Source organism: Bradyrhizobium sp. CSA112 (genome assembly GCF_029051645.1).
Taxonomy (GTDB): domain Bacteria; phylum Pseudomonadota; class Alphaproteobacteria; order Rhizobiales; family Xanthobacteraceae; genus Bradyrhizobium.
The window spans coordinates 56,647-171,989 of sequence record NZ_JAACFS010000003.1; the positions used below are offsets into that span (position 1 = coordinate 56,647).

At 58.8% G+C, this 115,343-nt stretch carries 74 protein-coding genes and 5 pseudogenes (2 of these 79 only partly in view); 45 read left to right on the forward strand and 34 right to left on the reverse strand.

Going from position 1 to position 115,343, the window contains the following annotated elements; all coding sequences use genetic code 11:
- Positions 1–2,485, reverse strand: the 5' portion of a protein-coding gene (locus tag GWE18_RS07930; protein WP_275185222.1) for a hypothetical protein. Its footprint begins 77 nt before the window's first position; the window shows 2,485 of its 2,562 coding nt (coding positions 1–2,485); its start codon is at positions 2,483–2,485; its stop codon lies beyond the left edge, outside the window.
- A gap of 245 nt (positions 2,486–2,730) precedes the next feature.
- Entirely contained in the window at positions 2,731–2,952 is a 222-nt protein-coding gene (locus tag GWE18_RS07935) for a PilZ domain-containing protein (protein ID WP_275185223.1), read from the reverse strand.
- Positions 2,953–3,648: 696 nt separating this feature from the next.
- Here GWE18_RS07935 and GWE18_RS07940 point away from each other — a divergent pair.
- Positions 3,649–4,062, forward strand: a complete 414-nt coding sequence (locus tag GWE18_RS07940) for a hypothetical protein (protein WP_275185224.1) — start codon at positions 3,649–3,651, stop codon at positions 4,060–4,062.
- Positions 4,063–6,202: 2,140 nt separating this feature from the next.
- On the opposite strand, the gene GWE18_RS07945 is transcribed toward GWE18_RS07940, so the two are convergent.
- Positions 6,203–6,574 carry an H-NS histone family protein gene (locus GWE18_RS07945; RefSeq protein ID WP_275185580.1) on the reverse strand — a complete coding sequence of 124 codons (372 nt, stop codon included), beginning with the start codon at positions 6,572–6,574 and terminating at the stop codon, positions 6,203–6,205.
- Between the two features lie 764 nt (positions 6,575–7,338).
- On the opposite strand from GWE18_RS07945, the gene GWE18_RS07950 reads away from it, so the two are divergent.
- Positions 7,339–7,701: an H-NS histone family protein gene (locus tag GWE18_RS07950; protein WP_275185225.1), complete on the forward strand. Its 363-nt coding sequence runs from the start codon at positions 7,339–7,341 to the stop codon at positions 7,699–7,701.
- 414 nt (positions 7,702–8,115) lie between these two features.
- Here the strand turns inward: GWE18_RS07950 and GWE18_RS07955 are convergent, their stop codons facing one another.
- Positions 8,116–9,594 carry an undecaprenyl-phosphate glucose phosphotransferase gene (locus GWE18_RS07955; RefSeq protein WP_275185226.1) on the reverse strand — a complete coding sequence of 493 codons (1,479 nt, stop codon included), beginning with the start codon at positions 9,592–9,594 and terminating at the stop codon, positions 8,116–8,118.
- 595 nt (positions 9,595–10,189) lie between these two features.
- Here GWE18_RS07955 and GWE18_RS07960 point away from each other — a divergent pair.
- Positions 10,190–10,845 (forward strand): annotated as a pseudogene (locus tag GWE18_RS07960) (IS5 family transposase).
- 13 nt (positions 10,846–10,858) lie between these two features.
- Here the strand turns inward: GWE18_RS07960 and GWE18_RS07965 are convergent.
- Both GWE18_RS07965 and GWE18_RS07970 read right to left on the reverse strand, forming a co-directional pair.
- Positions 10,859–12,106 carry a polysaccharide biosynthesis/export family protein gene (locus GWE18_RS07965; RefSeq protein WP_275185227.1) on the reverse strand — a complete coding sequence of 416 codons (1,248 nt, stop codon included), beginning with the start codon at positions 12,104–12,106 and terminating at the stop codon, positions 10,859–10,861.
- Positions 12,107–12,277: 171 nt separating this feature from the next.
- Positions 12,278–14,590 (reverse strand): AAA family ATPase, encoded by a 2,313-nt coding sequence (locus GWE18_RS07970; protein ID WP_275185228.1) that lies wholly within the window; start codon positions 14,588–14,590, stop codon positions 12,278–12,280.
- Between the two features lie 895 nt (positions 14,591–15,485).
- On the opposite strand from GWE18_RS07970, the gene GWE18_RS07975 reads away from it, so the two are divergent.
- The 4 genes from GWE18_RS07975 (at position 15,486) to GWE18_RS07990 (ending at position 20,622) form a co-directional block, all read left to right on the forward strand.
- Complete coding sequence (locus tag GWE18_RS07975; protein ID WP_275185229.1) at positions 15,486–15,797, forward strand: hypothetical protein; 312 nt, start codon at positions 15,486–15,488, stop codon at positions 15,795–15,797.
- The gene (locus GWE18_RS07980; protein WP_275185230.1) at positions 15,775–17,991 is read left to right on the forward strand and encodes a peptidase domain-containing ABC transporter; all 2,217 of its coding nucleotides are present in this window, start codon (positions 15,775–15,777) and stop codon (positions 17,989–17,991) included. The genes GWE18_RS07975 and GWE18_RS07980 overlap by 23 nt, the downstream gene beginning before the upstream one ends.
- The gene (locus GWE18_RS07985; RefSeq protein WP_275185231.1) at positions 17,988–19,415 is read left to right on the forward strand and encodes an HlyD family type I secretion periplasmic adaptor subunit; all 1,428 of its coding nucleotides are present in this window, start codon (positions 17,988–17,990) and stop codon (positions 19,413–19,415) included. Before GWE18_RS07980 ends, GWE18_RS07985 begins: the two co-directional genes overlap by 4 nt.
- Before the next feature lie 61 nt (positions 19,416–19,476).
- A complete protein-coding gene (locus GWE18_RS07990; RefSeq protein WP_275185232.1) occupies positions 19,477–20,622 on the forward strand; it encodes a hypothetical protein in 1,146 nt (381 codons plus the stop codon).
- Between the two features lie 19 nt (positions 20,623–20,641).
- Here GWE18_RS07990 and GWE18_RS07995 read toward each other — a convergent pair whose 3' ends face one another.
- Positions 20,642–21,529 carry a glycosyltransferase gene (locus GWE18_RS07995; RefSeq protein ID WP_275185233.1) on the reverse strand — a complete coding sequence of 296 codons (888 nt, stop codon included), beginning with the start codon at positions 21,527–21,529 and terminating at the stop codon, positions 20,642–20,644.
- A 234-nt stretch (positions 21,530–21,763) separates the two neighbouring features.
- On the opposite strand from GWE18_RS07995, the gene GWE18_RS08000 reads away from it, so the two are divergent.
- The 4 genes from GWE18_RS08000 to GWE18_RS08015 are packed head-to-tail and all read left to right on the forward strand — an operon-like array spanning position 21,764 to position 25,997.
- A complete protein-coding gene (locus tag GWE18_RS08000; protein ID WP_275185234.1) occupies positions 21,764–22,516 on the forward strand; it encodes a WecB/TagA/CpsF family glycosyltransferase in 753 nt (250 codons plus the stop codon).
- Between the two features lie 3 nt (positions 22,517–22,519).
- Positions 22,520–23,638: a UDP-N-acetylglucosamine 2-epimerase (non-hydrolyzing) gene (gene wecB, locus GWE18_RS08005; protein ID WP_275185235.1), complete on the forward strand. Its 1,119-nt coding sequence runs from the start codon at positions 22,520–22,522 to the stop codon at positions 23,636–23,638.
- Positions 23,631–24,893 (forward strand): UDP-N-acetyl-D-mannosamine dehydrogenase, encoded by a 1,263-nt coding sequence (gene wecC, locus GWE18_RS08010; RefSeq protein ID WP_275185236.1) that lies wholly within the window; start codon positions 23,631–23,633, stop codon positions 24,891–24,893. Before wecB ends, wecC begins: the two co-directional genes overlap by 8 nt.
- Before the next feature lie 54 nt (positions 24,894–24,947).
- The gene (locus tag GWE18_RS08015) at positions 24,948–25,997 is read left to right on the forward strand and encodes a Gfo/Idh/MocA family oxidoreductase (RefSeq protein ID WP_275185237.1); all 1,050 of its coding nucleotides are present in this window, start codon (positions 24,948–24,950) and stop codon (positions 25,995–25,997) included.
- Positions 25,998–26,071: 74 nt separating this feature from the next.
- Here GWE18_RS08015 and GWE18_RS08020 read toward each other — a convergent pair whose 3' ends face one another.
- Complete coding sequence (locus GWE18_RS08020) at positions 26,072–27,340, reverse strand: glycosyltransferase family 4 protein (RefSeq protein WP_275185238.1); 1,269 nt, start codon at positions 27,338–27,340, stop codon at positions 26,072–26,074.
- Positions 27,341–27,604: 264 nt separating this feature from the next.
- Here GWE18_RS08020 and GWE18_RS08025 point away from each other — a divergent pair, with 264 nt between their 5' ends.
- The 7 genes from GWE18_RS08025 (at position 27,605) to GWE18_RS08055 (ending at position 35,122) form a co-directional block, all read left to right on the forward strand.
- The gene (locus GWE18_RS08025; RefSeq protein WP_275185239.1) at positions 27,605–29,062 is read left to right on the forward strand and encodes an oligosaccharide flippase family protein; all 1,458 of its coding nucleotides are present in this window, start codon (positions 27,605–27,607) and stop codon (positions 29,060–29,062) included.
- A 14-nt stretch (positions 29,063–29,076) separates the two neighbouring features.
- Complete coding sequence (locus GWE18_RS08030) at positions 29,077–29,571, forward strand: acyltransferase (protein WP_275185240.1); 495 nt, start codon at positions 29,077–29,079, stop codon at positions 29,569–29,571.
- Between the two features lie 134 nt (positions 29,572–29,705).
- The gene (locus tag GWE18_RS08035; protein WP_275185581.1) at positions 29,706–30,815 is read left to right on the forward strand and encodes a DegT/DnrJ/EryC1/StrS family aminotransferase; all 1,110 of its coding nucleotides are present in this window, start codon (positions 29,706–29,708) and stop codon (positions 30,813–30,815) included.
- 65 nt (positions 30,816–30,880) lie between these two features.
- Positions 30,881–31,885: an NAD-dependent epimerase/dehydratase family protein gene (locus GWE18_RS08040; protein WP_275185241.1), complete on the forward strand. Its 1,005-nt coding sequence runs from the start codon at positions 30,881–30,883 to the stop codon at positions 31,883–31,885.
- Positions 31,882–33,024, forward strand: a complete 1,143-nt coding sequence (locus GWE18_RS08045) for a DegT/DnrJ/EryC1/StrS family aminotransferase (protein ID WP_275185242.1) — start codon at positions 31,882–31,884, stop codon at positions 33,022–33,024. Before GWE18_RS08040 ends, GWE18_RS08045 begins: the two co-directional genes overlap by 4 nt.
- Before the next feature lie 94 nt (positions 33,025–33,118).
- A complete protein-coding gene (locus GWE18_RS08050; protein ID WP_275185243.1) occupies positions 33,119–33,805 on the forward strand; it encodes a TylF/MycF/NovP-related O-methyltransferase in 687 nt (228 codons plus the stop codon).
- Between the two features lie 654 nt (positions 33,806–34,459).
- Complete coding sequence (locus tag GWE18_RS08055) at positions 34,460–35,122, forward strand: hypothetical protein (RefSeq protein WP_275185245.1); 663 nt, start codon at positions 34,460–34,462, stop codon at positions 35,120–35,122.
- A 506-nt stretch (positions 35,123–35,628) separates the two neighbouring features.
- Here GWE18_RS08055 and GWE18_RS08060 read toward each other — a convergent pair.
- Positions 35,629–36,879, reverse strand: coding sequence for a right-handed parallel beta-helix repeat-containing protein (locus tag GWE18_RS08060; protein ID WP_275185246.1), 1,251 nt, complete (start codon positions 36,877–36,879; stop codon positions 35,629–35,631).
- 208 nt (positions 36,880–37,087) lie between these two features.
- On the opposite strand from GWE18_RS08060, the gene GWE18_RS08065 reads away from it, so the two are divergent.
- From GWE18_RS08065 to istB, 3 genes and pseudogenes are all read left to right on the forward strand, one after another.
- A complete protein-coding gene (locus GWE18_RS08065; RefSeq protein WP_275185247.1) occupies positions 37,088–37,753 on the forward strand; it encodes a class I SAM-dependent methyltransferase in 666 nt (221 codons plus the stop codon).
- Positions 37,754–38,128: 375 nt separating this feature from the next.
- Positions 38,129–39,750 (forward strand): annotated as a pseudogene (gene istA, locus GWE18_RS08070) (IS21 family transposase).
- Positions 39,653–40,348, forward strand: a pseudogene (gene istB / locus GWE18_RS08075) (IS21-like element helper ATPase IstB); the annotation flags it as partial. The pseudogenes istA and istB, both read left to right, overlap by 98 nt.
- 287 nt (positions 40,349–40,635) lie before the next feature.
- Here istB and GWE18_RS08080 read toward each other — a convergent pair.
- From GWE18_RS08080 to GWE18_RS08100, 5 genes are all read right to left on the reverse strand, one after another.
- Positions 40,636–41,703, reverse strand: a complete 1,068-nt coding sequence (locus GWE18_RS08080; protein ID WP_275185248.1) for a glycosyltransferase family 2 protein — start codon at positions 41,701–41,703, stop codon at positions 40,636–40,638.
- Positions 41,693–42,841, reverse strand: coding sequence for a glycosyltransferase family 4 protein (locus GWE18_RS08085; protein WP_275185249.1), 1,149 nt, complete (start codon positions 42,839–42,841; stop codon positions 41,693–41,695). The genes GWE18_RS08080 and GWE18_RS08085 overlap by 11 nt, the downstream gene beginning before the upstream one ends.
- Before the next feature lie 91 nt (positions 42,842–42,932).
- Positions 42,933–44,222: an O-antigen ligase family protein gene (locus GWE18_RS08090; RefSeq protein ID WP_275185250.1), complete on the reverse strand. Its 1,290-nt coding sequence runs from the start codon at positions 44,220–44,222 to the stop codon at positions 42,933–42,935.
- A gap of 147 nt (positions 44,223–44,369) precedes the next feature.
- Positions 44,370–45,227, reverse strand: a complete 858-nt coding sequence (locus GWE18_RS08095; protein ID WP_275185251.1) for a 2OG-Fe(II) oxygenase — start codon at positions 45,225–45,227, stop codon at positions 44,370–44,372.
- Between the two features lie 259 nt (positions 45,228–45,486).
- Positions 45,487–46,329 carry a GNAT family N-acetyltransferase gene (locus GWE18_RS08100; RefSeq protein ID WP_275185252.1) on the reverse strand — a complete coding sequence of 281 codons (843 nt, stop codon included), beginning with the start codon at positions 46,327–46,329 and terminating at the stop codon, positions 45,487–45,489.
- 1,123 nt (positions 46,330–47,452) lie between these two features.
- Between GWE18_RS08100 and GWE18_RS08105 the strand changes: the two genes are divergently transcribed.
- The 3 genes from GWE18_RS08105 to GWE18_RS08115 all read left to right on the forward strand — a co-directional run bounded on the left by GWE18_RS08105 (position 47,453) and on the right by GWE18_RS08115 (position 50,645).
- Positions 47,453–48,286, forward strand: a complete 834-nt coding sequence (locus GWE18_RS08105) for a hypothetical protein (protein ID WP_275185253.1) — start codon at positions 47,453–47,455, stop codon at positions 48,284–48,286.
- A 20-nt stretch (positions 48,287–48,306) separates the two neighbouring features.
- A complete protein-coding gene (locus GWE18_RS08110) occupies positions 48,307–49,146 on the forward strand; it encodes a hypothetical protein (protein WP_275185254.1) in 840 nt (279 codons plus the stop codon).
- Between the two features lie 263 nt (positions 49,147–49,409).
- Complete coding sequence (locus GWE18_RS08115) at positions 49,410–50,645, forward strand: glycosyltransferase family 4 protein (protein ID WP_275185255.1); 1,236 nt, start codon at positions 49,410–49,412, stop codon at positions 50,643–50,645.
- A gap of 12 nt (positions 50,646–50,657) precedes the next feature.
- Here the strand turns inward: GWE18_RS08115 and GWE18_RS08120 are convergent.
- Positions 50,658–50,852 (reverse strand): annotated as a pseudogene (locus tag GWE18_RS08120) (transposase); the annotation flags it as partial.
- A 100-nt stretch (positions 50,853–50,952) separates the two neighbouring features.
- Between GWE18_RS08120 and GWE18_RS08125 the strand changes: the two are divergent.
- The 6 genes from GWE18_RS08125 to GWE18_RS08150 all read left to right on the forward strand — a co-directional run bounded on the left by GWE18_RS08125 (position 50,953) and on the right by GWE18_RS08150 (position 62,106).
- The gene (locus GWE18_RS08125) at positions 50,953–51,360 is read left to right on the forward strand and encodes a transposase (protein WP_275185256.1); all 408 of its coding nucleotides are present in this window, start codon (positions 50,953–50,955) and stop codon (positions 51,358–51,360) included.
- Positions 51,357–51,704, forward strand: a complete 348-nt coding sequence (gene tnpB, locus GWE18_RS08130; protein WP_275185257.1) for an IS66 family insertion sequence element accessory protein TnpB — start codon at positions 51,357–51,359, stop codon at positions 51,702–51,704. Before GWE18_RS08125 ends, tnpB begins: the two co-directional genes overlap by 4 nt.
- A 73-nt stretch (positions 51,705–51,777) precedes the next feature.
- The gene (locus GWE18_RS08135) at positions 51,778–53,352 is read left to right on the forward strand and encodes an IS66 family transposase (RefSeq protein ID WP_275185258.1); all 1,575 of its coding nucleotides are present in this window, start codon (positions 51,778–51,780) and stop codon (positions 53,350–53,352) included.
- A 948-nt stretch (positions 53,353–54,300) separates the two neighbouring features.
- Positions 54,301–58,779: an Ig-like domain-containing protein gene (locus GWE18_RS08140; RefSeq protein WP_275185259.1), complete on the forward strand. Its 4,479-nt coding sequence runs from the start codon at positions 54,301–54,303 to the stop codon at positions 58,777–58,779.
- Positions 58,780–58,858: 79 nt separating this feature from the next.
- Positions 58,859–60,808: a type I secretion system permease/ATPase gene (locus tag GWE18_RS08145; RefSeq protein WP_275185260.1), complete on the forward strand. Its 1,950-nt coding sequence runs from the start codon at positions 58,859–58,861 to the stop codon at positions 60,806–60,808.
- A complete protein-coding gene (locus tag GWE18_RS08150) occupies positions 60,793–62,106 on the forward strand; it encodes an HlyD family type I secretion periplasmic adaptor subunit (protein WP_275185261.1) in 1,314 nt (437 codons plus the stop codon). Before GWE18_RS08145 ends, GWE18_RS08150 begins: the two co-directional genes overlap by 16 nt.
- Here GWE18_RS08150 and GWE18_RS08155 read toward each other — a convergent pair.
- Positions 62,060–63,244 (reverse strand): metallophosphoesterase family protein, encoded by a 1,185-nt coding sequence (locus GWE18_RS08155; protein ID WP_275185262.1) that lies wholly within the window; start codon positions 63,242–63,244, stop codon positions 62,060–62,062. The two genes, GWE18_RS08150 and GWE18_RS08155, sit on opposite strands and share 47 nt — an antisense overlap.
- Before the next feature lie 556 nt (positions 63,245–63,800).
- Between GWE18_RS08155 and GWE18_RS08160 the strand changes: the two genes are divergently transcribed.
- Positions 63,801–64,388 (forward strand): acyltransferase, encoded by a 588-nt coding sequence (locus GWE18_RS08160; protein ID WP_275185263.1) that lies wholly within the window; start codon positions 63,801–63,803, stop codon positions 64,386–64,388.
- A 134-nt stretch (positions 64,389–64,522) separates the two neighbouring features.
- Here GWE18_RS08160 and GWE18_RS08165 read toward each other — a convergent pair whose 3' ends face one another.
- Positions 64,523–70,057 (reverse strand): DUF4082 domain-containing protein, encoded by a 5,535-nt coding sequence (locus tag GWE18_RS08165; RefSeq protein WP_275185264.1) that lies wholly within the window; start codon positions 70,055–70,057, stop codon positions 64,523–64,525.
- A 944-nt stretch (positions 70,058–71,001) separates the two neighbouring features.
- Positions 71,002–72,252: a GTP-binding protein gene (locus GWE18_RS08170; protein WP_275185265.1), complete on the reverse strand. Its 1,251-nt coding sequence runs from the start codon at positions 72,250–72,252 to the stop codon at positions 71,002–71,004.
- 389 nt (positions 72,253–72,641) lie between these two features.
- Between GWE18_RS08170 and GWE18_RS08175 the strand changes: the two genes are divergently transcribed.
- Positions 72,642–72,848 (forward strand): hypothetical protein, encoded by a 207-nt coding sequence (locus tag GWE18_RS08175; RefSeq protein ID WP_028350139.1) that lies wholly within the window; start codon positions 72,642–72,644, stop codon positions 72,846–72,848.
- Between the two features lie 849 nt (positions 72,849–73,697).
- Here GWE18_RS08175 and GWE18_RS08180 read toward each other — a convergent pair.
- Positions 73,698–74,081 (reverse strand): hypothetical protein, encoded by a 384-nt coding sequence (locus GWE18_RS08180; protein WP_275185266.1) that lies wholly within the window; start codon positions 74,079–74,081, stop codon positions 73,698–73,700.
- A 58-nt stretch (positions 74,082–74,139) separates the two neighbouring features.
- Positions 74,140–74,565 carry a hypothetical protein gene (locus GWE18_RS08185; protein WP_275185267.1) on the reverse strand — a complete coding sequence of 142 codons (426 nt, stop codon included), beginning with the start codon at positions 74,563–74,565 and terminating at the stop codon, positions 74,140–74,142.
- A 238-nt stretch (positions 74,566–74,803) separates the two neighbouring features.
- On the opposite strand from GWE18_RS08185, the gene GWE18_RS08190 reads away from it, so the two are divergent.
- Positions 74,804–86,938, forward strand: coding sequence for a DUF5801 repeats-in-toxin domain-containing protein (locus tag GWE18_RS08190; protein ID WP_275185268.1), 12,135 nt, complete (start codon positions 74,804–74,806; stop codon positions 86,936–86,938).
- 84 nt (positions 86,939–87,022) lie between these two features.
- Here GWE18_RS08190 and GWE18_RS08195 read toward each other — a convergent pair whose 3' ends face one another.
- The 5 genes from GWE18_RS08195 to GWE18_RS08215 all read right to left on the reverse strand — a co-directional run bounded on the left by GWE18_RS08195 (position 87,023) and on the right by GWE18_RS08215 (position 94,350).
- Positions 87,023–88,036 carry a transglutaminase-like cysteine peptidase gene (locus tag GWE18_RS08195; protein WP_275185269.1) on the reverse strand — a complete coding sequence of 338 codons (1,014 nt, stop codon included), beginning with the start codon at positions 88,034–88,036 and terminating at the stop codon, positions 87,023–87,025.
- Positions 88,037–88,258: 222 nt separating this feature from the next.
- Complete coding sequence (locus GWE18_RS08200) at positions 88,259–89,512, reverse strand: HlyD family type I secretion periplasmic adaptor subunit (protein WP_275185270.1); 1,254 nt, start codon at positions 89,510–89,512, stop codon at positions 88,259–88,261.
- Entirely contained in the window at positions 89,499–91,775 is a 2,277-nt protein-coding gene (locus GWE18_RS08205) for a type I secretion system permease/ATPase (protein ID WP_275185271.1), read from the reverse strand. Before GWE18_RS08205 ends, GWE18_RS08200 begins: the two co-directional genes overlap by 14 nt.
- Before the next feature lie 194 nt (positions 91,776–91,969).
- A complete protein-coding gene (locus GWE18_RS08210) occupies positions 91,970–93,664 on the reverse strand; it encodes a TolC family outer membrane protein (RefSeq protein WP_275185272.1) in 1,695 nt (564 codons plus the stop codon).
- A 455-nt stretch (positions 93,665–94,119) separates the two neighbouring features.
- Complete coding sequence (locus tag GWE18_RS08215; protein ID WP_275185273.1) at positions 94,120–94,350, reverse strand: hypothetical protein; 231 nt, start codon at positions 94,348–94,350, stop codon at positions 94,120–94,122.
- Between the two features lie 365 nt (positions 94,351–94,715).
- Between GWE18_RS08215 and GWE18_RS08220 the strand changes: the two are divergent.
- Positions 94,716–94,984, forward strand: a pseudogene (locus GWE18_RS08220) (epoxide hydrolase N-terminal domain-containing protein); the annotation flags it as partial.
- 12 nt (positions 94,985–94,996) lie between these two features.
- A complete protein-coding gene (locus GWE18_RS08225; protein WP_275185582.1) occupies positions 94,997–95,869 on the forward strand; it encodes an alpha/beta hydrolase in 873 nt (290 codons plus the stop codon).
- A gap of 44 nt (positions 95,870–95,913) precedes the next feature.
- Here GWE18_RS08225 and GWE18_RS08230 read toward each other — a convergent pair whose 3' ends face one another.
- A complete protein-coding gene (locus GWE18_RS08230; protein ID WP_275185274.1) occupies positions 95,914–96,855 on the reverse strand; it encodes a GAF domain-containing protein in 942 nt (313 codons plus the stop codon).
- Between the two features lie 128 nt (positions 96,856–96,983).
- Positions 96,984–97,778 (reverse strand): class II aldolase/adducin family protein, encoded by a 795-nt coding sequence (locus tag GWE18_RS08235; protein WP_275185275.1) that lies wholly within the window; start codon positions 97,776–97,778, stop codon positions 96,984–96,986.
- Positions 97,779–97,942: 164 nt separating this feature from the next.
- Between GWE18_RS08235 and GWE18_RS08240 the strand changes: the two genes are divergently transcribed.
- Entirely contained in the window at positions 97,943–98,953 is a 1,011-nt protein-coding gene (locus GWE18_RS08240) for a glutathione S-transferase family protein (RefSeq protein ID WP_275185276.1), read from the forward strand.
- A gap of 23 nt (positions 98,954–98,976) precedes the next feature.
- Here the strand turns inward: GWE18_RS08240 and GWE18_RS08245 are convergent, their stop codons facing one another.
- From GWE18_RS08245 to GWE18_RS08265, 5 genes are all read right to left on the reverse strand, one after another.
- The gene (locus GWE18_RS08245; RefSeq protein WP_275185277.1) at positions 98,977–99,606 is read right to left on the reverse strand and encodes a DsbA family protein; all 630 of its coding nucleotides are present in this window, start codon (positions 99,604–99,606) and stop codon (positions 98,977–98,979) included.
- 527 nt (positions 99,607–100,133) lie between these two features.
- Positions 100,134–102,044 carry an NAD(P)/FAD-dependent oxidoreductase gene (locus tag GWE18_RS08250; RefSeq protein WP_275185278.1) on the reverse strand — a complete coding sequence of 637 codons (1,911 nt, stop codon included), beginning with the start codon at positions 102,042–102,044 and terminating at the stop codon, positions 100,134–100,136.
- Positions 102,045–102,058: 14 nt separating this feature from the next.
- On the reverse strand, positions 102,059–102,832 hold the full coding sequence (locus tag GWE18_RS08255; RefSeq protein WP_275185279.1) for an SDR family oxidoreductase: 774 nt from the start codon (positions 102,830–102,832) through the stop codon (positions 102,059–102,061).
- Positions 102,822–103,478, reverse strand: coding sequence for a TetR/AcrR family transcriptional regulator (locus GWE18_RS08260; RefSeq protein ID WP_275185280.1), 657 nt, complete (start codon positions 103,476–103,478; stop codon positions 102,822–102,824). The genes GWE18_RS08255 and GWE18_RS08260 overlap by 11 nt, the downstream gene beginning before the upstream one ends.
- Complete coding sequence (locus tag GWE18_RS08265; protein ID WP_275185281.1) at positions 103,475–104,971, reverse strand: AMP-binding protein; 1,497 nt, start codon at positions 104,969–104,971, stop codon at positions 103,475–103,477. The genes GWE18_RS08260 and GWE18_RS08265 overlap by 4 nt, the downstream gene beginning before the upstream one ends.
- 171 nt (positions 104,972–105,142) lie before the next feature.
- Here GWE18_RS08265 and GWE18_RS08270 point away from each other — a divergent pair, with 171 nt between their 5' ends.
- The 9 genes from GWE18_RS08270 (at position 105,143) to GWE18_RS08310 (ending at position 113,667) form a co-directional block, all read left to right on the forward strand.
- Positions 105,143–106,402 (forward strand): ABC transporter substrate-binding protein, encoded by a 1,260-nt coding sequence (locus GWE18_RS08270; protein WP_275185282.1) that lies wholly within the window; start codon positions 105,143–105,145, stop codon positions 106,400–106,402.
- Between the two features lie 99 nt (positions 106,403–106,501).
- Positions 106,502–107,404: a branched-chain amino acid ABC transporter permease gene (locus GWE18_RS08275; RefSeq protein ID WP_342804235.1), complete on the forward strand. Its 903-nt coding sequence runs from the start codon at positions 106,502–106,504 to the stop codon at positions 107,402–107,404.
- Positions 107,401–108,417 (forward strand): branched-chain amino acid ABC transporter permease, encoded by a 1,017-nt coding sequence (locus GWE18_RS08280; protein ID WP_275185284.1) that lies wholly within the window; start codon positions 107,401–107,403, stop codon positions 108,415–108,417. Before GWE18_RS08275 ends, GWE18_RS08280 begins: the two co-directional genes overlap by 4 nt.
- 126 nt (positions 108,418–108,543) lie before the next feature.
- Positions 108,544–109,302 (forward strand): ABC transporter ATP-binding protein, encoded by a 759-nt coding sequence (locus tag GWE18_RS08285; RefSeq protein ID WP_275185285.1) that lies wholly within the window; start codon positions 108,544–108,546, stop codon positions 109,300–109,302.
- Positions 109,299–110,015 (forward strand): ABC transporter ATP-binding protein, encoded by a 717-nt coding sequence (locus GWE18_RS08290; RefSeq protein WP_275185286.1) that lies wholly within the window; start codon positions 109,299–109,301, stop codon positions 110,013–110,015. Before GWE18_RS08285 ends, GWE18_RS08290 begins: the two co-directional genes overlap by 4 nt.
- Before the next feature lie 32 nt (positions 110,016–110,047).
- The gene (locus tag GWE18_RS08295) at positions 110,048–110,950 is read left to right on the forward strand and encodes an enoyl-CoA hydratase/isomerase family protein (RefSeq protein ID WP_275185287.1); all 903 of its coding nucleotides are present in this window, start codon (positions 110,048–110,050) and stop codon (positions 110,948–110,950) included.
- The gene (locus GWE18_RS08300) at positions 110,950–111,405 is read left to right on the forward strand and encodes a MaoC family dehydratase (RefSeq protein ID WP_057852944.1); all 456 of its coding nucleotides are present in this window, start codon (positions 110,950–110,952) and stop codon (positions 111,403–111,405) included. The genes GWE18_RS08295 and GWE18_RS08300 overlap by 1 nt, the downstream gene beginning before the upstream one ends.
- A gap of 4 nt (positions 111,406–111,409) precedes the next feature.
- Positions 111,410–112,273: a CoA ester lyase gene (locus tag GWE18_RS08305; RefSeq protein WP_275185288.1), complete on the forward strand. Its 864-nt coding sequence runs from the start codon at positions 111,410–111,412 to the stop codon at positions 112,271–112,273.
- A 161-nt stretch (positions 112,274–112,434) separates the two neighbouring features.
- The gene (locus GWE18_RS08310) at positions 112,435–113,667 is read left to right on the forward strand and encodes an acetyl-CoA C-acetyltransferase (RefSeq protein WP_275185289.1); all 1,233 of its coding nucleotides are present in this window, start codon (positions 112,435–112,437) and stop codon (positions 113,665–113,667) included.
- A gap of 10 nt (positions 113,668–113,677) precedes the next feature.
- Here GWE18_RS08310 and GWE18_RS08315 read toward each other — a convergent pair whose 3' ends face one another.
- Both GWE18_RS08315 and GWE18_RS08320 read right to left on the reverse strand, forming a co-directional pair.
- Positions 113,678–115,267, reverse strand: coding sequence for an ATP-binding protein (locus tag GWE18_RS08315; protein ID WP_275185583.1), 1,590 nt, complete (start codon positions 115,265–115,267; stop codon positions 113,678–113,680).
- Positions 115,267–115,343, reverse strand: the end of a protein-coding gene (locus tag GWE18_RS08320) for a response regulator transcription factor (protein WP_275185290.1). It continues 628 nt past the right edge of the window; 77 of the gene's 705 nt are visible here — the last part of the coding sequence; its start codon lies beyond the right edge, outside the window; the stop codon is at positions 115,267–115,269. Before GWE18_RS08320 ends, GWE18_RS08315 begins: the two co-directional genes overlap by 1 nt.

Sequence of the window (115,343 nt, forward strand, 5' to 3'; positions counted from 1 at the left end):
CTTTCGCCGACTCGCCACGCGTTCCATAGGTGCCCCATGCGGACAAAACGACAGGATCATATGTCTGTGCGAGCATGAAACTTGCATGGGCGTCGCCGCTCTCGACGGCGCGCTCGAGTACGATACGCGCCGCGCCGATATTGCCTTGACTGAGCAGCGCACTGGCGCGAGCGATCAATCGTGCTGCCTCTACCTTGCCATGCGCATCGAAGGCCATCGGCTGTTTCGCTACGGCCGCGTCTGCAGTCGGCGTCGTCCGGACGACCGGGTTGATCGGACTGTCTTGCGCGCGCCCGAGGGGCTCGCGCTGGTCCGCGGGGCGCCGCGCGGGCGTAAGATCGCGTGCCATTGCTCCGATCTTGTTGCGCTCCTGCTGCAGCGATTGCCGCAGTTCCGCGATGGTGCGTTCCGACGCTTGTCTTTGTCGCGCGACGGCATCCTCCGCCGTTTTCGATCGCACAGATTGAGTTTTTATCTCACGACGCGTTCCATCAAGCTCGCTCGCGAGTGTTGCGGCACGCGCCTGCGCCTCGTCGAGCGCGCGGCGTTGCTGCTCCGCGCTCGCCGTCATCGCCTGGCGCGCCGCGCCGACCTCCTGGATGAGGCCGCCGATCTTCTCTTGCTCCTGCTGCAGAGAGTCTTGCAATTTGGCAATGGTAACCTCTGCCGCCTGTTTCTGCTGCAAGGCGTCATCGATCGCTCTTTGTGCTTGCGCGGCCTGCATCTCGATCTCGCGAGGCGCTCCAGCAAGCTCGACCGCGAGGGCCGCAGCGCGCGCCTGTGCCTCGTCGAGCGCGCGGCGTTGTTGCTCGGCGGTTGCTGTCATCGCCAGGCGCGCAGCGTCGACCTCCTGGGTGAGCGCGGCAGTCTTCTCTTGCTCCTGCCGTAGGGATTCTCTCAGTTCTTCGATAGTCGCCTCCGCCGTCCGTCTTTGTTGCGTATCCGGTTCGTCCGTCACTCGCGATGGCGAGACCTGTGTATCGATCTCGCGACGCGTTCCAGCGAGCTCGCTGGTGAGGGCCGCAGCGCGCGCCTGTGCCTCGTCGAGCGCGCGATGTTGTTGCTCGGCGGTTGCCGCCATCGCCAGGCGCGCAGCGTCGACCTCCGGGGTGAGCGCGGCGGTCTTCTTTTGCGCCTGCCGTAGGGACTCTCTCAGTTCTTCGATAGTCGCCTCCGCCGTCCGTCTTTGTTGCGTATCCGGTTCGTCCGTTACTTGCGATTGTGTCTCGATCTCGCGACGCGTTCCAACGAGCTCGCTGGCGAGGGCCGTAGCGCGCGCCTGTGCCGCGTCGAGCGCGCGACGTTGTTGCTCGGCGGTTGCCGCCATCGCTTGGCGCGCGGCGTCGAGCTCCTGCGTAAGAGCGGCAGTCTTGCTTTGCTCCTGCTGCAAGGATTCTCGCAATTCGGCAGCGGCGGCCTCGGCCGCCCGCTTCTGCTGCACGGCTTCATCAATAGCCGTTTTCGACTGCACGGCCTGCGTTTCGATATCGTGCTGCGCTCCAGCAAGCTGGCTCCAGAGTGTTGCTGCACGCACCTGTGCTTCGTCGAACGCGCGGCGTTGTTGTTCGGCTGTTGCCTTCATCGCCTGACGCGCAGCGTCGACCTCCTTGGTGAGAGCGGCCGTTTTCTTTTGCTCCTGCCGCACGGATTCCTGCAGCCCGGCAGTGATGGCTTCCGCGGCCCGCTTCTGCTGTACAGCTTCATCGACCGCCTTTTGCGACTGTGCGGCCTGCGTTTCGATCTCGCGCCGTGTCTTGGCAAGGTTGGTCTCAAGTGCCGCGGCACGCGCCTGCGCCTCGTCGAGTGCGTGGCGTTGCTCGGCGCTTGCCGTCATCGCCTGGCGCGCTATACCGATCTCCTGGGTGAGGGCGGCGGTCTTCTTTTGCTCCTGCCGCAGGGATTCTTGTAATTGGGAAGCGGCGGCCTCTGCCGTCTGCTTCTGCTGCCGAGCTTCATCGACGGCCTTCTGCAATTGCATGGCTTGCGTTTCGATCTCGCGGCGAGCTTCCAAAAGCTCGTCTGCGAGTGCGTTGGCACCTGCCTGTTCCTGTTGAAGGGTCCGCCGCAGTTCCTCCACCATGATGTCCGCTTGGCGGCGTCGCGCAGTTTCGTCGTACGGCTTGCTCGACAACTCCACCTTGCCATCGAGATCGGCAATGTCTGGCAGATCAAGGTATCGCGTCGCAAAAGCGACCAGCTCCGTGCGGAAATGCACGCCGAGCAATGCAGATGCAACCAGAGTTGCAGCGATAAACCATCGGCGCACGCGATCGTTCCAAAGGGGGCCGCTCGACTGATCGTCTTCCTGATACTGAGGCTCGGCTATTGGAGACCAATGTGTCGGTGTGATCCTGATTGGTCTGCCGTTCTTCCAGACCCATTGCTTCGTCTCAGACGACCAATGCGCGACGTCATAAGCCGATTGATCATCCTCGACCCAGATTTCCTTTCCGTCCCTCGGAGCGGTTTCAATGGGTTGGCGCAAATGTGACGCCTTTTAAACAGGGTTATAGGTCACTTCACATTTCACTTCGCAAGCACGTATTAAGCTCAATGCATATTTATATTATTAAACAACAATTAAATCAAATTAATAATAGAAGCCCCCATTTTCTGGCGTTCGGCTGCTCTCTTCGCGTGTGGTGTTTTCGAGGATCACTCACAGGCTGAAGGATGCGGCGGCGCATCGCTCCGGGAGGGGCTGCCCTGCCGATTTCCCTTGCGGCCAAGTCAATAGAACGCGACAGCGATGCGTTTCTCTTTGCGCCAAACGACCGCGCAGCGCCGCGGGTCACCGTCGGGAATGACGGTCAGTGCAAACTCGTTGGGGACTTGTTCATCTGCAGCGACATCAAGCGCGGCGCCGAAAGCAGAAATACTACGAATTGTGCAAATAGTTTTCGAACGGCCGAAGCTGATTGAGCCCAGCCTTGCAGGGTGCTTCTCAACCATCATTTCCTCCACGCAATCAGTTCGACGCGCGCAACTCCTCCTCACTATTCCGATGGCGACAGATGCGCGCGTTCGGCTAAACGGGACCCATGATCGAATTTGACCGGATGCCTCCGGCTTCACCTTCAATGGCGACTATGGAATGAGCCCCTCAAGTCGGCGTACCTCCTCCCAAGGCCATTTTAAATTACCACAAGTTATTTTTTTAACGCAGTTAAATTGTATTAGGCATTTATTGGCGACCGTCAACTTGGGCGGACATGCCCAGAAACCTGCAAGCAGCGGAAAGATAGGTGTCGCGGGTTGCATCGAGTCGATTGTGTTGAGAGGGCCCCAATGCAGATTGCTGGAGGATGACTTACGACGCGAAGCTTTGCGCCCTCAGATTGGTGGCCTTTCAGGGTTCATTCCGGCGAGCACAACTCGTTTCACCGTTTGATCTCGTTCGGGCGGTTTCGGAGTTTGCTGATCAGAGATCGGCATTGGTGCGGCATCAACACAGTTCCAATCGGGCAGCGATGGGCTGCCCCATGCGCGGGCGATTGCTTGGATGATCAACTGGGGAGCCTCGACCCTGCCCACAGACCGGCATCATTCGCACGAAAGCGATCTTGCGCCGAACGGTTGCATTTCGTGATAACTTGGCTGTGACGACTCAGCATCTATCTCGACCAGCCATCCTGGAGAAGCTCGAAGATGTTTCAGCGATTTCTAAAGGCGCACACCGCCGTCAATTTCAAGGCGCGATCGGCCAGCCGAGATACCGAAACTGACCGTGCCCGCGCTACATCCATTTTTCGGTCGATAGAGGATGCGCTGGAGGGCGCGAAAGCTGAGCAGGCTGGCCTGAAAGCGCGTATCGATGACGCGCTAGCGCGATCGGCAGTAACCTTGGGCAATGATTCCGATGAGTATCTGACGAGAGATCCCGAGGATAGCCATTATCAGAATTTGCTCGGCCGCGAGATAGCAGAAGGGCAGAGGCGGTTGAACGAACTGGAAGCGACTATCAGGCATATCCAGTTCCTGAAGACTGCGCTAGTCACAAGGTTTCCCGATTTCGACTTTGGACACAATACCTCCCACGCGAAGGATAGTGGAGCGACCTAGGAATGGTTCGACGAGAATGACGCCGGTTCTAGACCGCGCTAGCGTTGGTGAAAGCTGGCTTATTCTAAGATTTGCGAGGGTGCTCGACCAGCAAGCCAGCCAATTGCAAACAAAATGGCTGCTGGCGGCACCCTTGCTGCGACTATTATGGGTGATAGGCAGCGTCCCACTCCTTCGTCCCGATTTCAATGTATCTTGCCTGTCGATGAGGTAGGCGACTGCTGCTATCACTCCCAGTAACAAGATTGTCCAAAACCGGATAGTCGTGAAAGCCGAACCAGAAACACGTTACAATCAGCAGCCAGTACGACAAATTTGCCATGTGCCCCTGCCGTGTCGCGAGCTACCGGCAAGTCGCCGTCGCGGACCGCGCATTCGCGGTCTTCGGGTAATCAAATTAGGCGCCAATCTTGCGATAACGGAGCCTGGCGCAAAGGTTTGCAAATTCGCGCGACTTGCAACCATATTTGTATCTAGCAAATCGGCCGCAACGAAACTCGCATGTTATGTCTGTCGCTGAGGTTAATCCTGGAATGCGGCTTCACTGACTTTTTCGAGCTTCTCCACGAATTCGAACGAGGACGCCGACCTGCACCAAGATTCTTCTGTAGGGGCGCTCCATGTGCCCGGCGACTTAAGGGAGAGACCGGCAATGGCAGGCGCGAGAGCTTTGGCGATTGGAGCATTGGACGTCGCCATGCGGCGGACAACAGGTAATCTGGATGACGAGTGAGCATCCTGCGGTGGACGAACGCCGAGCGCGCCGAGCTGGCCCCGTGTTGAAGACGATGGCGAGCGCGATTTCGCATTCGTCGAATTTCGGGAATGACATCATTCGGTACATTCGGACGGTCCCGCGTTGTGATTCAGTTCAGCAAGAGCGTCTTCGATGGTATTAAGAGCGTTCTTGCTCATGTAACGCAGGTAGGCCAGACTTCGTCATTTGGCTGATGTGGGCAACTCACTGACAATCAAGCTGAGCGCAGTCGATAGTCACGACCTCCAGCTCTCGTAGTAGTTCAGCCCTCAAACGGATTCGCAATATGAGCGCGTCCGAACGATGAACAGAAGTCGTGGTCGTGCAGAGGATCTCAGGAAAGGCAGCAAACGCTAGGACGCAAACCAGGCATTGATGATCACCGATGCTACCTAGTGACGGCGACGTGTTGTTTCTGGTCAACCCTTGAACGAGGCGCTACGGCCAGCAGATTTCATCCTGTCCAGCCTCTAGCCGTCTAGTACCTGACTGAAATGACCGCATCCGCTCGACAGCGCCGGCAAGGTCCGTAGTGCGCAGGTCCAGGATACCAGCCGGAACCGAAAAATGGCACGGTCAGGGGGGTGGCACCCCGCACGCCTTCTACTAGCTCGCACCGAGCATGGCGAAGTCCGACTGAACGCAACGGTCTTGCATTCCAGCGGTGCGCGCCAACAACCGCTCCTGCAGTCGAAGCCGGCTGGACGGTCCAATCTGCCGCTTCTATGGAGCTTGTGGAAATAGCAAGAATTGCGGTCACGGCGACCGACCAAATGAGAATTCGAGGTGCAGTCGACATTACGGTCCCCCTTGTTTGTGTTCCCGAAGCTAACCTCAAGTGTGAACATGCCCCAGCCCGATCAGCAGGGGAAGGTTCTCTCCGGTGTCCGATTCCCACCAATTCCATGCTGAGGCTCGAGCTACCGTGAAATGCTGCCGCTGGGTCCCCTGGGCAGGGGCGGGAGCCGACCAGCCACTGTAGTATCGAGCAAATCATCGTCCGGCTCCTGCCCGGCGGCCTGTTCATTGCAACGCGTAAAATTCTCTAAACATTGAACCTGCCTCCCGCCACCGTCGTTTAACATTCTGGGAAATCCTTGCTTTCCTGGCAGAGGGGGATCCGATGGGTAACGGTGTTACAAGCAAAGCCTACAATAGAGCTCTTCAGGATTCGTTCAAAACAATAAAGCGCGCCCACAAACAGCTTCGCGTTGTGACCAGGGCAAACGCAACACCGGTGGACCTCACGTCACGTATGGAACTTTGCGGGATATTGCTTGGGGAGGTCGCAGGTATTCGCAGCAATCTAGTGGCCTACCTCGAGTACACGCGTGCAGAGGGCCAAATTCCTATGCAGATGAAATGCGTTGACCGCGACCCGCTTCAGGAGGTCTCGTCGTTGTGATTATCGTCGTCTGCATGATTGACGCTTTTGTCTATTACAAAGTCTTCCAACTTCCGCCCGGCGCTTAAGGCGGCGACCAGCCATCTCGGCTGCTTTCCGCGTCCAGACCACTTTTGCGTCGGCTGGGAGGGGTTCCAGTATTTTGGCTCGACTTTTGGATATCTGCGCCGAGGACGGCTGGCGGGCGCGCCCTCAGTGTCGCGCATCTGCTCTACGCGGCTCAACTGCGCTAGACGCCGCTCCAGTTGAAGTTTTTCCGCCGTGATCTTTTCAGACAGGAGTTTGGTGAGCTGCTCATGCAAGAGCCAAAGCTCGTCAAAATCCATTGCCTCCAAGTCTGTCCTGCGCATTGCGGGTCCGTTAAGGCTAACAGATTGCGGTTTTTCCGGAAGCATCCAATCCTCGAAATATCGCTGGCGATGACGCCAAATACGTGCGAAGTTTGAATCGATAGATTTAGGCTTTTAAACATTATTTGATTGTAAATTTAATAATTTAATTCAATTAAAAGCAAGGGCGTATTTAGGGTTTTGAGCAGAGCCAGTGGGCGTCGGAAAAGGAGGGTGACACGCTGCTATGAATTGATTGGGGTAGGGTCGTTGCTTAGAGTTTTTGCGTAGGTGCCCAAATGGATTTTCAAATGGATTCTATCGGTTCCTCCCTTTCTCGCCTTCAAGATGCGGTTGGCCGCTGCATGGTACCGTCCGCCGCATCGAGTGATGTTAGCCAACTTAGACACCAGATTGAACTTAGGCAGCGTGTCCTGAAGGATATCGAAGTCATCAGATGCCGGCTGTCGCTTTTCTTTCGCCACAGAGGCAAGGGGCAGCGCAGGAAAACGCAGCACCGGCGGGGGCGATCGAGCCTTGACGCGCGCCAGGACCACGGCTGGCGAACTCCTCGTCCTTAACTGCAGCTCTTTGATTGGTGCAGTTCAAAGGGGCAGGCTGGGAATTTTCGCGCGGCTAGGTTTCTGTGTCAAAACAAGCGCAAAGACCGCCGAATTAATCATTTTCCCGTGGAACTCTTGTGATCCCCCTTGATTGTCATTCGGGGGTGTGACATCGCATTATGTTCTAAGCATTATGTTCCGAGGCGAACCAAGAGCGGCGGCATGGCTCCAAAAAAGATCGATTTTGAGTCCTGGTCTCTGGATGAGCTGTGGGCGCTTCACGGAGAGATCAGCGGGATTCTGTCAGCGCGGATCAGGGCCGAAAAAGGCGAACTCGAAAAGCGCCTGGCGGTGCTTAGTCGCGGTACAATCATCGCAGGCGATTCGGGAAGTTTGCAACCGGAGGGTAAGCCCCGCCGCAAATATCCCCGGGTGTTGCCAAAGTATCGGAATCCTCAGACCTCCGAAACCTGGTCCGGCCGCGGCAAGCGGCCGAGGTGGCTGGTTGCAGCAGTCAAGTCGGGACGCAAGATCGAAGAGTTCCGGATTGGCGAGGCTGGCACGAAGGCTCGTCAGCGAGCGTGAGCTGGTCGACGGGGTATTCTATTATTAACCACAAAATTAACGGGTTGGAGGCGCGGCTGGCGAACTGAGATAACTTGCCGTCAGGCATTATCGATGCGCGGCAGAGGCAAGCGGTGACCAATCGGGATTGGACAGAAATCGAGAATGAGCTGAATGGGCTGGTGCCCGGCCTTCCACAAGGCGAAAAGAAGGCGTCGCGCACTCAAAGCGTTCGCCAAACGATCCAAACGGACGAACAGGCGCTACTGGCGCACATAGCTGACGCTCTGGTCCAACAGAAACAATACTGACGCGTAATTCCCGGGCTTGAGTTGGCGCTACGCCGGCTATGTTGATTCGCAAGGTGCCGCCTCACTGAGAGCGCCTTGAATCAGCTCGGATCAATCTGCTCGACTGTCAGGCCAATTTTAGCGCCTAGTACGCGTTGCGACCGCGCAGCACCTCAATCGGTGTCTGGACCAGGATAGCCAGATCCAATCGAACGCTCCAGTTGTCGATGTACCAAAGGTCGTACTCAACCCGCCCTTCAATAGAGGCGGCGGTGGGTGTGGGTCCTCGACACCCGTGTATCTGGGCCCAACCCGTCAACCCCGGCTTCACGCGCCGCCGGAAGGCATAATTGCGGACAACCTTGTCAAACTGGCCGTCTTGAGAGATGGCGTGCGGCCGCGGCCCGACAAGTGACATGCTTCCGTAAAGCACATTGATCAGCTGCGGTAACTCATCGATGCTCGTCCGACGCAGCCATTTTCCAACGCGAGTCACACGGCTATCGACCGGCCGGGCCTGGATGACCGATGGCCCGTCCTCCAGCACGCGCATGGTGCGGAACTTGTAGATTGAGAAACTCCGACCGTTGAAGCCACAGCGTTGCTGCCTGAAAAGGACCGGACCAGACGAGTCCAGCTTGATCGCTAATGCAACTACAGCAAGCAGCGGCGACAGAATAACCAGGGCAAGTCCGGCGCCGACCAAATCCGTAAACCGCTTGATGGCTCGCTCAAGGAATGTAAGTGGCCCTCGCTGGATTTCCACGCATACGGTGCTGCCAAGGTCCCGCGTGGGTCGCCTGAACATCTCCGAAAGCGCGCCGACGGGTACAAAGGAGACAGGAGTCGGTAGAACCCGCAGTTCGGCGACAAATGCACGCAATTCCGACCACTGGTTTGGATCTGCCTCAACGATGATTTCCTCGACATTTGAGCCGCGAGCATTTTCAATTACGCGAGCGCTAAGCCGCTTGCGGTGATCAGAACCGAAACGAGGCGAAGGCAACCTGAAATGCTGGGTCACACAAAATCCGAGCATGCTCAGCGTTGGCAAAAGTCCCACATCACTAGACTGTGGTTGATCAGAAATCAGAATGATATTGCCGCCGGCAAACTTTCTTCCACTGAGACCCCTCATGAGCAAGCTCTTCATGAGAGTTCGTCCGACAAAAAGTAACGCAAGACTGGTAAGCGCAAAGGCTATTCCGGCGCCGCGAGAGAAGTCGTCACCGAAGTTGAGCAAGCCGGCCATAGCCGCCAGAAGGATAAATGCGTATAGCCAAGCGCCGCAAACGGCGCGGATCTGATTGCGCAGGACCAGCAGTTCGCTTGGCCTGTACATACCCCGCATCTTCAGCAACGACACAAACATCGCCGATACGACGATGGCCGAGCCGATCGCATTTGCGAGGCCTGCCGCTGCCCCACTACTGTAGAGCCGGCACAAGAAAACTGAGATGATGCTTGCGAGAACGATGGTGGCGAGATCGGCGCAGATCGCAACCAACTCGATGGATCCATACCGAACTGGCCATTTCCGTTGGGCGGCCAACGGAGAGCTGTATTCTTCGAGGGCAATTCCCTCGTGGAGGCTGGCCGCAATATGTCGGTTAATAAAGTTCATGCCAGAACCAATGTCGTTCGCGGCTTTTTTTGCAAGTGGGATTAATTTATTATTAATGGTTTAAATAAATCAAGCAAAAACGACGACGAATTAAATAAGTTGGATTATTTCTTGAGATGGATTATTTCGGCGCCAGTTGCACACGGGCTGATCCACGTGGCAGCCGCGTAGCGCGGCGCCTGGACAGGCCGGCCCCGGTGCCATCACAAGGCTATGGGCGATTGGGATGATTGTTGATGCGCACCAAGGCGGCAGCAGATCACGGCGATCACTGCCGACCGTTGCCGCGGTCCAGGTTCGCAGCCGTATCGATGCTCTGATTCCGCCGGGAGGAGACAGACTAAAGCGTGATGCTTCGGAATCGTGGTTGAGCGATTCTTTCATAGAATCGCTACCCACGTTTCCGGATCATGCTCTAGGTGGTGTGGACTCTAAGGATTCCCTTTTAGGAGCAAATCAGATTCAAGGCTGCTTTTGGGAGGCAGTCTTGGGTGTGATGGACCGGTTGGTTTTAAGCGACGCGGCGTGGGAGCGGATGGCGCCGCTGATCATCGGCCGACCCGACTAGAAGGGTTCGACGGGCCGCGACAATCGGATGTTTGTCGAAGGTGTGCTGTGGATCGTGCGTACGGGCTCTCCCTGGCGTGATCTTCCGGAAGCGTTCGGGGAATGGAACAGTGTATTCCGTCGCTTCAGTAGATGGAGCGTCAAGGGTGTTTGGTGGCGCATCTTTGAGGAGATATCCGATGATCCGGATTTCGAATATCTGATCGTCGATTCCACCATCGTCCGAGCCCACCAGCACGCTGCCGGGGCCAAAAAAGGGGGTCTGAAGATCAGGCGCTCGGCCGCTCGCGCGGTGGCCTGAGCACCAAGATACATCTGGCCGTTCGAGGCTTGGGATGTCCCGTGCGGTTCATCCTTACTGCAGGTCAGAAGGGCGATGCACCGCAACCCGCCGCATTGATCGAGGGATTGGCCGCCGAAGTCGTCATGGCCGACACGGCCTATGACGCCGATCACTTGCGCCAGGCCATCGCGGCCAAAGGCGCGCTCGCCGTCATCCCCAACAACCCGTCACGCGCGCTCAAATATCCGCTCGACAAGCATCTCTATGCCCAGCGCCATCTCGTGGAATGCTGCTTCTCAAAATTCAAGCAATTCCGCCGCGTCGCAACCCGCTTCGAAAAGACCGCCCGAAACTACCGTGCCGTCGTCACTCTCGCAGCCATCATCTTATGGATGCGGTAAGTGTCCACACCACCTAGGGAGTCGTAGTCGTAATCGGCGGCGGCGTTGTGATAATCGTCGTCGTTCCGGTGCCCGAAGCAGCAGCTTTGAGAGCAAAGAAGTTGGTTGCGTAGATAATCGGATCGTTCACGGTCGCCATGATGGTTCTCAGGAAGACCAGGAACTTGGTGGTTTCCACGCTAACTGAGTTAGATGTGTAAATGACGTCCTTGTTCCGCATGGCGAAGGACTGGGCCAGGAAATAGCCCGAGGGATCCCGAAGGTTTACGTGAAAAATGATCGGAATGATGTCGCCCTGAAAAGGCCTGACGTCGACGCCGATCTCTTTGGCCACCGCCCGCGTTTCGCCGCGGTAGAGATACACCGCCGCAGGATCGGCTTGAGCGTCGTTCAGCCCACCTTGTCTTCCGATTGCCTCTGCCAGCGACAGGCGCCACGCGTCGAACTTGAATTGGCCTTGGGTTCCACCGGCGCCAAACGCGACGAAGGTCTGCGGCATGTTGAATAGGTAGATGACATCGTTGGGGAGCACATAAATGTCATTGGCAGGCTCATACATCAGCGCGCCAAATGGCACGCTCGCACGATGCCCCATCCGTTTAAGTGAGACCCACGTGTCGTAGCCTTGCGCGGATGGGCCTCCTGCACGTGCGATCGCATCAAGGACGCGTTCGCCAGAGGGACTGGCTGGAAAGCGGCCGGCGTTTCGGACGTCCCCTAGGACGGTGATCAAGGAAGTGTTCTGCGTTGCGAGGTTGACCACGACTTGCGGTTCAAGGGCGCGAGCCTTGAGTTTGTCCGTGATCTCCTGGCTAATCTCGAAGGGCGTGCGGCCCTTGGCCCGAATAGAACCCGCGTATGGAACCGAGATATTGCCTTGTTCGTCGACCGCTTGGTTGGGAATGGTGACAAAGTTGCCAGCGCGAACGCCCGCTTCGGACGTGAAAAGACCGCCGGCTGCGGCCTCAAAAATAGTGACACTGACGATGTCGCCGATCCCGAAGCGAAATGCCTTCGGCGGGGTTTGAGCGGCAAACGCCGTGGATAGCCTGGGTATGTGTTGGCCAAGAATGTTGACGACTTCCGGGGTCAACTTGACCAGCGCGTAGGGGAGGGCGGCCGGCTCGCTGCCTTCCTTGGCCCTCTGGACGTCTGCGCCCAAGGGGCCGCTACCGGGCGTGATGATACATCCGGCACAGAATAGGGTCATAATGCCGACCGCGATTCTTGCCCCGATTTGCAGTGTCCGGATCAGAACCATTCCCCCAACTATCAACTGAGACCAATGGCGGGCACGTTGGCACTGCCGGGCGACTCGGACCAGCCTGTTCGTCTATCTAACTGAAAAGCAGTCCCCGTGTGTTGCGGGCCTGCAACAGTGCGGGCCGGCGCAACAACCAATCATCACCGATATAGAATAACAAATCCCTGCTTAGCCGGATTTGGATAGGCCGTAGCGGGCGCAGTGGTCGTCGTTGTAGTAGTCGCGCAGATAGGTGTCGTAGCGAGCCATTGCCTTGATATCGGTCTTGTTGAGGACAGTGCCGATCAGGCTGTCGTGGATGGTAGGTGCGGTGTGGAGGGCGTGCTTGACGACGTCGATCTTCGTCTGTCCCCATTCGACAACAAGGATAAAGTGGTCGACGAGCTGTGTTGTCGCGCGAACATCGACCAGTGGAGTCAGGGGCGGAAGATCGACGATGACGTAGTCATAGCTAGCCCGCAACCGGTCGAAGAGCTTGTGCATCGAGTCAGTTGCCAGGAGTTCGCTGCTGTGCAGCAGGTCGCTCCGCCGAACGGCCGGCAAGAATGCCAAGTTCGTTGTTGAGTCGCGCCAAACTGTCTCTTCTATCGATTGACTGTCATTGGTGACCTCGATTATGCCGGCGGTCGCAGTTGGTGCGAGACTCGAGGACAGCGAGGGGTTCCTCAGGTCGCAGTCGACGATGACGACGCTCTTTCCACCATGCCCAATGAGCTGCGCCAGGGAAGCTGCAATCGTTGTCTTGCCCTCATTGGGCAGAGCCGAGGTGATGCCGATAACCTGATTTGAGGTTTTGGTCGCATTGAGGTCGATTGCCAGCTTGATCGAACGTATCGCCTCGGCGAACCTCGACAGCGGCCTGTCGATGACGGCATGGTGGATGGTCGAATCCCTCGCAATCGTTCGCTGGCCCAAATTCCCTTCAGTCGAACGCGATTTGGCTCTGCGCATCGGCGAATGCGGCATGACGAGCTCCGGCACCAACGCGAGGCATGGCAGTCCCAATTCGGCTTCGATCTGCGTGGAGGTGCGAAAGACGCGGTCCATCAACTCCCGGAACAAGCCCAACATGACCCCGAAGCCGATGCCGCCAATCAGGCCCAGCGCCATGACCATCTTGCTTTTCGGCTTGCTTTTGCTCTGCGGCGGCGACGCAGGCTGGATCACCCTTGTCTCGGAGATGGGAAAACTCTCCTGTTGCTTCGAGCCCATGTAACGCTGCTGGAAAAGGTCAGACAAGTTGCGCAATCCCTTTGCGCGACTGTCCAGCTCTTTTATGGTCAGTTCGGCCGCATTCGTTGTGCGTGATTGAAGCACAGCAAGAGACAGTTGTTTTTCGATATCGCGTTCTCGCTGCTTGGCGACCTCCAGGTCGCTTCGACTGGTTTCGGCAACTCTTTTTACCTCCTCAAAAATGGACGAGCGCAGGTTCTGCATGCGATCACGTATAGTGAGGACAGCCTGATGGTTTCGTCCAAATCTGGCCGAATACTCGTTTTCGCGTCTCATCAGTTCGAGATACTGCTGCCGGAGGCTGCTTATGATCGGATTATTCAGGACATCGGAGCCCGCTGCGTCCAGAGTGCCAATCGACGACAAATTCGCTGGGTTGCTGCGCAAGATAGCTTCGTACTGGTTTAGCTTGGCTGATGCTTCTGTTACTTGCGCACGAGCGGCGCTCAATCGACTGTTTAAATCGCTGACCTGCTGGTCGTCGATCAACTTGCCATCCGACGAAACGATATTGTGCTGAGACTTGTATCGATCAACTTCGCGCTCGGCATTGAGTGCCTGGTCGCCAAGGTCGCGCAGCCTGTCCTGCAGCCAGCGTGTTGCACTTCGATTGGCTTCGAATTTCGCATTCAGTTGTTCGGCGATGTAGGCCTTCGCAACTGCGTTTGCGACTTCCGCGGCCCGTTCGGGGTTCCTTGAATGGTAGCTGATCTCGAGGATGCTGCTCATGCCGACCCTTATTGCCGAGAGCCGGTCCTGGAATGCAGCCACAGTGGCATCAGGTAGCGTCGCCTGCGGTTGCTCCGGTGGCGGCCCCATACGCCAAAACAACGAGGACAGCGAGGGGCCGTAACCGGTGAGATCCGGGTCATTGGCGAGATTGAGCTGAGTGATGACCGAGATCGCGATCGCGCTTGACCTGACCAGCTGGATCTGGGTCTCCACTTGCTCGCGGTCGAAGGCTGGTTCTGCAAGTAGAGACTGCTGCTGTACGAACTGAGCCCTGGGGTTTGCCAGCAGAACCTGCACACGTGCAGTATAAGTCGGTGGGGTGATCCGCAGATAGATCATGCAGGATGCTACGGCGAATACAGCGGTAAGGATGATCACTAGGTACTGGCGCCGCAGTAATCCCAATGCGAAATTGACAATCTCGCTCACCCCACCAGATCCAGCATCGTCGCCATAACCCGGGCTGGTTTGCGGGCCACGGGTCTTTTCAGCTTGTAACATGTTAGTTTGAAGCATTTTGCTGCTCGCTGCGCCGCCTGTGATTCGCCGCGCCGACGGCCGCACCAATTGTGGGCCAGACGCCGGTTGAAGCCTCCGGCCGGGATTTGAGGCATTTAAATATAACAGGAAAAAAATGGTTGTCCAAAATTAAATGATGGTAGTTAATTCAATTGGGTGGGTTGAAACCATTGCGGCGATACCCGCAAGATGCTTGGTAAACGGCTGTCCAGAGGAGAATTCTAGTCGCGCGAGCGCCTCGATCTTTTCGAGGAGTTCGTTTTCTTTCGAGAGCTTGATTGTTCTGATCGGGCAAGCAACTTCTTGAGCTCCTCGCGGAGGCGAAGAACTTCCTCGTAGCGAACCGTCAGATCATCCTTCATCATTGGCTCATGGCGCTTTGGCATACTTCAACCTAGCGAGAGCTCAATGGTCTGCAAACAAAACTCCGGATTAAGCTTGATAGACGCTCAAAAGGTTATTTCTGGAACCCTAGTTTGTTTGCCCGCATCCTGCGGCAGATCGGAAGTAGAGCGACCATTGTTAATTTGGGGAATTCCGCCAGCGGGTTAAATGATGATCAAGGCTCGATGCAACGTAGGAAGGCGCCCGGCGATCCGGTTCGATTCGGATTCTCCCAGCGACACGGAGTCATAGACGCTTCATTTAATTTTAGAATCGAATTGACGCAGCTTTTAAACGGATATTAAATGCGAATTATTTTCACCGATCGCTTCGGATTTTGTTGTCGTGCCGATTCAAATGCTTGCCCATGTATTCTCCAGACTCTCCGATTCGGCCGGAGACACGGGCGCCTGGCCTGCGGCGGTTCGAGTATGTCTCTGACGACTTCAATTGGACGAGCTATGGCATTGATCTTCAGGCCAGAATTGGCAGCATAGGAGTCACCACAATGGACACGGAACTTTTTACGGACGGGATTGGCGAGATCACCGTGGGCGGCTCGATCGTGCGTGTGGACCTGTTCAGCCTTTCACCGACGGAACGGGACGCCAACAACGCGCCGAAACGGGTGTTCCGTCAAAGGCTGATCTTCTCCGTGGAGTCGTTTGCGAACTCGGTCGAGGTGATGCAGAAGGCACTTCAGGGCCTGGTCGATGCTGGCGCAGTTCGGCGCACCGATCCGTCACAAGCGGCTTCGCCTACCGGCCAACCCGCCCCGAATAGCCCGCGGTCTCCGAATGTCTCAAGCAATTTCCGCTGAAACCGATAGCGCTGGCTCGGTGGAAGAGCCCACTGTGGCGTCGAAAGACGCGTGTCCACAAACCGCGCTAGACTGCCTCGCCAGGGTGGCCACTCACCACGGCATCGATCTGCCGGCCGAGCGCCTGCGGCATGCCTATGCGGTCGACGGCACTCCGACGCCAGCGGACCTCCTGCTGCGGATGGCGAAGGAGGCAGGCCTGCGCGCGCAGGCCGCGCAGCTCGATTGGGGCGTTCTCTTCCGGATGGGGCAGGCATATCCGGTTATGCTCCGTCTCTCGAACGGTAATTGGGTCGTCGTTCTTCGCGCTGCGGAGATGTCCGATGGCACCGCGGCGGTTGTTGTTTTTGACCCGCTTGCCGAGCGTCAGAATGAGCCGCTCGTCGTTGGCCAAGAGCAATTTTGCGCGCGATGGCGGGGGGACGCCATTCTGATAAAGCGCGAAAACATGTTGTCGGATGGCCGGAGGAAATTCGGGCTTCGCTGGTTCGTCCCCGACCTGATGCGTCAGTGGCGGCTGTTCACCGATGTCGCCATTTGTGCCGTGTTGCTTTACGCGCTCGGTCTCGCGCTCCCCATCTTCTTTCAGCTGGTCATCGACAAAGTCCTGGTGCATGAGAGCTTCACCACGCTTTATGTGCTGGCGGCCGGCGCCGCCGCTGCGCTGGCTTTCGATGCGATATTCGGTTTCCTGCGGCGCTACCTGCTGCTCTATGCGACGAACAAGGTCGACATCCGCATAGCGACCAAGACATTCAGCCATCTGCTGGGCCTGCCTGTAACCTTCTTCGAGCACATTTCGGCCGGCGTTCTCGTGAAGCATATGCAGCAGGCTGGGCGAATTCGTGAATTCCTGACCGGGCGGCTCTTCCTGACAACGCTCGACGCCTTGTCGCTATTGGTGTTCATCCCGGTACTGGCGCTCTACAGCTTGAAGCTGACCTCTGTCGTTCTGGCCTTCACCGCTCTCAGCGGTCTCGTTGTTGCCTTGTTGATGGGGCCATTCCGCCGGCGACTCTATGACTTGTACCAAGCGGAGGGTGCGCGGCAGGCGCTGCTGGTCGAGACCGTACACGGCATGCGCACCGTGAAGTCACTGGCCATGGAGCCATTGCAGGGCAAGACTTGGGACGACCGCTGTGCACAAGCGGTGTCCATGCGTTTCGGAGTCGAGAAGATTTCAGCGACCGCCCAGGCAGTCACCGGATTTCTCGAGAAGATGATGACGCTTGGGATCATCGGCCTGGGTGCGCTCGATGTCTTTAGCGGCGAACTGACCATCGGCGCACTGGTAGCCTTCAATATGTTAGCGGGGCGGGTTTCCGGGCCGCTGGTTCAAATGGTCACCATGGTTCACGAATATCAGGAAGTCGCCTTGGCCGTTAAAATGCTAGGCGAGGTGATGAACCAAAAGCCAGAAAGGGACGGTAACCGCGACGGATTACGGCCGGATCTGAACGGGAAAATTGAGTTCGAAAACGTCTCCTTTCGGTACGGTGCCGAAGGTGCGCCGGCGCTGAACGACGTGTCGTTCTCGATTGCGCCTGGCTCGGTATTTGGGATAGTCGGCCGAAGTGGTTCAGGCAAGACAACGCTCACACGCCTGATTGCTGGAATGTATCCGGTGCAGCAGGGCTTGCTGCGGATCGACGGCTACGATTCCCGGGAGCTCGAGCTCGAGCATCTGCGCCGGAACCTCGGCGTAGTTCTGCAGGATAGTTTTCTGTTTCGAGGTACGGTTCGAGACAACATCGCCTGCGTGAAGCGCGATGCAACGTTTGCCGAGGTAGTAAGGGCCGCGCAGCTCGCCGGCGCCGACGAATTCATCGAGCGCTTGCCGCGTGGCTTCGATACGATGATTGAAGAGAACGGTTCAAACCTGTCGGGCGGGCAGAAGCAACGTCTTGCGATCGCCCGGGCACTCATCACCGACCCCCGTATTCTCATTCTCGATGAGGCAACCAGTGCGCTCGATTCCGAGAGCGAGATGATCATCCGCCGCAATTTGCGGCGGATCGCCGAGGGACGAACCGTTATTATCGTTTCCCATCGGCTGTCGATGCTCGCGGACGCCAACGAAATCCTGGTGATCGACCGCGGTCAGATCGTTGACGTGGATCGTCACGATCATTTGCTTTCGAAGTGCACCATCTACCGACATCTCTGGAACCAGCAGACGAAGCAAATCGCATGAAGACGGAGAAGCCGCGAGCCGTTGCGAAAGCGGATAAGTTGACGCAGCCCCGAAAGGTTGAGCGGCGCCGGGGAAGGCTGTTCAGGGCCGCCTCCCGACAACCGCGCGTGATTTCCGAATTCCAGTCCGATGCGATCGAGGTAGAGCAACGATCGCCACCGCGATTCGCTCGCCTCACGCTCTATTGTATCCTTGCGCTTATTATAGCGGCGGTTACCTGGGCCACGGTGTCACAGGTCGACATGATTGTAACGGCCCAGGGCAAGCTGGTCACCATGCGTCCCAACCTCGTGGTGCAGCCGCTGGAGACCTCTGTTATCCGGGATATCCATGTCAAGGCTGGTGATCGGGTAAACCGCGGCGACCTGCTGGCGACGCTCGATCCGACATTCTCGCAGGCGGATCACGATCAGTTGCGAAACAGGGTTGCTGTTTTAGATGCATCGATTGCTCGTTTGAAAGCTGAGTTGGCTGGCGCCGATTATGTCGTGGCCGACTTCGGCGATGCCGATTCTGTCCTGCAGCACAAGATGTTCCTCCAAAGGAAGTCGGCGCGCGAAGCGCAGATGCAGAATTTCGATGCGCAGATCGCTTCCGCTCGGGCCAATTTGAAGACAGCGCAGAACGAAGAAGCGGTCCTGGTGCAGCGGCTTGATAACATGCGGTCGATCGAGTCAATGCGCAGCACGTTGATGGACAAGGAAGTCGGATCGAAGCTGAATTTCCTGCTTTCCCGCGATGCCCGCCTCGACGTCGAAAGCAATCTGGCTCGCGTTCGCGGCAATATCGCCGATTACACCCATCGGGTCGACAAAGCACGAGCCGATCAGAAAGTGTTCGCCGAGGATTTTCGCCGCACGGCGTACCAGGACCTGGTCGAGGCGCTGACCAAGCGAGATAGCGCATCGGAAGAGTTAAAGAAGGTCGAACTGCGCAGACAGCTAATCGTATTAAGGGCCCCGGCAGACGCCATCGTGCTCGAGATCGCCAGCCGTACGATCGGTTCCGTCGTGCGCGAGGCGGAAACGCTTTTTGTGCTCGTCCCGCGGGATGTATCGCTTCAGGCGGAGGTCAACGTTGAGGGCAGGGATGTCGGGCAGATATCAATCGGCCAGCCGGTGCGGATCAAGTTCGAGCCTTTCCCGTTCCAGAAATTCGGGACGGGAACAGGAACGGTCCGCGTCATCAGTCAGGATTCATTTGCGCCCGACCCTAAAGCCGAAGCTGCGCGCCGCATGACAGTTCCTTATTACCGCGTACTGATCGATTTGTCCGACGTGCGACTTCGAGTGCCCTCCGCCCGTACCCACCTGATGCCGGGCATGGCCGTTACCGCGGAAATGAAGGTCGGGCAACGTAGCGTGATCTCTTACTTCCTCTATCCATTGCTACGTGGATTGGACGAAAGTATCCGCGAATACTGAACGCAATCATAAGCATGGCAGTCATTTCATGAAGATAAGTTCAAATGCTGGTCTTCGACTGGTGGATACGGCGGCGAGTGAGCCGTCGCGAAACTCGAACTTGGTAAACTACGCGCTGAGAGGCCTCAGCCAATGTTGGCTGCCGGAGCACGGTCGCTGGTCGCACATCTACCATCTCGATGGGCGCCAATCGCCTAACGAATCTCTACCCCGTAGTGATGTCTTCTACACGCTCAATGTCCTGCTCGGGATGTCTCGCGTACGGGAGATCCCCGATGGTATCGCCGTGTCCGATATATTTCGACGCAACGCCATTCAGCTCACGACCCTCCCGGTCGCAAAATATGCCTACGGCATGGCGCTGTGGGCGGCCGCCGAGCTCAACCTTGACGTACCCCCGCCGGTTGCGAGCGCGCTCAGGGCGCTGCTCTCGGACGAGGCGCGATGGGACACTTTCCGCGCTCAGGATCTCGGCATGCTGCTGACGGGAATTGTGGTTCAGGCCAAGAAGGGCAGAGTGGAATGGCTTCCGTTTCTCGGGCCGCTCTATCGCCTTCTCATGAAGCGCTTCACCAGCGAATCGGGGTTGTTCTTCGATGCCGCATCGGGTACCCGGCGGCGGTTCGCCTCGTTTGCGACCCAGACCTACCTTTCGATTGCATGCTACTATTATGGCGAGTACGCGGACGATCCAGACGCGGTCACGTTGGCAACCACTTGCGTGCAAAAGCTGATCGCGCTTCAGGGGCCGCAAGGCGAGTGGCCATGGTTTTTCGATGCGGTGAGCGGGCGGGTGCTCGATTTTTACGAGGTCTATTCGGTGCACCAGTACGGTATGGCGCCGGCACTGCTGGAATGTGCTGAGCGACATAACGTGCACGGCGCACAAGACGCAATGGTCAAGGGATTTAAGTGGGTGCTGGGCGAAAACCAATTGGGACTCTCAATGCTGGTCCCCGAAATCGGCCTGAGCATTCGCTCACAGATCCGGAAGAACGAACTGAACACCAAGGCGCCGAGGCTACTGCGCGCGGTCAAGAATGCGTACCTCGGACGAAACTCGGGCCTGATCGACAGGTCCGGTGTCGGCCTTCGGCTGGAATGCCGCAGCTACGAACTCGGATGGATCCTGTGGTCGTTCGGTCGGCGCTCCGATCTGCCTGAGCTAAGCGACAATCCGGCGTTCCGCCTGCAAACTACAGGTTGAGCTCAGCCACTGCGGTTGGCTAGCGGTTCCAGATTACGCTTCTGCTTCTGCGAAGCAGCGCCAGCATTGTCATCGAGCGATGCATCCGCACGGCGCAGAGTACGCCAATTGCCTTGCAGCGGGTGACCATGCCGTGGATCCGGTCGCTGGTGAGGACGGTTACGGCGCCCATGACCGGCGACGCCAGCACCAGGAGCGCTTGCGCCAGCCAACGAACGCGCCATCCAGGTGTGCCTTCTGCCATGTTGCGGTAATGCGTGATTTGCCGGTCCCATTTGGTGTACAGTTCGTTGAGCGAACTGCGCGCCGGATGAAACACGATCATCTCGGGAACGTAGCGAAAGCGAAAGCCGGCTGCTCGCGCCCGTTGTCCCCATTCCATGTCTTCGGCCACGTCGATGCCGGCGAAGGGGCCAATCGCTTCAAAATCTCGACGAAACATCGCGAGGTTGCCCGTACCGGAGTAGCCGTGCTGCTCGATGTAGAGCTTGAATCGATAAGCGAATACGCTCTCATAGGCCGCGATGGCATCGAGAGTGCCGCCTTCTGAACGCCAAATACGGACGTCGCCCCCAAGAATTGTCTTCGGCGGGGAGGAGCGAAGTGCTTGCAATAGGCTCTGCAGCCAGTCCGGATGAGCTCTGCAATCGGCGTCGATGAATGCAAGGATTTCGCCTGTGGAAGCAGCCACCCCGGTGTTGCGCGCCAGACCGGGACCCGGCTTGATCTCGTGCTGCAAGCGGATGCCCGGATGACGGGCCACAATCTCCGCCGGCGATGTCTCAGAACCGTTGTCCACCACAATGACCTCGAACAGGTCGTGGGAGAGGATCTGAGCGTCGAGACTGGACAGGCATGCCTCAAGTCCATCCGGCTGATTGAGGTACGGAATGATCACCGAAATCATTGCGCTATTTGATCCCTAGGTTGATTGCGCGCTTAGATCCCATGAATTGATCATGCCTCTTCGACCAAGCTTAATTATAGATCACCCAGCGAACACCGTGAGGATTAATTTAAAACTAAATAACTTGCAATTAAATTCACGGCGAGTATTATATTATTATTAATTAAATGCGCCTTGATTTTGGGTGGTGCGATGCGCGCGTCATTTTTGGGATGCCCTATTGATATCTTAAGTATGACCGAGACCGTCGAGGTCGCCTGCGCGGCGATGCGCAGGCGCCAGCGAGTACAGCACGTGGCGCTCAACGTCGCCAAGTTCGTCAATATGCGGTTTGACCCCGTGCTTGCGGCTGACGTTGCCAGCAGCGACATCGTTGGCATTGATGGCATGGGCGTGGTTTGGGCGGCGCGGGCGCTTGGCCTGCCGGTAAAGGCGAGGGTCGCCGGCGTCGACCTCTTGACCGAACTTCTCGCGGCCTGCGGAAGGGAGGGGTTCAGGCCCTATTTCCTTGGTGCCACTCCAGCAGTCTTGCAACGCGCGGTGCAATGCTCTCGCGAAAGGTCCCCGTCGCTTGTCTTCGCCGGGTTCCGGGACGGCTATTTCACCAAGGAGCAGGAAGCAGATGTTGTGCGCGAAATTCGCGCAAGTGCCGCCGATTGCCTCTTTATCGGGATGCCCACGCCTCGGAAGGAGCGCTTCCTCGCTGCCCATCGTGATGAACTGGGCGTGCCCTTCATAATGGGAGTTGGCGGCTCGTTCGACATTCTCGGCGGTACCGTGAGGCGCGCGCCACCTCGCGTACAGCAGTTCGGTCTCGAATGGCTGTACCGCATTTATCAGGAGCCCAGGCGAATGTGGTGGCGATACGCCAAAACGAACGCACTGTTCGCGGGAATTCTGATGAAGGCCCTGGTACGGCAACGGCTCGGTGTTGCGTCTGGATCAAATGGCCTGCTTCCCCCCAGAACGGGCTCGGTCGGAGGCTAAGACGTGCGGAAGCATTTTCTCATTCTGCTGGGCACGCGGCCTGAAGCGATCAAGTTGTTTCCGGTCATCAACCGGCTCAAGTCTGAGAAGGATATTGACGTCACGGTATGTGCGACGGCCCAGCATCGGCAACTGCTCGATCAGGTTCTCAAGCTGGCCAAGGTGGTGCCGGACTTCGACCTAAACGTCATGACGGCGAACCAAACGCTCGATCAACTCACGGCGCGGCTGCTCGCCTCTGTCGGAGAGGTACTGGATCGGGTTCGGCCGACACGGGTCATTGTTCAAGGTGACACCGCAACCGCGATGGCCGGCGCACTGACCGCGTATTATCACCGTGTTCCGGTTTCCCACGTTGAGGCCGGACTGCGCAGCGGTGATATCTACGCGCCATGGCCAGAGGAGGTAAACCGCAAGATCGTGGGTTCGATCGCCGATCAGCACTTCGCTCCGACCGAACGCGCAGCGCGAGCACTGCGGCTGGAGAACGTCTCGAACGACCGCATTCATGTCACCGGCAACACAGTTGTCGACGCTCTGATCCTCGCCAAGGCTATGGTGGAAGCGGACCCATGCCTTTCATCTCGCTGGGACGGCATCAAGCAGCACCACGGTAATCGTCGAATTATCCTGGTGACCTGCCATCGTCGCGAGAATTTCGGTGGTGGCGTCCTCAACATCGTCAATGCCCTGCAAACCATCCTCAGCAGAGAAGATGTGGCGGTCGTTCTGCCGGTTCATCCGAACCCGCATGTTCACGATGTATTTGCGGCGCATTTCTCGAATCATCCCCGTGTCGTGCTGATTTCTCCTCAGGAATACACCGATTTCGTCAGCCTGCTGTCGCTGAGCTATCTCGTCTTGACCGACTCCGGTGGGGTCCAGGAGGAGGCGCCAACATTTGGCAAACCGGTGCTGGTGATGCGCGAGACCACCGAACGTCCTGAGGGCGTGGAGGCAGGAACGGCGCGGCTTGTCGGTGCCAACTACGACAGGATTGTCGACGAAACTTTTCGGCTGCTCGACGACGACGAAACCTATGCGGCCATGGCGCGCTCACACAATCCCTTCGGCGATGGCCACGCTAGTGAGCGGATAGTGAAAGTTCTTCTCGATGCCTGAATTAAAGAACGTTACCGTTATTGGACTGGGCTATATCGGGTTGCCTACTGCAGCCCTGATCGCTAGCCGCGGAATGCAGGTGGTCGGCGTCGACACCAAGGAGCACGTCGTCAGGACAGTTGGCTCCGGAGCCATTCACATTTCCGAACCTGATCTCGATGGACTCGTTTCCAAGGTCGTGTCGAGCGGCGCGCTGACGACCTCGGCCAAGCCTGAGCCCGCCGACGTTTTCATTATTGCGGTGCCGACGCCTATCGATCACGAGAATAGACCCGATTTGTCTCATGTGGACGCAGCGGTCGAGTCCATTCTCGACATTCTGGCTCCGGATAATCTCGTCATTCTCGAGTCCACTTCCCCGATCGGAACGACAGAAAGTATCGCAAGGAAGATCGGCGAGCGTAGGCCTGACCTGCACGTCGGGACGAACGGGAAGGAAGGCGGAGCGGTTCACGTCGCTTACTGCCCGGAGCGGGTCCTGCCGGGCCGGATCCTGACGGAGCTTATTAATAACGATCGATGCATCGGAGGCATCACCCCTGCGTGCACCCGGTTGGCGCAGCGCTTCTACAAGATGTTTGTTCGTGGTGCCTGTGTCGCCACCACGGCACGTGCTGCCGAACTGGTAAAGCTGACGGAGAACGCATTCCGCGACACCAACATTGCGTTCGCCAACGAACTTTCTCTGATCTGCGACAGGTTTGACATCAACGTCTGGGAGGTGATTGACATCGCCAATCGGCACCCCCGCGTGAACGTGCTGCGCCCGGGGCCGGGCGTGGGTGGGCACTGCATAGCGGTTGATCCCTGGTTCATCATCGACTCTGCGCCCGATCTCGCGCGCGTGATGCGAACGAGCCGCGAAGTCAATAACAGCAAGACAAAGAAGATCATCGAGTGCGCCGAGGCGCTGATCGACGACCATCCCTATGCAAATGTTGCGTGCTGCGGATTGACGTTCAAGGCGAATGTAGACGACTTGCGCGAGAGTCCAGCGATGGACATCGCCCTGCATCTCGCGGCCAAGTATGGGCCGCGCATCAAGGTCGTCGAACCAAACCTGCGCCAGCTGCCGTCCCAACTCGCCGAATATCGCGTTGACTTTATGGACATCGATGAGGCGTTGCGTAGCTGCGAGATCGCGATTCTTCTCGTGGACCATGACGAGTTCAAGATGGTTCCATTGGCCGACCGGCGTCATCTCGACGTCATCGATACGCGCGGCATATGGCAGGACATGCCGGCGCGAACATGATGCGAAGTTTCGACCTCCAGTTGGCCGGAAAACAAAGGAAATCGAGGATAGGGCATGCAAAGTCGCGTAGGTATAGGCGTCGTTGGATACGGTTATTGGGGGCCGAATCTTGTACGCAATTTCGTCAGCAACCAATCCGCTCGCGTCGTCAGCATGAGCGATCTCGATCCGGAGAAGCGCGCCGCGTGCGAGCGCCTCTATCCGGGAGTGGCCACCACTGGCTGCTACGAGGACCTTCTCAAGGATCCGAGCATCGATGCGATCGCCATCGCTACGCCAGTGCGAACGCATTACGAACTGGCCCTTTCGGCTCTCAGAGCCGGCAAGCACGTTCTGGTGGAGAAGCCGCTGGCGCCAAGCGCGGAAATGGTGCGTCGACTGATTGATGAGGCTGATCGGCGCGGGCTGACGCTGATGGTCGACCACACATTTCTATACACTCCGGCGGTTCAGAAGATACGCGAGCTCGTGCAAAAGGACGAACTGGGCGACATCTATTACTACGACAGCACGCGCTCAAGTCTTGGGCTGTTCCAAAGTGATGTGAATGTTATTTGGGACCTCGCGGTCCATGACCTATCGATCATTCAATACATTCTGAACGAGGATCCTGTGGCTGTTTCGGCAACGGGATCGTGCCATGTGACCGGCACACCGGAGAACATGGCCCACATCACGCTGTTCTTTGATAGCAAATGCGTGGCTCATGTGAGCGTTAACTGGCTCTCCCCCATCAAGGTCCGTCAAACCTTTGTAGGCGGCAGCAAGAAGATGATTGTCTATGACGATCTTGAGCCGAGCGAGAAGATCAAAGTCTATGACAAGGGCATCACGCTCAGCGGGTTGTCCGAAAATGCCCATCAACTCAGGATCGGATATCGAGCCGGCGACATGTGGGCGCCTCACATCTCTGCGAGGGAGGCGCTGCAGACCGAGATCGAGCATTTTCTCGATTGCGTGCGCACCGGGAAGAGTTCTCTTTCGAACGGCATATCGGGCTTGCGCGTTGTCGAGGTGCTGGAAGCCGCTTCGCGTTCCATTGCCGAGCGGGGAAGGCCGGTCAACTTGAAACAAGAGCCTAGACTGCGAAAGGCCGCGATCTGACCTTCAATCCTGAATGCGGAACTTACTGTGCGGCCATGCGCTCAATTGAGCGCATGCTGCGAAAAGCCCGCAGATCAGAAATCTTGCCGGAGAGCCGTTCCGGCTGGCCCGAGGAACCGCGACCGGTAGGTCTTCAGGAGGGGAGACAGCCAGGCGCCGGTGAGCGTTGGGTACCTTCTTCTCATTATTCGCGCTGACAATCCCGCCGCTGTACAAACAAAATCCTTGCTGCGGGTAATCGCGGGAATATTTGCCCGTGCTGCTGCAATATACTCGGTTTCCTGCACCTTCGCCGCGTGATCTAGGCTGAAGCGCTCAATCACCAACTGACGTGAGGATTTGCCGAGTTCTTGCCGCAGTTCCGGAAACGCGATCAAGCGTTGCAGTGCGTCTCGTAGTGCGGGCGTACCGGATCCCATGGATCCTGGACCCCTCCCATACCACCCCTGCCGGAGGAACGTCGATACATTGCTTGGGGTGAGCATTTCGCTGAAGCCCTCTTCTCCAACAACGACCAGTGGTTTGCCGAAGGCAAGTCCCCGAAGTGCTGATCCGCCCATGCCGACGACGACGTCAGCGGCCGCGTATGCCGGTCGAGGATCAATCATTTCGCCTGCAAGCGCAACGACGCGACGTCCAACCGCTGCATTGGCCCGTTTCGCGTGTGCAGCTAGCTGATCGTACATGGGGCCGCCTCCGACAATCACCAATCTTACTCGGTGCGTGGATGCCAATTGACCTACCGCTTCGCAGGCCATCCTCAGTCCCTCGAACTTGAGAACCGACACCAGTCGGGAAACTATCACTACCAAGGTCTCATCATCCTCGATTCCGTGCTCGGCCCGGAACTCCATGCCGTTTACCAGCCCAGGGTCGTCAGTCTCAGTGTCTACAGGCGGCTCCAACAACGTAACCCTGCGGTGTCCGGCCGCGATGGCGTCGTCACGAATTTCTTCAGTTCCAACTATGAGCGGGATGGTGCGCGGAAAGAACCAGACGACCGACATTGACATTATCGTCCCTATCACCGGAACGCTGTAGTGCAACTTCGGCCCGAAATAGGCTTCGATCACCGGAGCCCACTCATAGCCATGCACAATATCGACACGCCGATCGCGCACTACCCGATTGAGTTCGGCTCGTACCCAGGCGGACGGCTCGCCACGGCGAAACGGAATCTCCAGGTGCTCGAGCCCCAGCTCGCGCACGCGATCGACCATCGGCCCAGGTTCTGAGAGCACTATCACTTCGTGCCCGCGATCTCGTACTGCACCAGCAATCTGTACGGCATTGATCTGCGAGCCACCGATTTCCATCGCATGGGGATAGACCAGAACTCTCAACCGCAGGAACCTTTCTGTGACGGCGGCACTGCCATGAAGAATTGCCCGGTGATATGCTGCAATCTGGTAGATGGTCGGTTTAATTGAGAAAAATCGCGCTATTGCCGATCCGCGTAGTATAATTTAATATCATTATTTAATGCAGGCGAACAAGACAAATGTTTTTGTGGCGTTAATGCCCCAACTATGTACCACGCCGTCTGCTCCTGGAAGCTGAACGGCTAAGCCCGTGCCTTGGCGATGGGCGAAGGGCCACGGGATAATATGATTGATCTCTACAAGCCCGTACTCTTCTCCGCATTGGAGCGGTACGGAAGTTTTTTGTTTTATTTGATTTCTGCCGCAATTCTTGCGCGCCTCCTGTCTCCCTTGGAGTTCGGCATTTGCTCCATCGCTTTGGCGCTTACCAATGTCCTGACAGGTTATTTTCAAGAGTTCGGAGGAGGGAACTACCTGATCCAGAAGTCCGTTTTGACCGAACGGAATATCAGGACTGCTTTCACCGTTACCTTGGTTTCCTTTCTCTGCGTGGCTCTCCTGCTCTACGTGCTCAGCGGCGTAGCCGCCCGCTTCTTTGCGCAGGATGGACTGCAAATCGGAATAGCAGTGTGCGCCATAAACCTCGCATTGGCGCCTATTTCAGTCACGATCTCGGCGTTGCTACGCCGTGAGATGGCTTTTGCCGTTCTTGCCCGCTGCAACCTGGTTGCGAATTTCGTCTCATCGTTCAGCGCAGTTGGCTTCGCCATGGGCGGATGGAGCTTCCTGGCACCTATTCTCGGCATGTTGGCCGGAACGATCGTCTACACTGCGCTCCTCTTGGTCTGCCGTCCGCAACACCGGATCCTGAGGCCGTCACTCGAAGGATATCGTGAAGTCTTCAGATTTGGAGCGTATTCGAGCTCCGTGGTCATTCTTAATGTGTTCTATCAGTGGTTTCCTCAATTGATGATCGGCCGCATTCTGGATTTCGCTGCGGTCGGCCTTTACAGCCGAGCCGTGAACATCACTCAGCTATTCGATAGGGCCATCCTCCAGATACTTAATCCCGTGATCATGCCCGCCATATCCGCGCGCGCTAGAGCGGGAGGGGATTTGAAGAGTGCTTATCTCGTCGCAATGGAACTGTTGAGCGTTCTCCAATGGCCTTCGCTCTTGTTTATTGCATTGATGTCCGACACATTGATCCTGATATGGCTGGGCCCGACCTGGATCGATGTCGTTCCGCTCGTGCGGGCGTTATGCATTGCGTCGCTTTCTATGTTCGCGGCGCCTCTCACATACCCGGTTTTGGTTGCTATTGGCCGTGTCCAGGACACCCTAACTTCGTCGTTGATCTCACTGCCACCATCGTTGCTCATAACGATCGCTGCATCTTTTTGGGGAGTTCAGGCGGTCGCGAACGTGGCGCTTATAGTCTTTCCATTTCAGGCGGCGGTGGCAATTTGGTTCGTAGCAAGACGTTTGGCAATTAGTCCGGCGGAGCTTATGCGGGCCGTTTCGAAAAGCATTGTGGTCACGATCTTCTGTATGGCCAGCGCCCTTATCGGCCTCTTCATCATCACCTACAGCGGAGCCGGTCCGGTGGTGGCGCTGCTAAGCGCGGGTTTCTTCGCTTCTGCAGGATGGCTGCTGGCGTTGATCATCACAAACCACGGCCTTGTTGTTCGAATGCGAACTTTAACTCATGTTGCGCTCGCTGGCCGGCTCAGCTTTCATTAGACTGGAGAGAGTGAATGCCTATCAAAGACGACGTGCAGCTCGGTCGCGACGTCCGAATTTTCCATCCGGATCTCGTTAATCTTTACGGCTGCTCGGTTGGAGACGAGACGAGGATCGGAACTTTTGTCGAAGTCCAGGTCGGCGCGAACATCGGCGCACGCTGCAAGATATCCTCGCACAGCTTCATCTGTGAAGGCGTAACTATCGAGGACGAGGTCTTCATCGGGCATGGCGTGATGTTCACAAATGACAAATACCCGAGAGCAACCACTGCGGACGGTCGACTGCAGGGTCCCGCCGACTGGGAGGTGGAGCGAACCTACGTTGGCCGCGGGGCGTCCATCGGCTCCAATGCCACGATTCTTTGCGGTGTCACGATTGGCGCTGGGGCTATCGTCGGCGCAGGCGCGGTCGTCACAAGAGACGTTCCGCCGCAGGCGATTGTCGCTGGTGTACCCGCGCAGGTTATGGAACCGCGCAATGCTGCCGTCGAGGTTGGCGACCATTAATTAAGTCTCGGATTCGGTCTAAATTTCTTTTCGGTAACTATTTTCATTGCGATGCTTGTATGATTTAATTGAGAGTTGAAAATAATCATTTAATTATATTAAATGGGTCCGTGCACCCCGGAGAGGACTGCCACTTGATACCTTTTCTGGATCTGAAAGCTCAATATCGCCAGATCAAGCCACAGGTCGACGCTGCGGTTGCGCGGGTCATCGACAGCGCTCAATTTGTTCTGGGGCCGGATGTCGCCGCCTTTGAGGATCGCTTTGCAGCCTATTGCAACGTTGATCACTGCCGCGCGGTCAATAGCGGAACCTCGGCGTTGCATCTTGCGCTGCTCGCGGCGGACGTCGGGCCTGGCGACGAGGTGATTACGGTGTCGATGACGTTCGTCGCTACGACTGCAGCGATCCTGTACTGCGGTGCCAAGCCGGTATTTGTCGACGTTGATCCGGTCTCCTGGACAATGAACCCAGCCTTGATTGAGGCCGCGATCACGCCGCGAACGAAGGCGATCCTACCTGTGCACTTGCACGGGCTGATGGCGGACATGGATCCGATCATGGAGATCGCTCGCCGCCACGGGCTCGTCGTCATCGAGGACGCGGCGCAGGCTCATGGTGCGGAGTATAAGGGTCGGCGCGCCGGATCCATCGGCGATCTTGGCTGCTTCAGCTTCTATCCCGGCAAAAATCTGGGAGCATACGGGGAGGGCGGGGCGGTGGTTACTAACAGCGCGGACTTCGCTCGACGAATTTCGCTGCTCCGTGATTGGGGCCAGGAATCCAAATACAACCACGTTGTCGCGGGCTACAACTTCCGTATGGATGGCATTCAGGGCGCCGTGCTGAACGTCAAGATGGACCACCTCGAATCCTGGACCGAGGGGCGCCGGAGAGTGGCCATGCAATATGGCTCTCTGCTGGAGAAGCTTCCGTTCGAACGTCCCCGAGCGCCGACCCACAGCCGGCATGTCTACCACGTATATGCGGTGACGCTTCCCCGGCGTGACGAGGCGCTGAAGGTGCTGCAGGAAGGCGGGATTGGCGTGGGCATTCACTATCCCGTTCCGGTTCATCTGCAGAAGGCCTACGCGAATCTTGGCTGTCGCGCGGGCGACTATCCCGTCACTGAACGGCTGGCGAACGAATTCCTGTCGCTACCGATCTATCCGGAACTGCGGCCGGACCAGGTGGCAGAAGTCGTAGCTCAGCTGCAGAAGGCGGTGCTTGTCGAGGCGGCCTAAGGCATCCCGGCTAAAGCACGTGTCATGCACGACTGCTTGCCGAGACACAACAACAGGAGAGCATCTTGGCTGATCTTAAGGGTAGGCGCATTCTGGTCACGGGTGGTGCGGGCTTTATCGGCTCGCATATCATCGACTTGCTGTGCGACGAAGGCTGTGTCGAAATCGTTGCATTCGACAACATGGTGAGGGGGCGGCCGGAAAATCTTCGGCGCGCCATGTCACGGGGTCCCGTGCGCCTTGTCCATGGCGATATTCGGGACCGCGAGCTCATGGCGGCGCTGGTGCAGGCCGCCGACATTGTCTTTCACCAGGCTGCGCTTCGGATCACCCACTGTGCCGCCGAGCCGCGTCTGGCTATGGAGGTCATGGTTGACGCGACGTTCGATTTGCTCGAACTGTGCGCCAAGCACAATGTGGAGAAGGTCATCGCTGCGTCCTCTGCATCGGTGTACGGTATGGCGGATGAGTTTCCCACGACGGAGCGGCAGAATCCCTACGATAACCGTACCCTTTATGGGGCGGCCAAGGCGTTCAACGAAGGGCTGCTGCGCACCTTCAACGACATGCACGGGCTCGACTACGTCGCGTTCCGCTATTTCAATGTCTATGGTGACCGCATGGACATCCATGGTCGCTACACCGAGGTGCTGATACGCTGGATGGAGCGGTTGGAAGAAGGCCTGCCTCCGATTATCTTCGGCGATGGTCAGCAGACCATGGATTTTGTCCATGTTCGCGACGTTGCTCGCGCCAATGTTATGGGAGCGAAGGCAAAGCTGACCGACCAGGTATTCAATGTCGCGAGCGGGACCGAGACAAGCCTGCTGCAGCTTGCTACGACCCTCGCCTCGGTGATGGGTCATCGTGGCTTGACGCCGGAATTCGCGCCGGAGCGATCGGTCAATCCGGTGCCACGCCGCTTGGCTTCGACGGGGAAAGCGGAACGTCTGCTCGGCTTCCGTTCGAGTGTGCCGCTTGAACAGGGACTTGGCGACCTGGTGAAATGGTGGCGAGCTGAACGAGGATCACTCGCGGCGGCCCGACAGAGAGAGACGGTGGCTTCGTGATACCGATCGCACTGCCGCTGCTCGGAGATGAAGAGGCCGATGCGGCCCGAGCCGCCGTGTTGTCGGGCTGGGTTTCTCAAGGTCCGCAGGTGGCAGCCTTCGAGCGCGATTTCGCCGCGCTGGTCGGCGCGCCCCACGCCTGCGCCGTTTCCAACTGCACCACGGCCCTGCACCTTGCCTTGACCGCGCTGGATATCGGGCCGGGCGACGAAGTGATCACCGTTAGCCATTCCTTTATCGCGACGGCCAATTGCATCCGATACTGCGGGGCGACCCCAGTCTTTGTCGATATCGAACCAGATACTTACAATATGGATCCGGATCGCGTCGCCGAAGCGATCACGCCGGCTACGCGTGCGATTATCGCCGTGCACCAGATGGGCATGCCCTGTGATCTCAGGGCGATCGCCGCTGTGGCAGATCGGCATGGCGTGATCCTGATCGAGGACGCAGCTTGCGCCGCCGGCAGCGAGATACGCGTGAATGGCCACTGGGAGCGGGTCGGAAAGCCGCACGGCCTGATCGCGTGCTTTTCCTTCCATCCCCGCAAGGTGATCACAACCGGCGAGGGTGGGATGCTCACCACTGCCGATCCGGAGCTCGATCGAAAGTTCAGGCTGCTTCGTCAGCACAGCATGAGCGTGCCGGATACCGTGCGCCATGGCTCCCCGCGAGTGATCTTCGAGGACTACCTCACAATCGGGTTTAATTACCGCATGACCGACATCCAGGCTGCGGTAGGCCGCAAGCAACTGGAGCGGCTTCCTGAGCTTGTCGCACGCCGTCGCGCACTTGCGTCCCGCTATACCGAGTTGCTCGGCAATATTGAAAGCCTGCGGCTGCCTACTGAGCCGGACTGGGCTAGCTCCAACTGGCAGAGCTATTGTGTGCGCCTGCCGAACCGTCTCGATCAACGAACAGTCATGCAAAATCTGCTGGATCGAGGGATTGCAACGCGTCGCGGTATCATGTGTTCGCATCGCGAGCCGACTTATTCTGATGCAGATCAGCGCCACGACCTGCGACAATCGGAATCTGCGCAGGATCATTCCATTCTGCTTCCGATCTACGCGCAGATGAGCAATGACGACCAACTTTACGTCGCCGATTGCCTGAAGGGGCAGTTAAGACAAGTCTAACGACGTCGCAGGAAATCTTTGGAAGTGAACGGTTGGCATGTGAGAGCCTGCTCACAGCCAGGACTAGATAGACTCATCGGACGCCGGCTGTGCCATGAACAATTACGAAATAATGCTCTATGTCTCTGCCTTCGGGCGGTATCAGCATGTCTTTCAGAAGTATCGCGCCTATACCATGGTGGGCAGGCTGAGATATCTGGAGAACCTTGCCCTTGCCAAGGTAGCCGTTAGCAATCCGGCGCTCCAACAAGGAGCGATCGTAGAATGCGGCACCTGGAAAGGCGGAATGTCGGCAGGATTGATTGAGGTAGGGGGGCCGGAACGAAAATACTTCTTCTTTGACTCTTTCGAAGGATTGCCTCCGGCCGAAGCAATCGATGGAGTAGCGGCTAAACGCTATCAAGAAAATACGTCCGCGCCTGAATATGCCGACAATTGTAGTGCTACTCTGGATGAATTCAAATCTACGATTGCCTTGACGAAATGTCCCTGGAAGAACATCGAGATCGTACCTGGCTTCTTCGAGCAATCGCTCAAGACGTTCACTGCTCCGCCGGTGGCGGTGCTTCGGCTCGACGGCGACTGGTATTCCTCCACGATATTGTGCCTGACGAAGTTTTGGGAAGTCATTCTACCTGGTGGCCTGATCCTTATTGATGACTATTATCACTGGGACGGTTGCACCATAGCTGTCCACGAATTCCTTAGTTCGAAGAAGGCGACCGAACGCGTGCGTCAGGGACGGATCGGCGGCGTCGCCTTCATCAGAAAAGAGCTCTGAGCACCGGAGTGGCGCTGCACGAGAGTCGGGAGCCTGGATCGCAAGATTGACCGGAGCGCGCTATGCCAACGGTTGAAGAGAATCTGCGAGGTTGGGACGCTACCTACGATTGGAGGGGCCAAGGAGAAGAATGGTCTTCAGCATGGGGCAGTTCCGAGGCGCAATGGTTCGGAGCGATTATCCCTCGAATTCATCGGTTCCTCGGCCGAAACCATACTGGAGATCATCCGGGCTATGGACGATGGACGGAATTTCTGAAAGCCAACTGCCAGCGCCTAGAGATCGTAGACCTGTCGGAGAATTGTGTACAAGCGTGCCGGCGCACAGGAGAGCCGATCATGGTCCTGAACTTCCTGCGGTGGTTTCGTCAGGACCAGCGCACAGCCTTCGGCACCGTGACGGGGAGAGTGGGCGAACTGAGCTCGGATTTTGGTGCCGTAGGACCGGTCAGTTCCCTCGAGCCAAGCGGAGCGCTGTGGTAGGCGGTGCTTCGAGACGATCCCTTCGATTCCATTCGCGTGAGCCGAAATATCAACTATAATTGCTGTAGACAAACTATGCCTCGTGGGTCCTATGCGGCATCGGTCTTACAATATGGGTGGGAGGCTTCTGGCGTTTTGTTCAGTAGCCCTGCACAAACTGCGTCACGAGGGCATGAGCAGCGTGTTGCGCCGCTGCTTCAACAAACCCCACGAATGGTACCGGGTAAGGCGAGCCCGCAGCGAAAGCAAATTCGATCGGGAATTTGGTACCGACACAGAAACCGTAGTGCCGTTGTGGAAACTGGAGATTGATAGCCAATATCGAGACGAAGGGACTCGTTATCAAACTATCGATCCCGATGCCGTTCGGATTGCTATCGAAAATTTGCCGATCGAGTTTGAAGATTTTGTGTATATCGATCTAGGGTCAGGAAAGGGCCGAACTCTCCTGATCGCCTCCGAATATCCTTTCAAACAAACGGTGGGTGTCGAGTTCTCGCTCGAATTACACACAATCGCAACTGGAAACATTGACAGATATTCGAAACGCAAATGTAAGAACGTATCCTCGTTGCATCTTGACGCCGCATCATTCGATTTCCCGCCCGACAACATGGTCATTTATATGTACCATCCATTCGGTGAAAGCGTTTTTCGGCGCGTGCTCGAAAACCTAGAAGTCTCGCTCGACCATAGGGATAGAGAAGTCTATGTCATCTACTTCAACCCTGTGCTCGCAAATTTGCTCGACGATTCGGCTTTCCTAGAGCGCATCGAACTTCCAGCCCTGGCGGCCATCTATAAGCACATCCCGAGCAGCCGCCCACTAGCATAGCGGCGGGACAGATGCGCGCCCTGCGCCGAAGATTTGCGAAAATGAAAGAAGAACGGCGAGGCAAGCGCGAGCTTGTCTTTCGGATGTGGTACTGGAAACTGCGCTCAGAGGCCGCCGCCACATAGCGCATAAGGCGTAGCTCACTGGCACCCGTCGCAATATAGCGAAGGTGCGATATAGCTGGCCACGCTGACAGCACAACAGCACATCGTCAGAATGAAGGTGGTCAGCAGCTAGAATAGGTTTTTTGTAGAATGGATACTCGCGGTCAGATTGTGGATGCCGTCGCTCGGCACTTTCGTGGTCAGGGTCCACAGCGCTGCCGCCTTTCGCCGTTGCCGTCCCGATCTGTGCGCGCCGTCGAATACCTTGACCGTGCTGTTAGCAGGCCAGTGATCAGCGTCAGCTTGTTGGCATTGGTGATATGGTTACCTATGAGACCGGTGTCGGCGATAACGAGTTGATTTGCGGAGCGGCCGACCGTGACGGTGGCGGCGCTGCCGGGATCACCGGATCGAGCGGCTGGGATGGGGCGATGGTCTGATATTGATCGTCTTTCCGGTCGCCATGTCGATGTTGCCGGAATATGTCATCTGGGACCCACTCCCCGGATAGAAGAAGAAGTAGGCTCCGGCGCTATACATGTAGTTATTCTGCACCACACCGGTTTCTCCCGGCTGGGCATGGATCATGGCCGAGACTGATGGATTGCCCGACGCATCCGGGATCGCGATGATCGTGTTATTGGCAATGAGGCCATTACCGCCATCAGCAAGCTGAATCAGTTCGCCGCCAGCCGCCTGTGGTGACTGATAGATCGTATTGTAGGAGACGACAGTGTTCGGAAAACTGCCCATCATTTGCAAGACATTGAGGTGGGCACCGGCGACGGTGCCGCCGTCCATGATCAGATTGTAGCTGTAATTGACCGTGCCGCCGTTGTTGAGTTCAACGAAATGCTGCGCGCTATCGTGCATGTAGTTGTACTGCACGATCTTGTTTTCCGAGCCAGACAACGTGACGAATGCCGACGATTGCGTATCACCGGTGTGATCGAACGTGTTGGCAATAACGCTGACATTGGATGTCGATGGATCTGCGTAGATCGAACTGCCGGGGGGGAAATTCGAGTTCTTGATGGTCGTATTGCTTGCACCGTTCAAGACGTAAACACCCCAGCCCTTGAAGTCGTAGCCATCGAGGGTGACGTTGTTGCCGGTCACCCGGATCAGATGATTGGCGGTGTCGATCGACACCCCGGACATCCTGATGGTCGAAGGGTTCTTGAGCACTGTACTGCTCGGAACGCCAACCGCGTAGTCAACGCCGGCCACCTTCCACGGCGGCCGCGTCGCATAGCTATCCAGCAAGTGCGGAACCTGCGGCGATCCAGTCGGGGCTACTGAGCCGTCGTTAACAGCTATGAAGTTGGGGCTAAGCATAACTCCGCGCGTGGTCATGATGACGGACCAGGCGTCGCAGGCAAAACTGCTTCCGTAGGCGCGCAATGGATCAGGCAATTGAGACGATCCAGAACGCCCCGTGCCAAGCCCTTCCTCAGAGCAGGAAAGGCTATTGTCTGCGAGGAATATGAGGTCGCCTTGACGAGCCGCTTGCGGATAGGCCGGGAACGTTGACCACAGTAGACCCACAATGCCAACAAAGGAAGTCAGGCAGTTCCAATTTGCAGGTCGAGGCTTTGCCTGACGGATCACCCGGTACGCTCCTCTTTCCACCAACAAGCCGTCCTGCAGCACCAAGCCTCCACCCCAGCCGCCGGCCGGGAAGTAGATTAATCAAGCGTCGCGATTTAATATTAGACGAGATAATAAAAATTATATACTTTAAATCACTCAAAAATGCCAGCCGGTTCTCGAAGCTCCTCCGAGTCTGGTGATGATTGCTACCGGTCTTGCTTGTTATCCAAGCAGACCCGAACCACGTCGAAATGGAGGCTTGGTCGCCATGAACCGCGTCGTGCTCTCTCGGCCCGATAATGTAAATAACCGCTTCCGTAAAAGTCGCTTTCAGGCGTTCAAGCGGCTCGTGGCCAACGCCATAGCTAAGAAAAACTTCTGCCGCATCCTCGATGTGGGCGGAACTCTCGAATATTGGCGCAGTTTTCAGGCAGATTTGGATTGGTCCAAGGTCGACGTCACCTTGGTTAATCTGGACCCTGACCTGGTTGATCTTCCGGGATTTAAGTCTCTCTATTGCGATGCACGGAGTATCAGCCAATTCGCTGATAACAGCTTCGACGTTGTTCATTCAAACTCTGTTATCGAACACGTAGGCCGATGGAACGATATGGCCGCAATGGCTGGCGAGGTTAGGCGACTTGCCCCGGCATACTTCGTCCAGACGCCCTATTTCTGGTTTCCTCTTGAGCCACATGCACGCACTCTGTTCTTTCACTGGATGCCTGAATGCTGGCGTTACCGGCTCCTCATGAGACGTAGTCTCGGTTTCTGGCCCCAGCAACCAAATCTCGGATCTGCTGTCACAGCTGTTCAAAGTGCTCTCCTCCTGGACAAGCGGCAGATGCAGTTCCTTTTTCCAGATGCCAGAATCGTCCCGGAACGGTGTTTTGGGTTGACAAAGTCACTGATCGCTATTCGCGAAGATAGCTAGCCTTCCGTGAAAAACCCATAAGTGCCTGATTGGGATTCGATTTCATGGGCGGCAATCGAGCCCGTGATCGGCCGCATGAACAGCGAAGGCTACCTCGGGCTGGTGCCATCTCAAAGGCTGGGGCGGTGAGGCTGGAACGTCATCCTCACTGCCGTCGGCCACAATCTGCGCCGCGTCCTTGTCTGGTTGAAGGTTTTGCTGCGCCCGATCCTGCGCGCCTATGCTGCGCGTTCACCCTCGCTCCGCAAACTGGCTTCATAGCTGTCATTCGGCATGCAAAATTGACCCCCTAAGCCGGGGGATCGGCGTCCAAAATTGACCCCCTAACGTTGGGCTGTTGCGCTGCCTGCTTTGGAATGAAGCAGGTGGTCGGGGATGCTGATCGTGGAGACGATTGCGCGGATTCGGCGCGAGCACTTCATCAAGGGGAAGACGATCAAGGAGATCGCCCGTGACCTGAAGGTCTCGCGGAACACGGTTCGGAAGGTGCTGAGGTCAGTAGAGACCTCCTTCGAGTACGAGCGGCAAGTGCAGCCGCGGCCAAAGCTGGGGCGATGGGCAGTAGAGCTTGACGGGTTGCTGGCGGCGAACGCGGCCAAACCGGCTCGTGAACAGCTAACGCTGATCCGGATCTTCGAGGAGCTGCGCGGCCGCGGCTATGACGGCGGTTACGATGCCGTTCGGCGTTACGCCAGGCGGTGGAGCAAAGAACGCGGGCAATCGACCGCGGCTGCCTATGTCCCGCTGAGCTTTGCACCAGGCGAAGCCCACCAGTTCGACTGGAGCCATGAGGTGGTCTTGCTGAGCGGCACCACGGTGATGGTGAAGGCTGCCCATGTCCGGCTTTGTCACAGCCGCATGCTGTTCGTGCGGGCCTATCCTCGGGAGACGCAAGAGATGGTGTTCGACGCCCACGACCGGGCGTTCGCCCTGTTCAAGGGCACCTGCAGCCGCGGCATCTACGGCAACATGAAGACCGCGGTGGAGACGATCTTCGTCGGCAAAGACCGTCGCTACAATCGCCGCTTCCTGCAGATGTGCAGCCACTACCTGGTCGATCCGGTTGCCTGTACGCCGGCCTCGGGCTGGGAGAAGGGCCAGGTCGAGAACCAGGTCGGGCTGGTCCGGGAACGCTTCTTCACACCACGCCTGCGGTTCAAAAACCTGGACGAGTTAAACGCCTGGCTACTGGACAAGTGCATCGCCTACGCCAAGGCGCATCGCCATCCGGAACTGGCCGATCAGACGATCTGGGAGGTGTTCGAGGCCGAGCGTCTCAAACTCGTCCCCTATGCCGGTCGGTTCGACGGCTTCCATGCGGTGACGGCGTCGGTCTCAAAGACCTGTCTGGTGCGCTTCGACAACAACAAATACTCGGTCGCAGCCAGCGCAGTTGGGCGCCCGGTCGAGGTCCAGGCTTATGCCGATCGCATCGTGATCCGCCAGGACGGAAGGATCGTTGCCGAGCATCCACGATCCTTCGGCCGCGGCGAGACGATTTACGATCCCTGGCACTATGTGCCGGTGCTCGCTCGCAAACCCGGCGCCTTGCGCAATGGAACTCCCTTCAAGGACTGGGTGCTGCCAGCCGCGATCGAGCGGATCCGGCGCAGGCTTGCCAGCACCGACGATGGCAATCGGCAGATGGTCGATATCCTCAACGCGGCTGACTGACGGTCTGCCCGCGGTGGAAGCCGCCTGTGCCGAAGCTCTCGGTCATGGCGTCCATTCTGCCGATGTCGTGCTCAACATCCTGGCGCGGCAACGTGAACCCGCTCCACCGGCCAACATCATGACGCCCGCCGCCCTGACGCTCCGCCATGCGCCGCTCGCCGATTGTGCCCGCTACGACAACCTCCGGAGGACCATCTGATGGAACGAACCCAAATCTTCGACCTCATGGGCGAACTCAAGCTCTACGGCATGAAGGCCGCCTTCGACGAGATCATGGCGACTGCGGTCAAGCGCCAGCACGAACCCCAGCGCATTGTCGGTGACCTGCTCAACGCCGAGATCAACGAGAAGCAGGCCCGCTCGATCAAGTACCAGCTCACCATAGCCAAGCTGCCGTTGGCCAAGGATCTCGAGGACTTCCAGTTCGACGGCACGCCAATCAACCAGACGCTCGTCAATGATCTCGCCGGCGGCGGCTTCATAGCCCAGCAACGCAATGTCGTCCTGGTCGGCGGCACTGGCACGGGCAAAACCCATCTGGCCATTGCCATCGCCAGAAGCTGCATCCGATCCGGTGCCCGTGGCCGCTTCTATAACGTAGTCGACCTGGTCAATCGCCTCGAGACCGAGACCCGCAATGGACGACAGGGCCGGCTTGCTGAGCACCTTACCCGCATGGACTTCATTGTCCTGGATGAGCTCGGATATTTGCCCTTTGTCCAGTCCGGCGGCCAGCTGCTCTTCCACCTCGTCAGCCGCCTTTATGAGCGCGCCTCCGTCATCGTCACCACAAATCTAGCCTTCGGCGAATGGCCAAGCGTGTTCGGCGACGCCAAGATGACCACCGCGCTGCTCGACCGGTTGACCCACCACTGCGACATTGTCGAGACCGGCAACGACAGCTGGCGGTTCAAAAGCCGAGACGACGATCATGCCACCCGCGCTCGTCTCGCCTCCACTATCCCGGCCAGCTCCGACGAGACGAGCGCTACCAGCAAAACCCGCCGCCCGAAAATTGGACGCCGATGAGGGGTCAAATTTGAACGCCGATTGACATCATAGCTTCGTAGCGGACGACCAACTGTTTATCTGCCGCTCGGAGCATAGCCGGTGCCAACCCTGTTTGATCTTCCTGCGAATTTGCGCGGGGCTTCCTTCCTGCATCAGGCGTTCTGTGTCTATCTCCGCCAGGACGTGCGGACTTGGAATTAAGGTATTGCTCCTCGCGATACGGACCTAGCAAGTCCGTCTGGCCACAGGGAAGAATCGGGCCTTCCGGTCTTGCCCTTTGCACCATCTATTAGTCCCTTGAGCGTGATCTTCGCGGCTGAGGGAGTGCCAAGGAGGACGTATCTGATCGCGTACAACAGGCCAAATGCAAAGTGAAGGATCCATCGCCAGCCTGCCCACCGGCGCGCGTAGAGAATACTGTTGCGGGCAGATAGATAGACCGACAAGGGCGAACGTTCTTTTGGGTCCACGGCAGAACCGATAGCGGTACCGCCGACGTGGCGTACAATTGCCTTTTCGGCGAAGCCAATCTGGTGTCTGCCACGGCCGCGACGCCCCCAGTCTAGATCCTCCATGTAGAGAAAGTAGTCCTCGGCCATGAGGCCAACGTCCTCTACGAACGAACGTGTGACGAGGACGCAGGCGCCACTAATTGCGTCAATGCCTGAAAGCAGCTCGGCCGTCGGAGAAGTGCCGGCTGGCAAATTCCGTCCGACAGCGAGGACCCGCCCAGTTTGGGGCGACCATCGAAGTCCGCAATTGATGATCTTGTTAGGGGCACTATCGAAGACCAAGGTCCCGCCGATCATTCCAAAGCCTAGGCCAGCCTTCATCATGAATTCTGTCAGACAGCTATGATCAACTTCCGTATCCGGATTAAGGACGAGCACGGCCTCCCACCCGGATCTGCCTAGCAGTTGCTCAAGCCAAGTGTTCACGCCGCCACCATAACCGAGGTTATCGACGGCTAGTCCAAGCCGAACAACGTTTGCGCGGTGTTGAAATCGACATTTCGTAACCGCAGCCAGCCGTCCTCCGGGCTTGTCCAGGGTGTCGACTTCATCCTCGATGCGTTGCAGCGTTCGATCCCGACCGACAAGCGTGGCGCCCAACCGTTCGAATGCTCTTGGGCCTCCATTTTCACAGACGAAGACCTCAAATTCCTGCCAATCGGACCGCGCAAGCGACTTCAAACAGCGGTCAACGTCTTCGGGATTGCGAAACGCAACAATAATTACGGCCAGCTTCGGACGATCAGCAGCCATAACCAAGACAACCCCTTATCTGCTCACGACGTTGACCTGCGACTGCACCCCACAGGAAACGCTGTCCGAGTTCCGCAGCTGCATCCGACATAGTTCGCCGGCGCTCGACGTCCTCACCCAGCTCTCGAATCGCTGCAATCCAGCTTGGTGCATCATAGGGATCGAGCACAAACCCTTCAGCCTCGTCCTGTACTATCCGCCCGGCACCCATGTTTGTGGTTATGACCGGCAGCCCGGAACCGCAGGCCTCGTACAGAACCAGCGGACTTCCCTCCTCAAGCGAAGGAAATATGAACATGTCGGCCGACCGATAGAGCGCGCCTACATTCTTGTAGTAATCAAATACGATCACGTCATCCCTGGCGAGCAGGCTCGCGCACTTCTCCTTTATAATTGGCTCCATCTCCCCTGCAAGCACGAGCCGTCCCTTCACACCGCTCTTTGCCCAATAGTCCAGAAGGAGGTGAGCGCCCTTGCGCACACAAATCGCGCCCACGAAGAGGGCCGTGATGCCCGTGCTGGGCGCAAGCAACGCTGGTTTCCCGAAAAGCCGGTCCGGATCCCAGCCATAAGTTGCGGCCAGAAGCTTGGATGTGGGTACCCCGTTCTCCAGCAACGAGGCCTCGACCATTGGGCTGGGACAGAAAACATGATCAACCGCATCCAAAATCTCTCTTTCACGTTCAATTTTCTCGTCGGTTATCCCATGAGCCGGCTCAACACCAAGCCGTTCGTATGCCTGATCGAGGATCCTCTTGGCCGTTCCAGTATGGCAATTGAACTGTTCACGAAAAACGGTGACTTCGCGCCGTTTCAATTCCTGGATTGTTCCGGTGCTGGCGTCCGGCCAAAGGTAGGCTGCCGATCTCTGGGACTGACATTCTCCGATGCGGGAGAGGAATAGCTCCTCGATAGAGTTTCTAGCCCACGGTCGCACCCATCGGTACGGAATGTATCGCGCCCAATCTGGCAAGACCTGTATGACTTCTACGGACGGCAACGGCCATCGGCTACGCGGAGTGACGATCGTGACATTGAAGTTTTCATCTGCCATGCCTTCTGCCAGCGAGCCGCATGTATAGCCGACGCCCATTCCGTTGAGCGGCAGCGGCATCAAGACGCGCAGTGAGACACTCATAACGACCTCGTGTTCAACAGCCACCCAAAGAAAATCGTTCGCTAAATGATCCCCGCGATCGAGATCGTCGCCGGGCTCCTGAGCGCACTCCTCAGGTGGCCGGAAAGTGAAAAGCGACCGAGTGGTTCTGCCGAGATCGAACCTCGCGCAAGCCCCTCGTTTCGAGAAACTGCTCGTAAAGTGAGGCCCGTACTCCGATAACCGCGCCCCAAAGCATCCACATCGTGTTCCAAGAATGCGTCGTCAAACCGGCCAGCATCAGTATTACAACAGCGAGCGTGAAAGCCGTGCGCATGTTGTCCATGTATGGGTCCGCAGTTCGCCCAGTAGTCCTTTTTCCGAAACCGATAAAAAATGACGCGACATTAGCCAGGAACAGAAAGACCACTATGGGAATGCCAAACCGGAGCGCCAGAACAAGCCAAGCACTGTCTACCGAAGCATTGTCGAAAAACTCGTCTGAATCCTTCCGAATCTCACCGAAACCATATCCACTCCATGGAGACAAACCAATATTGTAGAATGCACGATCCCATGTCGCCACGCGAAAGTAGCCAGTGGATGGGTCAAGCGTGAGGTGCGCGACTATCCAAGAGATTGGCTTGTTCGTCGTCAAGAATATGAAGCCCAGTGCGGAGGCGATGGCCGCTGCGAAGGCTTTCCATCGCCATGGATACGACTTCATGAGGCGATCATAACAATAAACGAATATCGCAATTAGGAATGCCAAGAAGGGCGCTGAAGACATCGCCAATAGACATCCGAGGAAACAAAGCCCAACCCAGCCAATTTTGCTGAGCGGGCGCGCTTCCGAGTACAGGAATATGGCGCCGGAGACAGCACAGAACGCTCCATAAAGAATTGGATGTGGAAATACTGACGCCGCCCGCATCAAGCCGGATCTGTACTCTGGCTCACCTCCGAGCCCGAGAGCGTCGTTCACTATTAGCTTTCCGGACATATGGTCGAGCATCGCGACAGCGACGATTATCGCGACAGCTACCTTCAGAACTCGAACAAACTCAGCTATTGCTGGGTGCCCAAAAAAGAATGCACGCGTCACAATATACCCGCCGAAGAACTCGAGAGTCATTGCGGCGGCCGATGAAAGCGACTCTTGCAGAGACGTAGACGTTGCGAGCATCCAGATCGATGCCAGGCAGGCAAACAAATCCGCTGCGACCAGACAACGCCCCTTTCGCAGCAACAAGATCAACGCCGGAATGAGGAGCAAAGCGATTGCCACCCGTTCGGGATTGAATTTTGTATCCCCGAGGAAAAATGACATATTCCCGGGTAAAATGACGCCTAGAAAGAACAGCCAAGCCGCGAACGTGTGTGAGCGTCCGGCTACAGTTGCATTGACGTTGGCGGTTGACACCCTCGGATCAGGCTGAATCGAGAGAGCTGCTTTCGGAGCGCGGATAATGCCATTCCTCAACGCGTGTAACCCCCTGAATCGTCCTTCGGGCTGCCGGCGCCGTGTCCAACAGAATTTGCAGTGATGGTCCGAAGCAACCGGAATTGATCAACTCTTGAAAAGCCTGGGTATCTGCCACACGATGGGCGGAATAAAAGGCTTGAGGACGTCGAGGGATTTTCTCCTTCTAACTTCGCCCGGACGCATTTTAAAAATGGTCGTGTGGTCGTCAGAGTTCTCGTCTTCCGGCCGACCATTTGTGTAGTAATACAACGCGATCGACCGGCGATATTTTCCTTTTGGACTCGTCAGAGGATCCGGATGTCCGTGATAGGCCGTATCAGTCGTTGTGAATACGACGACCCGATTTGCAATCGGTAGATAGGCCTTTTCCTTCGCCTTGACGTCCTTGTTCCATAATTCAAGCGCGCCACCCCATTCCTGCTTCCAATCATAGTTCAGATACACCAGCAGATTGAGGCGGCGGTCCAGACGCAGCTTCTTGTGCTTGTTGAAGTCCGCGTGGATGGCAAGACGACCTCCGCGCGGAATCATATGCAGACCACCACCGAGCAAATACGGATCAGGAATGAGGCCATCGATGCCCGTGAGCCGCTCGAGAAACTCAACAAAAATACGAGAATTCAACGAATTAACAAATTGCTGAATGTAAGGAGGAAATTCCTCCAACCGGTCCAGGCCGAGCTTCTGCTCCTCGTAGGTACCAGCATCGAGAAACGTGCGATTCCACGATGAATCGAACTCACCGGGATAGTCGGCGACAATCCTTTGAATAACCCTTTCGTCGAAGAAGTCGTCGATCCCGATATGGGGAAATGGGCGGTTCTCGGTGTATTGCTTGGCCCAGAGGTCACCGTACCGGTTCATTTTCTCCAAGGGCAGAAAAGACCTTGCATCGAGACATTGCGGTTCCACAGCTAGTGGCAGCGAGACTGCAGCAGCCATCTTTTGCCCTCCGGCACTCGACAAACGGATTAAATGGCGGAGACGTCAATTGCCGCTCAGTCGCCGTTGCATCAATTGCACCGCCAAATCATTCAGTATAAATACGTTCTATCATTAAATTGGACAAGAGAAATTTAGAGATTTAATAAATTAATGATTTAAATGTAAAAATGGGCGAAGTTTCGGCCGAGTTGAGCAAATCTCCCCTGGTAGCTGCTCTCCATCGAACATCCTGAGTTATGCCTGGATGCTGACGTCATCAGTCGTTTTGGGCAAGCTTTGCGCGCCATTTTCGCTTGACGTTCGCAAGCCACGGCATTGTTCGCAATGAGTACTTTGCCAGGCGGTTCAACGCCCCGACGGCGGATCGCAACGCGTTCACTCCGACCGCCTTCATGTTCGGTGCAAATATGTAGACAGGGGCCTCCTGGTAGTAACGGTTGGAAAGGCGCTCCTTGTAGAACGCATCTCCAATCCCGAAGTCGATGCTCGTCACCGAACCGTCCGACGGATCGCTGGACATTTCCTCCAAGGCATTCATCAGCAGATACATTCCCGGTGAATATTGCGCATAATCCGGATCAAACCCAAGGAAATCGCTGAGGAATGTCTGGTTACGAATCGACCCGATCCAGAAGGCGCGGGGCTTGCCGTCCAGATAAAGAACAAACGCCCGCAGCCATCCCTGCCGGGCCTCAAATTCCAGCCGGGATTCAATATGAGCTGTTTCCGAGAAGCCGACACCGAGGCCTCTTTGATATGACCGCTTCGCCACACTTTCGACATCACGCATCAGTCGCGCAATCTCATCAGCCGCTCTGAAACGCTCGATTCTGTTGTCAGGGAAAGCTTTGGTCAGTTGCCTCACTCTTTGTCGATGCTTGTAGCGCGCGTGGCTCGACAGACCAGCCAGAAACGTACCGGCCTCGCCCGACATGTCACGTATCCGATGGACCTCAGGGTAAGTAAGATGGTCCGAACACATCCATGAGGGCAGGGTGCTCGCATATCCGACGAGAGGCGAGTCGATATCGACGTGCTCCAGCAATGCTACGTCAGCTTCGCCAGCAGCTAGCGAATCCATGATGCTGTTGACGAACAATCTTGCGGTCTCGTGGGTCACCTTCCCAAGGCAACCGCCATGGACAAACCGTAGAATTCTCAATCTGGGAACAGGCAAGACGTAATAGCCCGCCTTAACGGACACGCGGCCTGTCTCAAGCCGCCCAGCAAGCAGAGCTTCGGGGATATCTTCCCTGTAGAGCACTACAACATGCGGACGCAAGGTTTCTGTCGAGAGACTCGCAATGAAGAGGTAAAAATCTAGGTCAGCGTCCCGGCCGGGGCGACAGCAATTCCAAAACTCTCGAAGAGTTTCGATCTCGGCACGAGATGTAAGAACCCCAATCCGGTGTGTCGCAGCTACATCAGTCATGACTAAGGAATTCGTCCATTCCACAAATCAAATCCAGCGCAATTCTAGAGCATCTCTACGGCAAAGATGGTATCCAGCCTACCGTCTCAGTTCCAGCGCACTCCATTGTGAAGCTTAATTACTCCTGGAATCGATCTTCTGGCTTGCCACTTCACCCGGCCAGTTCCAAGCGCGTTAGGCCATTCGACCCACAGAACGACCGGTGCCAGCAGCTTGCGGTTCTGCAATCTTCTAATCGATCCAGACCAGGCTTTTGCGCGTCAAGTTTGTCAGGTAACTGGCTACGAGTCCCCCGATGGTGCGGCATCAAAAACTTATCGATCCTAATTGAGCGGAAAAGGTCAATCATCGCGATATTGCGTGAGCCCACGCTCCGGAATGTCGCGCCTTATTTTGAAGGGACAGGAGCCCCTGACGCCAACTGGCGGGCTTGATAAATCCTCGCTAGAACGTTAATGGGCAAGAACAAATAATACAAACGAAATTAATCTTGATTATATTAAATATTGGATTTAAATGTTGCGGGTGTTTATCGCTGCGGTACGATATGCGGTCTCGGCGATCTGCATGTGGAGAGATGAATGGTCGAAAGAAACTGCGTGCGGGATAAGCGCTCCTCTTTGATTGAAGACGGACCTTTGGTGTCGGGCGCGAGTCCCAGCGGGGCGAGATGCGAGCCCAGCCGCCCGCGATGTTTGACATTTGCCCAAATGAAGGGGGCATCTTTTCGATGCAACACTACGACGGCGCCGCTGTAACCGCTGAGAAGCTCTAGCGAAAGATCGTCACAATGCGCGCCGCCATAACAAAGCTAGCGTTCCACAAGGGGTCCATTCGGGCAAAATTGTCCAGGGAAATCGCAAGGCGATTCAATCTATTTCCCTATGAAACCCGCATCGCAAATAGCGCAATTGATAGGCCGCACTACGGATACTGTGTTTTACAGGCCGCTAAGCTGGCCAGGAAACTCGGCCATAAGAGCGTGAGCGTAATCGAGTTCGGCGTTGCCGGAGGCAATGGACTCCTTAACCTCGAAATGCATGCCGCCGAAGTGAAGAAATTGATGGGCATCGAGGTACAGATTTTTGGATTCGACACCGGGCAGGGCTTGCCTCCGCCTGACGACTATCGAGATTTGCCGCATCATTGGAGGCAAGGCTTTTTTGCCATGGACGGCGAAAAATTGAAGGCGAAGCTGACGCGCTCGCAACTGGTTCTCGGCAACATAGCGGACCGCCTGCCGCAATTCGTGCGAGACTATAATCCTGCGCCCATTGGCGCCATCTCTTTGGATCTCGATTATTATTCGTCAACCAGGGATGCCTTCAAACTATTCGAATTGCACCGTGAGCATCTGCTTCCTCGCGCTTTCATATATTTCGACGACATAATTGGAGACGATGTCTCCCTCTTTAGTGAATATACCGGTCCGCTGCTTGCGATAAATGAATTTAATGCATCCCATGATACCCAGAAGATCTGCAAAACTACATATTTGACAAAGGCGCCGTATCCAGAGACTTGGCACCATCAGATCTACATCTATCACGATTTTAAGAGTCCGGATTATTGCCGATTTGTCTCGGACGAAGCTCAGCACCTACCGCTTACCACTCCGCATTGAGAGATTATTGGAATTCTTGAATGGCCCCGCTTTTCCATATCTATACCTGCGCACGGTCCAGCGATGTCAGCACATTGGAGCGAGATCTTTACCGTTCGCCATCAATTGCCAACTCTGATGTCGGTTTGACGATCCTGTGGAATCAGCCAAGCGCTGCAGCGGCCTACGCGCGCGCAATAGAGACAGCGACCGCCGATTTTCTCGTCTTTGCCCACTGCGATGTCTATTTTCCCGAAAACTGGTTTGAGCGGCTCGCATGGGAAATCGATCGCCTTATGCTTCTCGATCCCAGTTGGGCGGTGGCTGCAAGCGGCGGTGTAACTGCAGCGGGTGAAGTCGTCGGGCGGACGTGGGATTGCTCCCTGGCGCCCTTGTTTCCGGAAAATGGGGGGCTGTTCGGCAAGGCATCGGACGGGCCTGTTCCCATTGTGAGCTTCGATGAAATGGCATTCGTGTTGCGGCGCGAGGCAGGCGTATCTTTCGATCCTCTGCTACCCGAATTCCATCTCTACGGCACCGATATTGCTCTTGAAGCGGAGCGGCAAGGGCGGACCTGTTACGGGCTCGATATGCCCCTTATTCATAACGCCAAGCCGCAGTTGTCCCTCGGATCCGACTACGTTCGGTCATATCGCTATATGGTGCGAAAGTGGGCTGCCCGTTTGCCGGTGGCCACGACGTGCGGCGCACTCACACGCAATCCATTCGCCCTACCACTACGCAGATTGAGCATCCGGTATAAGGCGCTCTGTCGAAGATCTACCTACACAGACCAGCGCGTTTCCGATCCTTCCGCGAAGGTAAGGGAGCTTGGAATCGATCGAGTGCTCGCCGCTCCATTGTCTCAAGCACGTGTCTGAAACGAAAATGAAGGTTTCTGTAGTGCACGGTTCACGACGGCAGTTGCTGCCTCTGGATTCTCACAATCGTGTCTGTGATCGAAAAGCCTGGCTGCGGAGGGGGACACGTCGCGCTCGGCGGCGACACTATCTTAGTGCGGGACGATCAAACCAAGCAACGAACGGCGACTACGTCATGCCGGGCAAACATCAGAACGCTCTGATGATAAGGAAATGCCCCACTGCCGGCGCCACATGACCGATTGTACGACATGGCGACCGAAATGAGCAGCAAGCACGGGACAGTGTTGTTCTTGGAGCATGAGGCCTCGCGGACGGGCGCGTCAATATTCCTTTTGCGATTGCTGCGCTGGTTGCGAGCAAACTCCGAGTTTGGAATTCATATTTTAGCTGGAAGTTCGGGAGAAATGTTGTCGGAGTTTCAGTTCATCGGGACAGTCGACACAATTGAGCCGAGACCTACTCTCCCTTACAAAGTACTGCGTCGACTGAAAATGAGCAGTTGGCACGACAAGAACCACTTGGCTAAGCTTCGTAAGGGTCTCGCGCGCGGCAACATTCGGCTAATTTACGCCAACTCGATAGCAAGCGCGAGAATGTTGGACTTTCTTTCCTTTCTCGCCTGCCCCGTGATCTGCCATGTTCACGAGCTCGATGGCGCTATTCAAGGCTTGGGACTGCAGAATATCAGGGTCCTGGAACGCCACAAATCGCATTACATTGCGGTTTCTCACGCCGTGCGACAAAATCTTACAGACAATTATGGGATTTCAGCTCGCAGGATTCAGACGATTCACGGTTTCATACCGCTTTCAAATGCTTCTGTTGCACAAGATCCATCACCTGAGGCTATCAGGCTCGAGCTCGGAATTCCTCAACACGCAAAAATAGTATGCGGCTGTGGCTCTATTGAACATCGTAAGGGTATCGACCTTTTTTTAAGAGTCGCAGCCGAAGTCACCGAAAAAAATGGCGCTGCTGGCCCCCATTTCGTGTGGATTGGTGGAAAGCGTCAGAACGTACATGAAATGCGAAAACAAGTTTCGTCCTCTGGACTTCAGAACCTGGTCCATTTCATAGGAAACAGACCCAACGTTGCGCCATACTTCGAAGCAGCGGACATCTTTCTTCTGACTTCCAGGGAGGATCCGTTCCCGCTCGTGATGCTGGAGGCCGCGTTGCATCAGCTGCCTATTATCTGCTTTGATCACACGGGCGGCGCGCCGGAGTTTTTGCAGCGCGATACGGGTTTCATCGTTCCGAAGTTTGATATTGAAAAAATGGCAGACAAAGTGGTGGAGCTTCTTGCGTCACCTGAGCTGTGCAGGCGAACGGGAACGGCTGCTAAGCAGAAAGTCATCAGCTGTCACGATCTGAGCGTCGGCGGCGCCAAAATTGCAAGCATAATCGAATACATGCTGCGAGCAAGATCGACCGACATGTCCGAAAGTGCCGTGCGCGGGCTCAGTCCAGATCATAGTCGGGCGCCAGGTGTCTAAGACAACATTAGTCGCCAAATGGTGCTCCTGATGCTCACCGCCGCGATCAGGTGAAAGAACACGACCGCCGGCGGATCTGGCCCGGCAACGGACGATCGTCGCGCTCATAGATCCAGAGCAGGCCGGTTCGCGCCTTGCCTTTGGCCACGACTGACACCGTGATGTCAGCCGCGTGGATGCGTTCGACGCAAGGACATGGCTTCGGATCGCCGCTACCGGCGGCATCAGGGTGCCGTCGCGGCGCCCACCGTATCCGTCCGGTGAAGGCCGCCTTGCCGAGTGAGACGCGTTATTGAGAACTGTCCTTATGGACAGTGATAGGCGCAGCGCCCAGGTTGAACGGCTCGAAGTGGTGGACACAGGCCGGCGGCGGCGCTGGTCCGAGGATGAGAAGCTCAAGATCGTCCTGGAGAGCTTACAGGCGCCGCGCCAGGTCGCTGCGACGGCGCGGCGATACGGCGTTTCGCGCTCATTGCTGCTCCGATGGCGACGGTCGTTTCGCCCCGAGCCGAAGGATGCCAACCATCAAACAGGCTTGGTACCGGCGATGGTGGTCGCGGAATCGGGGGCGACGCCTGGTCCAGTCGGGTCGGCCGGCGGCGTCGCGATCGAGATCGAGTTCACGGCCGGGGTTCGGATGCGGATCACGGGTACGGTCGACGCGGCGACGCTAAAGGCCGCGGTCGCGGCACTGGCTGATGGACGGCCGCGGTGATCCCCATTGCGTCGGGCATACGGGTGTGGATTGCGACCGGCCATACCGATATGCGTCGCGGCATGAACTCGCTGGCCTTGCTGGTGCAGGAAGCCTTCAGGCGCGACCCGCACGGCGGCGACCTCTACGTGTTCCGTGGCAAGAGCGGCAAGCTCATCAAGATCCTTTGGCATGATGGGCTGGGTATGTCGCTCTACGCCAAGCGGCTGGAGCGCGGCCGCTTTCTCTGGCCGTCGTCGACTGATGGCGTGGTGACAATCACCCCGGCCCAGCTCGGCTACTTGCTGGAGGGCATTGACTGGCGCATGCCGCAACACACGTGGCGACCGCAGGCGGCCGGCTGATCGCTGTGATTTGAATCGATGGCACGATCGGCAGTCCGGACAGAGACCGCGTCTTGTGATTCTCTGGTCGGCGATGAGCGCCGATGATTCTCTCCCCGACGATGTGACCACGCTGAAGGCGATGCTGCTTGCCGAGCGAGCGGCCTGCTTGGCCGCGGAGGCGGAAGCTCAGGCACGGACACTGCTGATCGAGAAGCTCAAGCTCACGATCAAGAAGCTGCGGCACGAGCAGTTCGGACAGTCCTCCGAGCGAGGCGCATTGCTGGACCAGCTCGAGCTGCAGCTCGCCGATCTGGAAGAGAACGCCGCGCAAGCCGAGACTGCGGCGCAGATGGCCGCAGCCGACAAGATTACGGTGGCACCATTCGAGCGCCGCAAGCCGGCGCGCCGGCCGCTGCCGGAGCATTTGCCGCGGGAGCGCATTGTCTATCCGGTGCCTGCGACCTGCCCATGCTGCGGCGAAAACCGATTGCGTAAGATCGGCGAGGACGTGACCGAGATGCTAGAGTTCATCCCGCGCCAGTGGAAAGTGATCCAGCACGTGCGCGAGAAGCTCGTCTGCCGGGCCTGCGAGGCGATCACTCAGCCGCCGGCGCCCTCGCACCCGATTGCGCGTGGACGTGCGGGGCCGAAGCTGCTCGCTCATGTCTTGTTCGCCAAGTACGGCCTGCACCTGCCGCTCAATCGTCAGAGCGACGTCTACCAGCGCGAAGGCATCGACCTCGACATATCGACGCTCGCCGACTGGGTGGGCGCGTCGGCCGCAACCCTGATGCCGCTGGTCGATGCAATCCGGAGCCATGTCTTCGCTGCCGAGCGCATCCATGCAGACGACACCACGGTGCCGGTCCTGGCCAAGGGCAAGACGCGGACCGGCCGGCTCTGGACCTATGCGCGCGACGACCGACCGTTCGCCGGCCCCGATCCGCCGGCCGCCGTGTTCTTCTATTCGCCGGATCGTAGCGGTGAGCACCCGGAGCAACATCTGGCGGGCTATGCCGGGCTGATGCAGGCCGACGCCTATGCCGGTTTTGGCAAGCTCTACGAGGCCAATCGCAAAGCAGGTCCGATCATCGAGGCCGCGTGCTGGGCGCACGGCCGGCGCAAGTTCTTCGATCTGGCACGGCTCAGCAAGGCGCCGATCGCGGCCGAGGCGGTCAAGCGCATCGACGTCCTGTTCGCCATCGAGCGCGAGATCAACGGTCTCGCGCCGCAGGAGCGCCGGCACGTGCGCCAGGAGCGCAGTCGACCATTGATCGCCGAACTGCACGCTTGGCTGCGCGAGCAGCGAGACAAGCTCTCCAGGAACAACGAGACGACCAAGGCGATCAACTACTGCCTCAGCCGCTGGGATGCATTCACCCGCTTCCTTGATGACGGGCGCCTGTGCATGTCGAACAACGCCGCCGAGCGCGAGCTACGGGCCGTCGCCGTGGGCAGAAGAAACTGGACCTTCGCCGGCTCCGACGAGGGCGGTCGGCGTGCGGCTGCGATCTACACCCTCATCGCCACCGCCAAGCTCAGCGACATCGATCCACAAGCTTGGCTCGCCGACGTGCTGGCCCGCCTGCCAGATTACCCCGCCAAACGCATCCACGAACTCCTGCCTTGGAATTGGCGGCTTCAGAGCATCGCTCACGCGGCTTGAGCCTAATCAGTCCTCCACCCAGAACGGCCTAACCGGGGGCCGTCACCGGATGCGTACCGCCCACCCCAGTCCGTGAGCGTTGATGGCCCCGGAAGCGGGAGCGACGCCCGGTCCCGTTGGGGCGGCTGGTGGGGCGATCGAGATCGAATTTGCCGCCGGGACTAGGATGCGGATCACGGTCGTGGTCCGCCGGCGCTAAAGGCGGCGGTGGCGGCGCTGGCTCCGTTCCGTCGGAGCGCGGGAGACGGTGGTCCCCCTCCGAGACCTGTTGATAAACTGCGGCGAAGTGAAGCAGGAGCGTCGAGCGGGGCGCCCGGCAGCGGGGAATAGCCGCTGATTTGCGTGTGAGCAAAGCTCTGCCCGACGATCCCGAGGTGTTGCCGGCGGCTGATTCGCACGGCCGCTGATCTCCCTCGTAGGTGCCCTGTGATCACGCGCAGCCTCTGCTATTAAATCAACTGCGTCCCCTAAAGGTCATTGAGAGTTAAATGATCGATGGCCGAGTAATGTCCTGTTAAAACAGAAAGTGGCTATTGCTAAAACAAGACGTACTCTGGGAATATAATCTAAGATCTGAGGAATATGATCTAAAGATCCGGCAATATTCGTCCGGCCGCAGCCGCGAAGGTTTTATAAGCGGCTGTCCAGGATTCAAGCTCCGCATTATACGAGATTTTATTTTTCCGAATTTGAGATCAGGGAGGCTAAGCAACCTTGGCGATGGGGGCCAAATATCACCCCAGCGGAGCCGTGATGTGGTCGCAAAAAAGTCGTCGGTAACCAGCCAGTACGAGGAACGTACGAACCGTCGCATGATGGTTTATGGACTGACTTTGATTCGCAGTCACTGACTTTGGTTAACAGTCGAGGCATGCCGCTCGGGGGACAACTTCGAATTTGAGCGCATGTCAAAGGACACAAAAGTCAAATAATCAGGAGAACGGGTAGATGGCAGTTAACGACGGCTCAGCAAATGCCCCGAATGGATCGCCGCAGGTTCCGAACTTGCTGGATAGCTATGCGACGCGTCCGCCGTGGGAGGTGGCCGGCGTTGACTACGCGGTTGGCATCCCGAGCGGTACGGTGCTCAAGAACCCTTCGACCATCAACATGTCCGGGGTGTCGATCGACACCGCCAACCACCTGATCCGGGTGACCGGCAACAACGTCACCCTCGATGGCTACGACTTCAAGGGCTGGGGTGTTTACGTCACGAACGGTGCAAGCAATACGACCATCAAGAACTCGAATTTCCCCCCCGGCAGTTCGATCTACGCAGATCCATCGACATCCAATGTCAGCGTTATTGCCAACACGTTCGATCACACCGGTGATCGGGAATCGTCGGCATTCGTCACGTTGTCTGGCTCGGGAAACAAGATCGTGCAGTACAACTACATGCACGATAGCGCGCAGCATTTCGTTGAACTCAACAACGGCGGCACGGTCAATTACAGCTACAATCTGATCATGGACGGCGGCACCGTCGCCGGTGCCCACCTCAATGTCTTGCAAATGATGGGCAGTTTTCCGAACACTGTCGTCTCCTACAATACGATCTATCAGTCACCACAGGCGGCTGGCGGCGAACTGATTCAGCTTGCTGATGGCGGTAATGGCCTCATTGCCAATAACACGATCATCGCGATCCCGGATGCGTCGGGCGATCCATCAGTCTCGGCCATGATCCATGCCCAGCCGGGAGAAACCGGTGTGGTGCAGAATAACTACATGTATGGCGGCGGAGCCTACTACTACTTCTATCCGGGGAGTGGGGGCGGTATCTCGATGACATATTCCGGCAACGTCGACATGGCGACCGGGAAGACGATCAACAAAGACAATAGCGTGACTGGAACGGCAACTCCGCCAACCACGCCGACCACTGTAGCCGCCCCTGTCATCGAATCTTTCTCCACGGACAGCGGAACTACCGGCGATCACATCACCAACGACAACACGTTGACCCTGACCGGCAGGGCCCCCGCCAACAGCACGGTGAAGGTTTACGAAGGCTCGACCCAAATTGGCACCACGACCGCCAATTCGAGCGGTGCGTGGAGCTACACCACGTCTGCGCTGTCGGACGCCAGTCACACGCTGAAGGCGACCGCGACCAACTCGTCGGGACAGACCAGCGCGGCCTCATCCACGCTGTCAGTCGCGGTCGATACCAAAGCGCCGGCTGCGCCAACGATTGCCAGCAATACCGTCAACAGCGCGAGTCAGGTGGCGCTGTCGGGAAATGCCGAGGCGAACAGCACGATCAAGGTTTATGACGGCACGACGCAAGTCGGCACCGCCACCGCAAACTCGAACGGGGCCTGGAGCCTTACGACCTCTGCTCTAACGACCGGCTCGCATACCCTGACGGCGAAGGCGACCGACGCTGCAGGCAACGCGAGCGTCGCGTCCTCGGCTGTGAATCCCGTCATTGGAACCGGTTCCAACCCGGCTCCCAATCCCAACCCTACTCCCAATCCGGGTGGCGGGGCAGGCGATGGCTCCAGCAATGCGCCGGCGGGAGCCCCCCAGGTTGCGAACCTGCTCAACGAGTATGGGGCGAACCGGGCGCCGTGGAAGGTTGCCGGCGTGGATTATCATGTCGGGGTACCCGACGGCCAGGTATTGAAGAATCCGGCGACGATCTCCATGGCTGGGGTGACGGTGAATGCGTCGAGCCACATCGTGACCGTCACGGGCAACAACGTCACCCTTGATGGCTACGATTTCTCCCTGAACGGCGGCTGGGGCGTGGTCATTAACGGCACCAATACGACGATCCTGAATTCCAACTTCAAGATCGGCGCCAACGGCAATGCCCCGATCCTCGGGACGCAATCGTCCGGGAACGTGTATGTCGGCAACACCACCATCGACGGCAGCAACGTTGGCGTGGCGGGCACGCAAGGACAGCATGGCCTCATCACGATGCGCGGTTCAGGTACGCTGACGGTGGATCATTCCTGGCTCAAGAATGCCGGCAACGACATGATCCAGATGCATAATAGTGGGCCAGCCGCTGTTGTGATCCAGTATAATCTGATCCAGAACGCCGGAATGACTCCGGGCGCGCATGGCGACTATTTGGAATTCGTTGGTGGGCCGTACACCGCCACCGTCATGTACAATACGACCACCCAGAATGGCGGTATTACGCAGGGCTTCATGATCGAGTCCGATCTCGCCGACAGCGCGGGCAATATTACCCTCAAGGGTATCATTACCTCTGGCGAAATTGGCTATAATACGATGATGGGCAGCGTCAACGCGTTCACCGCGGTCACGGTGCCGTCTCTCGTGAACACGTTCAAGGTGCACGACAACTATTTCGATCCGTCAGAATCTCTCGCGGGGCTGGCCATCGGTGGCATCCGTGGCGGCCCGAACGACAGCAGCGCCAAGACAGTGTACGTGCACAACGTAAATATGGTGTCGGGCAGCATTCTGCAGGATGCAAATGCCCCCACGACGCCGAGCACGCCAAGCGCTCCAGTGATCGCCTCCTTCTCCAACGATACCGGAGCGGCCGGCGATGGCATCACCAACGATAATACCCTCGCGTTGAAGGGGACCGCTGCGGCCAACAGCACCATCAAGATTTACGATGGCTCGACCCAGATCGGTGCAGCGACCGCCAGCTCGACGGGGAGCTGGGACTACATCACCTCGGTCCTGACCGACGCCAAGCACGTGCTGACCGCGACCGCGACCAGCCCGAGCGGCCAGACCAGCGCCAAGTCCGGTGCGGTGACCGTGACGGTGGATACGGCGGCGCCGACTACCCCGGTCTTGAGCACCAACGCCATCGTCAATACCAATCAGGTTAAGCTGTCCGGGACCGCGGAGGCCAACAGCACGGTCACCGTCTACGACGGGACCACGGTGGTCGGGACGGGGACGACGAGCTCGACCGGGGCCTGGAGCATCACGACGAACGCCTTGTCGACTGGCGCGCATACGCTGACGGCCAAGGCTGCGGACGTGGCAGGCAATGTGAGCGCCGCGTCGCAGTCGGTCAGCAGTGCGATCAGTGGGTCGACTCCGACAACGCCAACAACGCCGAGCACGCCATCCTCGCTAGTCGAGTCGGCTGGTGCGACGAGTCTCGTTGAGAACGGCGGTAAATATTACCTCGACAGCGGCAGCGGATCGGGCCCCTCGCTGAAGTATCGCGGTGCGGATTTTGTGGACGGACAAGATGGCACCTGGACGCCGATCGGTGCGGAGAAGACGGCGACGGGCTATCAGGTTGCCTGGAAGGAGGCGAGCACCGGTCAGTACACGGCCTGGAACACCGACAGCAACGGCAACTACGTTTCCCATGTCAGCGCCCTGACCGGCTCCGTGTCGGGCGGCCAGGTGTCGGGTACGAACTCTGGCCTAAAAACGCTCGAGACGAGCTTCCGTCAGGATCTCAACGGTGACGGGCTGATCGGTGCTTCCAGTGTAGGCACACCGACGTCGCCAACGCCAACTCCGAGCAAGCAAGTCGAGTCGGCTGGTGCGACAAGTCTCGTTGAGAGCGGCGGCAAATATTACCTCAACAGCAGCAGCGGATCCGGCCCCACATTGAAGTATGGCGGCGCGGATTTTGTGGACGGGCAAGATGGCACCTGGACGCCGATCGGTGCGGAAAAGACGGCGACGGGCTATCAGGTTGCCTGGAAGGAGGCGAGCACCGGACAGTACACGGCCTGGAACACCGACAACAACGGCAACTACGTTTCCCATGTCAGCACCCTGACCGGCTCCGCGTCGGGCGGCCAGGTGTCGGGTACGAACTCTGTCCTAAAAACGCTCGAGACGAGCTTCCATCAGGATCTCAACGGTGACGGACAGATCGGTGCTTCCAGTGCAGCTGCGCCGACTTCGTCTGTCGCTTTGACCACCATGTACAAGAACTGGAGCGACATCGTCACCATCAAAGGCGTCGCCGATGCCAACAGTCAGATCAAGCTGTATGATGGCAACACGTCGATTGGAAAAGTTACTGCGGCAGCCGATGGTACCTGGTCCTACCAGACATCGTCGGCCGTGTCCGACACGGTTCACACCTATACCGCCAAGCAGATCGATAGCGCTGGCCAGGTCGTCGGTACTTCAGGGGGCGCGATTCTTGGCTCGACAGCCAGCAACACGCTGAAGAGCACCTCGGGTAATGACATCCTGGTTGGCGGCGGCCAACACGATACTTTCGTGTTTGCCGCAAACTTCGGCCGCGACGTCATCAAGGATTTCGCGGCGAGCGGAACTGCGCAAGACACGATCCAATTCAGCAGGACAGTATTCGACAGCTTTGCGAGCGTTCTCTCGCACGCGAGCCAAGTTGGTCAGGACGTCGTCATTTCCACCGGAAGCGACGCGCTTACGCTGAAGAACACCAAACTGAGCGCGCTTAATAGCGGCGACTTCCACTTTGCGTGAGCTGGGGGTTTGTAAAAGGAGTTGGTAACATCTGCCTTGGGGACACCCCCAGAAGGGCATGGTTCAAGGGGCGAGTGCCATGACTGATTTCAGAAGGCGGGGGGAAATCCCCCCGCCCAAGAGGCTTGACGAGATCGAGGTCTCAAGATGGGCGGTGTTTGTCGCCGCCTTGGGAATTCTGGCGGAACGAGCTCGATCGTGGTTGCGCATTCCTGAAGTGAATGAGTGCGCGGAGCGTTCGGTCGAAGCCATTCGCCAGCGCCTGTTCTCGCGCTGGCGCTCGGCGAGAGAGTACGATGAGCCGCGATCCGAAATATCGGCCTTCCTGGTGTCTTGCCGCCGAATATTCTGGGCTTTGGCAGCGTTCAGTGGCCTGAGCAATCTTCTTATGCTCACCGGCTCATTCTTCATGCTTCAGGTTTACGATCGGGTGCTGCCGGGTCGTAGCATACCGACACTGGTCGCGCTCTTGTTGCTCGCAACGGTGCTCTACGCATTTCAGGGCGGCCTAGATCTGGTCCGAAATAGAATAAGCGCGCGGATTGGACGTTACTTCGACGAAAGGCTCGGGGCGCGCGTATTCGATTCACTGGTTCGTCTTCCTCTTAAGACGCGCGGCGATGGTGACGGTATGCAGCCGCTGCGGGATCTTGATCTGGTCCGCAGCTTTCTTTCGGGAGGCGGGCCGATCGCGCTGTTTGACCTGCCGTGGATGCCAATTTATCTCGGCATCTGCTTTCTTTTTCATTTCTGGATCGGCGTAACCGCACTAATAGGCGGACTGCTGCTGGTCGCCATAACGGTTGCGACCGAGATGCGAACGCGCGGGCCGGCGAAGGCATCTTCGCGATTGGCGATTTCACGCAGCGCGCTCGCTGCGGAAGGGCGACGAAACGCTGAAGTTCTCCAGGCCATGGGCATGAGGCGGCAAGCTGCGCAACGCTGGCAGTCCATCAATACAAAATACCTTGCGGCGCACGAGAGCGCGAGTGATGTGGCGAGCGGACTCGGTGGGCTTTCCAAGATCCTTCGTTCATTTCTCCAGTCTCTGGTCCTCGCCGTTGGCGCGGTCCTTGTCATCAATCAGGAATCCACGGCAGGCATCATCATTGCTGGATCGATCCTGACGGCGAGGGCACTTGCTCCCGTAGAGACGGCGATCGCCAACTGGAAAGGATTCGTCGCCGCACGTCAGTCCGGACAACGGCTGGATCAGTTGCTTGAACTCCTGCCCAAGGAGAAGGAGCCGCTCGCGCTGCCGGCGCCGACCGAGGCGTTCGTCGTGGAGCAGCTCTATGTCGCGGCGCCGGATTCAGAGAAGCTGATCCTTAGTGATGTCTCGTTCCAATTGCGAAAGGGAGAGGCCGTTGGAATCATCGGGCCGAGCGGTGCCGGCAAGTCGACGTTGGCCCGTGCGCTCGTTGGTGTCTGGCCACGGCTTCGTGGCAGGATCAAGCTCGACAACGCTGCGCTGGATCAGTGGTCCTCGGAAGCATTAGGTAGGCATATCGGCTATCTGCCGCAGGATATCGAACTGTTCGAGGGCAGCATCGCCGTCAATATTGCGCGATTTGATCTAAAGGCCACCCCGGACGCCGTCCTGGAAGCGGCACGGATCGCCGGTGTGCATGATCTCATCCTTTCATTCCCGGATGGCTATAGTACGCAGGTTGGTGAGGGCGGAATGACGTTGTCCGCTGGCCAGCGCCAACGGATTGGACTTGCGCGCGCCTTCTACGGCAACCCCTTCCTGGTGGTGCTTGATGAGCCGACCTCAAATCTCGATGCAGAGGGGGAAGCAGCTCTCACCGAGGCAATCGTCAACGTGCGTAACCGCGGTGGGATCGTCGTAGTGGTTGCCCATCGTCCAAAAGCGCTTGAAGCAGTCGACCATGTATTGGTAGTGGGCGATGGAAGAGTGCAGTCGTTTGGTCCGAAAGAGGAGGTTCTCAGGACCGTGCTGCGGACGCCCGTGCCGCTCAAGGTGGTGGCGGATAGCCAGGGAGGCGGCAGATGGACAGTGCGGTGACCCCGGCGCTGCACTCGATTCAGCGATACATGGTCGTCGGGATCATCATGACGGCTTTCGTGACATTTGGAATCGGCGGCTGGGCAGCAACTTCGCAGTTGTCAGGCGCCGTGATCGGCCAAGGCGTCGTCGTCGTCGATTCGAGTGTGAAGAAAGTTCAGCACGGCACCGGCGGTATTGTCGGCGAACTGCGGGTGCGGGACGGAGACAAGGTTAGTGCGGGTGACATACTAATTCGTCTTGATGAAACTCAGACGCTGGCTAGCGCGACGATCGTCACCAAGAGCCTCGACGAACTGCTCGCTCGCCAGGCTCGCCTTGAAGCGGAACGGGACAGCGTCGACGAGATCGCATTTCCTAAGGCGCTGCTGGAAAGGATGAAAGACAGCCGTTCCGAAGCCGGGCGCGCTATCGCTGCCGAACGGGCGTTGTTTGACCTTCGCGGCCAGGCCCGGAACGGGCAGAAGTCGCAGCTCAAGGAGCGACGAGCGCAGCTACAGGACGAAATCAAGGGCTATACAGGACAAGCCGAGGCCAAGCAGAAGGAAGTCAATTTCATCCTTGGAGAACTGGAAGGAGTTCGCGGCCTCTTCCAGAAGAATCTCGTGCCGATCGCTCGGCTCAACGCGCTGGAGCGCGACAGCGCTCGTCTGGAGGGCGAGCGTAGTCAACTGGCCGGGATGATCGCGCAGGCAAAGGGCAAAATTGCCGAGGTCGAACTTCAGATCATTCAAATCGATCAGGATTTGCGAACCGAGGTTGGCAAGGATTTGATAGAAACCCGCTCAAAGCTGTCCGAACTTGCTGAACGCAAGATCGCTGCCGTGGACCAGCTCAATCGCATCGACATTCGAGCACCCCAGTCCGGCCGAGTTCACCAGCTTGCGGTCCATACTGTCGGAGGCGTGATCGCCCCGGGCGAGCAGATCATGCTCATCGTGCCGGATGCTGACGCCCTCGCAGTTGAGGTTAAGATTGCTCCCCGAGAAATTGATCAGGTCTATGTTGGTCAATCGGCAACGCTTCGGTTTGCGGCCTTCAATCAGAAGACAACCCCCGAGATAGATGGGGAAGTCGCTGTGGTCTCCGCAGACCTCACACAGGAACAGCGGACCGGCGCGAGCTATTACACGGCTCGGGTTCTGCTCAAGCCCGAGGAACTGGCAAAGCTCGGATCGGCCAAGGTGGTGCCAGGCATGCCGGTCGAGGTCTTTATCAAGACGCCGTCGAGAACCGCGCTGTCATATCTGCTCAAGCCCTTGCAGGATCAGGCGCAGCACGCGTTGAAGGAGCGGTAAGCGTACCCTCCAGCTCGTCACTCGCTAACTGGATAATAGAGGTGTTCTCGATGACGACGCAGGTAAGCCGTCCTGTTGCGTAAGCTCCTGTGTCGATATTGAGCCGGTTCGGCCGCAGATCGGGCTCGTTCACTGGTGTATGGCCGTGCACCACGAATCGTTCGAACGGCTGTTCGCAGTTGAGAAAATCGTCACGAATCCAGAGCAGATCATTCTCGGTCTGCTCGTGGATTGGAACGCCGGGACGAACGCCAGCATGGACAAAGAGAAAGCCGCCACAGCTAAACTTCAAGTCGAGCGATTGCAGAAAATCGAGATGCTCTCGCGGAACAACTTCCGCGAACTCGGTCGCCAGCATGGCCTGTTCGTCTCGATCAGGATTGATGCTCGGTCTAAGACCATAAGAAAGCAGGGTTTCGAGACCGCCGTACCGTCGCCATTCGTCCAAGCTGAGCGGATCGGCGAGGAAACGCGGCAGGAACGTTTCATGGTTTCCGCGAAGGAAGATTGTTTTGTGGGATTTCTGCCATCGCAGCAGCAGATCGAGCACATTTCGCGAGTCGGGTCCCCTGTCGATATAGTCACCCACGAAGACGGTAATTGGACGGGGGACCGGACGTTGTTTGCAGTCGGCGTCGATGGCCGCCAGTAGCCTCTCCAGAAGATCGGAGCGGCCGTGTACGTCGCCCACCGCATATATTCTGATGCCTTCAGGGAGTGCCGCGCGCGTTTGGCTGCCCTGGCCAAGCGCGCTAGTCGAGACGTCAGTCTTCGACATGGATTGCGCGCGCCGCGAACCCCAAGCTCGACCCGCCGGCGCCGAGATGTGGGCGGCTGCAACGCGGCGAATGTAAGAGCGCCACAACCCCCACGTCCGAATACTTGTCGGTTCGGAGCTATGTGGCAGAGGCGGTTTTGACCTCTCGTCGAGCGGAGCGGTCAGCCCGTCTTTCTGCCGTGCCGTTTGCTCGCACTCAAGCCCCTTGATGCCCGAATCAGGCGTCATGTGATTGCTTTGATCTTTTGCAAAGTAGCGTCCACTAAGCACATCCATTCGCCTATGATGAAACGTCATCGCTGCGATTGAAACGAGTAGAACCACTTCCAAGCCAATAATCACAAGGAGCTCTTCGAGCATAAAATAGAAAGCTCTTAATCTTAAATGCCAATATAATATATTTAAATATTGCCTTGCCGAGAAAAATGCCGCAATATAATATATTCCATTAAATTGGAGGTATTTACGAGGTCACTTGGGTTGGGCAAGCCCTCCTGGTGCCCGCAACAACAGAGTCAGGCCAAGTCCCATGCAAGGTGCCGCGTAAGACCATTCATATGTTGCGTCTGTATTCCGACGCGATCGGCCGCGAGATACATGTTGACCGGCAGAGGATCGCCGAGAAGCTCGCCCGTTCTTGGCTGCGAAGTTGTCGCAATCCACTGATCGACGCTGTAGAGCTATTTCCTCGGGAGGTCCGGGACTGACGAAAAGCATCCCTAACTGGAAGGCTGCCGCGAGTTCGGAAAACTTTGGCTGGTTAAGGATACGCAGGAAGACGAATTCTTCTGACAGGTCACCAGGGCTATGACGCCAAGTGCAACGACCGGCAAATTCGCCATTCCCCATGACATGCCAGAACGCGTAGTTTCAGGTCGAGATCCCATTCATGCGTAGGCGGAGAGCGCAGAAGCCCATGGACTCCAGGTTTGATCATCGAATCACCGAAGAACAGGCTGACGAATGGTTGGCGCTCTGTCGGCGCTTTTTTCAACTTCTTGCGGCTCGCAAGAAACGACAGTTCAATCGAAGAGTGTCAATCGCAGATTTGCTTTCCGAACGGCATGATAACGCTGCTGCCTATGGGTTCGGAGAGGGCACGACAATGTATGATAATGTGCTCGTTCTGAGTGACGTTGTCGTTGGTCGAAATACTTGGATCGGCCCGGGCTGCCTTCTGGATGGATCGGGCGGGGGTCTTGAGATCGGCGATTGGTGCTCCATTTCCGCCGGTGTTCAGATCTACACACACAACACCGTGAACCGCTCGATCTCGCTTGGAGCGAAGCCGGTCGACTACGCGCCGACAAAAATCGGTCACGGGGTCTACATCGGTCCAAATGCCGTCATTCAGATGGGGGTGACGGTAGGTGACAGAGCGGTGATTGGCGCAAACTCGCTGGTCAATCGGGATATCCCACCAGGAGCTAAGGCGTTCGGCTCTCCCGCACGACTTTTCGGCACTGAAGCATCTCGGCCGAAATCCGCACGGCCCGACGAGTAAACTAACTCCTCAACGTTTGGCAGCAATCCGTCGATCTGACGTGCCGCCCCGCATCGAGGCGTCCATCGGAGCCGGGCGAACGAGGGCTTAGTCCAAGTCGCCAAAGCTCCGCTGAAGCAAGCAAAATCTCCTTGTCAGGCCACAAGTTGCGGACGGAACAGAACGTCGACGCCATAACTCGTGGAGTTGTAGCTATTCGTCGGGAAAAGGGCGCCTGATCCATAAGCGTACACGCCGTTTCCTCCACTCGTGGCGGACGATGGTGCAGTCAGCGGTCCGTTGCTAACCGCCGAGTTAAACAGGCCGGGATCGGCGGCGTAGTTTCCTGACGTGTGATAGGACGCAACATAAGTCGAGCCTGCATTGATCGTCACCGGCGTGGCGAAGTCCACCTGCTGCCAACCGCTTGCCGTTTCGTTGGTGAAGGTGGCGGTGGCGAGCAGGGTACCGGTGCTGGTCCAGAGATGTGCGACATGGGTGCCGGTATTCGATGCGCCTTTGTAGAAGCGTAGCCCTGTGACGTCGCCGTTGCTGGACGCCTGGAATTTTAGCCCGAGCTCGACTGAGTTCGGATCGTTAACTGATACGAGGCTTGGCGTTGGATTGGAACTGAACAGGCTTACGATGCTCGCTGATGCCGGGTTGACCGTCAGACTCGCCGACGCATTCGCCGAACCACCCCGGCCGTCGGAAATGGCATAAGTGAACGAGGCCGGTCCCGTATAGCCGGAGTCGGGTGTGAAAGTAACGGCGTTTGTCTGGGCGTTGAAACTTGCGGTGCCGTGGACGGCATTGCTAACGCCGGTGATCGTCAGGTTATCGCCGTCCGGATCGGTGTCGTTGGCGAGCAGCGCCGACGCTGCGATCGTGATCGTGGAGTTCTGAGTGACGTTGAGTCCGGAGTCGTTCGCCGCGACCGGCGCTTGGTTGGCGCCGCCGCTCGCGGGGCTGAAGAGCACATCCACCCAGTAGTTAGTGGCGTTGAAAGTGCTTGTCGGGAACAAGTTGGCATTACCATAGGTGTAAACGCCATTGTTGCCGGCGGATGCTGTGAGCGGGCCATTGACGCGCGCACTGGTGAAGTAGTTACCGGTGTGTGCGTAATGGCCATTGCTGTGGTAGCTTGCCACGTAGGTGGTCCCGGCAGTGATTGATACCGGGTTGCTGAATGTCACCGTTTGCCAGCCACTCGTCGTTTCACTGGTGAAGGTCGCTGTCGCAAGCAAGGTGCCCGTGCTGCTCCACAATGAGCCGGCGTGCGCGCCGGTGTCATTTGCGCCCTTGTAGTACTTGATGCCGGTTATGGAGCCGGCGGTAGAGGACGTGAACCGCACGCCGAGGTTGACTTGGTCCGTACCGGAGTCCGAGAGAACTGCTGGCGTATCGGAGGCCGAAAATAAACTCACCGAAGGCGTGTTCACCGTCAAACTTGCCGTTGCCGTCGCAGTGCCACCACGCCCATCTGAAATGGCATAGCTGAAGGAGGCGGCGCCGGTGTAGCCGGCAGTCGGCGTGAACGTGACGAGATTGGTCTGAGCGTTGAAGCTGACGGTGCCGTTGACGGGGGCACTCACGCCGGTGATGGTCAGCGGATCGCCATTGGGGTCAGTGTCGTTGGCAAGCAGGGCCGAAGCGGCGATGGTCAGAGCCGTATTCTGTGTGGCGCTGTAGCCGCTGTCGTTGCTCGCTACCGGCGGCTGGTTGGGTGCCGCATTGACCGTCAGACTGACCGTTGCAGTGGCCGTGCCGCCCTGTCCGTCGGCAATAGCGTAGCTGAAGGACGCGGGTCCGGTATAGCCGGGTCCGGGCGTGAACGTCACCACATTGGTCTGGCTGTTGAAGCTGACCGTACCGTTGACGGCGCCGCTCGCGCCCGTGACCGTCAGCGTACCGCCGTCCGGATCGGTATCGTTGACAAGCAGCGCCGCAGCCGAAATTGTCAGCGCGGTGTTTTGCGTGGTTGTGTAACCGCTGTCGTTATTGGCAACCGGCGGCTGGTTGGCGCCGCTGGACGGTGTGAACACGACATCGACCCAATAGTTGGCGGCGTTGTAGGTGTTGTTCGGAAAGATGCCGGTGGTGCTGGTACCACCGTAGGAATAAACCCCGTTGCCGCCGGCAGTGGTCGTGGATGGTGCGGTCAAGGGGCCGCTTGTGACGGCCGTCGTGAAATAGTTGTTGGTTGCCACATAAGCGCCGGTAGTGTGATAGGAAGCGACATAGGTGGTGTTGGCAGCGATAAAAACTGCGGACGGCAGGGTAACAGTCTGCCAGCCGCTGGCTGCGGTGTTCGTAAAGGTTGCGCTGGCGAGATGGGTTCCTGTCGCGCTCCAGAGATTGAGCACATCGGGGCCAGTATCGCTGGCGCTGCGATAGAATTTTAGAGCCGTAATCTGACCCGCCACTGAGGACGTGAACTTCATCCCGACTTCGAGTTGGGCTCCGTCATTAAGGTTGGTCTGTGCGGGTGTACTTGACGCATTGAACAGGCTGTAGGGACCCGCTCCTGGCAATGCTACCGCGAGGCTGACACTGGCCGTGGCCGTACCGCCGCGCCCATCCGAGACGGTATAGCTGAAGCTCGCCGGACCACTATAGCTGGCGTTGGGTGTGAACGTGATGGTGTTGTTCTGCGGATTGGGCTGGGTGTTGAGAACGACGGTGCCGTTCGTTGCTGCGCTCACCGACGTGACGGTCAGGGCATCCCCATCGGGATCGCTATCGTTAGCAGTCAGCGACGCGGCCGTGATCGTCATCGGCGTATTTTGCGTCACAGTCGGCCCGGTGTCGTTCGTGGCCACCGGCTGGCTGTTGGTCGTGGAGGGGTTGAACATCAAGTCAACCCAGTAATTCTCCCCCGAAAACGTGCTCGTCGGAAACGCTCTGGTGCTACTGTAAGTATAGACGCCATTGCCATTGGCCAGAGCAGTTAGTGGACCACTGACCACATTGCTCGTGAAGTAGTTAGGGCTCACGGAGTAGTGGCCCACATTCGTGTGGTAGGAAGCGACATACGTGGTGTTCGGCGTCAGAGTGACCGGGTTGGAGAAGGTCACACTCTGCCAGCCAGATGCAGTTTCGTTTGTGAAGGTGGCGGTCGCAAGCAAGGTACCCGTGCTGGTCCAAAGTTGGCCGGTGTGGGTGCCCGTATCCTGGCTACTCTTGTAGAAGCGGATTCCGCTTACGGTACCCGACACCGAGGTTTGAAACTTCACACCCAGTTCGACCGCGCTTGCATCCGTAGCGTTGACGATAGCAGGGGTTGCCGAGCCGGGGAACAGCGTAATGTAAGACGGATCGGTGACGACGACCGTGCGACCTGCTGACGGCGTTTCCAGATTGATGGAATCGTCGACCGCGCGGCTCTTGATGGTGTAGGTGCCGGCAACCTGTGGCGACCAAGTATAGGTCCAGTTCTCGTCACCGATTGCATTATACCAAGTTAATCCACCGTCAGTTGACACCTCCACGCCGCCGATCACGCCACCGCCAACGTCCGAGGCCGTGCCGGAGATGGTGACCACGCTTTGCGCGCTGAAGCTTGCTATCGGATTGATGGTGGAGGTCGGGGCGATGGTGTCCGTTGAGCCGGTTGCGGCAACCAGCCCCGACTGAAGCGTCCCCGGCTGGATGCCCATGTCAGCCAGAAGGTTGACCATCGCCTGTTGCACGCGTGGGTCGCTGGGAGTTGGTACCAGGTCGTGGTTGTCGCTCAGGCCCCACGACCAGTAGACCGTGCCGGCCCCGAATACCAATGCACCACTCGGCGCGCGATAGAGCGTTAGGTTATGGGTCGAGACGCCGGCCCCTGTTGTGTTACCGTAGTCAAGTAGATAGGTATTAACTGGAAGCGTCGTCGAAGACAGCCGGACCAGTCCGGCCGGATCGAATCCGTTGTCGACCGCTTCATCCCACTCATAGCCGAGATAGTTATCGGTCAGCGTCGCAGTCTGTCCAGGCTGAAGATTTGCAACGCTGGTATTTCGCCAGAAGCGCAGGTTGGCGTCGTCGTAGGCAATTGTGATTGCCTGCAAGGCAGCGGCATTATTGGCGCCGACATCATCAACCTGGAACATCTGTCCGATCAAAGCATTTTCAGGAATTCCACCGCCGACCGCCGGCGGGCTGAGGCGCGGATCACGGAACGTCCCGGTCCACTCATTGCTTGGGTCGATCGACGCTGACGGTGACCAGGTCTCCTTGTACGAGATCAAGGTGCGGTAGGCTGTGCCGTCGCTACTGATGCTGTTGCCCCAGCGCGTGCGCCAATACATCTCGTTGCCGCTCCAGAATGACAGATTCACGCCGGCATCGCGGGCCGCCTGAACATTGGCGCGTTGCTGCCCCGACCAGTACTCGTCGTGACCAGCGTCGAGATAAAGCTTGTGGTTGAGAAGCAGGCTGCCGTAACGGTCTACATCGACGCCTGCCATGTAAGAGACGTCATAACCATTCTGCTCGAGCCAGTAGATCGCTGCATATTCAGCGCCGAACAAGTAGTCTTGCGGACCAGAGGCCGCACCAACGCTGCCCCTGGTGGCAATGGGACGGTTGTAACTCACCGCATAGGCACGTCCAGCACCCTGACCCGTCGCAGGGCCGTTGCCGCCATAGAAATTTGCTCCGCCCCACCCATTATAGGCCTGCCAGGTCGTGTCCGCGGTTTGGAAGACGATGTCGCTGGTGCTGCTGTCATCCCTCACGATGAAGGGGATATGATTGGCGCCTTCAACGCCGTCCTGGCGCACGAGTTTTGCGATATAGACGCCCGACACGGCATCCGCCGGAACATCCCAGGAGGCCGAAACGGACCAGTTGCCGGCATCGACCAGGCCGGTGGTCGCGTCGCGTAGCGGCGCAGGCTGGTTTTGCACGCCCGTATGCTGGATGGTGGTGACCAAACGCGCACCCATGCCATCGTAGTAGCCGAGGCGATAGATCTCGATCCGGTAATTTGATGAGTTCGTATTGATCTTGAAGTCAATTCTATTGCCATTATCTACGCTGATGTCGGTAGCAAAACCTTCGATGTTCGAGCTGCCGGCGCCCTCGATATCCCACACGCTTTGTGGGGTTCCCTGCTTCTGATTCTCAAGAACGATCGGGTTTGAAGATGTCGCGGCAGCCGCGAGAAGGTTGGGGGATGCCGTTGTGGCGGCCCGCGAAGTCGTTGCGGTCGTAACCTCACCGGACAGAATTCCGATTGGGCCGGGCTGCGTCGCGAGACCGACCTGTCCTCCTGCTGGCAAGGTGGCCCAATCTTTGATTGGAGCAACGTTCTGTAAAGACATCTCCGTGCTGACGGAGGCTCCCATGATCCCGGCCTGGCCGGTCAACAGGAAATCTGCTCCGCCGGACACTCGGCTATCGTGCAACTGACCGTTCAATTGCACATGCGCCGCATTGGCCGCCATCTGGTCGAGCACCCGTGTCGGAGCAAGGAAGTAGCCGCAGCCACAAATGGCGGCAACCGCCGGAGGGGGCGCAGATGACCCAACGATTGTTGGCGTCAAGACCGCGGAAGGAGTCCTGCCTAGGAGCACAACCGGATCTGACATCGCTGGCTCGGCTGCAGCAGCGCCGGGTGCCCGGACTTCCGCTGTCAACCCTGCGAAGCGTGCCTCGGCGATTTCAGTGAATGTCGACGCGACGGCACCTAAGCCGATCACGCCCGGACCTTCCCACCATTTCCGCGCGGCGAGAAGCGACTCGCTATCAGTGTCCAAATCGGATGCGCGGGCATTTCCTCGTAGGACAGTGCGTGGCCAAGTCCGCAGTCCGAGAGCAATACGGCCCAAACCGGAATCTTCGTATAAGGACCTCATGATATCCTCGCGCGAGAAAGGGGAATACGTATGAGAGGCTGCAACCGTGATGACTGGGCGGATACAGGAGCGACAGCTTCAATGGACGGCCCACTTGTGGATCGCTGGACCGCTATGCTGCGCTGGGTAGTGACCTTAAGCGAGCACGCATGCTGGTTCGACAAGTCACCGCGTTCGATCTGCCGCTTGGCCATGGTCGCGTCGCTATCCGCAGTAGTTGCTAAGACCATGGCCGCACCGGCAATGTTTAATTTCCATTGAATTTAAATGAAAAATTAACCCTTTAAAGATATTTAATATCAAATTTTTCTCTGTGTCGAGCAGCAAAGTTTTGGTGACGATCAAATATCGATCTAAGCCGACCCAACCAGCAAATAGCTTTGGTTTTCCAGCAGATTGGTCGGGAGGAACGTCAATTTCTGATTGTTTTATTGATGTTCGACAACCCAAGATTTGTGATGGTCTCCAGCGCGGAGGTTCCGACAACACTCCGGAGACGCTTTGCCGAGGTCATTTTTGCGTCGGGTCTGCTCGCGACGGTTTCCTTCCGCAACTAAGGAAAGGCCTTTGGGAAAGGGGATGATGATTGAGCAGGACTGCGTCCCGCGAGCCAAGTTGAATACCTTGCCAAGAAAATGGTCGCAGTGTGATCCAGGCGCCCCCTCGAGACCTGGGCGTTTAGACGGTGACAATAGGGATTGCAGCCGTCGCCATTGCGGTGGAGGTGCCAGTCAAGCCGGCCATCTTCGCCGCGGGCGTCGCGCGCGCCGGCAAGCATCGAGCTCCAGCTAACGAAGGGACACGCCGATATTGTTGGTGTGATCAGGATAATGCCACGGTGGAAATGGGTCGCTCAGATTACGCCACCTCTGCGGATCGAACCCGTTCTCCGAATGGAGAAGGCAGGCATCCAGCGAGGCTCGGATTTGCGCTTCGTCCATGTCTGAACCGATGAACACGAGTTCCTGACGGCGGTCACCCCAAGCGTCATCCCATCGGCTGTTGAGTTGTTCTTGAAATTGAGGGTTGCTTGGCCAACTCGGCTTCGGGATTGTCGCCCACCAATAGCCCATGGGCTCGCACCGACGCTGCATACCGGCAACGGAGAGAAGACCCACCCAATCCGGACGCGTGGCGAGCCAGAAGTGCCCTTTGGCGCGTATCACACCCGGCCATGGCTTGTTGAGAAACGACAACAGCTTAACGGGATCGAAGGGACGCCTGTCCCTGTAAACGAAGCTGGATATGCCGTACTCCTCGGTCTCCGGCACATGGGAAGCGGGGCTATATAGCAATTTATACCAGAGCGGGTGAGTCGCAGCCTTCGCTTCGTTGAAAAGGCCGGTGTCAAGAATCGCCTTGAGAGGAATTTCTCCGAAGTCAGTCTCGAATTGGCACGCCCGGGGATTGAGTCCGGCAATTACCTTGCGGATTTCCGCAAGCGTCGCCTCTGTCGCTCCTGACACTTTGTTGATTACCACCACATCAGCAAACTCGATTTGCTCAACCAAAAGATCGACGAGCGTCCGCTGGTCGTAGGTATCGCGCAACTCGCCACGGTCGCGCAGCAGATCGCGACTGCTATAGTTGGCGAGCAGGCTCAAGGCATCCACGACGGTGACCATCGTGTCGAGTCTCGCAACATCGGAAAGGGAGACGCCAGCTTCGTCGCGAAATGAGAACGTTGCCGCAATGGGAAGAGGTTCAGCAATCCCGGTTCCTTCGATCAGAAGATAATCGAATCGCCGTTGTTCGGCCAATCGCCTGACCTCCACCAGGAGATCGTCGCGCAATGTGCAGCATATGCAACCATTGCTGAGTTCAACGAGCGACTCGGTCGTGTGTGAAAGGTTGGCGCCACCGTTGCGGACCAGGTTTGCATCTATGTTCAACTGACTCATGTCATTGACGATAACCGCAACGCGTAGGCCTTCGCGATTCATCAGTACGCGATTAAGCAACGTTGTCTTCCCTGCGCCCAAAAATCCGCTGAGCACCGTCACGGGCAGCCGATCTATCTCGCTCGATCTCGCCTTCATAAGTATTCCTAGCCTATGACCTTCGGACGGAACAGAACCTCGCGCGGGATGCAGTTCAATACAGTCGCAGCTCGCTCCGCGATTAAATGTCGGCATTCATTTAATACGGCCCCCTGGTTCATGTAAAGTTTAGTCGTTCCCCACAAATTAAACGACAAGCCGACATCCGATGCCCCCTGTAAGTCCATTTTGGTCAGCGGAGTGTTTCGCGCCCGCCAGGGCGGAGCTAATTGCAAGCGAACGTCTATCCTTGCGGCTATGCATGTTTCCATGCACATGAGCGGAGCGCAAAGCAGAAAGGCAAGGTTGCCTCCGTCCTCTCCAACTGTTGCCAAGATTGCTGGTCAGCAGAGCAGATCAGTAGAGCAGAGGAGCATCGAGGACTGGCTGTGACCATCAAGAATATCGTTATCCCCTTAGAAGTTGAATATCTCCAGGAGGCTGCAAAACAGCGCGGCGTCTCGCGCACGCGACTTGTGCGGGCTGTGATGGAGAAGGTGGTTAAGGATGAACTGGTCGCAGATATTTTGGGGGATAACGGAGTGCCGGCCGAGGCGGCCCCGACCAGGTATCGACGGTTTCGAGCTACTCAGTAGATCTTATCCTTTTTCATGGACGAAACCGTGCGCTTTAGCAAACTGGCTTGCAAGAGACACAGTGCATCGCGAGCAGGAAACGGCGTGAAAGGCCTACATCGCAACTGTGAGAAGCGACACTTACAGTGAGTCCTTGCGGCCTTCCCGGGATATTCAATGGCGTATTTCTCGAGGACGTCGTCGAGGACAAAGGAGGGCAGGGCACTTGCCTCGCGACGTGCGGCTATTGATGTGCCTGGCCGATCTCTGGACGGTGCAATCTCGCCCTGCCGGCTCTCGCACCGGCCCCATTGACCGTTTCGCTTAGCGACCTCCAAAGGGCAAGCCTAGTCGGCTTTGGCGACGCCAACGTCTCATTTGGCGGTTGCTGAAAGGACTTGGGCGCTTGGTCGGGCGAAGACACTATGCGGGTGCCAATCCATCAGGCAGGAATAATAGCTGCGTCGGGACCGGCTGGAATGAGCGGTCAAACCATTGCTATTAGCTTGATAAGCGTGAAGCCACTTGGCACTCTTCGGCGTGTGCGCTCCAGATCGGGGTTCTTATGACAAAAATACTCTTTGCAATTGTTGGCGCAGCCATTTCGCTCGTGGTCCTTTCAAGCAGCAGCGCTTACAGCAGTCCCTATCCCTTCGGGGATGAGCCTTATCGGCTGGATTGGGGATATGATCCGGCAGTGGAATCCGGATGCTTGAAGTGGAATTGGCAGTTGCAGCAGTGGAACGATCACTGTGCGCGCTATGTCCAGCCCAAAGCCTACATGCGCCCCCGCGCTTCGCACGTCGTAGTCCGCACAAAGGGGTAGGGCTGGCCTATTCGGCTCCGATTTTACGTGGAGTCAGCGCGTGATCAGGAGCGCTGGATCGTGCATGCGACCTGACTGTGCTTTCCGAAGTTGAGCAGCGCGTTTTCGCGGAAGCCGTCCAGCCATACTCCGCGCCCGGCATATCGGTAGCCGACGCCCATCGGGACCAACCGAACGTGAATGCCCCCGCGGTGGCCCGTGTGCAGCGATGCGGTAACGACTTCACCGACGACGCTCGTTGCAATCGGGCAGAGCGGATACTGCCTGCCATTCTCGCAAGTGAAAACGATTTCGGAGCAATTACCTATTGAGCCGGGCCCAGCGGTTATCAAACCGAGGTCAGCTGCGCCGGCCGGATGCGCGCTTGCCCATGCGGTGAATCCCAATGAAGCTGTGATCAAAACGAATTTGCCCACTGCGGCGCGCATGGCTGCCCCCGAGTAAAAAAAGAGAATGCAGTCAACAGAGCAAGAATCAGTCGTACCGTCAAACTGATAATCCGTTGTGCACCGGCAGGACCGTGTCTTTGGCGGTGGTTGCTGCTGTCAACCTGGATCGACGCCGGCCCTCGACCTCGATCGTCAACACGTCATTACCGAGGAAATCCGCAGGCGACTTGTAGAACGCGACATAAGCCGGCACTTCCAGCGCAAGGCAGGCCTTGTAGTTGGTAGCCTTGACCTTCGCGTTCTTGACGACAACCTTGCCGGAGGCGGGCGGGCTGACCAGTCGAATCGTTGGCAGTGGCCCGGATGTGCAATCGGGTTGCACGTTGAGGTAGACCCCGATCCGGGTGTCCCTGTTCGGCACGCTTTTGACCGTTCGCTCGACCGTCCGGGACTGCTCCTGGGCCGAGGCGCAGCCTGCCAGGCCGGCGAAAAACAGGGCGCCGGTGAGCAATAAAACCTTCATCTGATGTCCTCGTTCGGCCGCCAATGTTGGTCAGTTCGAGGCAAGCCGCTCATTTCAAAGCCATTTTCAAGGCGATGGCCGCCATTTCAAGTTTACCACAGCGAGGCAAAAAGCGGAGGTTAACCAATTGATTTTGTTGACCCTAGCAACGGTTAACAATAGCTTAATACGTCAAAAGTTTGGAATATTTTTTGCAAACTTGAATTAAACGCATTTTTTTGGCGGAGTACTTAGACTAATGAACGCGCAATTTCAGGTCGCTCAGCTTTCCGGTTCCACCCCCGCCAACAGTTCCGCCCCTCCCCGAATTTTCAAGCTGACGAAGCCGATGGGCGACCAGGCGGTGGTCGTCAATCTCGGATACGACCAGAAGGTCAAGGTCGATTTTTCCGGGATCGCGAATGAGAAGATCACGCTCGTCCATGTCGGCGACAGGTTGATCATTCTGTTCGACAACAAGTCGACCGTGACAGTCGAGCCGTTTTTCGATTCAAGGCATGATGCCCTGAAGAACCTGACTATCGAAGTGGCGCCGGGGCGCGACGTTTCGGTCAGCGAATTCGCAAACCTGTTTCCGATCACCACGGACCAGTCGATTTTGCCGGCGGCCGGCGAGGGCGGCGGCAATGCCCAAGCCAGCGGCGCGAACTTCAGCAATAGCTCCGTCGATCCGCTGGCAACGGGCAATCCGCTCGACCTGCTCGGACAGGAGTCGCTCGGCACTTTCTCCCTTACTCCCGACACTTTCAACGGCACCCCGAACGTCGCGCCCTCGGGCAGCTTCACGCTCGCGGGCGTCTTGACGGTTCATGACGAGACGCTCGGTGTACAACTCACCGCAGATGATCAAGCCAATCCACTCCTGCCGGCCGTCTTCCAGCAGGCCGGACTGATTGGGTGGGCGCAGAGCGCCGTGTCCGAAATCGCCGCGGCGAACGTCAACTTCGGCACCAATGGTCCCGGTACCGTGGCCTATGTGCTGACCACGTCGACCGGCGCCGCATTTGTCGGAGTCGATACCGGATTGAAAGCGACCGCAACCAGGAATGAGATCTTCCTGTTCACGGAAGGAAATCTCATTGTTGCGCGTGAAGGGAACGGCACGACCCCCAACGCCGGCGGTGCAATCGCGTTTGCGCTCTATCTGGATCCCGTCTCCCTCAAGCTGAGCGTCGCACAATATGAGGCCGTTCAGCACAGCAACACGCTCGATCCGAATGATCGGATCGAACTCGCGGACGTTGTTTTCGTTCAGCAAGTCGTCACCGATGCGCTCGGCGTGGTCGTTACGCACGTATCGGCAGATTCCGTCGGCGTCGCATTCGACGATGACGGTCCGGCCATTTCCGTATCGGTGGTCGAGCCAGTCGAAGGCTCTGCGCAGCTGGCGACTTTATCGCTCGATGAATCGATCGGCTTTGATCCCAATCCCGACGGCTTCCCGGGACCGCTTGATGATACCGGCTCGACAATGCCGGATCCGACCGGCTCCGTTCCGATCGGCGAAGTGAAGACGGCCGTCGGCGGCGAAGAGCAGGGACAGGGCGCCCTGCAGGCGCTGTTCAACGTGGTCAAGGATCCCAGAACTGACGGCGAGAAGTCGACCACCTATCAGTACAGCTTCTCGCTAACGGGGGGCTCCGGTCCGTCTGGCAGCGTCGCCAGCACACTGAAGGTGACCGATCCCAGCGGCCTGTACGGTGACGACACCATCTATCTGTTCAAGGTCAGTGACACAGAGATCGTGGGTCGTGTCGGCAACGATCCCAATGGTCCGATCGCGATCCGCATCACGCTCGTCAACGCAGGCAGCCTGTCGGGCGGTCAACTCGTGATCGACCAATACATGGCAATCGACCATGGACAGGACGGCAACAACTTCGATTCTAGCAAGGCGCTCACGCTGCTCAGTTCCAACCAGGATGAGGGCGAGGTTGTATTTGCAAGCCTTGGCGTTACGCTGACGGCGACTATCACCGACGTCGACAGCGACACCGCGACATCTTCCGCGACGATCCAGATCGCCGGCGGTGAAACGTCCAGCATCGTCTTCCAGGACGATGGTCCGGTGCTGATCGGCGAGGGTAGCGTGATCGGCACCGTCGACGAAGACGGACTGGCAGTTCACAACGCCGACGCCGGACGCACGGGAGAACTGGCGGGAACGGGTTCGGCGGTTGCTACCGGTTCGCTGGCCTCGCTGGTCGATTTCGGCACCGATGGACCCGCGGCGACAGGATTCAAGGTGGCTGTTCAGAACACGCCGGTCGATTCCGGCCTGACGTCGCAGGGCGCTCATGTGCTGATCGTGTCCGATGGCACGACGCTGCATGGCTATGTCGAAACCGGCGTTGTCGGATCGGGCTTCTCGGGCGGCGATCGCGAAGTCTTTACGCTAACGGTCGGAGCGGATGGCTCCTACATCTTCACGCTGCAGGACCAGATCGATCACCCGACGCTGAATAATGCCGAGGGCGACAACGGCGAAAACATCCTCACCACATCGCTCGATCTTTCGGCCTTTATCGTTGCCACCGACGGTGACGGCGACCACATCAATCTCGGCGAAGGAACGTTCAAGATCGAGATTCAGGACGATATCCCCGTCCTGACCGGCGCCTCCATTGCCCGCACGATCGATGAGGACGACATCCTCACGGCATGGTCGCAGGGCACCCGCCCGAACGACGGCAGCGCCGACGGCTCCACCACCGAAGATTCTACTGGCGCTGCGATCGTGTCGGGCACGTTGGCGGGCCTGGTTTCGGTCGGCGCCGACGAGACCGGCACGTTCGGCTTTTCGTCCGACGCCATTGCGAAGCTGACCGCGCTTGGACTCTATTCCAAGCAGAGCGCCCAAGGCGATGGCGAGAACGGCAAGCTTCTGACCTACACGATTTCAGACGGTCCAGTTGGCTCCCATGAAATCATCATCACGGGCAACGAGCCAAGTCCGAATGGCAACCCGGTCTTCTCGCTGACGTTGAATACCGAGACCGGGGCGTACGAATTTCGCTTGTATGACGAATTAATTCATACGGAGGGCAGCGGCCAGGACAGTGATCTGCTCTCCGGCCCACTTGATAGTGGCATCCAGCACTCGATTCCCAACATCGACCTTGGCTCCATCGTCACGCTCACAGACAAGGATGGTGATACCATCTCCTTGACCGGCAAGTTCACGATCAACGTGACCGATGACGTTCCGCATGCCGATATCGATCCCGGTTGGGGTTCGGTCTCCGTCGACGAAACTCCAGGCAACCAGGCGGACGATACGACGGCAAGCAGCGTCAGGAATCTGTTCGCCCAGCTCGAAGCCACGGGTGTCGTCGGCGACGATCCGGACGTGCCGGGCGACAACAATGGTGGCAATTCGGGCAACGGCGCAATCGCCTACGCGCGGTCGGATTTCGCGGTTGTTATTGACGATTCGACTATCGGCGCCGACTATCCGCCTTATCCGCACACGTTCTCATTGAGTGTGGCAGGCGGCAACGGAACGGATTCCGGCCTGTGCGTGACCGACGGTGGCAAGATCGTCCTTTCCGTCAATGCCGACGGCCTGATCCTTGGCACGGTTTCCGACGTCAACAGCGCCTTCAACGGCAAGGTTGCGTTCGCGATTGCCATCGCTTCCGACGGCAGAGTCAGCGTCGCTCAATATCTCTCGATCAAGCATGACGACCGCGGCGACTTCAACGAAACCAACGACAACGGCAACAATTGGAACGACGCGTCGCCCGACGACCCGCTTACGGTCCAGCAGAATCTGAACGGCAAGATCATTGCGACGCTTACCGTCACCGATTCCGACGGCGACAAGTCGTCCGACTCGGTCAATATCGGCAAGCTGATCACCTTCCTCGATGACGGTCCGTCGGTCGAAGTACATGCCGCGAGCGGCTTCTCCGTTATTCATGACGAGACGCCGGACGTTCAGTCATCCGACGACGATACGACGGTGCAGGCGGTCAGGGATTTGTTCGCCAATGTTCACCACAAGGGCCCGGATCCGCATCTTGCGAACGCCCAAAAAGTCGATGGCGCGATCGGGTTTGCGCAGAGTGAGGGCGCGGCGCTGGCGGTTTCGACCAATTTCGGCGCCGACGGTGCGGCGAGCTCCAATTCCAAGGTGTTTTCGCTCACCTTAAACGGCGGAAACGGCACCAATTCCGGCCTCGAAACGACCGATGGCAAGGACATCTACCTGTTCAAGGAAGGCGATCTGATCGTAGGCCGCTATGACGGTCCGGACTCTGGATCGAGCACGACCAACACCGGAAGCGACCCGGCGGCGTTTGCGATCGCGATCGATCCGGTCACCGGCAAGGTTTCAGTAGTCCAGTACGTCTCGCTGGAACACAATAATACGGTCGACGCGGACGAGTATGTTGCGATCGCAAGCAATAAGGTTTTTGCCACGGTTACGGTCACCGATGGTGACGGCGACCCCGCGAGGGATTCGGCGGATATTTCCGGCAAGATCCGTTTTGAGGATGACGGCCCGACAATCACCGGGGCCACGATCTCGGTTGCCGTGGATGAAGACGGATTGCCCACGGGCAATCTCGATACAAATCGTACTGGCGAGACCACCGGCACGGGTTCGGCCATTGCCGCGGGCGCGCTGAATGCGCTGGTCAATTTCGGTGCGGATGGTCCGGCTTCAACGGCATTCGATCTCGTCGTTCAGAACACCCCGATCAACACCGGCCTGGAGTCCAAGGGTGGCGACATACGGATCGTATCCGACGGCAATACGCTGCGCGGTTACGTCGATCAGGGCGGGAATTCCGCTTACCAGGCCGGCACTGATCGCGAGGTCTTCACGCTCACGGTTGGGTCCAACGGTTCCTATGTCTTCACGCTCAAGGACCAGATCGATCATCCGTCGCTGAACGGCCAAAACGGTGACAACACCGAAAACCTGCTGACGACGGCGCTTGATCTGTCCGAATACGTCATTGCTACCGACGGCGATGGCGACACGGTCAGGCTGGCGACCGGTGCGTTTACGATCCAGATCCGGGACGATATTCCCGTTGCGAAATCGAACGCGATAGTATCGGTCGACGAAGACGACCTGACCGCGGGCAACCACGATACGATTGCTGCGGGCGATGATGCCGCATCGCTCTCCCCCGTTACCGGCACCTTGAATTTCTCGGTCGGCGCGGATGAGCCAGCCTCGGTTGGATTCGCTTCGCTGCATGGAGCTGCGGTGGTCGATACGGCTGCCCACGCCGTCACGACTGGCAATGCGGCGCTTCACTACTATTGGGATAGCGCCTCCAACACGCTCTATGCATCGACGTTGGCAGATACGCTCGCGCACGCGACCGCTACGGCAGCGTTCAAGATCCAGGTTACCAATGCCGCCACTGGCGCCTATAGCTTCTCGCTGCTTGGCCAGGTCGATCATCCCGTCCACGATGATCCCAACGTCGCCGGATCGCAGACGGCTTATGAAGATAACATAAACATCGATCTGACCTACACGGTCACCGATCGGGACGGGGACTCGGCGACTGGCACGCTGGCGATCTCGATCGACGACGATATGCCGATCATGGGGTCGACGGTCGCGCCAAACAACCTGGTAGTCAACGGCAGCTTCGAGCAGGGTCACGATCTCGGCAATGACCAATGGTCGATCTACCATAGTGTTGACGGGTGGAACTCGGTGGACATCGGCACCTCGGGCCCACACGGTGATGTGCCGTTCGAAGTGCAGACCGGCAATGTCGGCGGCGTGTTCGCACAGGACGGCAACGCGCTGATCGAGCTCGATTCCGATCTCAGCAGCGGGAATCTGTCCGGCGGTGACCACTACAACGACTCCGGCCACACCAACACGATCATTCAGCAGGTGATCGCCGGTACGCATGCCGGTGAGGCCTATGAACTGACGTTCTACTATTCGCCGCGTCCCAAGGAGGGTAACGCCGACAGCGGTAGCCTGAACGTGTTGTGGAACGGGCAGGTGGTGAAATCCATCGACTCGACGGGCATGACGGCGGGTGTCTGGCAACTGATCACCGTCAGCGTGATCGGGACCGGCGCGGGCGATGTGCTTGGCTTCCAAGGGGCCGGGCAGGAGAATTCGCTCGGCGCCTATATCGACAATGTCAGCCTCGTTCCCGTGACCTTCGTCGACGAGGACGGTCTGACGGGGCCGCTCGCGTTCGGTAGCCACGACACTCAAGCGGGCGACAATTACGTTGCCGACACGGATGGCGACGCCAATGAGACGACGTCGACGGGTTACCTCAACGTCAAGTGGGGTGCCGATAACCTCGATAGCGGCGTGGACATCAATTCGGGTTCGTTCGGCACGCTGACCCAGGATCATCCGGATGGTGTCGGCGATCGCAGCCTGACGTTCGCCAATGCGAGCGTCGGCGTGTCGGGCGTGTCCGCGCTCACCTCGATGGGCGAGGCGGTGGTCTTCTCGACCAATGCCGATGGCACCATCCTGACTGGCGTCGCCGGCGGACGCACCATCATTGAAGTATCGTTGTCCGATGAAGGCACCGGTGCTTTCCGCATCGTGCTGAAGGATCAACTCGACCACGCTACGGGCAACAACGAGAACGACATCCGCCTGATGTTCAACTATACCGCCACCGATTCCGACGGTGATGCGGTGAACGGCAGCTTCACGATCGGCGTCGATGACGACGTGCCGTCGGCGAACGCGGACTCCGATTCCGTTTCAACTGCCGTGCAGACCCTGAGTTTCGATGACGTCGTGCTTGCCGAGAATGGCGAGACGCCGATTGCGTCGCCCTATCACGGCTTCAATTTTATTCAGGCGGGTATTTACAATCCTCCGGGCTCCGGACCTTTCGCGAACTATGCGCCTCACTCGGGCAGCAATCTTGTCTTCATCGGGGAAAGGGATGGCCTGGAGAGAGAGGGCTACACCGGAACGGCGGGCGACCCGATTACCATCACGCATACCGATGGCAGCAAGTTCACGGCGCTTGGAGCATGGTTCTCCTCGAACGGTTCCGAACCGATGACCATTACGGTCTATGGTTATGTGAACGGCGTTCAAGTCAGCAGCTTTTCGCAGGAGATCCATCAGGGCGCAGCCGGTGGGCCGACATATGTGAGTCTCTCCGTTCTGGGCAGCGTCGACAAGATCGTTGTCGACGGCCCCGGTTACTTTGGCTTCGACGATTTTACATTCGCCGACAATTCAAGTGCTACGGGCAACGTCATAACCGGGGTAGGCACGACCAATTTCGGCGCAGACGTGCTTGGCGCAGACGGCGCGAAAGTTATCGGCGTCGTTGGCGTCACCACTGTCACGACGCCGGACGGCTCGCAAAACTTCCAGGTCATCGGCCAGTACGGCACGCTCGTTCTCAACGAGAACGGCGACTACACCTATACTCGTTTCGACGGGTCGCCGGTTGTTGCCAGCGACGTCTTTACGTATGCGCTGACCGACGGCGACGGGGATGTCTCGACCGCGACGTTGACGATCGGCATTTCCGATCACGGCGTCACGATTTCGGGGATCAACCGCGAAGACGGCGATATCACCGTCCATGAAAACGATCTGCTGGCGAGCCGTGGCGTAGGCGAGTCGGCCGGCTCGAGCCCGGACTCCGGAAACCTCACGCAGAACGGAACATTTACTATTGCGGCGGCCGACGGGCTCAACAGCCTGACGATTGACGGTCACGGTATCGTCACGAACGGAGTTTTTGCCGCCACTTCGTTTACGACAGCAAACGGGAATATTTTTGCAGTAACCGCGTTCGACGGCACCACCGTAAGCTACAGCTACACGCTTGTTGACAACGAGCAGCATGCTTCGCTGCAGGGTAACAATGGCCTGCCCGAAAACGTGAGCGTCGTAGCTACGGACAGCGACGGCGAAACTGCTACGTCGACGATCAAAATCAATATCGTCGACGACGTTCCGACGGCGGTCAATGACATCTGGGCAACGACCATCACCGGTGCGACGCTCTTGACCGGCCTGTTGGCCAACGATGACTTCGGCGCCGATGGGGTCGATACGGATAATTCGCCGCTCATCGGCCAGGTTACCGTCACAAACGGCGCGCACGGCACCGTCGTATACAACAACAACGGCACCTTCACCTACACGCCGGAGGCCGGCTACACGGGTGCTGACAGCTTCACCTACACGATCAAGGACGGCGACGGCGATACCTCAACGGCAACCGTCACGCTTAGCAGCGTCCAGACGAACTCGTTGCCGACCGCAGGAAACACCTCGGCTTCGGTGGACGACGAAGGTCTTCCGAACGGTATTGCGGGCAGTGCCTTCGCTGACGACCTGTCCGGGCAGGCCATCAGCGCCAGCGGTACCTTGCCGCACAACTACAACACGGACGGCAAGGCGGCCTCGGATCCGATCAACTTCGCGCCGATGGATGGCACGACGGGTCTGGTTGGTTCCGAGAGCGTTACGTATAGCTGGAATGCCACCAACAATACCCTGACCGCATCGTCTGCCACGCGCGGCGCGATCTTCACGGTCGTCGTGGATGGCGGGTCGGACAATGGCAACGGCAACTATGTGTTCACGCTGCTGAAGCCGGTTCTCCATGATGCGGGCAACAACGAGAACGACGCGACCGTCAACCTGACCTACCAGGTCAAGGACGCCACGCTGCCTATCGCCGACAAGGCTACCGGCACGTTGACGATCACCATCGATGACGACATTCCGGTCGCTGCGCCGATCGTCAAGACCGTGACCGAGGGATCCTCGGACACCAACATCCTGCTGATCCTCGATCGTTCCGGAAGTATGGACTTCAGTTCAGGCGTATCCGGTTACGCAACGCGCCTCGACCTGCTCAAGGCCGCCGCCATGGAACTGTTGGACCAGTACGACGCTGCCGGCGACGTCAGGGTCCAGATCATCAAGTTCAACGACTCCGCGCAAAAGCAGGGCAGCGTGTGGCTGTCGGTCGCGGATGCAAAGACCTGCATCGATGGCCTGACGGCGAATGATGGCACCGACTACGACGATGCCACGGCGCTTGCGCCCGACGCCTTTGACGATGCGGGCAAGCTGACGACATCAGGTGTGCGCAATGTTTCCTACTTCATTTCGGACGGGCAACCAGACCCGACCAGCGAACAAGTGTCCGGCGACGAACTGACGGATTGGGTCAACTTCGTCAACGCCAACGACATCGTATCTTATGCAATCGGACTGGGCTCCTCGGCGCCCAGCACCTACCTCGATCCGCTAGCCTATGACGGCACCGGCGCCGGCACCGATACGGATGCCCTGATCGTCACCGACCTCAACCAGCTCCAGTCGAGCTTGGCGGGAACGGTCAATCCGTCCATCACCGGCTCGGTGATCGACGGCAGTATTCCGACTTCGTTCGGTGCTGACGGCGGCTATGTGAAGTCGATCGAAATCGGCGGCAAGACCTATACCTACAACCCCGTGGCCGACGCGATCACCACGTCGGGTTCGGGGTCGAACACCGCCACTTTCAATGCCACTTCCAACCTGTTGACGATCACGTTCACCGGCAGCGCCGGCGAGAGTTTCGTCATTGATCTGGATGACGGCACCTATGCCTACACGCCGCCGTCCACGATCACATCCAATTTCGGCCGTCCCTTCACCTACACTTTGACGGACAATGACGGCGATACCGCCAGCTCGACGCTGACGATCAACGTCAACAATGTAAACGGAGCGCCGGTTCTCGACGCCACGGATTCACCGGTCATTGCGGCCGTCAATGAAGATGCGCCAGCGCCGTCCGGCGCCGTAGGCACGCTTGTCTCCGCACTGGTCGATACGGCCGGCGGCGGCGGCTTCGACAACGTGACGGATGCAGATGGTCCCGGCCTCGGCATCGCCATTACCGCTACCAACAGTGCGAACGGCACCTGGTACTACTCGACCAACAATGGAGTCACTTGGGCTGCGGTGGGAGCGGTCAACAACACCAGCGCGCTGCTGCTTGCAGCAGATGCCGGTACCCGGCTGTATTTCAAGCCGTCAGCCGATTACAACGGCACGGTGACGGACGGCATCACGTTCCGTGCTTGGGATGAGAGCACCGGGACCGCCGGCACGAAGGTGGACACCTCGACCAACGGCGGCAGCGCTGCGTTCTCGAGCGCAACCGATACGGCATCGGTCACGGTCAATTCGGTGAACGACGCGCCGACGGCGGCGATTACGCTGGCTTCCTACAGCGCAACAGAGCAAACGAACCTGAACCTCCACAACACCGGCCTTTCGGTGGGCGATATCGATGCGGGCAGCAACGTCATCTCCATGACTTTGTCGGTCGGAACTGGAACCCTGACCGTGGGGGCCGGTAACAGTGGCGTCGACAGCATCACCGGCAATGGGACTTCCTCAGTCACGGTCACCGGCACGCTCGCGGAGCTCAACAATCTGCTGGCCGGCACCGACACAAATGGGGGAGGGGTCGGAAGTGGCGGCACGATCGTCTACAACGCCAATGTGAATGCGCCGCCGGCGAATACGACGCTGACGCTGCTGGTCAATGACACAGGCGACACCGGCAGCGGTGGCTCGCTGACCGCCGCCGATACCGCGACGATCAACATCACCGCGGTGAACGATGCGCCGACTGCTGCCGCAGATACGGTCATTACCAATATCGGCAACAATGCAGCCGCTGTGATCCCGGAATGGGCGCTGGTAGCCAACGATACCGACCTGGACAACGTAGTGGATGTCACCGCGGTCAGTGCAGGCACCAGCGGTACGACCTCTCATGCGGCCGGGACAGGCAATGGCGGGTCCGTCACGTTTACGGATGACGGGAGCAACTTGAACGGCGGGAACAACGGCTCGTTCACCTATAAGGCCACTGATGGATCTGCCACGGCGGCGGCTGTCACAGTGACGATCGACAACAGATCGACGAGCACAACGACCCTGACCGGTGGTAACGCCAATGAAATTTTGATCGGTAGGTCTGGAGCTTCCAACGCGCTTAACGGCGATAACGGAAATGACGTTCTGATCGGTAACGGTCTCGCCGATACACTTAATGGTGGCGACGGTCGCGACATCATGTTTGGTGGTGCTAGCGGGGATACGTTTAGCATCTTTAGTGGCGAATCTGCAGTTGCGATCGGAGGCAGCGGAGACGGCGGAACGATTGCCGGCTACGATATTATCAAGGACTTCAATGTTACTGCCGACAAGCTAACGCTCAACGGCACGCCTTTTGCCGCGTCGAATACGGTGGGTACGAATGGATCCAACTCGGACCTGACGATCGGCGGAGATCAGGTAAGATCGCACGCCATTTCGAACGGCATTATCACGTTTGATGATGCGGACTCCTTCAGTAGTGCGCTTACCCTTGATTCAATCCAGGATGTCGCTGCTGTAGTCGACTATCTACGGCAAAACGATTTGGGCAGTGGCGGCGCTACAGTAGCTTTCACGGCCACGATCGACGGCGTCAACCACACCTATGTTTACGAGCAGGTGGCCGGTAGCCAGAGCGACAATAACGATATCCTGGTCGATCTGGAGAATGTTACGCTGACGAGTGGCGGGACCAGCCTCGCGACGTTGATTGGGAACGGGCGCGTCGATCCTATCGTTCTTGATCTCGGAGCTCACGGCATTTCGTTCAGCTCCATCAGCGACGGGGTCCAGTTCGACATCAATGGCGATGGTGCACAAGACCAGACTGCCTGGACCGGCGATGGCCAGGACGGCATTCTTGCGCTGGATCTCGACGGCTCCGGCAGGATCGAAAGCGGCAACGAGCTGTTCACGCCGAACTTCAATGGCGGGCACTTCGCCGACGGTATCGCCGCGCTGGCGAGCCTCGACGGCAACCATGACGGCGTGATCGACACCGGGGATCAGGCGTTTGGCGATCTCGTGGTCTGGCGGGATGCCAACCACAACGGTGTCAGCGAGGGCGGCGAACTGATCAAGCTCAGCGATCTCGACATCAAGAGCATCGATCTTGCAACGACGGCTGGTGCTCCCATCGACGGGCAGACGATTGCGGGGGTCGGCTCGTTTACTTACGCGGACGGCACCACAGGTACCTTCGTGGAGGTCGATCTCGATGCGTCGCTCGGGGCATCTGTTCCGGCCGATACGGCCCACCACGAGTTGCCGCAGGGGTTGGATCAGATCCTCAGCTTCGGGCCGGATCATGGCGAACTAACCTTCCCGGCGTCTGGTCCAGCGGGTGAGGGCGAGTTGATGCATTTCACTACCGTCGACCAGCCGCTCACGCACGACGCCTTCGGCGACACCTCGGCAGCGGCTGCGAAGATGGCTCTTGCCGTCATTCAGGCCGGCGGGACGGTGGATACGGCTCATCTGCAGCCCGGTCTCTGAGCTGACGCTCCGAATTGAAGAAGCCCGCCGGATCGGTCCGGCGAGCTTTTTTCTTGCCGCTCCGATGGGCGCGGAGCGTATGCGCTACATCAGCAGGGGCAGGGTGTTCAGGGCGGATGCGCTATCGGCTGGCGCACCGGCGCCAATGGTCTTGCCGCTGACGGCCGCGGCCGGCGCCGCCTCGAGGTCGCTGCCGACAAGCGGTCGCTTCGCATAGGGGATGGCGAAGAGGTGAACGCCCTGATGATCGATGGCGAACAGCGGCGTGAAGCGCGTGGCTTCGGAATCCGCCATCAACATCGAGAACCGGTTGTCCAGCAATAGCCAGTGGCCGTCTACACGTGCCGCCAACACCGCATGGTCCTGACGAACCATGCGGTCACGGACCAGCACGAGCTGCAGGTCGTTGCGGGGGAAGCCAGCGGCGCTCAGCACGACATATTTCGCGATCGCATAATCTTCGCAGTCACCTTTCGTCGAGGCGAACGTCGCAAGCGGCGTGCTCCATCGATCGGGCTCGCCGTGCTGGAAGAGGTCGCTAACATAGCGGACGGCGGCGTTGACGCCCCGGTTGGCCTCATCAAGCTTGTCGCGTCCCAACTTCGCCCCGACCGCGTTGACGAGCCGAAGGAATTGGGCGGCGTGGGCAGGACAATTGCCGGCGTCCGCCCGGCAATGATCGAGGATAGCCTGCTCCTTCACCATGGCGGCTTCGACGCCGCGCCATTTGCGCCAGAGGAGGCCGTCGGGCGCGCGGAACGTGAACAATCCGAACGGTTCGGCACCTATCGCGGGTGCTTCCCTAAGCGCAGGCGGCGCATCCGTTGCCGTGTTAGAAGGGGTGAGGGCGGCGAGGCGGACCGCATCGGTGATGCTCCGACCACGCTGACGATCATGCTTGGCAAGGACGGCATTGATGCTGAAGAATTTCGCCGGCGGCGCCTGGTCGCCGGCCGGCGCGAGATCTGCTCCGGCCTCTTCCAGCGACGTATCCTCGGCGGCTAATGCGCCGAATGCAGCGCCAACACCGAGCGCGAGAATGATCCCCGCGGCCAGCGCATGCGAGCGTGGGCTCCGCTGTTTTACGCGCGGCGTCATGACGTCCCCTTTGTCAGGAGCGTCAGTCAACGTCTTTGCGTCGATCGGCCGCCCCAATCTGTTATCGGGACGGAAACTGCGGCCTTCGCTGCTTATGGTGAGTTAAGGGGAGGCAAGGACAGGGGGAATGTCGGAAAAGGCGGTCAATCGCCGGTTTTCCGGACGCTTCAAAATCACTTCAAAGTTGAACGGGTGAGAGTAACGTCCCGTTAAGTAACATGCTCACCGCTCGCGCATGGCCTCGTCCCGTAGGGTGCGGGCCGGCTTGAGAAGGTAATCGAGCACGGATTTCTCGCCTGTCAGGATCTCGACCGTGGCGACCATACCGGGGATGATCGGCAAAGAGTTTTTGGTCGTGCCCAGATGGTTTTTATCGGTACGAACCATCACGCGATAAAAGGTTTCCTGGCGCTCCGACCGGTCGGCCGCCTTATCATCGACGATAGTATCGGCGCTTATCCGCTCCACCTTGCCCTTTAACGAGCCGTACACCGACGAGTCATAGGCCGAGAGCTTTACCACCGCGTCCTGATTGGGGCGGATGAAGGCGATATCCTGGGGCCGTATGCGGCCTTCCACCAGCAGCGTGTCATCCAGTGGGATAATATCCATCACATTGGCGCCGGGCTGAACCACCGCACCGATCGTCGTCACGTTCAATTTATTGACGATGCCATGCACCGGGGCCTTCAGGTCAGTGCGTCGCACACGATCTTGCGCGGATTTGATGTTCTCATCGAGCACCGCAAGATCTCCCTTTGATTTGGCCAGATCTTCGTCTGCCTGCGATCGAAAGGACGCAAGGGTATTGGCGATCTTCGATTGTGCCTCGGCGAGCTGCCCGCGCATTTCGGTGGCCTGGCGGTCGAGCCGCAGCATCTCGATCTCGGGTACGACCTTCTGCTCATAGAGCTTGCGGGTGAGTTCGAGTTCGCGTTCCAGAAGCTTGAGCGTGCCCGTCAGTCTGGTTACCTGTTGCTTTAGGACGTCCACATCCTGCGCCAACTTTTGTCCACGCATCTTGAAGACGCTGGTCTCGGTAGCGACTGCCGCCGGAACCACTTGGTCGAGTTGTTCGGGGAATGTAATCTCGCTTCGTCCGCGTGCCTCTGCCTCCAGTCGTGCAACGCGCGCCGCCATCGCACCGCGTCGTTCCCTGATCTCACCAAACTCGGACGCGAATTTGGTGTCGTCGATTCGCATCAGCGACTGGCCCTGATTAACGATGGCGCCTTCCTGAACGAGGATGTCGCCGACAATACCGCCTTCAAGGGTCTGGACGACCTGGGTCTGGCGGGAAGGCACGACGCGGCCATTGCCTCGTTTGACTTCCTCGAGGACCGCGAAATGCGCCCAGACCAGAAACGTCACGAGCAGGGCGAGGAAGGCCTGCAAGAGCACGCGCGAGGTTCGCGGTGTGCGCATCGCCGCTGCCGCACGGATGTCATTGGCGAAGGCAAAATCAGATGCCGGCATTGGGACTTTGCACCAGGGTTGCGCGCGGCGCGACAGTGGGTTGCGCCACGGTTTCGGTCGGAGCTGCCGCAGGCTTGCCTTGCAGCAGAGCGAGGACCTTGTCCCGTGGTCCGTCTGCAACCAGCCGACCATTGTCAAACAGCAGCAGACGATCGACCATTCCGAGAAGCGAGAGGCGATGGGTGGAGATGATGATGGTCATCTGTTCTCCGCGCATGCCCTTGAGCCGTTCCAGGAATTCAGTTTCGCTGCGCACATCAAAATGCGCGGTGGGTTCGTCCAGGAACAGCACGCGAGGCTTCCTGATGAGCACGCGCGCCAGCCCGATCGCCTGTTTCTGCCCGCCCGAAAGACTGCGGCCGCCCTCGGCAATCGGCATGTCGTATCCCATGGGATGGCCTGCGATAAAGCTCTCGACGCCGGATAACCGTGCTGCAGCGAGCACTTCTTCGTCCGTCGCCTCGGGCTTGCCCAGGGCAATGTTGTCGCGCAGTTTTCCGAAGAACAGGTCGGTGTCCTGCATCGCGAATCCGATGCCGGCGCGCAGGTCTGACGGGTCATATTGCCGGGAGTCGACGCCGTCGACGAGGATGCGTCCTTCTTCCGCCTCGTAGAAACCGAGCAGGAGACGTCCGACCGTTGTCTTGCCGGAGCCGACACGGCCGATAATTCCAATTCGCTCGCCGGCCTCGATCTTGAAGGAAATCTTGTCGAGCGCTTTGCCGGGCGCGTTCGGATACGAGAAGCTGACGTTTTCGAAGCTGATGCGACCCTGCTCGATCTTGCGGGCGACATAGGCGCGCTGCGGAGACCGCTCGCGTTCCAGCGACATGATGCGGTCGATCGACTTGAGCGCAGACAATGTCTGGGTGCCGCGTGTGATCACGGACGCGATCCCGGCAATCGGCGCCAAAACCCTGCCAGCCAGCATATTGGCAGCAACGAGGGCGCCAACGCTGAGCTTGCCGTCGAGAATGAGAAACGCGCCGACGATGAGCAGAAGGAGGCTGGTAAGCTGTTGCGCCGCATTCGCGCTCGTCAATGTCAGCGACGACCAGAAATGGACGTCTTCTCCCGACCGCGCGGTTGCCGCGACCGACCGTTCCCAGGCCGTTTGCATCCGGGCCTCGGCGCCTGTTGCACGGACCGTTTCCATCCCCGCGAGGGACTCCACCAGCACGCCATGGCGTGCCGCCGACTCGGCCTGCATTCGTTTTATGGCGCGGTCGAGTGGACGCTGCATCGTAAATCCGAGCGCGATCATGATCGGCAGCATCACGAGCGGAATCCACGCCAGCGGACCGGCAATCGTGAACAGGATGGCGATGAAGAGCACGGCGAAAATGAGGTCCGTCGCGGAGACCACGCTGCCGGACGTGAAGAACTCGCGAACCGAATCGAAGTCACGAAGCTGATTGGCGATGATGCCGACTGAGGTTGGACGCTGCGCCATCTTCACCGCCATCACGTGTTCGAAGATGTTGGCGGCGAGAACGACGTCTGCGGTCTTTCCGGTCATGTCGATGATGCGGCTCCGCACGGTGCGCAGCACGAAGTCGAAAACGATGGCAATACCCATTCCGATCGCCAGCGCGACCAGAGAAGGGAGCGCGCCGTTCGGAATGACTCTATCGTACACGCTCATGGTGAACAGCGGCGTCGCGAGCGCGAGCATGTTGATCAGAAAGGCTGCGAGAGCGACGTGCCCGTAGCTACGCCAATGCACCTTGACGACCGACCAGAACCAATGGCCGCGGGGAAGATCTCCTGCGGCAACCGCTCGTGCATTGGCCTCGGCCGCGGCTCTCACCAGGAAGGTGTAGCCTGTGTAATCCGCATAAAGCGCTTTGATGCTCTGAACCTGCGGCGCGGCAGGCTGGTTCGTCGGATCTAGGATCTTGGCGCTTTGGCTAGCCTGATCGATTCCCAGAAGGATCAGCGCCTTGCCGGTCTTCATGATCAGGACCGCAGGGAGAACGATGGCGGGGATGTCGAGGATGTCCCGCTCGATCGCCTCCGTTTCCAGTCCGGCGCGCCTCGCGGCACGGTCATAGAGGGCGACCGACAGCCGTCCATCAAGGATGGGCAGCCCGCCCAGTAACGCCTCGCGACTTACCGCTCGGCCATGATGGGCAGCCAGATAGGTCAGAGACGCTGCGAGGGGGTCCTGACGTGGCTGATGGACGTCGGCGGCGCTAACGACCCCGTCCGCTTCGTCTTTGGCCGGCCGGGCTTGCGCCTGTTTGGAGGTCCGGGAGAACAACCTAGTGCCTCTGATCATCAGTAAAGTAAATAAGACCCGCGCAACCGACGCGGCTAACAAGCCGTCAGAATATAATAAATCGCCCTCCGAACCATGGGTTGGATTCGGCTATTCTTTCAGACAGTTAATTAGCAGACACTTCCGGCGCCATTAACCGCGCCTTATATTAACTACTCACCTCAGATAACTGTCGTTTACTTCTTCTCGGAGGGGAAGGCCGACAGCAGCCAATACGGCTTGGCCTCATACGCCGAAGCATACGACATCGATAGCTGCGTCGTCGGGTCGACGTGAGCGGCGACCGCCTGGCTTGGGCTACGGCCATACTTCTGGGCGAACCATTCCGGCGCTCCGAGCATCCTTGCTGCGACTGCCCCGCGCGGCCAGCGATCGCTAAAGCCATCCCGCAGTTCCGCCGCAGAAAACGCCAGGGGCGCTGCGGAAACACCGATGGCCGCGTCGGAAGCACGCAGCGGCTCCGATCCGGTCTGCGGCAAGGTCACGCGCGGCGTCGGGAACTTGTAGGCGGGCAGGCCAAGTGGCGCCAGATCGACCGGCGCGGCATCCACAGGAGGAGGAGCCTTGAGATATTCGAGCAGCGTTCCCATCGCTGCCAGCATCTGATAGTCGGCGAAGACGATGACGCCACGCGCCGAGGTCAGCGAGACGGCGGCGTTGAAATACTGGTTTTGCGCATTCAGCAAATCGATCAGTGAGCGTTGACCGAGTTCGTATTCCTTGTCGAACGCTGTGATCGTCTTGCGACCCGCCTGCAATTCACGGGTCAAGGCCGCGACACGGGTCGCCGTAACTGTCCGCGCGGCCCAAGCCTTGTCGATGGATTCCAGCGCATCCCGCTGCAACCGCGCATGACGCATGGTCGCTTCGGTGTGACGCTCTGCCATCTCGGTGCGGCGCCACGCATCCTGGCCACCGCGGAAAATATCCCAGGACATCACGACCTTGCCGCTGTAGTCGTCGTGGGTGACGCCGAGATACGGATAGGTATTGTCGCTGTGGGTCGCGCGGCCTTCGAGCGCAACGTTTGGCACGAAGGCGCCGTCCGTGACGCGGAAGGCGTGTTTGGCCGCGTCGACGTCGGCCTGCGCGGCCCTGATCGTCGGGTTGAAGCGAACCGCGATCGCCAGCGCTTCGTCCCTGTTTGCCGGCAACCCGGCCAGCGGGGCCGGGAAGCGCAGATTGTAGGCCTCCAGGCCCACGACCTTGCGGTATTTGGCCCGGCCTTCCTCCAGACTCCGTCGAAACTCCGCGAGCGTCGCACGTGCGCTCTCGACGCGCTCCCGCGCCTGTTCAAGGTCGCCTTCGCCGGCCCGCCCGCCCGAGAAGCGGGATTGCACGTTGGAGAATATCCGCTCGTGACTGGCGACGTTTTGCTGCCCGAGCTCAACGAGCCTCATATACCGGACGACATCGACATAGGCTTCCGCTGCGTCCAGCGCGATGAGTTCCGTTCGTTCCCGGACACGGAAGGCGGCCGCGTTAACCCGGGCGGTTTGCCGCCAGATGTCCTGGATCGAGGCAAATCCGTCAAACAGGATCTGTCGTACGACAACCGACCCTTGGGTTCCGTTTCGCCACGTACCGGTGCCCGGGGCGGGAATGGGCTGCGCCGAGCCGCTCACGACAGCAGCGCTCTGGTCGAATTTTTCAGGACCGTAGCGGGCTTCTACTCGAACCTGGGGTAGTAACGTGCTTTGCGTCTGGCGGAGCTCTGACTCTGTTGCACGCCGGTTTGCAGATGCCTCACCGACGCCAGGATTCGTCAGGGTGGCTTGCTTCAATGCGTCGTTAATGGAAAAGGGTTCCGCTACCACAGGCGCCGCCGTCGCCAAAAGCACGCTGGCGACCGCACAAAATAACAATTTCATCTGCCCCGCCCCACCAACTTGAAAGAACTTGCCGTAAAATCACGCTTCAATCGCGCTAAATTGGACACAAACTAGCAAACGGAACCGGATTCCCCTATGACATTTCAGCCACAGGTTCGCCCAACTTAAGGCATCATTAAATAACTGTGAGTTGCGTTAAATATCCACATTGATGAGACCGGGACCGACGGGAATAAACGTACCCGTACCCTTTCTTGCGCCCTTCTGAACGGTAGCCAAAGGAGCGGGCCCGGCCGCACGGCTGCTTGCGCCAGTATGAGACGGTTCAACCCTGGTTACCGCCGTCCAACCGCCGCAGGCATTTGACGAAACGGCCCCAGTTGCTGGAAAGAAACTGGGGCCGCCTTCTTCCGGGCTGGGCTTGGGGCTGGTCCTGGAAGCTACGCTGGCTCAAGAGCGGGCTAATATCGGCGGTCGATGCCCGCGCCCCCTCGCTAGCGGTACTTGTCATCCTTGCCGTTTGGGCTGCCGTCGCGGTGGCCGTTACCGTAGCCGTTGTTACCCTTCAGCCCGCCATGGCCGTTGCCCGAACCCGCGATTGCGTCGGATGTCAAAGAAGTGGACAGCAATAGCGTAATCGCTGGAGGCGTTACGGCTGCAAACCTGCCTGCCGAAATGAGAAATTTCCGGCGGTCATCGAACTCTTCTTGCTCGCGGTCATCCATGACTGCCTCCGACTGGTTAGTTAGACAAGGTCATCTTATTTAATTTTCCGCCGAGTAGTAATATTTAATTTGTTTAATCGCTATCAGTTGACAGGAACCCTGCGTCTGCCCGGTGGGCGACGCACTTGGAGATAAATTGGGACGTGCCAGCGACATTCTATGGGCGGTCCCCATGCGCCCGGCTCGAATAGCGGCATGGCATCGGCTGCGCGCTCGGCTCCAGATCGGACGGCCAAATATCATTACTCCCAATGGTGGGCAGTCATGATTGTGGTCTCAAAAGGCAATCGCTCACGACCACGCTTATTTCGAGTAGTATGAGCTTGGAGAGCGCGAGACCGTGATCCATCTGGGCTGGAGCCTCCATGAGCGCTGATATCAAACCCTATCGCATTTCGATCGGCGACGATGTCCTCGACGATCTCAAATCGCGGCTGCGCAACACGCGCTGGCCGGAAGCCGAACTGGTCGACGACTGGAGCCAGGGCGCGCCGTTGAAATGGACAGGGACATTTGCCGCTACTGGGCGGAAGAGTACGATTGGCGTGGACGCGAGGCGCGGCTCAATCGCTTTGCGCAGTTCACCACCGAGATCGACGGGCTCGACATTCATTTCCTGCACCTCCGTTCGCCGCACCCGGAAGCGATGCCGCTGGTCATCACGCATGGCTGGCCGGGCTCGGTGGTCGAATTTCACAAGGTGATCGAGCCGTTGACCGATCCGACCGCGCACGGCGGCAACGCCGCCGACGCGTTTCACGTCGTCTGCCCGTCCCTGCCCGGGTTTGGGTTTTCGGCCAAGCCGACGACGACCGGCTGGGGCATCGATCGCATTGCGTCGAGCTGGGCGACGTTGATGGAGCGTCTTGGATATCAACGCTATGGCGCGCAGGGTGGCGACTGGGGATCGGCGATCACCACCGCGATCGGTGCACAGGATCTCGCGCATTGCGCCGGCATTCACGTCATGCTGGCGATGTCGACGCGGCCCAATGTCGAGGGCCAGCCGACGCCCGAGGAAGCACGGGCATTGAAAGGAATTCAATACTACGCCGATTGGGACTCCGGCTATTCCAAGCAGCAATCGACCCGGCCGCAGACAATCGGCTACGCCTTGACAGATTCGCCCAGTGGGCAGGCCGCATGGATCTTGGAAAAATTCTGGGCCTGGACCGATTGTGATGGCCACCCCGAGAACATCCTTGGCCGCGATGAACTGCTCGACAACGTCATGCTCTATTGGTTGACGGCGACCGCCGCCTCATCAGCGCGTCTTTATTGGGAAAGCTTTGGGCCGAAGCGCCGCACCGCTCACAAGGTGACAGTGCCGACTGGTGTCACCGTCTTCCCCAGGGAGATCGTCACGCCGGTTCGAAAGTGGATGGAGGCGAGCTACATGAATATCCAGCACTGGAGTGAAATGCCGAAGGGCGGTCACTTCGCGGCGTTCGAGCAGCCGGATCTGTTCGTCCGGGAAGTGCAGGATTTTTTCCGGACCTTGCGAAAGGCTTCGGCATAGGGCCTTATCACGCACGCCGGGCGGGCCGAACGTTCGAAGTGTCTTCAGAGATACCAGGCGAGCACGGCCTTGAGCCGGGCGTTTTCGATCACTGGCAGCACAACGATCTGGTTCATGCCGGCTGCGCGCGCCCGCTGCGCCGCGATCGATTCATCAACCTTCAGATGCTCGTTGATGGCGGGCATGCCCGTCGACCAGGCGCCGCCGATACTGCCTTCGCCCTTGCGTATCGTGTTTTCAGCATAAAGCGAGGTCAGATCGGCATTCTTGCTGCAATCGCCGGACTGAAATACCAGTTCCGTTCGCGACGGGTTCGGCACCCAGATTTCAAAACGTCTGGCGATCGGCGTTGCCTGCGCGGACAGGAAGGTCATGACCCAGGTCTGATCCGGGGCCGTCGCGTAGGGAATGCCGACGCCGCAATTGATGCCGATTTCGCTCGCTTCCTCCCAACGCAGGAAACTCCTGGCGTTGTGCAGATCCTTGATGATGAGCGGCGTGCCGGCTTTCCAGGCGCGGCCGGGCAGGCCGAACCCGCGCGGGAACTTGGTGTGCCGGGAGTTGAACTCGAACATGTCGGCGGTGCCGTAATAGCCGTCGACCAGGCCCATCTCGTGGGACTTCTCGGGATCGTTGTGCCAGAGTTCGATAGCGCCGACGTGCTTTTCGTCGTCACCGCAGAACAGCACCATCACGGCCATCAGGAACTCGCCGGCAAAGACCGGCAGCGCCACGCCGCAGGTCAATCCGGCTTCGATCGCTTCGTCCGTGCGCTTGAAGTAGGAGTTTGCAAATTTTGTGAGGATGACGGGATGGCCGCTGGCCCAGGCTTTGCCGGGCAGCCCTTCGTCATAGGCGAACAGCGCATTTTCGCTGACGGCCTTGAACTCCGAATACTCTTCGCTGCAAAGACAGCCGCCGAATTCCAGGCGGGTGCGGGTCCGGTCGGGCACCCACAATTCAACCACTCGAATGAACGTCTTCATCGGGACGCACCTGTCGCTACGCCTGACATTAGCATCGGCGATTTAGCGGCGGGATGTGCGAACAAATTACAGGCAGGCTCCGCCCAAAGATCGTGCGGAGCCGGCGTGCCTGACGGACGGATGAGCAATCAATCTCGATAAGACGGATCAGTCCGGTCGAGCTTGCGCAGCAGCGCCGGCCAGGCGAGGTCGCCGTTACGGGCGCCCCGGCCGGGCTTCGGCAGCATCCGTTCATAGGTGTCTTCGAGGATCGCTTTCGGCGGGTAGATCAGTTTCGTGTTGCAGGATAGTGCCATGACTTGCACCTGGCACGCGCGCTCAAGCCGGAACAGGACATTGAAAGCAGCAGGCACGGTACGGCCGACGACGAGCAGGCCGTGATTGCGGAGGATCATGGCTTCATTGTCGCCGAGGTCTCTCACCAGCCGCTCGCGCTCGTCGACATTGTCGGCGATGCCTTCGAAATCGTGATAGGCGATGTGGAGAAACCGCATCGAGGTCTGCGCCAGCGGCAACAGCCCGCACTCCATCGCCGAGACCGCCATGCCGGCCGGCGTGTGCGTATGCGCCACGCAGTCCACGTCGTGCTTGGCCATGTGGATGGCGCTGTGAATTACGAAGCCGGCGACGTTGACGTCATAGCCGGAGGCGTTGAACAGCGTGTTGCCCTCGACGTCGACCTTGATCAGGCTGGACGCGTCGATTTCCTCGTAGAGCATCCCGTAGGGGTTGATCAGGAACTGGTCGGTTCTCCCCGGCACCCGGCACGAGATGTGGTTGGCGATCATCTCGGTCATGCCGTACATCGCGGTGAGGCGGTAGCAGGCCGCGAGATCGACCCGTGCCTGCCATTCTTCCGCGCTCACCTGTTCGCGGACCGATTTCACAACCTTGACGGCGGGTGAACTGACGGGAGGATTCATGGCGTTTCTCCGCGGGGAGGAATTATCGCGCCGGACGCGTTGCCGGTCATTTGTGTCAGGATAACTGGAAAATTTGCTCTGCTACAAGGCGAGCACTGCAAACGTTATTGCAGGTCTGTCGGCTGAAATTCGAATACGCTGAGGCAGCGAAGGAGGTGAATGTCATGACCGAAGGACGCTACCGGTTGATCGGCTCGACGGCATCGCCCTATGCGATCAAGCTTCGCGCCTTGCTGCGATACCGAAGAATTCCGTTCGACTGGGTCATCATGACCAAGGCGATGCGCAAGGCGACCGAGCATTTGCGGCCCAACCTGATCCCGGTGCTGCAATATCCCGACGGTAGCTACCGCGGCGAGACTACGGCGCTGGCTTACGATCTGGAGAGCCGCCACAAGGAACGCTCCGTTATTCCCGATGACAAGGCGGTCGCGTTTATCTGCGATCTCTTGGAAGACCTCGCCGACGAATGGGCGGTGAAGCCGCTGTTTCTCTATCGCTGGTGGGATCCAGAAGATCAGGCCTATGTCTCGCGCTGGGCCGGCGAGGAATGGTCGGTGTCGGAGGCCGAAACCGGCAGCGCGGAGGAAATCGAGCAATTCCGGCAGCGGCAGATTTCGCGCATGGTCATTCTTGGCGCGACGGAGGAAAATAAGCCTCTCCTGGAAGAGAGCTACTTGCGGATACTGGCCGCGTTCGAGCCGCATGTCGGCATGAGCAATTATCTGTTCGGCAGCCGGCCGTCGCTCGCCGATTTCGCCTGGTTCGGCCAGCTCAGCGAGATGGCGACCGACCCGACGCCGATGCGGATCATCCGCGCGAAAGCGCCGTTCACCGATCATTGGGTGCGGCGGCTGGATGATGCATCGGGGGTAGAAGGGCAGTGGTATCCACGCGAACAAGCGCTCGGCGGCATGGTCGAGGCGTTGTTGAAGATATCAGGCGAACTCTATCTGCCGTTCCTAGTCGCCAACGCCGAAGCCTTTACCAAGGGCGTTGAACGGTTGGAGATGAATGTTTGGGGCCTGCCTTATGCGCTGGCTCCATTCAAATATCAGGTGAAGTGCCTACAGCAGCTTCGCGGCAAGTTTGCAGCGCTGGATACGGAGAGCAGGGCGGCGTTGCGGCCGGTGCTGGAGCGCACCGGATGCTGGCAGCATTTGGCGAGCGGCTAGCTTGAACCGCGAGGCCCGTGACGTCACATCCGGTGGCGGCTGCCCAGCGCCATCGCGATCGATTCCGGGTTTCTGATGCGCTCGATCAACATGTCGATGCGATCGCCGCCCCAGAACAATTCGCCGTTGAAGACCATGGTCGGCACGCCGAACACGCCGAGCGCTTCCGCTTCATCGATGATGCGGTCGTGCTCCGCCCGCGCCGGACCGTGGACGTAGGCTTCGAATTCTTCTGCTGAGCCACCAATCGAGGCGATCACGTCCGAGATTGCCGAAAGCTCGTCGATTTCGAGATCGTGACTCCAGAAGCGCCGGAATACCGTATCGTGATAGGGGCGAAACAGGCCGTGGCGCTGCGCGAACAGCATGCCGGAGCTGGAATAAAAAGCGTCGTAGATGCGCCGCGGCCCTTTCATGGTGAGGCCTTGCGCGTTGGCGAAGCGACGCGCGTCCATATAGGCGTAGCGCACCTTGCGCCAGAAATGCGGCGTGCGCTTCTCCACCGTTCCCATGAATTCAGGAATGCGCAACGTGTAAGGCAGCCATTCCAGTTCGACGCCAAAAGTTTGCTCGAGCTCAAACAGCCGTTTGTTGGCGACAAAGGCGTAAGGGCTCTTGTAATCGGTGTAGATTCGTACGCGCGGCTTTTCCATGGCGTGTCCTTGCTCGATCGGATCAGTATCTGCGATCCGAATAGAGCATGGAACCATGCGGCGCGGTTTTGATATTGCAAAAACGAATGGGCCCCGGTGCATGAAAGCATCGCGGGGCCCTACATCTTCGTTATAGGCGAAGGATTTCTGGTAGACACCAGTAGATCTCAGGATCCGCAGCGCGTGGCCTTGGCGCTCCAGTCCTGCGGATATGTTCGGATTGTAGAAGGCGCGATGAGGCTGGCAGCTGCTTATGACCTCGAACGCACCCGGACCTTGCGCTGAGCAAGGTCACCGGTCTGATCCGGTGGCGTCATGCTCCTCTCCAAGAGTTGGCCCAACGGACTTGTGTCCGCTCCCGCTGCGTGTCGTCTCGATCATCTAACCGGGGCGCCAATGCCTGCTAGAGTGAGGAGCCACCCGCTCCGTGACTTCAACAGGTGCAGCACCGAAATGCTGCGGCAGATGCCGGCCGGTGTCAAGCCATCCCAAAGTCAACTCGCGCGACCGGTTCCCGGGAACAGTTGTCAGAGTTTTGTCTGGCGGTAGTCCCGTAGGTCGGGGTCGTGCGTCATTGCCCAGTAATCCACAAACCGCCATGGCATCGCCGAAAACACCCGACCCTTGCTGTTGCGGTAGTAGGTGGTCATGCCGGGGTGAGTCCAGATCAACTGCTCATGCTCGGCATCAACTTGTCTGATGTACTGATCGTGCGCCTCGGCGCGAACATCGATCGCGGCGATGTCTTGCTCGATCATCTCGACGAGACAGGCCGAGATATAGCGGCTCTGGCATTCCGACTGGAAGATCACGCTGCCGCCATGCGCGGGACCTGAATTGGGGCCGAGCATCACGAAAAGATTCGGAAAGTCCGGCACGGTGAGGCCAAGGTAGGCGGTCGGGTTGTCGTTGGCCCAGGCCGTCTTCAGGTTCTTGCCGTCGCGTCCCGTGATGTTGAGGCGAGCGGCCATTTCCGTGACCTTGAAGCCGGTCGAGATAACGACGATTTCCGCAGGCCGCAGCTTGCCGTCGTCGGCGACGATGCCGTCGCGTGCGAAATGGTCGATCTTGTCGGTGACCAGTTCGACATTCGGCTTCGTCAGCGTCTTAAACCAGTTGTTATCGAGCAGGATGCGCTTGCCATAGGGCGGATAGGTCGGCACGCATTTCTCGATCAGGTCGGGACGATCCCTCAATTCGGACAGGATGAAATCCGTCAGTTCCTCACGATGCCGGTCATTGCCCTTGTTGACGGCGCGCTCGGGGTGCGGCCAGTCGGGATCCTTGCGCAGAAACGGCAACAGGCCGTCGCCGTAGCGCCAGAACATGTTGAAGCGATACCACTGCACATAGAACGGCAGGTGCGCGAGCAGCCATTGCGCGCCCTCGGTGATGGGATCGCAATAGCCTGCAACCGGACGCGCCCATTGCGCGGTCCGCTGATAGACGGTGACCGAGGCGACACGGTCCGCGATCGACGGCACCAGTTGCATGGCGGTCGCGCCGGTGCCGATGACGGCAACGTGCTTGCCGTCGATCTTGACGTCGTCGGACCACAAAGCGGAGTGCAGCGTCAGGCCGTTGAAATCTTCCTCGCCCTTGAAGTGTGCCGGGTGCGGGTCGTTAAGCTGGCCGATAGCGCTGACCAACGTAGTCGATTCAAATATCTCCTCGCCATTGGCGGTCTTCAACGTTGAGATCCAGCGCCGCTTGCTCTCGTCCCAGCGCGACGACGTCAGTTCCGTGTTGAGGCGGAGATGCTTTCGAATGTCGTGTTCGAGCGCGACTTTCTTGAGATAGTCGAGCAATTCCTGGCGCTGGGCGAAATAGCGTGTCCACGGATTACGCCGGCCGAACGAGAACGAGTACGAATGGTTCGGTGTATCGACGCCGCAGCCGGGATAGCGATTGACATACCAGGTGCCGCCGAGCTCGTCGTTCTTCTCGACGATGGTGTAGGGAATGCCGAGCCGGCCAAGCGCGACGCCCAGTGCGATGGCGCAGACGCCCGCGCCGACGATCAATACATGCTGCTGCGCCAGCTTCTCGTTCGACGGCGGCTTGGTCCAGCGCGCCTCCCGGGGAATAAAGCCCATTTCCTCGCGCATCAGCGGCGCATATTCCGGCGCAACGTGCTCGCCAAGCGTCGTGCGCATCATCTTCAGCATCAGCTCGTTGCCGGGGTCGGTGACGACCGGCTTCGGTTCGCCGCTCGCGAACAGCTTCAGCACCGCGGCGCGGATCTCGGCCTGGATCTCCGGAGGGACACCAGCGTGCGGATTCGGAATCAGGCGTACGTCGCGCTTCGGCTTGTAGGGCGGCTCCAGCCAGCGTTCATCGCCGGTCATATGGACCAGCACCATCAGCAGCACGCGGATATCGCCCTCGGCAATCGCCGACGACAGATCGAGTTTCTTGCGCGGTAGCTCGATATTCATGCTGGTTCCCTCGTTTACGCGCCTGGCGCCTCCGGCAAGCCGCCATAGGCGGCCCAGGTGGTGCCGGCGATATAGCCGGCATCGACGGGCAGGTTGATTCCGGTGACGGCGCTGCTCATCGGCGAAAGCAGCCACGCAATTGCCTGCGCGACCTCGATCGGCTCGACCAGCCGGTTCATCGCGGTCGGGCTTTCCAGCCATTTCTGGTTCAGCGCCCCCGAAGCGATGCCGGCTTCCAGCGCCACGGTGCGCGTGAAGCCGGGCGAGACCGCGTTGACGCGAACGCCGCTGCGGCCCCATTCGGCGGCTAGCGTCTGCGTGATCTGAATGACGCCGGCCTTCGCCGCCGTATAGGCATGGATCGGGCCCGACGTCATGCCGGCAACGGAGGCGACGTTGACGATCGCGCCGTGACGGCGCTCGGCCATCTTCACGCCGGCGCCGCGGGCGACCAGAAACGTGCCGCGCAGGTCGATATTGACCTCACGGTCCCATTGATCCATCCGCACGCGCTCGATTCGGTGCATCTTGCCGAAGACTCCCGCGGCGTTGACGAGGCCTACTATCGGACCATGCGCGGCCTCGATATCGGCGATGCCGCTGACGACGGCGCTTTCGTTCGCGACGTCGAATGGGGCTGGCCAGAGGATGACTTGCGTCCCCGCCAGCGGCTCCGGCGCGATGTCAGTGACAACCACGCGCCGGCCTTGTTCGGCCAAGAGCGTGGCGGTTGCGGCGCCAATGCCGCGGCTGCCACCGGTGACGAGGACGATACCCTCAGCGGTCATTGCTATTGCCTTCATCCGGTGTGAACAGGCCGCGTGTGACCAGCTTTCGATAGGCGGAAATGACGTGCTCGGGCGCCGCCGTGACATTGCCGCCAACGTAGGAGTAGCGACGGCTCAGATAACCGCGCGCGCCCATCAGCATGTGAACGATGGCTTCGAACTCCTCGTCGCTATAATCGACGATCGCGCCGGCTTGACGCGCGCGCTGGAGGATACGGACGTAAGCGGTCGCGATATTATCAAGATGCTTCTGGTAGCCGACCGGTGCGAAATGTTCGGCTTCGTTGAGGATGCGCAAAAATTCCGGCACCTCGCGGATGAAGTCGAAGAAGGCGCTGAACCGTTCGATCTCCTGCCTGGCCGCCTGCGCGTTCCCGGTGCGCTCGCGGATGAAATGAACCATGTCGATGCCGATCTTCGGCAGCAACTGGTCGAGCAGTTCCTGGCGGTTTTCGAAATGATTGTAGAACGTGCCCTGGGCGACGCCGGCTTGCTCGGTGATGCGGGCGACGGAAGCCTCGGCGTAACCATACTTGCCGACGACCTTGGTGGCGGCGTCAAATATCTTGCGCTTGGTCCAGGCGTTGCGCTCGACGCGGTTGAGTTTTGTCCCTTTGCCCGATGCGGTTTGCGGAGATTGCGTCATGCGTGGGATTCCAATTCGGCGCGCAGCACGCGCTTTAGGACTTTTCCGGAAGGGTTGCGCGGCAGGCTGTCGCGGATGATGAGTTGCTTCGGCACCTTGAAGTTGGCGAGGCGCGCGCGGCAGTGCTCGGCAACAGCGGACAATTCCAGCGTGGCGCCGTCTCCCAGCACCACGACGGCGACCGGCTTTTCGCCCCAGCGCTCGTCGGGCATGCCTATGACGGCAACCTCGCGCACCTGCGGCAGTTCGTAGATGACGCGTTCCACCTCGGAGGAGGCGATGTTCTCGCCGCCGGAAATGATCATGTCCTTCTTGCGGTCGGTCAGATAGAGAAAGCCGTCTTCATCGAGATAGCCGACGTCGCCAGTGCGGAACCAGTCGCCGAAGAATGCGGCGGCGGTCTTTTCGGGATCCTTCCAGTAGCCTTGCGAGACCTTTGGCCCGCGCATGCAGATCTCGCCGTTCTCGCCGGGTGGCAGTCGACGGCCTGCATCGTCGCGGATTTCGATCTCGACATGGGCGATGGCGCGGCCGGTAGAACCGATCTTTTCGATCTCGCGGCCGGCTTCCATGAAGGTGTCGCCGCCGCAGGTCTCGGTCAGCCCATAGGCGTCGATGTAGCGGGCGTTCTTGAAATAATCGGAGAAGGCGCGAATGCGCACTTCAGGGGTTTTCTCACCGCCGCCGATCGCCCAGCGCAGGCTGGAGACATCATAGCGGTCGCGGGTGGGGCAGGTGAGGATCGCGGTCGTCATGACGGGCGCGAACCATGCGGCGTTGAGCTTCTCCGCCTCGATGGCGGCGAGCGCCTGCTCGGGCTCGAAATCGCGGTGGATGGAAAGCAGGCCGCCATGCCAGAGCGCGGCAATCCCCGGCAGGTCGAGCGCGCCGACGTGGTAGAGCGGGCCGACCACCAGCAATCGCGTTTCCGCGTTCAATCCCAGTGCCAGGGTCTGATCGGCCGATTTCCAGTACAGGTTCTCGTAAGTGAGCATCACGCCCTTGGGGCGGTCGGTCGTGCCTGATGTGTACATCAGCCGCATCAAGTCGCGCGGTTGCCTGACATGCATCGGGGCAGGTGCGATATCGGGCGCGAGAAGGGAGACACTGGATTGCGCTGATGCGTTGAGGAGGACCACCGGCGCGCCGCCAGCGGCGACACCGGCGAGTTCTTCGTCCGCAATCAGGATGCGTGCGCCGGAATTGCCGACGATGTAGCCGACTTCGTCAGCGGACAGGCGATAGTTGATTGGTAAAAACACCGCGCCGATGTGGCTCGCCGCAAACACCAGTTCGAGAAATGCCGTGCTGTTCTTCATCAACACCGCGACGACGTCGCCGGGACCGATCCCGCGCGAGACGAGCCATCCGCCGACCCGGCGGATACGGTCGTCGAATTGGGCATAGGAGATGTCTTCGCCGCGGTATTTCAGCGCACAGCGGTCCGGCGTCCGCCTGGCGTGAAACGCGATGAAGCTCGAAAGGTTGATCATTTCCCGTTCAAAAGGGCGAATTCCTCCGCCCTTTCCCGTTTTATGAATTCTGACTCGTAATTCATCTTTCGCTTGACGTCACCCCCTTTGCTCTGAAATTCTTGGGCCATACGGAGACGACACGATCTCCGGCTGGGATTTTGGGAACGCCAACCCCGTAGGGAGGAAGCAATGACGAGAACCCGCAAACCGGGCGTGAGCCGACGTGCGACGTTGGCGATGATGGGCGCCGGTGCCGTAACATTCGCGGCACCTTGGGTGGCGCGCGCGCAAGCCAAGACCATCAAGGTCGGCATGCCGACCATCCTTTCCGGGCGCGTGGCGCAGCTCGGAACCTCCTCGCGCAACGGGGTGATGCTGGAGATCGAAAAGGTCAATGCCGCCGGCGGTCTGGCTGGACGGCAGATCGAGATGGTGATCCGCGATTCCAAGGGGCAGCCGCAGGAGGCCGCCCGCGTCGCGCGCGAGCTCGTCAATACCGATGGATGCGAAATCCTGATTGACGCAGAAGCATCGTCAGGCGCGTTCGCGGTGCATGAGGTAGCGCGCGATCTCGGCGTGCTCTGCCTTCACACCAACTCGGAAACCTCGGCACTGACCGCCGATCCCAAGCAGCACATCCCCAACGCATTCCGCACCGCGCGCCAGGGCGTGCATGACTCGATCGTCGGCGGCAGCTACGCAGCGGCGATCGCCAAGGCCAAAGGGCTGAAGAAATGGGCCACCTGTTCGCCCGATTACGCCTACGGCCGCGACACCACCGGCGAATACGTGACGTACCTGAAGCGCTTCGCGCCCGACATTGAAATCATCAGCGAATCCTGGCCAAAGCTGTTCCAGCCTGATTACACCGAGGTGGTGACGAAAATCCTGCAGGCCAAGCCGCAGGCGCTATATTCCTGCCTGTGGGGCGGCGATCTCACATCCTATATCGACCAGGCCAACATCTATGCGCTGTTCAGCCAGATGGAGGTGTTTGCGGTCAACATGGCCGACTACACTGCGCTGACGGTCGTGAAGAACCTGCCGAAGGGCATCCACTCCGGCAACCGCTACATCAAGACCTATCCGGCAACCCCGGAGAATGCCGCGTGGGGCGACGCCTACAAGGCGAAATACAACGAGTATCCCACCAACTGGTCATGGGAAAATGCCACCGCGATCATGCTGCTCGCGGAAGCCTCCAAGAAGGCGAACTCAGCCGACGGCAAGAAGATCGCGGAGGCGCTGCGCGGCCTGAAGATCAAGTCGCCATTCGGCGCAGACGGCACCGTTACCATGCGTGCGGAAGACCAGACCCTGGTCGGCTATGCGATCGGCTGGGGGACGACGATCCCGCAGGAACCGTATGTGCCGCAGGTTCAGGCGGGCGACTGGAAGACGATCTTCGAGCTCGAAGCCGAGTGGAAGAAGAGCAAGGGCTACACCTGATCGACCGGCGATAACGGAGGCGACGCAAGCCGCCTCCGTTTCGTTGCGGAATGTTTCTCGCGTGCTGCTCGCTTCGGCATGCCGCAATGGATGCTTCCCTTGGACCTCGACGCGCTTACCGGCTGTCTCGCCAGTTCCGCCTGTCTGGTGACGCAAACCACCAGCGGCTTCATCATCGGCATGTTGCTGTTTCTCGTCGCCGTCGGGCTGACGCTGATTTTTGGCGTGCTCAAGGTCGTCAACTTCAGCCACGGCGCTTTCTACATGTTCGGCGCCTATTTCGCGATGACGGCCTATCAGTTCTCGGGCAGTTTTGCGCTCGCGATGCTGTGCGGCGCGGCGGGGACGGCTATCCTCGGCCTGATCTTCGAGCGCGTGTTCATGAGCCGCGTCTACGGTGCCGACGTGCTGATGCAACTGCTCGTCTGTTACGCCTTCGTGCTGATCTTCGACGATGTGGTGCGAATGATCTGGGGCCCGGAGTTCAAGTCGATGGGGATGCCGGCGGCGTTTCAGGTGGCGCCGCTGTTCATCGCCGGCGGCGTGGTGCCGCCGTATTATCTGCTGCTGATCGGCGTCGCGCTGGCGGCCGCGGTGATCCTCGGGCTCGGCCTTGCCCGCACCAGGATCGGCAAGGTGATCCGGGCAGCCGCGCACAATCCGGGCATGGTGTCTGCACTCGGCATCAACACAGGGCTTATCTATGGCGGGGTATTCGCCCTCGGCGGCATGCTGGCGGGGCTTGCCGGAGCGCTTGCCGCGCCCGTGCGTTCGCTGACGCCGGGCATGGGATTTTCCGTGCTGATCGAATCCTTCATCGTCACCGTGATCGGCGGCATGGGCTCGATCCTGGGGGCGCTGATCGGTGCGCTGCTAATCGGCATGATCCGCTCGTTCGGATCGCTCGGCTTTCCCTTGTTCACGGAAGGGCTGATGTATCTGTTCATGGTGATCGTGCTGGTATCGCGACCGAGCGGCCTGTTCGGCAAGGAGGTCGCATGACCGAGCTGCAGGCCGAGCAGGCTGCCGCGGTGCCACAGCCCGAAGCCGGATTGCAGCGCTCGCGCTATTTCGACGTATTGATCGCGTTGGCGGCCTTTGCCGTGCTGGCGATCCTGCCGATGCTCACCGGCAGCAAGGCACTGCTCGATTTTGTCATACGTTGCTCGGCGTTCGGCCTGTTCGCGACCTCGCTCAACCTGCTGGTGGGTTATACGGGCCTGGTTTCGTTCGGCCATGGCATGTTCTTCGGCCTCGGCGCTTACGGATTTGGCCTGATTATGCAGCGCACTGGCGTCCCGGTCCCGGTTGCCTTTGTCGCAACGCTCGTCATCACCACCATCATCGCTGCCGTGATCGGCGCGATCTGCGTGCGGCTGAAGGAAATCTATTTCGCCTTCGTGACGCTGGCGTTCCAGATGCTGATCCACAGCACGATATTGTCCTGGGTGTCGCTGACCGGCGGCGACCAGGGTCTGCGCGGCGGCATTCCGCGCCCGGCCTTCTTCGGCATCGATCTGTCGAACCATGTGCATCTCTACATCGCGAGTTGCGCGCTGCTGGTGATCGGGCTTCTTTTGATGCGCCAGATCGCGCAATCGCCGTTCGGCTATACCTTGCGGATGATCCGCGACAACGCTAATCGCGCCAGCTTCGTCGGCATCGATGTCTGGCGCGCAAAACTCACGATCTTCGTGCTGGCGGCGTTGTTCGCCTCGACCGGCGGCATCATCATGGCCCTGTTCGTATCGGGCGCTTATCCCGAATTCGCCTACTGGACGATCTCGGGCGAGGGCATCTTCATCAACATGCTCGGCGGTGTCACGACATTCCTCGGACCGATGGTCGGCACAGTGCTGCTGTTGATCCTCAACGACACCGTGACGCGGCTGACCGAGTACTACGGCATCGTGCTTGGTATCGTGATCCTGTTCTTCGCCATCGGCCTGCGAAAGGGCCTGATGGATTTTGTCGTTGAATGGTACACGCAACGCCGCAATGGCCCCGTGGAGTAGCCATGACCGGAAGAACCATTCATTGTCATTCCGGGGCGCGCGTAGCGCGAACCCGGAATTTCGAGATTCCGGGTCTGGTCCTTGCGGACCATCCCGGAATGACGATGTGAGGGAGCGCGGCTAGCCATGCTGGAGATACGCTCCCTTTCCAAATCGTTCGGCGGCGTCAAGGCGACCGACAATGTCACGCTCGATTTTGCCGACGGATCGCTCACCGCCGTGATCGGACCCAATGGCGCCGGCAAGAGCACGTTCTTCAATCTGATTACCGGCGCGCTGAAGCCGGATTCCGGCCAGATCCTGCTCAACGGCGTGGATTTGGCCGGTCGGACGCCGCCCGAGATCGTGCGCTATGGCATCGGCCGGGCATTCCAGGTGGCCAGCATTTTCCCATCGCTGACGGTGCATGAGACGATGCTTGCTGCGGTATGCGCCGATCAGCGCCGCGCCAGCGTGCTGCACCGGCGCTTTCCGCTGGCCGAGACGCGCGACCGCGCCGAGCATGCGATGGAATTGCTGGGGCTGGTGAGCAAACGGAACCGCGTCGCGGCGACGTTGTCGCATGGCGACCAGAAGCTGCTAGATATCGCGCTGGCGCTGGTGCTCGATCCCAAGGTGCTGCTGCTCGACGAGCCGACCGCCGGCATGGGCACCGAGGAGCGGTGGCGGATGATCGACAAGGTGAGGGAGCTCTGGGAGAAGCAGAAGATCACGGTAGTGTTCATCGAGCACGACATGGATATCGTGTTCAAAATCGCACCCGAGATCGTCGTGCTCTGCTACGGCCGCATTCTCGCAACCGGCACGCCGGAAGCGATCCGCCGGAATGAGGCCGTTATCGAGGCCTATCTCGGCAGTGAGCATCACGCCGGAGCCGCGATATGAGTGCACAGCCGGTCGTGCAGGTCGAGGATCTCGACGTCTATTACGGCACCAGCCAGATATTGTTTGGCGTTGGCCTGTCGGTGCGGCAGGGGGAGACCATGGCGCTGCTTGGCCGCAACGGGGCCGGCAAGTCGACCACCATGAAGGCGATCATGGGACTTGCCCCCGCGCATCGGGGCAGGGTCACTTTACGCGGCAAGGTAGTGTCCGGGCTGAAGCCGCATCACATCGCGCGCGCCGGTCTCGGCTTCGTGCCGGAGGATCGCCAGATCTTTCCGGAGCACACGGTCGAGGACAATCTGGCTATCGGCGCCAAGAAGGGGCCCAACGGCGAGGACGAATGGTCGATCCGGCGCATCTATGACGTGTTTCCGCTGCTGGAGCCGCTGCGCTACCGGATTGCGGGCCGGTTGTCGGGCGGCGAGCAGCAGATGCTGGCGATTGCCCGCACGCTGATGGGCAATCCGGCGCTACTGCTGCTGGACGAGCCGAGCGAAGGGCTGGCGCCGATCATCGTGCAGCGGATCGGAGAACTGCTGCGGCAGCTCCGCGGCACCGGGGCGACGGTGCTGATCGCCGAGCAGAACATGCATTTTTGCCTTGGCCTTGCGAGCCACGCGACGGTTATCGACAAGGGCCAGATCGTCTACACATCCGGGATCGAAGAACTGAAAACCAACGATAACATTCGTCAGCGCTACCTCGCGCTGTAGCTTTCGGCCGGCGACCTTCTCAGAAGGGTGACTTGCGCCCTGCACCTGATATAGGCGAGGACAGTTATGATGTGCTGCTCGAAGCGGGTTTCGAGCGTGGCGCCATCGACGGTCTGGTCAAGGCCGGCGCGGTGCGTCAGGCCAAGGGAGACAGGGCATTGAGTGGGGATATCGTTCGTTATTCCGTCACAGGCGATATTGCCGAGATCATGCTCGATCGTCCCCCGGTCAATGCGCTCAGCATGGACCTGATCGATGCGCTGCTGGCGGCGCTTTCGAAGGCGCGGGATGACGAAGCGGTGCGCGCCATCATCATCGGCAGCGCGCACAAGGTGTTTTGCGCCGGGCTCGATCTGGATATCGTCCGCGGCAAGCCCGGTATCGAGACCAAGAAATTCCTGGAGCGGCTGTATTTCGCGCTCAACGATACCCAGTATCGCATGGGCAAGCCGACTATCGCCGCCATAGATGGGGCGGTGCGGGCCGGTGGCATGACGATTGCGATCTCCTGCGACATGATCATCGCGGGCGACGCCTGTACCTTCGGCTATCCCGAGATCGATGTGGGCCTGATCCCGGCCATTCACTTCGTGCAACTGCCGCGACTGGTCGGCAAGCACCAGGCTTTCGGACCGCTGTTTCTGGGCGAGCCCTTCGATGCCGCGACGGTCTTTCGCATGGGTCTGCTCAGCGAAGTGGTGCCGAAGGGAGCCGCGCTGGAGCGCGCGCGGGAGATCGCGCGCAAGCTCGCCGCCAAATCGCCGATCGTCATGAAGATCGGGCGCGATGCCTTCATGCGGGCGGTCGACGCCGACTTCCGCCGCTCGGTCGAAAACGCCGCCGAAAGCTTTGCGCTTGTCGCGACGACCGAGGACTGTCAGGAAGGCTTGAATGCGTTCGTTGAGAAGCGCACGCCGAACTACAGGGGACGCTGATGGCTGGATTGTATTTCGAGGAATTCGAGGTCGGCCGCGAATTTCATCATGAGTTCTCAAGGACCGTGACCGAAATGGACAACACGCTGTTCAGCCTGCTGACCATGAATCCGCAACCGCTGCATATCGATGCGCATTTTGCCGAAAGCACCGAATTCGGCCAGCGGCTGTTCAACAGCCTCTATACGCTCGGCATCATGATCGGCATGAGCGTCTACGATACGACGCTCGGCACCACGATCGGCAACCTCGGCATGACTGACGTCAAGTTTCCAAAGCCGGTGTTTCACGGCGATACGCTCAAGGCGCACACCAAGATCATCTCCAAGCGTGAAAGCAAATCGCGACCGAACCAGGGTATCGTGGAGTTCGAGCACACCATGACCAATCAGCGCGGCGAGGTGGTGGCAAGCTGCCGCCGCACCGGCCTGATGCATTGCAAACCGAAGGCGTAGGCCGATGCGATCGTTCCTGTTCGTTCCCGGCGACAGCCTGCGCAAGTTCGAGAGCGCCAAGAAGACCGCGGCTGACGCGCTGATCCTCGATCTCGAGGATTCGATTGCGCCGGAGGAAAAGGTCGGTGCGCGGCGAACGGTGCGCGAGATGCTCGACGCCCGCAATCCGAGCCAGAAAATATATGTCCGCGTCAATGCGTTCGACACGGACATGACGCTTGGCGACCTAGCGGCCGTCATGCCGGGCCGGCCTGACGGCATCGTGCTGCCGAAATGCGCCGGCGCTGCCGACGTCAATCGCCTCTCGCTCTATCTCGATGCCTTCGAGGCAGCCGCCGGGATTGAGCAGGAATCGACGCGAATAGTGACGGTGGCGACGGAGACGGCGAGGGCAGTCCTGAAGCTGCTCGACTTCGAAAACATGAGCCCGCGGCTATGGGGCATGATGTGGGGCGCCGAGGATCTAGCGGCATCGCTCGGCGCGTCGCGAAACCGAACGGGAGGCCGCTTCCATGGGCCGTTCCTGCTGGCGCGCGATCTCTGCCTGATCAGCGCGGCGGCGGCCGGCGTTGTAGCCATCGACACCATTGCGACGGATATCAACGATCTCGACGCCCTGCGGGAGGAGTCCATTGCCGCGCGGCAGGATGGTTTCCTCGCCAAGGCCGTCATCCATCCCAAGCATGTCGACGTCGTCAATGCCGCCTTCATGCCGACGGATGAGGAAATTGCCTGGTCGGAGAAGATCGTGCAGGCGTTCAACGAGAATCCGACTTCCGGCGTTGTGAAGATCGACGGCAAGATGATCGACAAGCCGCATCTGCGCGCTGCGGAGAAGATTCTGGCGCTGCGAGGACGGCAGTCGTGATCAAGTAGCACGGATGGAGCGCAGCGAAATCCGGGATCAATCCGAAATCCGCCCTCCGGACTTCGCTGCGCTCCTCCAGGCAACAATCGGCCTTGATCGAATTGACAGTGTAACACGATCGGCGGCAAATGCAGCCGATCGACATACGTGAGGAAAACACCATGGTTGACGCGCTGATCATCGACGCATGCAGGACGCCGCGGGGCATCGGCAAGGCCGGCAAGGGCGCCCTGTCGGGCATCCATCCGCAGCAGCTCGGCGCGACGGTGTTGCGTGCGCTGGCCGATCGTACCGGCATCAATACCGCCGATGTCGACGACATCATCTGGGGCACCAGTTCGCAACGCGGGCAGCAGAGTGGCGATCTCGGGCGGATGTCGGCGCTCGATGCCGGCTATGACGTGCGCGCCAGCGCGGTCACCCTGGACCGGTTCTGCGGGTCCGGCATCACCAGCGTCAACATGGCGGCCAGCTCGATCATGTCGGGCTCGGAGGATCTCGTGATCGCCGGCGGCACCGAGATGATGTCGATGGAAGGCCGTCGCGGCGAGGGGCCGTTCATGATGGATAACGGCAATCTTCGTCTGCGCGCGCGGCATCCGCAATCGCATCAGGGTGTCTGCGCCGACGCGGTGGCGACGCTGGAAGGCATCACGCGGCAGGATGTCGATGAGCTTGGCCTCGAAAGCCAGAAGCGCGCGGCAGCCGCCATCAAGGGCGGCCATTTCGACAAGAGCCTTGTGCCGGTCTACCGCGAAGACGGCAGCCTCGCGCTCGACCGCGAGGAGTACCCGCGGCCGCAAACCACGCTTGAAGGGCTGGCCGGCTTGAAGCCGGCGTTTCCAGCGATTGCCGATTATGCGCTCGACGAAAAGGGGACGACCTATCGCAAGCTCATCCTGGACAAATATCCTGACCTCGACATCAACTTTGTGCATCACGCCGGCAATTCTTCCGGTGTCGTCGACGGCTCGGCGGCCATTCTGCTGGCGTCGCCGAGTTACGCAAAAGCCCATGGCCTGAAGCCGCGCGCCCGCGTCGTCGCGATGGCGAATATGGGTGACTCCCCGACGCTGATGCTGAACGCGCCGGTGCCGGCTGCCCGCAAGGTACTGGCCAAGGCAGGCCTCACGCTCGACGATATCGACCTGTTCGAGATCAACGAGGCGTTTGCGGTCGTCGCCGAAAAATTCATCCGTGACCTCAAGCTCGATCGCGAGAAGGTCAACGTCAATGGCGGCTCGATCGCGCTCGGCCATCCCATCGGTGCGACCGGATCGATCCTGATTGGCACGATTCTGGACGAACTGGAACGGCGCGATCTCAAGCGTGGTCTGGTAACGATGTGCGCTGCCGGCGGTATGGCGCCGGCCGTTATCATCGAGCGCGTTTGACGGCAGGGCCTTAGGCAGCCGAAAACTGCAACTCGAACGTAACGCCTTCGCTGGACGGCACCAGCCGGATCGATCCGCCATGGCTGGTCATGACGGCCCGGACGATGGAAAGTCCCATTCCTGTGCCGCCGGTGTCGCGGCGGGTGGTGAAGAAGGCATCGAAGATCTTCTCCCGGTTCGGCTCGGATATCGGGTCGCCGTCATTGCTGACGGTCATCCTGACGGAAGCTTCTTCCGCGACGGCTTCGAGCCGCACGTTCTTCGCGTTGTGGCGGATGGCGTTATCGGTCAGATGCGACAACACGATCAAGGCTTTTTCACTGGACATGCCGATCGAGCGTTCCAGGCAGCCGGTTGCATCGATTGCGCGTGTCGGAAACCGGCTCTTTAGTCCGCCGATCACGTGCGACAGTTCGGTGTGCTCGTTCTGCGGCGCGGTTTCAGCGCGGGCCAGTTCGCGTAGCCGCTGGGTCATGGCCTCCAGGCGCCCGGTGTCGCCCAGAATGTTCGATATGAAGTTCTTCTGTTCCATCCGGGTGAGGTTGTCGGACTTGCTTTGCAACGAATCCAGCAGCAGTTCAGCGGCACCCTTGATTGAGGTCAGGGGCGACTTCAGTTCATGGGTGAGGTGAGCCGAAAACGTCGCGATGTAGTCCGACCGCCGCGCCAATTGTTCGGCCATGTCGAGGAAGCTGTGCGACAACTGGGCGAACTCGCGCGTGCCGTAATGGGCGAGCGGCCGAAATGCGTCGCGATCACCGCGGCTGATGCGCGCCGCGCGGTCAACCAGTTCGCGCATCGGGCGGGTGATGGTTCGGGAGAAGATCAGGCCGATAGCGATCGTCGCCAAGACGACCGTAAGTCCCGCCAGAATGAACTTGCGGCGCTCCTGATAGAAATGATCGAAGATGTTGCTCGGCGTTCTCGACGTATAGATGACACCCGCCACGCGGTTGTTGACGATGACGGGCATCGCTGAAAACACGTGCACGCCGACGCCGCGGCTGATCGAGTAGATCGGCGGCGGAGGCTTGTCGGGTTTGCGAATTCGCAGGGCTGCCCGGTATTGTCCCTGTAGCGCGGTGGCGACTTCCTCGATATGGGCGAGAGATTGACCGACCTCGTCACGACCGGCGATCACGACGCCGCGGGCATCGAGGATACGGAAGCCGGCGAGCGTGACCTTCTGCGTTTCCAGGATGATCGGCATCAGCCGCGCTCCGATCTCGATATAGGCTGACGACGCAGGCGCGTTTGCCGGAAGGGCATTTGGCCGCCGGCGGAGCAGATCGGCGCCGGCGGCCAGATCGAGGGCAGGCCGGATCGGCGTTAGCTGGTCTTCCCGGTCGGGGCGGGTCCCGGGGGGAATTTCCGCGCCGAGCGCGATGCCGGCAGCGAGTCGGGCTTCCACCTCGCGCGCATATACCGCCGCCAGCACGCGGCTTTGGGCGATCAGCTCGGCCTGGGTTTGATGGATGAGCTGGTTGTCGTAGAGGCGGAAGAAGAACAGTCCGACCAAGGGCAGCGTCGCCACCGAGGCGAGCACGGCGAAAATGACCAGTCCCAACGACGGTCGCCATTTATCTGGTGCGCGCGGTATCATGCTTGCGGCTCGCAACGCCCGAGCTTGAAGCCCACGCCGTGAATGGTTTCGATGACGTTGTCACAGTTCACGG

What these genes read in the sequence shown, in the direction of transcription:
- GWE18_RS08300 (WP_057852944.1), top strand. Translation starts at nt 110,950, where the DNA reads ATGGCTGGATTGTATTTCGAGGAATTCGAGGTCGGCCGCGAATTTCAT.
- GWE18_RS07935 (WP_275185223.1), bottom strand. Translation starts at nt 2,952, where the DNA reads ATGGTTGAGAAGCACCCTGCAAGGCTGGGCTCAATCAGCTTCGGCCGT.
- GWE18_RS08195 (WP_275185269.1), bottom strand. Translation starts at nt 88,036, where the DNA reads ATGACGCCGCGCGTAAAACAGCGGAGCCCACGCTCGCATGCGCTGGCC.
- wecC (WP_275185236.1), top strand. Translation starts at nt 23,631, where the DNA reads ATGCCTGAATTAAAGAACGTTACCGTTATTGGACTGGGCTATATCGGG.
- GWE18_RS08050 (WP_275185243.1), top strand. Translation starts at nt 33,119, where the DNA reads ATGAACAATTACGAAATAATGCTCTATGTCTCTGCCTTCGGGCGGTAT.
- GWE18_RS08225 (WP_275185582.1), top strand. Translation starts at nt 94,997, where the DNA reads ATGCCGCTGGTCATCACGCATGGCTGGCCGGGCTCGGTGGTCGAATTT.
- GWE18_RS08155 (WP_275185262.1), bottom strand. Translation starts at nt 63,244, where the DNA reads ATGCTCGAAGAGCTCCTTGTGATTATTGGCTTGGAAGTGGTTCTACTC.
- GWE18_RS08065 (WP_275185247.1), top strand. Translation starts at nt 37,088, where the DNA reads ATGAACCGCGTCGTGCTCTCTCGGCCCGATAATGTAAATAACCGCTTC.
- GWE18_RS08085 (WP_275185249.1), bottom strand. Translation starts at nt 42,841, where the DNA reads ATGAGTGTCTCACTGCGCGTCTTGATGCCGCTGCCGCTCAACGGAATG.
- GWE18_RS07970 (WP_275185228.1), bottom strand. Translation starts at nt 14,590, where the DNA reads ATGCTTCAAACTAACATGTTACAAGCTGAAAAGACCCGTGGCCCGCAA.
- GWE18_RS08245 (WP_275185277.1), bottom strand. Translation starts at nt 99,606, where the DNA reads ATGGAAAAGCCGCGCGTACGAATCTACACCGATTACAAGAGCCCTTAC.
- GWE18_RS08265 (WP_275185281.1), bottom strand. Translation starts at nt 104,971, where the DNA reads ATGATCAACCTTTCGAGCTTCATCGCGTTTCACGCCAGGCGGACGCCG.
- GWE18_RS08185 (WP_275185267.1), bottom strand. Translation starts at nt 74,565, where the DNA reads ATGAAGGTTTTATTGCTCACCGGCGCCCTGTTTTTCGCCGGCCTGGCA.
- GWE18_RS08015 (WP_275185237.1), top strand. Translation starts at nt 24,948, where the DNA reads ATGCAAAGTCGCGTAGGTATAGGCGTCGTTGGATACGGTTATTGGGGG.
- GWE18_RS08150 (WP_275185261.1), top strand. Translation starts at nt 60,793, where the DNA reads ATGGACAGTGCGGTGACCCCGGCGCTGCACTCGATTCAGCGATACATG.
- GWE18_RS08110 (WP_275185254.1), top strand. Translation starts at nt 48,307, where the DNA reads ATGGCCCCGCTTTTCCATATCTATACCTGCGCACGGTCCAGCGATGTC.
- GWE18_RS08135 (WP_275185258.1), top strand. Translation starts at nt 51,778, where the DNA reads ATGAGCGCCGATGATTCTCTCCCCGACGATGTGACCACGCTGAAGGCG.
- GWE18_RS08235 (WP_275185275.1), bottom strand. Translation starts at nt 97,778, where the DNA reads ATGAATCCTCCCGTCAGTTCACCCGCCGTCAAGGTTGTGAAATCGGTC.
- GWE18_RS08115 (WP_275185255.1), top strand. Translation starts at nt 49,410, where the DNA reads ATGAGCAGCAAGCACGGGACAGTGTTGTTCTTGGAGCATGAGGCCTCG.
- GWE18_RS08190 (WP_275185268.1), top strand. Translation starts at nt 74,804, where the DNA reads ATGAACGCGCAATTTCAGGTCGCTCAGCTTTCCGGTTCCACCCCCGCC.
- GWE18_RS08160 (WP_275185263.1), top strand. Translation starts at nt 63,801, where the DNA reads ATGGACTCCAGGTTTGATCATCGAATCACCGAAGAACAGGCTGACGAA.
- GWE18_RS08000 (WP_275185234.1), top strand. Translation starts at nt 21,764, where the DNA reads ATGACCGAGACCGTCGAGGTCGCCTGCGCGGCGATGCGCAGGCGCCAG.
- GWE18_RS08285 (WP_275185285.1), top strand. Translation starts at nt 108,544, where the DNA reads ATGCTGGAGATACGCTCCCTTTCCAAATCGTTCGGCGGCGTCAAGGCG.
- GWE18_RS08105 (WP_275185253.1), top strand. Translation starts at nt 47,453, where the DNA reads ATGCGCGCCGCCATAACAAAGCTAGCGTTCCACAAGGGGTCCATTCGG.
- GWE18_RS08240 (WP_275185276.1), top strand. Translation starts at nt 97,943, where the DNA reads ATGACCGAAGGACGCTACCGGTTGATCGGCTCGACGGCATCGCCCTAT.
- GWE18_RS08290 (WP_275185286.1), top strand. Translation starts at nt 109,299, where the DNA reads ATGAGTGCACAGCCGGTCGTGCAGGTCGAGGATCTCGACGTCTATTAC.
- GWE18_RS07950 (WP_275185225.1), top strand. Translation starts at nt 7,339, where the DNA reads ATGGCTCCAAAAAAGATCGATTTTGAGTCCTGGTCTCTGGATGAGCTG.
- GWE18_RS08055 (WP_275185245.1), top strand. Translation starts at nt 34,460, where the DNA reads ATGAGCAGCGTGTTGCGCCGCTGCTTCAACAAACCCCACGAATGGTAC.
- GWE18_RS08180 (WP_275185266.1), bottom strand. Translation starts at nt 74,081, where the DNA reads ATGCGCGCCGCAGTGGGCAAATTCGTTTTGATCACAGCTTCATTGGGA.
- GWE18_RS08230 (WP_275185274.1), bottom strand. Translation starts at nt 96,855, where the DNA reads ATGAAGACGTTCATTCGAGTGGTTGAATTGTGGGTGCCCGACCGGACC.
- GWE18_RS08260 (WP_275185280.1), bottom strand. Translation starts at nt 103,478, where the DNA reads ATGACGCAATCTCCGCAAACCGCATCGGGCAAAGGGACAAAACTCAAC.
- GWE18_RS07940 (WP_275185224.1), top strand. Translation starts at nt 3,649, where the DNA reads ATGTTTCAGCGATTTCTAAAGGCGCACACCGCCGTCAATTTCAAGGCG.
- GWE18_RS08125 (WP_275185256.1), top strand. Translation starts at nt 50,953, where the DNA reads ATGGACAGTGATAGGCGCAGCGCCCAGGTTGAACGGCTCGAAGTGGTG.
- GWE18_RS08280 (WP_275185284.1), top strand. Translation starts at nt 107,401, where the DNA reads ATGACCGAGCTGCAGGCCGAGCAGGCTGCCGCGGTGCCACAGCCCGAA.
- GWE18_RS07945 (WP_275185580.1), bottom strand. Translation starts at nt 6,574, where the DNA reads ATGCGCAGGACAGACTTGGAGGCAATGGATTTTGACGAGCTTTGGCTC.
- GWE18_RS08095 (WP_275185251.1), bottom strand. Translation starts at nt 45,227, where the DNA reads ATGGCTGCTGCAGTCTCGCTGCCACTAGCTGTGGAACCGCAATGTCTC.
- GWE18_RS07975 (WP_275185229.1), top strand. Translation starts at nt 15,486, where the DNA reads ATGGACACGGAACTTTTTACGGACGGGATTGGCGAGATCACCGTGGGC.
- GWE18_RS08030 (WP_275185240.1), top strand. Translation starts at nt 29,077, where the DNA reads ATGCCTATCAAAGACGACGTGCAGCTCGGTCGCGACGTCCGAATTTTC.
- GWE18_RS08145 (WP_275185260.1), top strand. Translation starts at nt 58,859, where the DNA reads ATGACTGATTTCAGAAGGCGGGGGGAAATCCCCCCGCCCAAGAGGCTT.
- GWE18_RS07980 (WP_275185230.1), top strand. Translation starts at nt 15,775, where the DNA reads ATGTCTCAAGCAATTTCCGCTGAAACCGATAGCGCTGGCTCGGTGGAA.
- GWE18_RS08255 (WP_275185279.1), bottom strand. Translation starts at nt 102,832, where the DNA reads ATGACCGCTGAGGGTATCGTCCTCGTCACCGGTGGCAGCCGCGGCATT.
- GWE18_RS08200 (WP_275185270.1), bottom strand. Translation starts at nt 89,512, where the DNA reads ATGCCGGCATCTGATTTTGCCTTCGCCAATGACATCCGTGCGGCAGCG.
- GWE18_RS08025 (WP_275185239.1), top strand. Translation starts at nt 27,605, where the DNA reads ATGATTGATCTCTACAAGCCCGTACTCTTCTCCGCATTGGAGCGGTAC.
- GWE18_RS08305 (WP_275185288.1), top strand. Translation starts at nt 111,410, where the DNA reads ATGCGATCGTTCCTGTTCGTTCCCGGCGACAGCCTGCGCAAGTTCGAG.
- GWE18_RS08080 (WP_275185248.1), bottom strand. Translation starts at nt 41,703, where the DNA reads ATGGCTGCTGATCGTCCGAAGCTGGCCGTAATTATTGTTGCGTTTCGC.
- GWE18_RS08215 (WP_275185273.1), bottom strand. Translation starts at nt 94,350, where the DNA reads ATGGATGACCGCGAGCAAGAAGAGTTCGATGACCGCCGGAAATTTCTC.
- GWE18_RS08170 (WP_275185265.1), bottom strand. Translation starts at nt 72,252, where the DNA reads ATGAAGGCGAGATCGAGCGAGATAGATCGGCTGCCCGTGACGGTGCTC.
- GWE18_RS08270 (WP_275185282.1), top strand. Translation starts at nt 105,143, where the DNA reads ATGACGAGAACCCGCAAACCGGGCGTGAGCCGACGTGCGACGTTGGCG.
- GWE18_RS08250 (WP_275185278.1), bottom strand. Translation starts at nt 102,044, where the DNA reads ATGAATATCGAGCTACCGCGCAAGAAACTCGATCTGTCGTCGGCGATT.
- GWE18_RS07995 (WP_275185233.1), bottom strand. Translation starts at nt 21,529, where the DNA reads ATGATTTCGGTGATCATTCCGTACCTCAATCAGCCGGATGGACTTGAG.
- GWE18_RS08310 (WP_275185289.1), top strand. Translation starts at nt 112,435, where the DNA reads ATGGTTGACGCGCTGATCATCGACGCATGCAGGACGCCGCGGGGCATC.
- GWE18_RS07985 (WP_275185231.1), top strand. Translation starts at nt 17,988, where the DNA reads ATGAAGACGGAGAAGCCGCGAGCCGTTGCGAAAGCGGATAAGTTGACG.
- GWE18_RS07965 (WP_275185227.1), bottom strand. Translation starts at nt 12,106, where the DNA reads ATGGTTCTGATCCGGACACTGCAAATCGGGGCAAGAATCGCGGTCGGC.
- GWE18_RS08210 (WP_275185272.1), bottom strand. Translation starts at nt 93,664, where the DNA reads ATGAAATTGTTATTTTGTGCGGTCGCCAGCGTGCTTTTGGCGACGGCG.
- GWE18_RS08140 (WP_275185259.1), top strand. Translation starts at nt 54,301, where the DNA reads ATGGCAGTTAACGACGGCTCAGCAAATGCCCCGAATGGATCGCCGCAG.
- GWE18_RS07955 (WP_275185226.1), bottom strand. Translation starts at nt 9,594, where the DNA reads ATGAACTTTATTAACCGACATATTGCGGCCAGCCTCCACGAGGGAATT.